This window comes from Arthrobacter horti (assembly GCF_030731045.1).
Classification (GTDB): Bacteria; Actinomycetota; Actinomycetes; order Actinomycetales; family Micrococcaceae; genus Arthrobacter_E; species Arthrobacter_E nanjingensis.
In genome coordinates this window covers 1-112537 of the sequence record NZ_JAVALS010000006.1, presented here as the reverse complement: position 1 = coordinate 112537, position 112537 = coordinate 1, and the positions used below count along the sequence as shown (strand labels likewise).

General features: G+C 69.4%; 105 protein-coding genes (1 of these 105 cut by a window edge). 62 read left to right on the top strand and 43 right to left on the bottom strand.

What is annotated here, in order from left to right:
* On the bottom strand, positions 1–1939 hold the 5' portion of the coding sequence (gene acs, locus Q9R02_RS10490) for an acetate--CoA ligase (protein WP_305996633.1). The gene continues 32 nt to the left of window position 1, outside the view; the window shows 1939 of its 1971 coding nt (coding positions 1–1939); its start codon is at positions 1937–1939; its stop codon lies beyond the left edge, outside the window.
* A gap of 233 nt (positions 1940–2172) precedes the next feature.
* On the opposite strand from acs, the gene Q9R02_RS10485 reads away from it, so the two are divergent.
* The 3 genes from Q9R02_RS10485 to Q9R02_RS10475 are packed head-to-tail and all read left to right on the top strand — an operon-like array spanning position 2173 to position 5578.
* Complete coding sequence (locus Q9R02_RS10485) at positions 2173–4080, top strand: hypothetical protein (protein ID WP_305996632.1); 1908 nt, start codon at positions 2173–2175, stop codon at positions 4078–4080.
* 5 nt (positions 4081–4085) lie between these two features.
* Complete coding sequence (gene nth / locus Q9R02_RS10480; protein WP_305996631.1) at positions 4086–4901, top strand: endonuclease III; 816 nt, start codon at positions 4086–4088, stop codon at positions 4899–4901.
* Positions 4898–5578 carry an NUDIX hydrolase gene (locus Q9R02_RS10475; protein ID WP_305996630.1) on the top strand — a complete coding sequence of 227 codons (681 nt, stop codon included), beginning with the start codon at positions 4898–4900 and terminating at the stop codon, positions 5576–5578. The genes nth and Q9R02_RS10475 overlap by 4 nt, the downstream gene beginning before the upstream one ends.
* Before the next feature lie 3 nt (positions 5579–5581).
* On the opposite strand, the gene Q9R02_RS10470 is transcribed toward Q9R02_RS10475, so the two are convergent.
* Positions 5582–7270 carry a bifunctional 3'-5' exonuclease/DNA polymerase gene (locus Q9R02_RS10470; RefSeq protein ID WP_305996629.1) on the bottom strand — a complete coding sequence of 563 codons (1689 nt, stop codon included), beginning with the start codon at positions 7268–7270 and terminating at the stop codon, positions 5582–5584.
* A gap of 121 nt (positions 7271–7391) precedes the next feature.
* On the opposite strand from Q9R02_RS10470, the gene ssd reads away from it, so the two are divergent.
* The 7 genes from ssd (at position 7392) to Q9R02_RS10435 (ending at position 12350) form a co-directional block, all read left to right on the top strand.
* A complete protein-coding gene (gene ssd / locus Q9R02_RS10465; protein WP_305996628.1) occupies positions 7392–8516 on the top strand; it encodes a septum site-determining protein Ssd in 1125 nt (374 codons plus the stop codon).
* A 29-nt stretch (positions 8517–8545) separates the two neighbouring features.
* Complete coding sequence (locus tag Q9R02_RS10460; protein WP_305996627.1) at positions 8546–9733, top strand: TadA family conjugal transfer-associated ATPase; 1188 nt, start codon at positions 8546–8548, stop codon at positions 9731–9733.
* Positions 9733–10488 carry a hypothetical protein gene (locus tag Q9R02_RS10455; protein ID WP_305996626.1) on the top strand — a complete coding sequence of 252 codons (756 nt, stop codon included), beginning with the start codon at positions 9733–9735 and terminating at the stop codon, positions 10486–10488. Before Q9R02_RS10460 ends, Q9R02_RS10455 begins: the two co-directional genes overlap by 1 nt.
* A 176-nt stretch (positions 10489–10664) precedes the next feature.
* Positions 10665–11156: a type II secretion system F family protein gene (locus tag Q9R02_RS10450; protein ID WP_305996625.1), complete on the top strand. Its 492-nt coding sequence runs from the start codon at positions 10665–10667 to the stop codon at positions 11154–11156.
* A 35-nt stretch (positions 11157–11191) separates the two neighbouring features.
* Positions 11192–11509, top strand: coding sequence for a DUF4244 domain-containing protein (locus Q9R02_RS10445; RefSeq protein WP_305996624.1), 318 nt, complete (start codon positions 11192–11194; stop codon positions 11507–11509).
* Positions 11506–11901, top strand: a complete 396-nt coding sequence (locus Q9R02_RS10440; protein WP_305996623.1) for a TadE family type IV pilus minor pilin — start codon at positions 11506–11508, stop codon at positions 11899–11901. The genes Q9R02_RS10445 and Q9R02_RS10440 overlap by 4 nt, the downstream gene beginning before the upstream one ends.
* A 74-nt stretch (positions 11902–11975) precedes the next feature.
* Positions 11976–12350 carry an Rv3654c family TadE-like protein gene (locus Q9R02_RS10435; RefSeq protein WP_305996622.1) on the top strand — a complete coding sequence of 125 codons (375 nt, stop codon included), beginning with the start codon at positions 11976–11978 and terminating at the stop codon, positions 12348–12350.
* A gap of 130 nt (positions 12351–12480) precedes the next feature.
* Here Q9R02_RS10435 and Q9R02_RS10430 read toward each other — a convergent pair whose 3' ends face one another.
* Positions 12481–14850, bottom strand: a complete 2370-nt coding sequence (locus Q9R02_RS10430) for a DEAD/DEAH box helicase (protein WP_305996621.1) — start codon at positions 14848–14850, stop codon at positions 12481–12483.
* Between the two features lie 51 nt (positions 14851–14901).
* Positions 14902–15600 (bottom strand): GNAT family N-acetyltransferase, encoded by a 699-nt coding sequence (locus Q9R02_RS10425; protein WP_305996620.1) that lies wholly within the window; start codon positions 15598–15600, stop codon positions 14902–14904.
* A gap of 153 nt (positions 15601–15753) precedes the next feature.
* On the opposite strand from Q9R02_RS10425, the gene trhO reads away from it, so the two are divergent.
* Positions 15754–16647, top strand: coding sequence for an oxygen-dependent tRNA uridine(34) hydroxylase TrhO (trhO, locus tag Q9R02_RS10420; protein WP_305996619.1), 894 nt, complete (start codon positions 15754–15756; stop codon positions 16645–16647).
* 93 nt (positions 16648–16740) lie between these two features.
* Here the strand turns inward: trhO and Q9R02_RS10415 are convergent, their stop codons facing one another.
* On the bottom strand, positions 16741–17178 hold the full coding sequence (locus Q9R02_RS10415) for a DUF6023 family protein (protein ID WP_305996618.1): 438 nt from the start codon (positions 17176–17178) through the stop codon (positions 16741–16743).
* Between the two features lie 58 nt (positions 17179–17236).
* Here Q9R02_RS10415 and Q9R02_RS10410 point away from each other — a divergent pair, with 58 nt between their 5' ends.
* On the top strand, positions 17237–17824 hold the full coding sequence (locus Q9R02_RS10410; RefSeq protein WP_305996617.1) for a TMEM175 family protein: 588 nt from the start codon (positions 17237–17239) through the stop codon (positions 17822–17824).
* 43 nt (positions 17825–17867) lie between these two features.
* Entirely contained in the window at positions 17868–18269 is a 402-nt protein-coding gene (locus tag Q9R02_RS10405) for a YybH family protein (RefSeq protein WP_305996616.1), read from the top strand.
* Between the two features lie 61 nt (positions 18270–18330).
* On the opposite strand, the gene Q9R02_RS10400 is transcribed toward Q9R02_RS10405, so the two are convergent.
* Together Q9R02_RS10400 and Q9R02_RS10395 are read right to left on the bottom strand one after the other, a co-directional pair.
* Positions 18331–19428 (bottom strand): zinc-binding dehydrogenase, encoded by a 1098-nt coding sequence (locus tag Q9R02_RS10400; protein WP_305996615.1) that lies wholly within the window; start codon positions 19426–19428, stop codon positions 18331–18333.
* Positions 19425–20873, bottom strand: coding sequence for a purine-cytosine permease family protein (locus Q9R02_RS10395; RefSeq protein ID WP_305996614.1), 1449 nt, complete (start codon positions 20871–20873; stop codon positions 19425–19427). The genes Q9R02_RS10400 and Q9R02_RS10395 overlap by 4 nt, the downstream gene beginning before the upstream one ends.
* 137 nt (positions 20874–21010) lie before the next feature.
* Here Q9R02_RS10395 and Q9R02_RS10390 point away from each other — a divergent pair, with 137 nt between their 5' ends.
* The 10 genes from Q9R02_RS10390 (at position 21011) to proC (ending at position 33035) form a co-directional block, all read left to right on the top strand.
* Positions 21011–22600, top strand: a complete 1590-nt coding sequence (locus Q9R02_RS10390) for a DUF7059 domain-containing protein (RefSeq protein ID WP_305996613.1) — start codon at positions 21011–21013, stop codon at positions 22598–22600.
* A gap of 53 nt (positions 22601–22653) precedes the next feature.
* On the top strand, positions 22654–23265 hold the full coding sequence (locus tag Q9R02_RS10385) for a MarR family transcriptional regulator (RefSeq protein ID WP_305996612.1): 612 nt from the start codon (positions 22654–22656) through the stop codon (positions 23263–23265).
* A gap of 135 nt (positions 23266–23400) precedes the next feature.
* Complete coding sequence (gene topA, locus Q9R02_RS10380) at positions 23401–26139, top strand: type I DNA topoisomerase (RefSeq protein WP_305996611.1); 2739 nt, start codon at positions 23401–23403, stop codon at positions 26137–26139.
* A gap of 19 nt (positions 26140–26158) precedes the next feature.
* A complete protein-coding gene (locus Q9R02_RS10375) occupies positions 26159–27136 on the top strand; it encodes a Ppx/GppA phosphatase family protein (protein WP_305996610.1) in 978 nt (325 codons plus the stop codon).
* A 1-nt stretch (position 27137) separates the two neighbouring features.
* Positions 27138–27932: a sugar phosphate isomerase/epimerase family protein gene (locus Q9R02_RS10370; protein WP_305996609.1), complete on the top strand. Its 795-nt coding sequence runs from the start codon at positions 27138–27140 to the stop codon at positions 27930–27932.
* A 319-nt stretch (positions 27933–28251) separates the two neighbouring features.
* Positions 28252–28389 carry a hypothetical protein gene (locus Q9R02_RS10365; RefSeq protein WP_305996608.1) on the top strand — a complete coding sequence of 46 codons (138 nt, stop codon included), beginning with the start codon at positions 28252–28254 and terminating at the stop codon, positions 28387–28389.
* Between the two features lie 63 nt (positions 28390–28452).
* Positions 28453–30534 carry a copper-translocating P-type ATPase gene (locus Q9R02_RS10360; RefSeq protein ID WP_305996607.1) on the top strand — a complete coding sequence of 694 codons (2082 nt, stop codon included), beginning with the start codon at positions 28453–28455 and terminating at the stop codon, positions 30532–30534.
* Between the two features lie 7 nt (positions 30535–30541).
* Complete coding sequence (locus Q9R02_RS10355) at positions 30542–30952, top strand: hypothetical protein (protein ID WP_305996606.1); 411 nt, start codon at positions 30542–30544, stop codon at positions 30950–30952.
* Positions 30953–31001: 49 nt separating this feature from the next.
* Complete coding sequence (locus Q9R02_RS10350) at positions 31002–31613, top strand: DUF305 domain-containing protein (protein ID WP_305996605.1); 612 nt, start codon at positions 31002–31004, stop codon at positions 31611–31613.
* Positions 31614–32207: 594 nt separating this feature from the next.
* Entirely contained in the window at positions 32208–33035 is an 828-nt protein-coding gene (gene proC, locus Q9R02_RS10345) for a pyrroline-5-carboxylate reductase (RefSeq protein ID WP_305996604.1), read from the top strand.
* A gap of 86 nt (positions 33036–33121) precedes the next feature.
* Here the strand turns inward: proC and Q9R02_RS10340 are convergent, their stop codons facing one another.
* Together Q9R02_RS10340 and Q9R02_RS10335 are read right to left on the bottom strand one after the other, a co-directional pair.
* Entirely contained in the window at positions 33122–33808 is a 687-nt protein-coding gene (locus Q9R02_RS10340; RefSeq protein ID WP_305996603.1) for a potassium channel family protein, read from the bottom strand.
* Complete coding sequence (locus tag Q9R02_RS10335) at positions 33801–35306, bottom strand: TrkH family potassium uptake protein (RefSeq protein WP_305996602.1); 1506 nt, start codon at positions 35304–35306, stop codon at positions 33801–33803. Before Q9R02_RS10335 ends, Q9R02_RS10340 begins: the two co-directional genes overlap by 8 nt.
* Before the next feature lie 202 nt (positions 35307–35508).
* Here Q9R02_RS10335 and Q9R02_RS10330 point away from each other — a divergent pair, with 202 nt between their 5' ends.
* Both Q9R02_RS10330 and Q9R02_RS10325 read left to right on the top strand, forming a co-directional pair.
* On the top strand, positions 35509–36657 hold the full coding sequence (locus Q9R02_RS10330; RefSeq protein ID WP_425279260.1) for an acetoin utilization protein AcuC: 1149 nt from the start codon (positions 35509–35511) through the stop codon (positions 36655–36657).
* A gap of 78 nt (positions 36658–36735) precedes the next feature.
* The gene (locus Q9R02_RS10325) at positions 36736–37266 is read left to right on the top strand and encodes an ArsR/SmtB family transcription factor (RefSeq protein ID WP_305996600.1); all 531 of its coding nucleotides are present in this window, start codon (positions 36736–36738) and stop codon (positions 37264–37266) included.
* Between the two features lie 16 nt (positions 37267–37282).
* Here the strand turns inward: Q9R02_RS10325 and Q9R02_RS10320 are convergent, their stop codons facing one another.
* Genes Q9R02_RS10320 through Q9R02_RS10305 form a run of 4 tightly spaced genes read right to left on the bottom strand, consistent with a single transcriptional unit; the run spans position 37283 to position 41017 of the window.
* Entirely contained in the window at positions 37283–38239 is a 957-nt protein-coding gene (locus tag Q9R02_RS10320; protein ID WP_305996599.1) for a sulfate/molybdate ABC transporter ATP-binding protein, read from the bottom strand.
* Positions 38236–39204 (bottom strand): sulfate ABC transporter permease, encoded by a 969-nt coding sequence (locus Q9R02_RS10315; RefSeq protein ID WP_305996598.1) that lies wholly within the window; start codon positions 39202–39204, stop codon positions 38236–38238. The genes Q9R02_RS10320 and Q9R02_RS10315 overlap by 4 nt, the downstream gene beginning before the upstream one ends.
* Positions 39197–39991, bottom strand: coding sequence for a sulfate ABC transporter permease subunit CysT (gene cysT, locus Q9R02_RS10310; RefSeq protein WP_305996597.1), 795 nt, complete (start codon positions 39989–39991; stop codon positions 39197–39199). Before cysT ends, Q9R02_RS10315 begins: the two co-directional genes overlap by 8 nt.
* Positions 39992–40003: 12 nt before the next feature.
* The gene (locus tag Q9R02_RS10305) at positions 40004–41017 is read right to left on the bottom strand and encodes a sulfate ABC transporter substrate-binding protein (protein ID WP_305996596.1); all 1014 of its coding nucleotides are present in this window, start codon (positions 41015–41017) and stop codon (positions 40004–40006) included.
* A 410-nt stretch (positions 41018–41427) separates the two neighbouring features.
* Between Q9R02_RS10305 and Q9R02_RS10300 the strand changes: the two genes are divergently transcribed.
* From Q9R02_RS10300 to Q9R02_RS10290, 3 genes are all read left to right on the top strand, one after another.
* Positions 41428–42534 carry a 3-deoxy-7-phosphoheptulonate synthase gene (locus tag Q9R02_RS10300; protein ID WP_305996595.1) on the top strand — a complete coding sequence of 369 codons (1107 nt, stop codon included), beginning with the start codon at positions 41428–41430 and terminating at the stop codon, positions 42532–42534.
* 174 nt (positions 42535–42708) lie between these two features.
* A complete protein-coding gene (locus Q9R02_RS10295; RefSeq protein WP_305996594.1) occupies positions 42709–42912 on the top strand; it encodes a helix-turn-helix domain-containing protein in 204 nt (67 codons plus the stop codon).
* A gap of 167 nt (positions 42913–43079) precedes the next feature.
* On the top strand, positions 43080–43178 hold the full coding sequence (locus Q9R02_RS10290; protein ID WP_003792170.1) for a 30S ribosomal protein bS22: 99 nt from the start codon (positions 43080–43082) through the stop codon (positions 43176–43178).
* A 478-nt stretch (positions 43179–43656) separates the two neighbouring features.
* Here the strand turns inward: Q9R02_RS10290 and Q9R02_RS10285 are convergent, their stop codons facing one another.
* Positions 43657–44475 (bottom strand): HAD family hydrolase, encoded by an 819-nt coding sequence (locus tag Q9R02_RS10285; RefSeq protein WP_305996593.1) that lies wholly within the window; start codon positions 44473–44475, stop codon positions 43657–43659.
* 86 nt (positions 44476–44561) lie between these two features.
* On the opposite strand from Q9R02_RS10285, the gene Q9R02_RS10280 reads away from it, so the two are divergent.
* On the top strand, positions 44562–44816 hold the full coding sequence (locus Q9R02_RS10280) for a glutaredoxin family protein (RefSeq protein WP_305996592.1): 255 nt from the start codon (positions 44562–44564) through the stop codon (positions 44814–44816).
* Between the two features lie 14 nt (positions 44817–44830).
* Positions 44831–45559, top strand: coding sequence for a redox-sensing transcriptional repressor Rex (locus Q9R02_RS10275; protein ID WP_305996591.1), 729 nt, complete (start codon positions 44831–44833; stop codon positions 45557–45559).
* Positions 45560–45561: 2 nt separating this feature from the next.
* Here the strand turns inward: Q9R02_RS10275 and Q9R02_RS10270 are convergent, their stop codons facing one another.
* The 4 genes from Q9R02_RS10270 to Q9R02_RS10255 all read right to left on the bottom strand — a co-directional run bounded on the left by Q9R02_RS10270 (position 45562) and on the right by Q9R02_RS10255 (position 48619).
* Positions 45562–46395 carry a hypothetical protein gene (locus tag Q9R02_RS10270; protein WP_305996590.1) on the bottom strand — a complete coding sequence of 278 codons (834 nt, stop codon included), beginning with the start codon at positions 46393–46395 and terminating at the stop codon, positions 45562–45564.
* Between the two features lie 95 nt (positions 46396–46490).
* Complete coding sequence (locus Q9R02_RS10265) at positions 46491–47249, bottom strand: hypothetical protein (protein WP_305996589.1); 759 nt, start codon at positions 47247–47249, stop codon at positions 46491–46493.
* A 106-nt stretch (positions 47250–47355) separates the two neighbouring features.
* Positions 47356–47865: a hypothetical protein gene (locus Q9R02_RS10260; protein WP_305996588.1), complete on the bottom strand. Its 510-nt coding sequence runs from the start codon at positions 47863–47865 to the stop codon at positions 47356–47358.
* A 208-nt stretch (positions 47866–48073) separates the two neighbouring features.
* On the bottom strand, positions 48074–48619 hold the full coding sequence (locus tag Q9R02_RS10255) for a YceI family protein (protein WP_305996587.1): 546 nt from the start codon (positions 48617–48619) through the stop codon (positions 48074–48076).
* 273 nt (positions 48620–48892) lie between these two features.
* Between Q9R02_RS10255 and Q9R02_RS10250 the strand changes: the two genes are divergently transcribed.
* Genes Q9R02_RS10250 through ccsB form a run of 5 tightly spaced genes read left to right on the top strand, consistent with a single transcriptional unit; the run spans position 48893 to position 53793 of the window.
* Positions 48893–49558, top strand: a complete 666-nt coding sequence (locus Q9R02_RS10250) for a histidine phosphatase family protein (RefSeq protein WP_305996586.1) — start codon at positions 48893–48895, stop codon at positions 49556–49558.
* A gap of 2 nt (positions 49559–49560) precedes the next feature.
* Entirely contained in the window at positions 49561–50193 is a 633-nt protein-coding gene (locus Q9R02_RS10245) for a TlpA family protein disulfide reductase (protein WP_425279258.1), read from the top strand.
* 4 nt (positions 50194–50197) lie between these two features.
* Positions 50198–50959: a cytochrome c biogenesis CcdA family protein gene (locus Q9R02_RS10240; protein WP_305996585.1), complete on the top strand. Its 762-nt coding sequence runs from the start codon at positions 50198–50200 to the stop codon at positions 50957–50959.
* A gap of 56 nt (positions 50960–51015) precedes the next feature.
* Entirely contained in the window at positions 51016–52692 is a 1677-nt protein-coding gene (gene resB / locus Q9R02_RS10235; RefSeq protein ID WP_305996584.1) for a cytochrome c biogenesis protein ResB, read from the top strand.
* Between the two features lie 51 nt (positions 52693–52743).
* A complete protein-coding gene (ccsB, locus tag Q9R02_RS10230) occupies positions 52744–53793 on the top strand; it encodes a c-type cytochrome biogenesis protein CcsB (protein ID WP_305996583.1) in 1050 nt (349 codons plus the stop codon).
* A gap of 4 nt (positions 53794–53797) precedes the next feature.
* Here the strand turns inward: ccsB and Q9R02_RS10225 are convergent, their stop codons facing one another.
* Positions 53798–54265, bottom strand: a complete 468-nt coding sequence (locus Q9R02_RS10225) for a PLDc N-terminal domain-containing protein (protein ID WP_305996582.1) — start codon at positions 54263–54265, stop codon at positions 53798–53800.
* 216 nt (positions 54266–54481) lie between these two features.
* Between Q9R02_RS10225 and Q9R02_RS10220 the strand changes: the two genes are divergently transcribed.
* Entirely contained in the window at positions 54482–54766 is a 285-nt protein-coding gene (locus tag Q9R02_RS10220) for a DUF4229 domain-containing protein (RefSeq protein WP_305996581.1), read from the top strand.
* Between the two features lie 81 nt (positions 54767–54847).
* Here Q9R02_RS10220 and Q9R02_RS10215 read toward each other — a convergent pair whose 3' ends face one another.
* From Q9R02_RS10215 to Q9R02_RS10205, 3 genes are read right to left on the bottom strand one after another with little or no spacing between them, the layout of a single operon-like run.
* Entirely contained in the window at positions 54848–55729 is an 882-nt protein-coding gene (locus Q9R02_RS10215; RefSeq protein ID WP_305996580.1) for a 1,4-dihydroxy-2-naphthoate polyprenyltransferase, read from the bottom strand.
* A gap of 48 nt (positions 55730–55777) precedes the next feature.
* Positions 55778–56893, bottom strand: coding sequence for an AMP-binding protein (locus Q9R02_RS10210; protein ID WP_305996579.1), 1116 nt, complete (start codon positions 56891–56893; stop codon positions 55778–55780).
* 21 nt (positions 56894–56914) lie between these two features.
* A complete protein-coding gene (locus tag Q9R02_RS10205; protein WP_305996578.1) occupies positions 56915–57868 on the bottom strand; it encodes a 1,4-dihydroxy-2-naphthoyl-CoA synthase in 954 nt (317 codons plus the stop codon).
* A 212-nt stretch (positions 57869–58080) separates the two neighbouring features.
* Between Q9R02_RS10205 and Q9R02_RS10200 the strand changes: the two genes are divergently transcribed.
* Positions 58081–59550 (top strand): amino acid permease, encoded by a 1470-nt coding sequence (locus Q9R02_RS10200; protein WP_425279257.1) that lies wholly within the window; start codon positions 58081–58083, stop codon positions 59548–59550.
* 129 nt (positions 59551–59679) lie between these two features.
* Here the strand turns inward: Q9R02_RS10200 and Q9R02_RS10195 are convergent, their stop codons facing one another.
* Positions 59680–60507 (bottom strand): SGNH/GDSL hydrolase family protein, encoded by an 828-nt coding sequence (locus tag Q9R02_RS10195; RefSeq protein WP_305996577.1) that lies wholly within the window; start codon positions 60505–60507, stop codon positions 59680–59682.
* Between the two features lie 82 nt (positions 60508–60589).
* A complete protein-coding gene (locus tag Q9R02_RS10190) occupies positions 60590–62296 on the bottom strand; it encodes an ABC-F family ATP-binding cassette domain-containing protein (protein WP_305996576.1) in 1707 nt (568 codons plus the stop codon).
* Between the two features lie 179 nt (positions 62297–62475).
* On the opposite strand from Q9R02_RS10190, the gene Q9R02_RS10185 reads away from it, so the two are divergent.
* The gene (locus Q9R02_RS10185) at positions 62476–63069 is read left to right on the top strand and encodes a GNAT family N-acetyltransferase (protein ID WP_305996575.1); all 594 of its coding nucleotides are present in this window, start codon (positions 62476–62478) and stop codon (positions 63067–63069) included.
* An 11-nt stretch (positions 63070–63080) separates the two neighbouring features.
* Here the strand turns inward: Q9R02_RS10185 and Q9R02_RS10180 are convergent, their stop codons facing one another.
* Positions 63081–65276, bottom strand: coding sequence for a S9 family peptidase (locus tag Q9R02_RS10180; RefSeq protein WP_305996574.1), 2196 nt, complete (start codon positions 65274–65276; stop codon positions 63081–63083).
* Positions 65277–65359: 83 nt separating this feature from the next.
* Between Q9R02_RS10180 and Q9R02_RS10175 the strand changes: the two genes are divergently transcribed.
* A complete protein-coding gene (locus Q9R02_RS10175; protein ID WP_305996573.1) occupies positions 65360–66166 on the top strand; it encodes an MBL fold metallo-hydrolase in 807 nt (268 codons plus the stop codon).
* Between the two features lie 118 nt (positions 66167–66284).
* On the opposite strand, the gene Q9R02_RS10170 is transcribed toward Q9R02_RS10175, so the two are convergent.
* Positions 66285–68012 (bottom strand): amidase, encoded by a 1728-nt coding sequence (locus Q9R02_RS10170; protein ID WP_305996572.1) that lies wholly within the window; start codon positions 68010–68012, stop codon positions 66285–66287.
* 141 nt (positions 68013–68153) lie between these two features.
* Here Q9R02_RS10170 and Q9R02_RS10165 point away from each other — a divergent pair, with 141 nt between their 5' ends.
* Positions 68154–68795: a TetR/AcrR family transcriptional regulator gene (locus Q9R02_RS10165; protein ID WP_305996571.1), complete on the top strand. Its 642-nt coding sequence runs from the start codon at positions 68154–68156 to the stop codon at positions 68793–68795.
* A gap of 201 nt (positions 68796–68996) precedes the next feature.
* A complete protein-coding gene (locus Q9R02_RS10160; protein WP_305996570.1) occupies positions 68997–69881 on the top strand; it encodes a dihydrodipicolinate synthase family protein in 885 nt (294 codons plus the stop codon).
* A gap of 13 nt (positions 69882–69894) precedes the next feature.
* Here the strand turns inward: Q9R02_RS10160 and Q9R02_RS10155 are convergent, their stop codons facing one another.
* Entirely contained in the window at positions 69895–70848 is a 954-nt protein-coding gene (locus Q9R02_RS10155) for a phosphatase PAP2 family protein (protein WP_305996569.1), read from the bottom strand.
* 53 nt (positions 70849–70901) lie between these two features.
* On the bottom strand, positions 70902–71813 hold the full coding sequence (locus Q9R02_RS10150; RefSeq protein ID WP_305996568.1) for a phosphatase PAP2 family protein: 912 nt from the start codon (positions 71811–71813) through the stop codon (positions 70902–70904).
* A gap of 171 nt (positions 71814–71984) precedes the next feature.
* On the opposite strand from Q9R02_RS10150, the gene Q9R02_RS10145 reads away from it, so the two are divergent.
* The 4 genes from Q9R02_RS10145 to Q9R02_RS10130 are packed head-to-tail and all read left to right on the top strand — an operon-like array spanning position 71985 to position 76571.
* Positions 71985–73400, top strand: coding sequence for an extracellular solute-binding protein (locus Q9R02_RS10145; protein WP_305996567.1), 1416 nt, complete (start codon positions 71985–71987; stop codon positions 73398–73400).
* Positions 73397–74272, top strand: a complete 876-nt coding sequence (locus Q9R02_RS10140) for a carbohydrate ABC transporter permease (RefSeq protein ID WP_305996566.1) — start codon at positions 73397–73399, stop codon at positions 74270–74272. The genes Q9R02_RS10145 and Q9R02_RS10140 overlap by 4 nt, the downstream gene beginning before the upstream one ends.
* 8 nt (positions 74273–74280) lie before the next feature.
* Positions 74281–75165 (top strand): carbohydrate ABC transporter permease, encoded by an 885-nt coding sequence (locus tag Q9R02_RS10135; protein WP_425279256.1) that lies wholly within the window; start codon positions 74281–74283, stop codon positions 75163–75165.
* 26 nt (positions 75166–75191) lie between these two features.
* Complete coding sequence (locus Q9R02_RS10130; protein ID WP_305996565.1) at positions 75192–76571, top strand: glycoside hydrolase family 32 protein; 1380 nt, start codon at positions 75192–75194, stop codon at positions 76569–76571.
* Between the two features lie 83 nt (positions 76572–76654).
* On the opposite strand, the gene Q9R02_RS10125 is transcribed toward Q9R02_RS10130, so the two are convergent.
* Positions 76655–77728: a LacI family DNA-binding transcriptional regulator gene (locus tag Q9R02_RS10125; RefSeq protein WP_305996564.1), complete on the bottom strand. Its 1074-nt coding sequence runs from the start codon at positions 77726–77728 to the stop codon at positions 76655–76657.
* An 87-nt stretch (positions 77729–77815) separates the two neighbouring features.
* Between Q9R02_RS10125 and Q9R02_RS10120 the strand changes: the two genes are divergently transcribed.
* The 4 genes from Q9R02_RS10120 to Q9R02_RS10105 all read left to right on the top strand — a co-directional run bounded on the left by Q9R02_RS10120 (position 77816) and on the right by Q9R02_RS10105 (position 82011).
* Positions 77816–78826, top strand: a complete 1011-nt coding sequence (locus Q9R02_RS10120) for an o-succinylbenzoate synthase (protein ID WP_305996563.1) — start codon at positions 77816–77818, stop codon at positions 78824–78826.
* A 319-nt stretch (positions 78827–79145) separates the two neighbouring features.
* Positions 79146–80735, top strand: coding sequence for a helix-turn-helix transcriptional regulator (locus tag Q9R02_RS10115; RefSeq protein ID WP_305996562.1), 1590 nt, complete (start codon positions 79146–79148; stop codon positions 80733–80735).
* Between the two features lie 62 nt (positions 80736–80797).
* A complete protein-coding gene (locus Q9R02_RS10110) occupies positions 80798–81601 on the top strand; it encodes an SDR family NAD(P)-dependent oxidoreductase (RefSeq protein WP_305996561.1) in 804 nt (267 codons plus the stop codon).
* Positions 81602–81660: 59 nt separating this feature from the next.
* On the top strand, positions 81661–82011 hold the full coding sequence (locus Q9R02_RS10105; protein ID WP_305996560.1) for an SdpI family protein: 351 nt from the start codon (positions 81661–81663) through the stop codon (positions 82009–82011).
* 78 nt (positions 82012–82089) lie between these two features.
* Here Q9R02_RS10105 and Q9R02_RS10100 read toward each other — a convergent pair whose 3' ends face one another.
* The 7 genes from Q9R02_RS10100 to Q9R02_RS10070 all read right to left on the bottom strand — a co-directional run bounded on the left by Q9R02_RS10100 (position 82090) and on the right by Q9R02_RS10070 (position 90968).
* Positions 82090–83049, bottom strand: coding sequence for a CHAD domain-containing protein (locus Q9R02_RS10100; RefSeq protein ID WP_305996559.1), 960 nt, complete (start codon positions 83047–83049; stop codon positions 82090–82092).
* A gap of 98 nt (positions 83050–83147) precedes the next feature.
* The gene (locus tag Q9R02_RS10095) at positions 83148–83822 is read right to left on the bottom strand and encodes a response regulator (RefSeq protein WP_305996558.1); all 675 of its coding nucleotides are present in this window, start codon (positions 83820–83822) and stop codon (positions 83148–83150) included.
* A gap of 43 nt (positions 83823–83865) precedes the next feature.
* Positions 83866–86394, bottom strand: a complete 2529-nt coding sequence (locus Q9R02_RS10090; protein ID WP_305996557.1) for a DUF4118 domain-containing protein — start codon at positions 86392–86394, stop codon at positions 83866–83868.
* Positions 86395–86434: 40 nt separating this feature from the next.
* Entirely contained in the window at positions 86435–87037 is a 603-nt protein-coding gene (gene kdpC, locus Q9R02_RS10085) for a K(+)-transporting ATPase subunit C (RefSeq protein ID WP_305996556.1), read from the bottom strand.
* 8 nt (positions 87038–87045) lie between these two features.
* On the bottom strand, positions 87046–89199 hold the full coding sequence (gene kdpB / locus Q9R02_RS10080) for a potassium-transporting ATPase subunit KdpB (RefSeq protein WP_305996555.1): 2154 nt from the start codon (positions 89197–89199) through the stop codon (positions 87046–87048).
* On the bottom strand, positions 89196–90866 hold the full coding sequence (gene kdpA, locus Q9R02_RS10075; protein WP_305996554.1) for a potassium-transporting ATPase subunit KdpA: 1671 nt from the start codon (positions 90864–90866) through the stop codon (positions 89196–89198). Before kdpA ends, kdpB begins: the two co-directional genes overlap by 4 nt.
* Before the next feature lie 3 nt (positions 90867–90869).
* On the bottom strand, positions 90870–90968 hold the full coding sequence (locus tag Q9R02_RS10070; protein WP_305996553.1) for a potassium-transporting ATPase subunit F: 99 nt from the start codon (positions 90966–90968) through the stop codon (positions 90870–90872).
* 370 nt (positions 90969–91338) lie between these two features.
* On the opposite strand from Q9R02_RS10070, the gene menD reads away from it, so the two are divergent.
* The 5 genes from menD (at position 91339) to Q9R02_RS10045 (ending at position 96064) form a co-directional block, all read left to right on the top strand.
* Entirely contained in the window at positions 91339–92997 is a 1659-nt protein-coding gene (gene menD / locus Q9R02_RS10065; RefSeq protein ID WP_305996552.1) for a 2-succinyl-5-enolpyruvyl-6-hydroxy-3-cyclohexene-1-carboxylic-acid synthase, read from the top strand.
* 115 nt (positions 92998–93112) lie between these two features.
* On the top strand, positions 93113–94348 hold the full coding sequence (locus tag Q9R02_RS10060; RefSeq protein WP_305996551.1) for an alpha/beta hydrolase: 1236 nt from the start codon (positions 93113–93115) through the stop codon (positions 94346–94348).
* 345 nt (positions 94349–94693) lie between these two features.
* Entirely contained in the window at positions 94694–95110 is a 417-nt protein-coding gene (locus Q9R02_RS10055; protein ID WP_305996550.1) for a hypothetical protein, read from the top strand.
* Positions 95111–95216: 106 nt separating this feature from the next.
* Positions 95217–95594: an ArsR/SmtB family transcription factor gene (locus Q9R02_RS10050; RefSeq protein ID WP_305996549.1), complete on the top strand. Its 378-nt coding sequence runs from the start codon at positions 95217–95219 to the stop codon at positions 95592–95594.
* Entirely contained in the window at positions 95591–96064 is a 474-nt protein-coding gene (locus tag Q9R02_RS10045; RefSeq protein ID WP_305996548.1) for an SRPBCC family protein, read from the top strand. The genes Q9R02_RS10050 and Q9R02_RS10045 overlap by 4 nt, the downstream gene beginning before the upstream one ends.
* A gap of 68 nt (positions 96065–96132) precedes the next feature.
* Here the strand turns inward: Q9R02_RS10045 and Q9R02_RS10040 are convergent, their stop codons facing one another.
* From Q9R02_RS10040 to Q9R02_RS10020, 5 genes are all read right to left on the bottom strand, one after another.
* Positions 96133–97053, bottom strand: a complete 921-nt coding sequence (locus tag Q9R02_RS10040; protein WP_305996547.1) for a patatin-like phospholipase family protein — start codon at positions 97051–97053, stop codon at positions 96133–96135.
* Between the two features lie 239 nt (positions 97054–97292).
* Complete coding sequence (locus Q9R02_RS10035) at positions 97293–98066, bottom strand: amino acid ABC transporter ATP-binding protein (protein ID WP_305996546.1); 774 nt, start codon at positions 98064–98066, stop codon at positions 97293–97295.
* Positions 98067–98078: 12 nt separating this feature from the next.
* Positions 98079–99005, bottom strand: coding sequence for an amino acid ABC transporter permease (locus tag Q9R02_RS10030; protein ID WP_305996545.1), 927 nt, complete (start codon positions 99003–99005; stop codon positions 98079–98081).
* 28 nt (positions 99006–99033) lie between these two features.
* Positions 99034–99987 (bottom strand): ABC transporter substrate-binding protein, encoded by a 954-nt coding sequence (locus Q9R02_RS10025; RefSeq protein WP_305996544.1) that lies wholly within the window; start codon positions 99985–99987, stop codon positions 99034–99036.
* A 311-nt stretch (positions 99988–100298) separates the two neighbouring features.
* Positions 100299–101633, bottom strand: coding sequence for an isochorismate synthase (locus Q9R02_RS10020; protein ID WP_305996543.1), 1335 nt, complete (start codon positions 101631–101633; stop codon positions 100299–100301).
* A gap of 75 nt (positions 101634–101708) precedes the next feature.
* On the opposite strand from Q9R02_RS10020, the gene Q9R02_RS10015 reads away from it, so the two are divergent.
* The 3 genes from Q9R02_RS10015 to Q9R02_RS10005 are packed head-to-tail and all read left to right on the top strand — an operon-like array spanning position 101709 to position 104901.
* A complete protein-coding gene (locus Q9R02_RS10015) occupies positions 101709–102440 on the top strand; it encodes a demethylmenaquinone methyltransferase (RefSeq protein ID WP_305996542.1) in 732 nt (243 codons plus the stop codon).
* A 9-nt stretch (positions 102441–102449) separates the two neighbouring features.
* Positions 102450–103787, top strand: a complete 1338-nt coding sequence (locus tag Q9R02_RS10010) for a geranylgeranyl reductase family protein (RefSeq protein ID WP_305996541.1) — start codon at positions 102450–102452, stop codon at positions 103785–103787.
* A gap of 10 nt (positions 103788–103797) precedes the next feature.
* On the top strand, positions 103798–104901 hold the full coding sequence (locus tag Q9R02_RS10005) for a polyprenyl synthetase family protein (RefSeq protein ID WP_305996540.1): 1104 nt from the start codon (positions 103798–103800) through the stop codon (positions 104899–104901).
* A gap of 464 nt (positions 104902–105365) precedes the next feature.
* On the opposite strand, the gene Q9R02_RS10000 is transcribed toward Q9R02_RS10005, so the two are convergent.
* Both Q9R02_RS10000 and Q9R02_RS09995 read right to left on the bottom strand, forming a co-directional pair.
* Complete coding sequence (locus Q9R02_RS10000) at positions 105366–105791, bottom strand: hypothetical protein (protein ID WP_305996539.1); 426 nt, start codon at positions 105789–105791, stop codon at positions 105366–105368.
* A 93-nt stretch (positions 105792–105884) separates the two neighbouring features.
* Entirely contained in the window at positions 105885–106523 is a 639-nt protein-coding gene (locus Q9R02_RS09995; protein ID WP_305996538.1) for a trimeric intracellular cation channel family protein, read from the bottom strand.
* A gap of 128 nt (positions 106524–106651) precedes the next feature.
* On the opposite strand from Q9R02_RS09995, the gene Q9R02_RS09990 reads away from it, so the two are divergent.
* The 5 genes from Q9R02_RS09990 to Q9R02_RS09970 all read left to right on the top strand — a co-directional run bounded on the left by Q9R02_RS09990 (position 106652) and on the right by Q9R02_RS09970 (position 112370).
* Positions 106652–107344, top strand: a complete 693-nt coding sequence (locus tag Q9R02_RS09990) for a sirohydrochlorin chelatase (RefSeq protein WP_305996537.1) — start codon at positions 106652–106654, stop codon at positions 107342–107344.
* Positions 107345–107447: 103 nt separating this feature from the next.
* On the top strand, positions 107448–109196 hold the full coding sequence (locus Q9R02_RS09985; protein ID WP_305996536.1) for a nitrite/sulfite reductase: 1749 nt from the start codon (positions 107448–107450) through the stop codon (positions 109194–109196).
* A complete protein-coding gene (locus Q9R02_RS09980) occupies positions 109193–109921 on the top strand; it encodes a phosphoadenylyl-sulfate reductase (protein WP_305996535.1) in 729 nt (242 codons plus the stop codon). Before Q9R02_RS09985 ends, Q9R02_RS09980 begins: the two co-directional genes overlap by 4 nt.
* Positions 109918–110988, top strand: coding sequence for a sulfate adenylyltransferase subunit CysD (gene cysD, locus Q9R02_RS09975; protein ID WP_305996534.1), 1071 nt, complete (start codon positions 109918–109920; stop codon positions 110986–110988). The genes Q9R02_RS09980 and cysD overlap by 4 nt, the downstream gene beginning before the upstream one ends.
* A complete protein-coding gene (locus Q9R02_RS09970; RefSeq protein ID WP_305996533.1) occupies positions 110988–112370 on the top strand; it encodes a sulfate adenylyltransferase subunit 1 in 1383 nt (460 codons plus the stop codon). Before cysD ends, Q9R02_RS09970 begins: the two co-directional genes overlap by 1 nt.
* Positions 112371–112537: the final 167 nt, after the last annotated feature.

Sequence of the window (112537 nt, the reverse complement as noted above, 5' to 3'; positions counted from 1 at the left end):
TGACCGTGGGATCCGCCAGGGTGGTGGCGTCGCCCGGGTCGCGGCCTTCGGCCACGTCCTTGAGGAGACGGCGCATGATCTTGCCGGAGCGGGTCTTGGGCAGCTCCGGGACCACCAGCACGTTCTTCGGCTTGGCGATCGGTCCGATCTCCTTGCCCACGTGGTTGCGGAGCTCCTGGACGGTGGCGTCGCCGTTGTTCTCCACGCCCTCACGCAGGATCACGAACGCCACCACGGCCTGGCCGGTGGTCTCGTCGTTCGCGCCGACCACTGCCGCCTCGGCCACGGAGGGGTGGCTGACCAGGGCGGACTCGATCTCCGTGGTGGAGAGGCGGTGGCCGGAGACGTTCATGACGTCGTCCACGCGGCCCAGGAGCCAGACGTCGCCGTCATCGTCCTTCTTGGCGCCGTCGCCCGCGAAGTACATGGTGTCGAAGCGGGACCAGTAGGTGTCCTTGTAGCGTTCCGGATCGCCCCAGATACCGCGGAGCATGGCCGGCCACGGCTCACGGATCACCAGGAAGCCGCCGTGCCCGTCCGGGACGGACTCGCCCATCTCATCCACCACGTCCACGGCGATGCCGGGCACCGGGACCTGGGCGGATCCGGGCTTGGTGGCCGTGAGGCCGGGCAGCGGGGAGATCATGATGGCGCCGGTCTCGGTCTGCCACCAGGTGTCCACGATCGGGGCCTTGTTCCCGCCGATGACCTCGCGGTACCACATCCAGGCCTCGGGATTGATGGGCTCGCCCACGGAGCCGAGGAGGCGGATGGAGGAGAGGTCGTACTTCTCCGGGATCTCGCGGCCCCACTTCATGAAGGTGCGGATGGCGGTGGGGGCGGTGTACAGGATGGAGACCTTGTACTTCTGGACGATCTCCCACCAGCGGCCCTGGTGCGGGGAATCCGGCGTGCCCTCGTACATGACCTGGGTGGCGCCGTTGATGAGCGGTGCGTAGGTGACGTAAGAGTGGCCGGTGACCCAGCCGACGTCGGCGGTGCACCAGTAGACGTCAGTCTCCGGGTGCAGATCGAAGATGTTCCGGTGCGTGAACGCAGCCTGCGTGAGGTAGCCACCCGTGGTGTGCAGGATGCCCTTCGGCTTTCCGGTGGTGCCGGAGGTGTACAGGATGAACAGCGGGTGCTCGGAATCGTGCGGCACCGGAGTGTGCTCCGCCGACGCGGCGCCCACGGTGTCGTCCCACCACTGGTCGCGGCCCTCGGTCCACGAGACGGCCTCGCCGTTGCGCTTGACGACGACGACGTTCTGCACCGTGTGTCCCTCGGCACTGAGCGCTTCATCCACCGCCGGCTTCAGCGGGCTCGGCTTGCCGCGGCGGTAGGTGCCGTCCGCTGTGACGACGAGCTTCGCCTCGGCGTCGTCGATGCGGGAGCGCAGGGCGTCGGCGGAGAAGCCGCCGAACACCACCGAGTGGATGGCGCCGATGCGGGCACAGGCCAGCAGGGTGATGACCGCTTCCGGGATCATCGGGAGGTAGACGGCCACGCGGTCGCCCTTGCGGACACCGAGGGACTCGAAGGCGTTGGCGGCCTTCTTCACCTCCTGGGTGAGCTGTGCGTAGGTGTAGCTGCGGGAGTCGCCCGGCTCGCCCTCGAAGTGGATGGCCACGCGATCGCCCAGGCCGTTTTCCACGTGCCGGTCCAGCGCGTTGTAGGCGGCGTTGACCTGGCCGCCGACGAACCACTTGGCCACGGGGGCTTCACTCCAGTCGAGCGCGGTCTCGAAGTCCTTGTCCCAGCTCAGCAGCTCACGGGCCTGGCGGGCCCAGAACGCGGGGCGGTCCTGAGCGGCCTCGGCGTAGAGCCCGGCCTGCGCCACGGACTGGGCGGCGAACTCGGGGGAGGGGGCGAAACGGCGGTTCTCCTGGAGGAGGTTCTCCAAGGCATCACCTGCGGCGGGAGCGGTCTCTTCAGACATCCTGGACCCTTCTGCTTCAAATGGGTGTAGTTCCATCGACCACCATAGTCCCCTCCTGGGACAAATCAGTGTCCCCGGTCACAGTCCGGACGCGAGCGGACGCGTTCCTCCGCCGGACGGCGCGTGAGGTGCCAGGACATGGTTTGGCGAGTCCGTGGAGATAACGTCAGGCCCGGTGACTACGCTTGATATCAAGCCCGAAGCATCACCTCCGTCGACGGGAGACCGCACCGATGTCCACGCCGCAGTCCGAACAGCCCGACCCGCAGCGCCAGTCCGGGGCGCCGGGACCGTACAGCCCTGACCAGGGCCAGCCGGGCCGGTATCAGCAGGCCGAGTACCAGCCAGGCCAGTACAACCCGGCACACTACAACCCGGCGCAGCAGTCCTGGAACCCGCAGTCGCAGCAGCCCGGCCCGTCGTATGGCCCGGGACAGCCCGGCCCGTACGGACCCCCGCAGGGTTACCAGCCCCCCGGGCAGGGACACTTCCCGGCTCCCGGCGGCCAGCAGTCTCCCGCCCCGCGGCCGGCGACGCCCCGGCCTGACGGTGGGCGCGCCGTCGTCGGCCCGTTCACGGTGCGCGACGTCCTGCTGCTGCTCGGCGTGCTGTTCCTCCTCCTCGCGGGAGGCGTCGCCGGGGGCGGCTACGCCCTGAACTTCGCCAGCGCCCAGTTCCTGGTGTTCGATTTCCTGTTCCCGCTGGCCGTCGGCATCGGATTCGTCATCCGCCGCGTCAGCCCGGGTGTCAGGCTCCGTGCCGGTTCGTTCTCCCTGGACCAGCTCGCCTCCATCCTGGGCGCGCTCTCCCTGCTCAGCCTGGTGAACCAGCTCGGCCTGCTGGGCATCCGCTTCGGATTCCAGAGCGATGTCACCTTCGTGCTGCTGCTCCTGGTGGGCTCGGTGCTGGTGGTGCTGACCACGCTCTTCGCGCGCTTCATCCCCGTGTTCGCCGCCGATTTCACCGGACGCCCGGAGGCGACGGCCCATCCCGTGGCCCGTGACGCCGTGCCCGCCGCTAAGGTGGCAGCACCGTCCCATCCTCAGCAGTATTCTCCGGCTCCCGGCTACGGGGCGCCCCAGAACGGGCCGTCGGGCTTCGCTCCTCAGGGCCACCAGCCCCAGAATCCTCAGGGGCAGGCTCCCGGTTGGACGGCGCCCGTCTTCGCACCGGAGCCGCAGACGCCCGGGCAGCAGACTTCCGGGCAAGAGGCGCCGCAGCCTGGCAGCGGTCACACGCCGTTCGCCTGGCAGCCTGAGCAAGCTCAGGGCACCTCCGAGGAGCCGGCTGTGCCGGCCCAGGACGCTGATTCCGGGGAGACCCCGGACCCGGGCCCCGCGGAGACTGCCCACGTGGAGACTGCCACTGAGCCGGCAGTCCCGGCCGCCGAGGAAGCCGCAGACGCGCAGGAACCCGTCACCTCCGGCGAAACGGAGGAGCAGCCCGAGGAGGATCCCGTCGTCGCCGCGACATCCGAGGGAGCCTCCGCACCGGAACCCGCTCCCGAGGAGCCGACCCTGGGCGAGGACGCCCAGGCCGTCGCCGATGAGGTCACCACCGCGCCGGAGGAGGCGAACGAGGAGGACCTGCTGCAGGAGGCCGAGGCACACATCGCCCAGGCCCCCGAACTTGAGGAGCCCGTCCTCGGCGTCCCCGTGCTCCACGAGGAGGAGACCGAAGAGCCGGACTACGAGGACGACCCCGACGCCACCGTGCTGCGCAGCAGCCTGCTCGCGAGCCTCGGTTCCGCCGGCGACGCCGCCCAGACCGACGCCGCCCAGACCGACGCCGCCCAGACCGACGCCGCCCAGACCGACGCCGCCGGCACCCCCACTGCCGGCGCTGCGTCGTCGTCGGACGCCCCGTCGTCGGACGCCCCTTCGTCGGAAGCTCCGGAGGAGAGCGCGCCAGCGGCCCCCGCACAGGAGGCTGAGGCCCCTGTGGTGCAGCAGGCCTTCTGGTTCGCCGTGCCGGAGCGGCGCACCGCCGTCGACGAACGCAACGGCGCCCCGGTGTTCGATCTGCTGCCCGGCAAGTGGATCCTGGCGCTCCAGGAGGGCCCGCACGGGTTCGTCGTCCAGAACGAGGACGGACGGATCGGCCTGCTCCGCGACGTCCGGAACGTGGAACGGGGCTCCTGAGCACCATGACGGAGAACCCCGCGGGGACGGAGAGCCTGCTCGCCAGAAAGCGCCGTGCCCGGAAGATCAACAAGGTGCTGGGCGAGTTCTACCCCTATGCCCACCCCGAGCTGGACTTCCGGAATCCGTTCGAGCTGCTGGTCGCCACAGTCCTGTCGGCCCAGACGACCGACGTGAGGGTCAACCAGATCACTCCGGCGCTGTTCGCCCGTTATCCGGGACCGGCCGAGATGGCGCGTGCCGATCTGCCGGAGCTGGAGGACATCATCCAGCCCACGGGCTTCTTCCGGGCCAAGGCCAAGAACCTCGTTTCGCTGGCCACCCGGCTGGTCCAGCACTACGGCGGTGAGGTCCCGGCGTCCGTGGATGAGCTGGTGACCTTGGCCGGGGTGGGGCGCAAGACCGCCAATGTGGTGCTCGGCAATGCTTTCGGCATCCCGGGCATCACGGTGGACACCCACTTCGGGCGGCTGGCCCGGCGCTTCGAATGGACGTCCTCGGAGGACCCGGAGGTGGTGGAACGCGAGGTCGGCGAGCTGGTGGAGCGCAAGGACTGGACCATGCTCTCCCACCGCGTGGTGTTCCATGGACGCCGCGTCTGCCATTCACGCAAGCCGGCCTGCGGTGCCTGCGTGGTGGCCCAGTGGTGCCCGTCCTTCGGCATGGGGGAGACCGATCCGGCCAAGGCCGCCAAGCTCCTGAAGTATGAGCTGGCGCCCGGCCAGGAAGCCCTCCGCGAGGCGTACCTGGCCCAGACGGAGAACGCCGCCGCCATCCGGATGGCCTCCCAGAGGGCGTTGCTGGCGGGGGAGACGCCGTGAGCGCGCTGGAGGATCTGCTGGCCTACCCGGCCAGGGCCGCGGCCGTGCTCCAGGACGAGATGGCCGCGCGCTGGAATCTGTCCCTCACCCAGCCCGGCTCGGCGCGGGACGCAGCGGTCCTCATCCTGTTCGGGCCCGCTGCCGGGCAGGAGGGACGTGCCTGGGAGGACCTGGCGCCGGAGCAGCTGGACCTCCTGCTGCTCCAGCGCGCGACGACGCTCGGCAGCCACGCCGGCGAGGTCGCCTTCCCGGGCGGCAAGGTCGACCCGGGAGACACGGATGAGCGGGCGGCGGCCCTGCGGGAGGCCGTCGAGGAGACGGGCCTGGAACCGTCCGGCGTCCGGCTCACCGGCACCCTGCCGCGGCATCCCCTGCCGTACAGCAACTTCCTGGTGACCCCGGTGCTCGCCTGGTGGGAGACACCGAGCCCCGTGTACGTGGTGGACCCACAGGAATCCGAGCGCGTGTTCCGGATCCCCGTGCATGCACTCCTCGATCCGGCCAACCGGGTCACGGCCAGCCTCCGGCGCGCCGGGATCGAGTTCAACTCGCCGGCGTTCCAGGTGGATGACGTGTTCATCTGGGGATTCACCGGCAAACTCATCGATGAGACGTTCCACTTCCTGGGCTGGGAGCGGCCGTGGGACGCCGGGCGGAAGCACTTCTTTGAACTCTGAGACTCACTTGGCCTGGTCGTAGGAGTCCACCACCGCCACGGTGAGGGGAAAATCGACGGGTGCCCGGCCGAAGAGGAGCGTGCCGGCCTCCCGGGCGGCGCTTTCCACGGCCTCCACACAACGTGGCATCAGCTCCTCCGGGGCGTGGATCATGATCTCGTCGTGCAGGAAGAACACCAGCTCAGCCGGACCCGTCGGCGAGGCCGCTTCGGCGCCGTCCGGGAGCGGCAGCCCGGCCAGGCGGGAGCGGATTCCGGCCAGCCAGCATTCCGCCCACTCGGCGGCCGTCCCCTGGACCACGAAGTTCCGGGTGAAGCGCCCCCGGGCCCGTGCCCAGGCGTCCGCCCGGCGCTGCTCCTCCTGGCTCTGGGTCCGCTGGGCGGCGTCCCAGTCCGGACCGGGCGGCGGGGTGCTCCGGCCCAGCCACGTGCTGACGGCACCGCCGCGCTCGCCGGTCCGGGCCGCCTCCTCCACCAGTGCGATGGCCCGCGGGTAGAGCTTCTTCAGCTGCGGCATGAGCCGCGCCGATTCGCCCGTGGTGGAGCCGTACATGGCGCCCAGTAGCGCGATCTTCGCCGAACTGCGGCTGCCGCCGAAGCCGGCGTCGGCGATCTCCGCGTACAGATCCTGCCCGCGCGCGGCCCGCGCCATCCCCTCGTCCGCAGACATGGCCGCGAGAATGCGCGGCTCCACCTGGGAGGCGTCGGCCACCAGCAGCTTCCAGCCGGGCAGCGCCCGCGCCGCCCGGCGGACGGACCGCGGGATCTGCAAGGCACCGCCTCCCCGGGACGACCACCGGCCCGTGACCACGCCGCCCACCACGTAGTCGGGCCGGAAGCGTCCGTCACGGATCCAGGCATCGAGCCAGGTCCAGCCATTGGCGGTGTGGAGCCGGGAGAGCTTCTTGTACTCCAGCAAGGGCTCGATCGCCGGGTGGTCCGAGGACTTCAGCTCCCATTGCCGGGTGGTCTTCACCTCGATGCCGTTCCGGTGCAGGGTCTTCAGAAGCTCCTGAGGGGAGTCCGGGTTCAGGCGGGGTGCACGCAGCAGCTCCCGCAGGCGGACCACCAGATCCTCCATGAGTGCGGGACGCCGGCCCGGTGCGGGCTCCGGGCCCAGAGCCTCCTCAAGGAGCTCACGGTGCACCGCCTGGTCCCAGGGGACGCCGAGGAAGCGCATCTCAGCGGCCACCAGCGCGGCGGCTGACTCGGCCGCCAGGAGGAGCCGAAGGCGTGCCGGAGCACGGGAGGTCTCCACCGCCTTCAGCTGGGCGGCGAACTCCTGCCGGACCTCCTCCAGGCTCCGGTGGCTCCGTGGGGCTTCGAAAAGGCTCTCCTGCCGCTGCTCCGGCTCCACGGCGTCCGAGACCGGGTACTCCGCGGACCCTGTCACGTCCAGGGCGAACCGTGCATAATCCGGGTCCTGGACCAGTGTGGAGAACCGCAGCACCGTCCGGGCCAGAGAGATGTCGTGACACCGGGCCAGGCGCGTTCCCGCCTGCAGCAGTGCGGAGTAGAGGTCCGAGGTGGTGTCCCACACCCAGCGCGGCGCCTCGTCGCGTTCCAGCCCGGCGACCGCGGCCGGGAGGTCTTCCCGCCCCAGCTGCCAGGGCTCGCCGAGGAGGACGCCATGGGCGTCCAGACGCGCGAGCCGTACGGCGTCGTCGTCGGCGGGGACCAGCAGGAGGTGCATGACACCATTCTGGCTGCTCAGACTGACAGTGACGACCCGGTTGTGGAGAGTCGCGGCGGGTCTTGTGCACATAGGCGGACCGGCCGCCGTCACAGCGGCACGGACGGCCGAGGCTGGAGCCATGAACAGTGGCACCGGACTCCAGCATCCAGTACGACGGCGGCGGCACGTCTCCCCGCCGGGACCATCCGGCATCCTGGCTGAGGAGGTCCGTTGGACACCGGCGGAACGTGAAGTGTTCCTGCTGGTCACCTCACGACCCGAGCTGGCGGAGCAGGCCCTCACCGCAGCGGCCGCCGCGGGTGCCGAGCTGGTGGTGGAGCGCGACGTCGACTCCGCGCTGGGGCTCTGGGACGGAGCCAAGGCCGTGCTGCTCGGCGCCGATGTCATGGAGGTCCCCATCCGGCGCCGGGGCGCTGATGTCCTCCTGTCCGGCCCGCTGGACGAACCGCCCTGGGACCGGGCGGCGGGCTGGGGAGTGGAACGGGTGGTGCCTCTCCCGGAAGGGCTCGGCTGGCTGGCGGAGTTCTTCGGCGGCATGGGATCCGGGCCCGACGGCGGCCACGTGCTGGGCGTCTGGGGTGCCGTGGGCGGTGCGGGAGGCAGCTCGCTCGCGGCGTGGCTGGCCGGGCATGCGGCGTCGGACGGTCTGAGGACACTGCTGATCGGAGCATCCGCGGCCGACACCGCACTGAAGCACGCGCTCTCCGCGGAGGAACTTGCCGGACCGGGCTGGGATGAGCTCACCACCAACGGAGGGACCGTCAGCCCTGAGCGGCTGGCCGAAGCGCTGCCCAGTGTCGGAGGGTTCTCGCTCCTGTGCAGGAGTGGCGAGGCGTCGTCTGGACCCGGACGCCTCGATCCGTCGGTGGTGGAGGCCGCCCGCAAGGTGTACGAGCTGGTGGTGGTGGACATCCCCTCCGGCGAAGCCGAGGAGCACGCCTGGTGGTGTGATTCCGTCACGGTGGTGGCTCCTCTGACGCTCAATGCCGGGCTCCGGGCGGTGGAGGGCCTACGCCGGATGGCCGTCACCTCAACGGGGCTGGTGGCCAGGTGCCCCGCGCGGCAGAAACCGGAGGCGCAAGATCTGGCGGAGCGGCTCGGAATCCGTCTGGACGGCATCATGCCGGAGGTCCGTGGAGCCACCATGGCGGCGGACGAGGGGCTTCTGCTGAGCCTGGGCCGGTCGCGGCCGGTCCGGCGAGTGACGGGGGATCTCCTGCGGAACCTGGGGCCTCGGCCATGAACTTCCCGAACCGTAGGACGAAACTCCCCATGCCGGCGCCCGGTGGAGGGCCGGCGCCGCAGTCCATGGACCCGCGGATCCTCGACTCGGTGCGCCGTGATGTGCTCAGGGAGAAGGGTCCCGTCACCTCACAGCGGGTGGCCGCGGCGGTGAACTCGACCGGGAGGTTCCTGGGGCCGGCCATGGCCCTCGCGGCGGCGGAGAGCATCAACGCCGAGCTGCGGGGCCTCGGCCCTCTTCAGCCGCTCGCCGACGACCCCGGCACGACGGACATCTTCGTCAATGGTCCCGAGGAGGTGTGGGTGGACCGGGGCGCGGGCCTGTCGCGGGCCGAGGTGGCACTGGGAGGTGAGGAACAGCTGCGGGCCCTGGCCCAGCGGCTCGTGGCGTCCGGTGGCCGGCGTCTGGATGATGGCAACCCGTGTGTGGACGTCCGCCTGCCCGGTGGTTACCGTGTGCATGCGGTGATCCCGCCGCTGTCCACGCGAGGGACGCTGCTGTCCCTCCGGATCCGGCGGTCCAGGCGCTTCTCCCTGGAGGAGATGGCCTCAGCGGGCATGTTCCCCACGGCACTGATCCCGGTGCTGCGGTCCCTGGTGTCGCAGCGGCTCAACTTCCTGATCAGCGGGGCCACCGGATCCGGCAAGACCACCCTCCTGTCCACTCTCCTGGGGCTGGTGGACCCCTTGGAACGGCTCGTCCTGGTGGAGGACGCCGCCGAGCTGGACCCGGGCCATGTGCACGTGGTCGGGCTGGAGGCCCGGCACGGCAACACGGAAGGCCGCGGCGTCGTGGACCTGCGGGAACTCGTACGCCAGTCACTGCGGATGCGGCCGGACCGTCTGGTGGTGGGGGAGTGCCGCGGTTCCGAGGTGCGGGAGCTCCTCACGGCGCTGAACACCGGCCACAGCGGAGCGGGAACCATCCACGCCAATTCCGCAGCTGATGTTCCTGCCCGTCTGGAGGCGCTCGGTGCGTTGGCCGGGATGAGCACGGATGCGGTGACCGCACAAGCCGCCAGTGCCCTCGACGCGGTGCTTCACGTGGCGCGTACTCCGGATGGCCGTCGGCTGTCGGAGATCAGCATGGTCGACGCGCGGCAGGGGCGTCTGCGCATGGCCGGTGCGTTGCACCTGGTGGGGAACCGGCTGGATCCCGGGCCCGCGTGGGACGGCCTTCAGCGTCGCCTGGGGCTGGACGGCGTGCCATGGTCCTGATGGCGTGTCTGCTGATTTCCGCCCTTCTGCTCCTGGGCCCGGGTCCGGGACACCGTCTCCGGTTCCGCCTCCCGTCGTCGGCGGAACGGCTCCGCCCGGCGTTTCTTCCCAAGCGCCCAGCGCTGCCCGCCCGGGCACCCGGCCGTGCCGCCGAGCTGGAGACGATGGCCGCCCTCGTTCAGTACCTGGCCTCATTGCTGGTCAGCGGCCGTCCGGCGGCCCAGGCCTGGAAGGAGCTGGACGTCTTCCACCGCTCGCAGGCGATGGCCGAGGGGACCGGCCCCACCGAGGAACCCGTGCTGGTCCTCCTGGGAGTGGCCTCCCGTGCGGCCGAGCTCGGAGGAAGCCCGGCCCAGGCGATCCGGAGAGCGCTCGCTGAGCGTGCCTTCCGGGCGGGCACGTCTTCGGCGATGCCCGAGTGCTGGGAACGCATAGCCCTCTGCGTCCGTGCGAGCGAGCTGAGCGGCTGTCCGCTCGCAGCGCTGCTGACCCGGTTGGCCCTGGACCTCGAACATTCCGCGGATGCAGAGGGGGCCCGCCAGGCGGCCCTGGCGGGCCCCAAGGCCAGCGTCGCGCTGCTGGCCTGGCTCCCGTTCCTCGGTTTGGGATTGGGACTCCTGCTCGGGGTGGACCCGGTGGAGATCATCATCGTCTCCCCGGCGGGGCTGGCTTCCGTGGTGGCGGGGCTCATCCTCTGGGCCGTCGGAAGACTGTGGTCCAGGGCTCTGGTGACTGCGGCGGAAGGCCGGTCATGAGTGGCGCCCTGGGCCTTCTGGTGTGCTTGGCGGCGTTCTCCTGGCTGTGCACGGAGGCCTCGTGCCGGAGACGGACACTTCGCTTGGCCGATGTCGGCAAGGCGCCGGATCGGGATTCCCGGACAGCCCTCGGGCGGGCGCCAAGGGGAGCCGAATCCGACGATGAAGCACTCCTCATGGAGCTCGCCGGCGCTCTTCTGGAAGCCGGGGTGGGTGTTGAACGCTGCCTGCAGGTTCTCAGCGAGAGCGCGTCCCCGGCCACGGCGGCCTGCCTTGGACGGGTGAGCGCGGCCCTGGCCATCGGAGCGGCCTGGGATGGGGCATGGCTGATGGCCGAACAGCACGCAGGATCCGGCGGAGCACGGCCCCGGAGCCGGCCGGCGAGCGCTCGCGGGGCCGGTACCGGCCGGAATGCCGTGAAGGAGCGGTCGAGGCTGAGTGGACTGCGGCGCCACCTGGGTTTCGCGGCGCTCAGCGGAGCGCCGGCCGCCGGAACCTTGTATGCCGGAGCAGCCGCTGAGCGACGGCGGCGGTTCCGGGAGGCCGAGCGCCGGGCTGCCGCCCTGGGGGTCCGTCTGGTGCTGCCGCTGGGCCTGTGCTCACTGCCGTCCTTCGTCTGCCTGGGGATCATCCCCGTGGTCCTGGCGCTCCTTCCCGGAGGGCTCTGAATCCGTCCCGTCTGGGACCGAACAAAGGAGAAATCATGTTTCAGATCATGTCCCGCATCCTGCACCTCGTTCCGTGGCCGACGCACGGCCACCCGGCGCCGGCGGGAGGCCCGGCCCCGGGCCGGAGCGGACCCTGGACCCGGTCCGTGGAAGCTGTCCGGTCCTGGATGACCGGCCTCGGACAACGAGGGGTCCGGGCCATCGGTGGGGAGGCGGGGACGTCCACCGCGGAGTACGCCATCGCCACACTGGCGGCCGTCGCTTTCGCCGGGCTGCTCGTGGTGATCATGCGCAGCGACGAGGTGCGGGGCTTCCTGCTCAACATCATCCGCACGGCACTCGCAATTCCATGAGAACGCCTGTCACCGCCCGCGGAGCCGCCCTGGCCGGAAGCCGCGGCAGTGTGACGGCCGAATTCGCCGTGACACTGCCGGCCCTCGTCCTCCTGTTGTCCCTGCTCATGGGGGCCGTGGCTGCCGGCACCCAGCAGCTGCGCCTGGAGGAGGCGGCCCGGTCGGCCGCCCGGGCGATGGCCCGCGGCGAGACGGTCGAGGCCGCCCGGGACGGCGCCGCACGGCTCGCCGGCGGGACCGTCGCCGTCGTCGTGACTCCCGACGGCCTGGGGTTTGTCCAGGCTGTGGTCAGTGCCCCGGCTCCTGGCGTCCTCGGCACCTGGACGCGGTGGACCCTGGAGGCAAGGTCGACGGCGGCCGTGGAAGACCCTGGGCAGGGTGGTCCGTCGTGAACGGGAGGAATGCCCGCCGCCCGCGGACCAAGGGCGGGACCGTCTCCCGGGCAGACGGCCGGCCCGCTCCTCGCATGAGGTCCGGGCCGAACCGGCGGTGGGACCGCACCGAACACGGAGCCGGGACCGTCCTGGCGCTGGGGCTCGGCATGGTGCTGCTGCTCGGGTTCCTGGTGATCGCACTTCTGGCCCAGGCAGGAACGCTCGCCTCCAGGGCCGCGGCGGCTGCGGACCTCGCCGCGCTCGCAGCAGCGGACGCCGCACGAGGACTGAGGGACGGTGAACCCTGCGCCCTGGCCTCCGAGATCGCCGGGCGGAACGGTGCCCGGGTGGACAGCTGCACGGTGACCGGTCCGGAGGCCGACATCGTGGAGGTTCACACGGGCATCGACGGCGTGCTCGGCCTGGCACATGCCACAGGACGAGCGCGGGCGGGCCCGCCGCCGTGAATCGCCGCCGGTCGATGGCCGGGCATCGGATGGCGCGCGCCGCCACGTCACGGTCACCCAGGGCCGCGCCACCTCCGCCTGGGCCGCGTCATGTCCACGACGGCGCGGTCCCGGGCGGGTCAGGCGGGCGTCAGTCCTGCGGCGGCCGGGTGCCCCCAGGGTCCCCCGGAAAGTCCGTCGCGTCGCGCAGCAGTGCCTGAAGCAGGACGATCGCCGCGGCCTTGTCCAAGGGATTGTTCTTATTGCCGCACTTGGGCGACTGCACGCAGGAGGGGCAGCCGGACTCGCATTCACAGGACCGGATCGCCTCCTGCGTGGCGGCGAGCCAGGTCCGGGCCTTGGCGAAGGCCCGCTCCGCGAAACCGGCGCCGCCCGGATGGCCGTCGTAGACGAAGATCGTGGGATGCCCGGTGTCGGCGTGCAGCGCCGTGGAGACGCCACCGATGTCCCAGCGGTCACTCGAGGCGACCAGGGGCAGCATCCCGATCGATGCGTGTTCCGCGGCGTGCAGGGCCCCCGGGAACTGTGCCTCGATCAGGCCCGCCTTCACCAGGGTCTGGTTCCCCACCACGAACCACACCGCCTTGGTGAACAGATCCCGCGCCTCCAGGTCCAGGGGTTCCTCTCCGAGGACCTCGTTGGAGGACACCGACTTGCGCTGGAAGGAGACCACTTGCGTCGTGACCTTGACTTCGCCGAAGTGCACGGCGATCTCTCCCCAGTCCATGGACCGTTCCACGGACAGGACCTCCACCTGCGTCACGTCCCGCGCGGTGGTGTAGTAGTCCGGGTTGGCCCGCTGGACCAAGACCACATGGTCCTCCTCGTCCAGCTCCTCGACGATGTAGTTGGCCCCCTGGTGCACGTACACGGCACCGCGGTGCGCCTGGTAGTGCGTCTGAGGGCTGTCCATCGACCCGAGGACCGCACCGGTCTCGGCGTCGATGATCTTGACGATTCCGCCGCCGTCGTCCCGGATGCTGACCATGGAGGCCGCGCTCTGGGCGTGGGTCCAGAACCAGCCGGCCGGACGCTTCCGGAGGTATCCACGCTCCACCAGGGTGTCCAGCATGGCCCGTGCCGTGGGGCCGAACAGCTCCTCGTCCCCGGGCCGCAGCGGCTGCTCCGCCGCGGCGGCGCACAGATGCGGCCCCAGCACGTACGGATTGGAAGGATCGAACACGGCGGCCTCCACCCCGACGTCGAACACCGCCTCCGGGTGGTGCACCAGGTAGGTGTCCAGCGGGTCGTCGCTGGCCACGAACGCAGCGACGGCGTCCTGCCCGGCGCGGCCGGCCCGGCCGATCTGCTGGAAGAAGCTCGCCCTCGTCCCGGGCCAGCCGGCCACCAGCACGGCGTCCAGCCCGGAGATGTCGATCCCGAGCTCCAGTGCGGACGTGCTGGACACGCCCAGGAGCCGCCCGGACCGCAGATCGGCCTCCAGCGCCCGCCGTTCCTCCGGCAAGTACCCCGAGCGGTAGGCGGCGACGCGTCCCGGCAGGCTCGGGTCGACGTCTTCCAGAAGCCGTTGTGTGATCGAGGAGATCCGTTCGGCACCGCGCCGGGACTTGATGAACGCGATGGTCCGTACGTGCGAGGACACCAGGTTGGCCAGCATGTCCGAGGACTCGGCGATGGCTGTGCGCCGGGTGGGCGCACCGTTCTCCCCGACCAGATCCGTCAGGCGCGGCTCCCAGAAGGCCACCGTGGTGGACCCTCGTGGCGAGGCGTCGTCTGTCACGGCGGCCACCGGCGCCCCGATCAGCCGGGAGAAGGACTCCGCAGGCTCGGCGGCCGTCGCGGAGGCGCCGACGAACACGGGCGCGCTGCCGTAGTGGGCGCAGACCCTTCGGAGACGGCGCAGCAGATTGGCCACGTGGGAGCCGAAGACCCCGCGGTAGCTGTGCGCCTCATCGATCACCACGTAGCGCAGCCGCCGGAAGAAACGCGCCCACCAGCTGTGATTCGGCAGGATCCCGTGGTGCAGCATGTCCGGGTTGGCCAGAATGACATTGGCGTGGTCCCGGATCCAGCGGCGGGCACTGCTCTCGGTGTCGCCGTCGTAGCTTTCGGCGCGGAGCGTGTCCAGGTGGAGAGACTTCAGCGCTGCCAGCTGGTCGGCGGCCAGCGCCTTGGTGGGTGCCAGGTAGAGGACGGTGGCGCCGTCGTCGTGCAGCTTGCCCGGCTCCTCGCGCACCCGCAGCTCCGAGCGGTGCACCGCGTCGACGGCGGGCAATTGGTACGCCAGAGACTTCCCCGAGGCGGTCCCCGTGGCGATCACCACGTGCTCCCCACGGTGGGCGTGCCCGGCCGCCCGGACCTGGTGCTCGTACGGGGTCCGGACCCCCAGCCGCTGGTAGGCGGCCACCACGTCCGGATGCGCCCAATCCGGCCACGGGGCGTGCCGGGCCTCCCGGGCGGGAATGACGCGGACATGCTGAAGCTGCTCCGGGTCCGGTGTACGGCCCAGGAGCGGGATCAGCGAGTCGTGGGAGGGCACCGCACCATTGTGGCACCAGGGCGGGTGCCCCGGCGCCCGGGAACGCCCGGGTCAGGAGACGGAGACGTCCTTCACGCCGGCGTCCGAGCTGGAGAGCATCACCACGGTGCAGACCTCTTCCCACCCGAGGTGGGCGTAGAGGTGCCGTCCGTCGGCCGAGGCCAGGAGCAGGCCCACCTCCACCGGGTGGGCGAAGGAGCGGGCCGCGAGCGACTTCATGATGAAGCTGCCCAGGCCACGGCGGCGGAAGTCGTCATTGGTGACGATCTGGTCGAACACGGCCACGGTGCCGTCCGTGACGAACACGCGGCCGCTGGCGGCCACCACATCCCCGGCGCGGACCTCGGCGAAGTGGACGCCGTCCCGTTCCGAGTAGCTGACCTCCAGGTCGTCGTCGGGGAGCCACGGGTCCTCGGTGTCCTGGGTGTCCATGTCCACGATCATCATGGCCTGGGACGTGGAACTCACGTGGAGGCCGTGCTGATCGGCCAGCGCCAGGTACCGCTGGGGGTCGCGGGTGAGGACCGTGAGGAGCCGCCCCGGAGTCTGCAAAGTCTGCTCCGCGAGGGTGCCGAAGTCCTGATTGTCGGGGTTGACCGCGAAGAATTCACGGGCCTTGACGGAGTCGTTCCGGTCCACCGCAGGGAAGCGCCCCACGTGGTCGACGTCATAACCCCGGGCTCCGGCCCAGCCGGCCACCCAGAGGTCCAGCAGGCTGCCAATGTCTTCCATCAGGGATTCCGCAGTCATGCTTCGAGCCTAGGTCAGCCCGGGTTGAAGCGACAGCCGGTATCGGTAACTTTGCGGTTAACTCACAGCCGGAGGTCGTTTTCCGCACGGCTCGCACCCGGCCTGGATCCCCGTCCCGCCGGGCGGGAACGCAGACCCCCGTAACCTTTAACGGTGGCCCAGAACAAGATTGCCCTGTATTACGCCTTCGCCCCCGTCGCCGACGCAGAGGCCGTGCGGCTCTGGCAGCGCGCCCTCTGCGAGAAGCTCGGCCTGCGCGGCCGGATCATCGTCTCCAAGGACGGCATCAACGGGACCGTGGGCGGGGAGATCCAGGCCGTGAAGCAGTATGTCCGGACCACCAAGGAGTACACACCGTTCCGTGCGCTGGACGTCAAATGGTCCGACGGCGGTGCCGAGGACTTTCCGCGGCTGAGCGTGAAGGCGCGGGAGGAACTGGTCTCCTTCGGGGCTCCCGGCGAGCTGGAAGTGGACGACGACGGCGTGGTGGGCGGCGGCACGCACCTCTCACCGGAAGCGCTGCACACCTTGGTCGCGGACAGGGAGGCGGCCGGGCGGCCGGTGCGTTTCTTCGACGGCCGGAACGCGTTCGAGGCGCAGATCGGCAAGTTCAAAGACGCGATCGTGCCGGAGGTGGCCACCACCCACGACTTCATCCAGGAGCTGGAGTCGGGGAAGTACGACGAACTCAAGGACCAGCCCGTGGTCACCTACTGCACGGGTGGGATCCGCTGCGAGGTCCTCTCCAGCCTGATGGTCAAGCGCGGCTTCAAGGAGGTCTACCAGCTGGACGGCGGAATCGTCCGGTACGGGGAGAAGTTCAAGGACAAGGGCCTCTGGGAGGGCTCGCTCTACGTTTTCGACAAGCGCATGCACCTCGAGTTCAGCGAGGAGGCCAAGACCATCGGCGCCTGCGCCCGCTGCTCCGCGCCCACCAGCGACTTCCACAACTGCTCCAACCAGGAATGCCGCACGCTCACGCTGTACTGCGCGGACTGCGCCGCCTCCCCGGAGACCCTCCGCTGCCCTGAGGGCTGCGCCGCCTGAGTCACGGGGCATCCGGGCCGGGCGTCCTTGTTGACTGGAGGCTCCGCATTCGGGGCGCCCTCGGTCATTCGGGGCGCCCCGCAGGGAGAAGCGTCAGCTCTTCGGTGCCAGGGAGAACGCGTACAGCGTGGGGACGTCCACGCTGGACGCCTTCACGGTGAGCGGGCCGGCCGGAAGGCTGAGGTCCACGCGGTCCTTGTTGCCGTTGCAGGCGTTCGTCGCATCGCCCACGGACTTGTCCCCGGAGAACAGTTCGAAGAACACCTTGCCGTTCCCTTCGCACGTCATGGTGATCGTGTACCGGCCCGCGGCCACGGTCCCGTGACCCGCCTCGGCCGGGTTCCGGTCCAGGAGCTTCCCACTGCCGCTCAGAGCGGCTTGCGGGTCCGCCGGAAGCGCGGTCGCCTGCCAGGACGGGACGTCGGCCTGCCCCACGGTGCTCCTCTGCGCACAGCCGCCCGCCGCGCCCAGCAGCAGAACCGCCCCGCTCAGGGCGAGGGCACGGGTGGTGAAGGAACGCGCGGTGGTCATGATCTCTACGCTACCGTGCGGCGTCGTACCCTGCGCACGGGGATGGTTCACTGTGCCTATGGAGACTACCCGCGTGGAGGCGTTCAGCGATGGGGTCATGGCGATCGCCCTGACCATCATGGTTCTGGAGCTGAAGGCCCCCGACACCCCCGATCTGCACGGCGTGGCCGAGTTCCTGCCGACCCTGCTGACCTACATCCTGAGCTTCGTGTACATCGGCATCTACTGGAGCAACCACCATCACCTCATGCACCTGACCAAGCGGGTGGACGGTGGCGCGCTCTGGGCGAACCTGAACCTGCTGTTCTGGCTCTCCCTGGTCCCGTTCACCACGCGTTGGATGGACGAATCGAGCCTCAGCCCGCTGCCGGTGCTGGTGTACGGCTTCAATCTGCTGATGAGCGCAGTGGCGTACGACATCCTTCAACGGCGGCTGATCCGGCTTCAGGGTGCGGACAGCCGGCTGGCGTCCGCCATCAAGAATGGTGTGAAGGAGAAGGTCTCCACCGCTCTCTATCTGGTGGGCTGTGCCACCGCCTACGTGACGGTCTGGGCCAGCGTGGCCTGCTACACCGCCGTCGCGATCCTGTGGATCGTCCCGGACCGCCGTATCGAGCGCGCTGTGGCGGAGAGTAACGATGCCTAAGCTGGTGATGTCCGGCACAGCGCGGAACGGAGAGGGCAAGGACATGGCATTGGAACCCACGCGGGAGCGGGTCGCGGCGGCGGCCGCGGAGATCGTCAGCGCATTCGCCGCGAACGACGGCGAGCGGTACTTCTCTTTGTTCGCCCCGGACGCGTCATTCGTCTTTCATCCGGAGCCCCGGCGCTTCGACGCTCGGGCCGAGTATGAGGCGGCCTGGCAGGGCTGGGTGGACGGCGGCTGGCGTGTGCTGGAATGCACGTCGCTGGATCCGTTGATCCAGACCTTCCCAGGTGGCGCAGTCTTCAGCCACACGGTGCGGACGCGTGTGGACACCGGCACCGGCGCGGAGGAGATGTACACCGAACGGGAGAGCATCGTGTTCCGTGGGCACGAGGGCGGACTGCTCGCCGTGCACGAGCATCTCTCCCTGCCGAGTGGGGAATGAGTCACGTCTGAGACGGTGAAGGCGCCCCGCCGCGGGGCACCTTGACCGTCTCCACGGCTGCTCAGGGCACCAGCACGGAGCGCAGCCCCTCGCCGGCCCTGAGTTCCTCCACGGCGGCTGACAGCTCACCGAGGGGCCGTTCCGAGCTGATCAACCGGTCCAGTGGGAGCTTGCCGTCCAGGAACAGCCGCGCCAGCCGGGGGACGTCCACCGCCGCCACGCTGGAACCGTAGTTGCATCCGAGGATCCTCTTGCCCTGGTCCGCAAGGTCGAACGGGTCGATCGTGGCGGTGGCGCCCACGGCGGTCATACCGACCAGTACGGCGGCCCCGCCAGGTGCCAGGACGGAGCCGAGGGTGCTGATGACGCCGGGATTCCCGATCGCCTCGAAGGCGTAATCGACCCCGGAGAACCGTTCCTGCAGAACGGCCGCCACATCATCCGTCCTCGGGTTCAGGGTCACGGTGGCCCCGAATTCGCGGGCCCGTTCCAGGCGCTCCTCGGAGAGATCCACGGCCACGATCGGCCCAGCGCCCACCAGGGAAAGACCCATGACCACGGCCAGACCCACCCCGCCGCAGCCGAAGACCACCGCGGATTCGCCGGGACGGACGGTGGCCGTGTTGAGAACGGCGCCCACTCCAGTGGTGACGGAACAGCCCATCAGGGCGCCCACGGAGAAGGGGATCTCCTCCGGTACGGGCACCAGGGCGCTTTCCGGAACCACCACCGTTCCGGAGAAGGTGCCCAGGCCGAGGTAGGGGTCCACCCGGGCGCCGGAGGAGTCCGTGAACGGCGAACCTCCATCCGGCAATGTGTTGGCCAGCGCTGTGGTCCCGGTACAGAGCCAGGCCTTGCCCGCCGCGCAATTCCGGCAGCGGCGGCACGGGGCGAACCAGCTCAGAACCACGTGCGTGCCGGGCGTCACCTGATCCACGCCCTTCCCGATGCGCCGCACCACGCCGGCGCCCTCATGCCCCATGACCAACGGGCTCTCGGCCGGCCACGCGCCGTCGAGCACGTGCAGGTCGGAATGGCAGACGCCGGTGGCGCGCAGCTCAACCTCCACCAGGCCCGGGCCGGGGGCGGCGACGTTCAGCTCTTCGAGTGCCAGGCCGGTGCCTGGACGGAAGACCCCTGCCGTGACGGTGTTGCTCACCCGTTCTCCTCCAGCATCGCGGCCAGCGCGGCGCCGTCGTGCGCCATGGCCTCTTTCTCGGCCGCGACGTCGATGCCTCGGCTCAGCAGCAGATAGCTCGCGCTGCTGACGGCGAGCCCCACCAGCCAGGCGATGTCCACGCCGCCGAGGGCATCGGCCACCGGTCCGGTGTAAACACCCGTCACGACCATGAACGGCACCTCCGCGACCAGGCCGATGAAGAAGGCCAGCAGGCCCCGGCGGTTCCAGACGCCGTACACGCCGTTCAGCTTGAAGAGCTCGGAGATCGCGTAGTGACCGCGGCGGACGAAGAAGAAGTCGATGAGGTTGGTGGCGGTCCACGGAACCAGCGCGTAGAGCATCAGCGTCAGGGCTGCGAAGACGGTGGCCACGCCGTTGCTGCTGATCGCGCTCGCGGCCACGAACCAGACCACCGCCAGGGCGAGCACGGTCAGGGCCTTGGCGCGGGGGCCTGGCCGGACCGGGCGGAACGAGTCCACGGTGGTCATGACCGTCAGCATGCCGCCATAGGCATTCATGCCCATCGTGGCCACGAGTGCCAGTGCGGACAGGATGGCGGCCACGTCCCCCAGATGGGCGAAGACATTGTTGCCCGCCTGCTGCAGGCCCACCAGGCCGTCCTGCGCGCCCAGGTAGATGGCCAGCCACGCCCCCAGGGAGATGAGCCAGATGGCCGCGGTGGAGGCTCCGAAGAACACCGCCGAGATGACGCCACGCGCAGAGGTCTTGCTCGGGAGGTATCGGGAGTAGTCGGAGACGTACGGCGCGTAGGTGATGTTGTAGGCGGCGCTTGCAGCGAACTGGGCCATGAAGGCCACCACTGTGAAGCCGCCCTTGTCCACCGTGCCGGAGCCGCCGGCCCCGCCGAAGATGACTCCCAGGGTCACCACGGTCATGACCGGCAGGGAGAAGTAGAGAAGGACGCGGAAGGCCTTGTGCACCCAGTCGTGCCCGAAGACGGCCAGGATCACGGCGATGGCGCCGGCCAGCAAGGAGACGAGCACTGGATTCAGCCCGAAGGAGCCGGAGATGCCTTCACCGAGCAGCACGGTGTCCGCGATGTTGAAGCCCACGTAGGTCAGCAGGGTGGCGATGAGCGGCACCACCACACCCCGGTAGCCGAACTGAGCGCGGGACTGGATCATCTGCGGCAGGCCCATCACGGGTCCCTGGGATGCGTGGAACGCCATGAACACGGTGCCGACGGCGATGCCGAGGACGCTGGCGAGGATGGTCCAGCCGAGGGAGAGTCCCATGGAAGGGCCGATGAAGCCGATGGGAATGGAGAAGTACTGGAAGTTGCCCAGGAACCACAGCGGCGCCTGATGCCAGAGTTTGCCGTGGCGTTCGGATTCCGGGACCCAGTCGATGGACCGGTGTTCGATGAGGCTCTTGCCCGTGGGGGTGGTCGATGGTGCTGACACGAGAACTCCTGATGTGATGGCCGACACAGTGAGTATGGGGCTGCGATGCCTAAGAAACAACAGCTGTTTACTTTTTGGAAATCTGGCGTGCCGTTCATCCCGGATTCCCGGTATCCACGACCGCCTACGATGGCAAGGTGAGTGAGACCGCCCGCCCCGCCCTGACCCCCGACATCCCCCGTAGCGACGATCTGCCCCTCCTGCAGGCGCTGCACGCCGATCTGACCTCGGTGGACTTCACCGCCGACGCCGTCGCGGAGCTTCTCGGGGACGCCGCCTCGGAGGCGCTCTCCCGCGACCAGCTCATCCCGGCCCGCATCGCGCTGGAGCCGCACGCGCAGGAGCCTCTCGCCGTCGTCGTAGGCCTGTGGCTGCTGGCCCGGCCGCAGGCGGCCGAGGCGCTCGACGCCGCCCTGCCGCGCACCGGGACGGCCGGACTCGAGCGCCTGGGCCTGGTGGAACGGGACGACGCCGGCGCGGTGCGCGCCGCCGTCGACCTGCGTCCCTATGCCTTCTCCGACGAGGCCGCGGAGACGCGTCTCTGGGTGGCCAGCGACCTGGGCGCCCATCAGCGCCCCGGAGTGCTCCGGCACGATCACGTCCTGGGGATCGGGCAGGCCTCCACCACGCTCGTGCAGATCACCCTCCGCGCACCCGTGGACCGGGCGCTGGACCTCGGCACGGGCTGCGGCATCCAGGCCTTCCATCTCCTGCGCCATGCCCGGCACGTCACCGCCACGGACATCTCCGAGCGGGCGCTCGCGTTCACCCGCTTCAATCTGCTCCTGAACGCCGGAGCCCTGGAGCTGGACCCTGCGGCCCTGGACGACAGGGTCTCCCTGCGCCTCGGCTCGCTCCTGGAGCCCGTGGCCGGTGAGCGGTTCAACCAGGTGGTCTCCAACCCGCCGTTCGTGATCACGCCGCGCCATGCGGGGGAGAACGAGGACGAGCAGTTCACCTACCGTGACGGCGGCCTGCCGGGGGACGCGATCGTCTCCGCCCTGTTCCGGGAGCTTCCGGGGGTCCTGGAACCGGGCGGCACGGCCCAGATGCTCGGCAACTGGGAGATCACGGAGGGCGCCGGGTGGGAGGACCGCCTGCGCGCCTGGCTGCCGGACGGTGCGGGCGCCTGGGTCATCCAGCGTGAGCAGCTCGGCCCGGAGCAGTATGCGGAGACGTGGCTCCGGGACGCCTCGGAGGGCCGCGATCCGGAACTCTACGCCCGCAGCTACCGGGACTACCTGCAGGACTTCGCCGGGCGCGCCGTGGGCGCCATCGGCTTCGGCATGGTGCTCCTGCAGGCCCCCGGCGAGTTCCCGCTGCGCCGCTTCGAGGAGATCACGTACCCGGTGGAGCAGCCCCTGGGCCCGCACCTGCTCGCCGCGCTGGGCCGCCGTGCCTGGCTGGCCGGTCACGAGCTGGCGGAGGAGGCGTTGGTGGTGGCGGAGGACGTCACCGAGGAACGGCACCAGCGCCCCGGTGCCGAGCACCCGGGCGTGATCCTGCTGCGCCAGGGCGCCGGACTGCGCCGCACCACGCTGCTCAGCAGCGAGCTGGCCGGCTTCGTCTCGGCGTGCGACGGCGACTTCACCGCGGGTCAGCTGGCGGCCGCCGTCGTGAGCCTGACGCCCGGACCGGAGGAGATCTCCGACGCCGATCGCGTCGCCGCGCTGCTGGATGAGGTGGCGAATCTGGTGCTGGACGGTTTCCTCATTCCGGGAGCCTGAGGAAAGGGTCTGGAAGAAGGTCAGAGGACCTGCACAGTGACCGGGGATACACTATGGCGGTGAGTACGGATCTTTCAGCTCCCCAGGACAGCGGCCGCCGCCAGGTGGAGATCTCTGATCCCAAGGCCATCCGAGCCTTGGCTCATGCGGCGCGCCTGGCCGCGATCAGTGACCTCTACTCCAGCCAGGTCAGCCGCACGGCCACCGAACTGGCGGCGGTGACCGGCCTGACCCCCAGCGCCATGAGCTACCACCTGCGCGCGCTGCAGAAGTGGGGCATGGTGGAGCCCGCGGAGAGCGACGGCGATGCACGCGAGCGCCGCTGGAAGGCCGCCGGCACCGATTTCACCATCAAGTCCGTCAGCGGCTCCGGGCACCCGGAGCTCGCCATTCTGGACCTGGAGCTCGATGCGCAGCGCCGCCGCATCCTGGCCCACAATCAGGAACGCGACGAGCTCACGCTCCGTGGCGAGGAGGAACTGCGCTTCCCCTCCATGTCCATGTCCACGGAGACCATGTACCTGGACCGGGAAAAGGCCAGTGAACTGATCGACCGCATGAACCAGTTGGTCAGGGAGTACCTGGCCGTGGAACCCACCGATCCGGAGGCGGAACGCCGTCGCGTCGCCACTCTCTGGTCGGTGGTCCCGGACAGCGCACCGTAAGTGCCGTCCGCCCGTGCCGCTGTGGGAGCGGCTGTCCACATCGATCGCCCCGTGTCATGCGCACGGGGCAAAATGTGGTGAACTAGGCAGATATGGGCCTGACGGCCCGCCAGAGAAGATTTCCGTAGGAGCACCGTGCCCACCAAGGCCAAGACCGGCAAGAAACTCGTGATCGTGGAGTCTCCCGCCAAGAGCAAGACCATCGCCAAGTACCTGGGCGACGGCTTCGTGGTGGAGGCCTCCATCGGGCACATCCGTGACCTGCCTCAGCCTTCCGAGCTTCCGGCCGAGCTGAAGAAGACCTCGGTGGGCAAGTTCGCGGTGGACGTGGACAACGGCTTCAAGCCCTACTACGTGGTCTCCAGCGACAAGAAGAAGAAGGTCGCTGAACTCAAGGCGCACCTGAAGGACGCCGACGAACTTTACCTCGCCACTGATGGTGATCGCGAGGGTGAGGCGATCGCGTGGCACCTGCTCGAGGTCCTCAAGCCGAAGGTCCCGGTGTACCGCATGACCTTCGGTGAGATCACCAAGGAGGCCATCCAGCGCGCCATGTCGAGCCTGCGGGAGATCGACACGGACCTGGTGGACGCCCAGGAGACCCGACGTGTTCTGGACCGCCTGTACGGCTACGAGATCTCCCCGGTGCTCTGGCGCAAGGTGGCCAGCGGCCTGTCGGCCGGCCGCGTGCAGTCCGTGGTCACGCGCCTGGTGGTGGACCGGGAGCGGGAGCGCATGGCGTTCAAGACCGCCTCCTACTGGGACCTCACCGGAGTCTTCTCCGCCGCCGGCGAATCCTTCAAGGCCAAGCTGAGCTCCGTGGACGGCCGCCGCCTGGCCACCGGCAAGGATTTCACCGACCAGGGCGAGCTCAAGGGCTCCACGGTCGCCCTGCTGGACGAGTCTTCCGCCGGCAGCCTGGCGTCCGGTCTGGAGAGCGCGGCCTTCAGCGTCCGCTCCATGGAGACCAAGCCGTACACCCGGCGCCCCGCGGCCCCGTTCACCACCTCCACGCTCCAGCAGGAGGCCGGGCGCAAGCTCCGCTTCTCCTCCAAGAGCACCATGCAGGTGGCACAGCGTCTCTATGAGAACGGCTACATCACCTATATGCGTACCGACTCTTCGGCCCTGTCCGATGAGGCCGTGAACGCCGCGCGCAAGCAGGCCGCCGAGCTGTACGGCGCCGACTACGTCCCGGCCAGCCGCCGCGTCTACGCGAACAAGAGCGCCAACGCGCAGGAGGCCCACGAGGCCATCCGCCCCGCCGGGGACGCCTTCCGCACCCCGGCCCAGGTCAAGGCCCAGCTCTCCGCGGACGAGTTCCGCCTCTACGAGCTGATCTGGAAGCGCACGGTCGCCTCCCAGATGGCGGATGCCAAGGGCTCCACGGCCACCATCAAGCTGGGCGCCGTCGCCGCGGACGGGCGCGACGCCGAGTTCACGGCTTCCGGCACGGTCATCGCCTTCCCCGGCTTCCTGGCCGCCTATGAGGAGGGCAAGGACGAAAGCCGCGACGACGATTCGGACGAGGCGCGCCGCCTGCCGAACGTCGTGGAAGGCGACGCCCTCGACGCCGGCGGCATCACCGCCGTCGGGCACCAGACGTCCCCGCCGCCGCGGTACACCGAAGCGTCGCTGACCGCCGAGATGGAGAAGGAGGGCATCGGCCGTCCGTCCACGTACGCGGCCACGATCTCCACCATCCAGGACCGCGGCTACGTGCGGAAGCAGGGCTCCGCCCTGGTCCCCAGCTGGATCGCGTTCTCCGTCATCAAGCTCCTGGAGCGCCATTTCTCCGACTACGTGGACTACGAGTTCACGGCGGACATGGAGACGGACCTGGACCGCATCGCCCGCGGTGAGGAGCCCGGCTCCAGTTGGCTCAAGCACTTCTACTTCGGCGACGGGGACAAGGAGCCCGGCTTGAAGTCCGTGGTGACCAACCTCGGCGAGATCGACGCACGGGACATCAACTCGATCCCTGTGACCGAGGGCATCGTCCTGCGGGTGGGCAAGTTCGGGCCGTATCTGGAGACCACCGTCCCCACCATGGACGCCAAGACCGGCGAACTGGTGGACGCCGTGCGCGCCAATGTGCCGGAGGACCTGGCCCCGGACGAGCTGACCCCGGAGAAGGCCCGCGAACTGCTGGAGAACTCCGCACCTGAGGAGCGCGTGCTCGGGGCGGATCCGCACACGGGACACACGGTGGTGGCCAAGAACGGCCGGTACGGCGCCTTCGTCACGGAGATCATCCCCGAGCCCACGGCTGAGGAGATCGCCGCACAGCCCGTGGAGTACTACAAGAACGGCAAGCCCAAGCCCCCGAAGAAACCGGTGAAGGTCAAGCCGCGCTCCGGCTCCCTCTTCAAGTCCATGACCGTGGACACCGTGACTCTTGAAGAGGCCGTGAACCTCCTGAGCCTGCCCCGCGTCCTGGGCCAGGATGAGGACGGCAACCCCATCACGGTGCAGAACGGCCGTTTCGGCCCGTACCTGAAGAAGGGCACGGACTCGCGCTCCATCGGCACCGAGGAGGAGATCTTCACGATCACCCTGGAGCAGGCGCTGGAGATCTACTCGCAGCCCAAGCAGCGTGGCGCCCGTGCCGCGGTGCCGCCGCTGGCGGAGTTCGGGCCGGACCCGGTCTCGGAGAAGAACATCGTGGTGAAGGAGGGCCGCTTCGGCCCGTACATCACGGACGGCGTCACCAACATCACCGTGCCGCGCTCCACCAGTGTGGAGGATCTGACCCGGGAACGCGCCGTCGAACTTCTCGCGGAGAAGCGTGCCAAGGGGCCGGTGAAGCGGGCCACCCGTAGCACCGCGTCACGCAGCACTTCCAAGAGCGCCGCGGCGAAGAAGAAGGCCTGAAGCAGGACATAATGGGCACATGCGGCTAGGCGTCCTGGACATCGGTTCCAACACGGTCCACCTCCTCCTGGTGGACGCCCACCCCGGCGCCCAACCGGTTCCCTTCGCCTCGCACAAGCGGCCGCTCTCCCTGGTCCAGTACCTGGAGCCGGACGGCAGCATCAACGAAGCCGGGCAGAAGGAGCTGATCGACTTCGTCCTGGAAGCCTGGGAGTTCGCGGCCCGTCACAAGGCCGAGGACCTCCTGGCCTTCTGCACCTCCGCGATCCGCGAGGCCACCAACGGTCCCGAGGTCCTGGCCCGCGTCAAGCACGAGACCACGGTGACACTCCGGGAGCTCTCCGGCAGCGAAGAGGCGGAGATGACCTTCTTCGCCGTCCGCCGCTGGTTCGGCTGGGCCGCCGGGACCATCCTGGACCTGGACATCGGCGGCGGCTCCTTCGAAATGGCCCTGGGCCGGGACGAACTGCCGGAACTGGCCACGAGCGTGCCGCTGGGCGCCAGCCGCCTGACCCGCGACTGGCTGGCGGAGGACCCTCCCACGGCCAAGAGCATCAAGGAACTGCGCAAGTACATCCGCTCCACGCTCAAACCCGTGGTGAAGGACTTCGCCAGGGCCGGCACACCGAATCTCGTGACCGGCACCTCGAAGACCTTCCGCTCCTTGGCGCGGATCGCCGGGGCGGCCCCCAGTGCGGCCGGCCCGTATGTGCGCCGTGACCTGCTACGGGAGGACCTCGGTCTGTGGGCCCAGCGCATCTCAGCGATGAGTGCCGAGGACCGGCTGCATCTTCCCGGCGTCTCCCAGGCCAGGGCGCACCAGCTCCTGGCCGGAGCCCTGGTGGCCGAGGCGGCCCTGGAACTGTTCGATCAGCCGCGCCTGGTCATCTGCCCCTGGGCCCTTCGTGAGGGTCTCATCCTGCGGCGTCTGGATCAGCTGGTCTTCGACGGGCCGCTCGACCCACCGGCGCACGTCAAGGACGACGGGGACGCCTGAGATGAGCACGGCCCCCAACCCCATCCCTGTGGCCCTCTCCAGCGCCTCGGTCTACCCGCTGAGTGTGCACGACGCCTTCGCGGTGGCCCAGGACCTGTCCTTCGACGGGGTGGAGGTGATGGTCACCAACAACCCCATCAGCCAGGACCCTCACGCGCTCAAGCAGCTCAGTGCGCAGTACCGCCAGGAGATCGTCTCCATCCACGCGCCCACGCTGTTGCTGACCCAGCAGGTGTGGGGCAAGGCGTGGAACAAGATCGAGCAGTCCTGCCTCATGGCGCGCGAGGTGGGGTGCGACGTCGTCGTGGTCCATCCGCCGTTCCGCTGGCAGAACGGCTACGCGGAGGAGTTCTTCGAGGGCGTCCTGGACGCCCAGAAGCGCCACGGGGTGAAGATCGCCGTGGAGAACATGTACCCGTGGAAGGTCCGGGGCCGTGAACTGCTCATGTACCTGCCGCACTGGAACCCGGTGGGGCGCGGCTACCAGCATGTGACCTGGGATTTCTCGCACTCGGCGACGGCCGGTATGGACACCCTGGACGCCTTCCGGCAGCTCGGTTCCGCCCTGCGGCACGTGCACCTCACGGACGGCGTGGGCGGCGGCATGAAGGACGAGCACCTGGTCCCCGGAGAGGGGAACCAGCGTTGCGCCGAGGCGCTGCGGCACTTGGCGGAGTCGGCGTTCGACGGCGTGGTGGTCGCCGAGATCAGCACGCGCAAGGCCAAGGTGGTGGGGGAGCGCGAGGAGATGCTCGCACGGACCCTCGCCTTCGCCCGGAGGCACCTGGCGCGCTAGGCCCGCCTCGGGCCAAACGGCCCGTCCCATAATCCAGGGCCCGGCCCTGCTCTCCGGATCTAGCCACACCCACCCCCTCCGCGCCCGACGACTCCCGCGAAACAGTGGGTTTCCGCTGAAACAGTGGGTTTAGACCGCTGTTTCAGCGGAAACCCACTGTTTCGCGGGGGTGGGAGTCGGCGGCGGGCTTGACTTGGATACCCCCTAGGGGTATTTTTGAAGCGTTGTCAGTGACGTGGGCCTGTCCCTGCGGTGATCATCCCGCCTTCACAGCCCGTCAACCCCAGCACCCGCCTTTCACCGAGGAAATGGAACTGACATGCGCGACTCCGGCATCCGGACCGAACTCCCTCTCATCCCCGCCGCCTCCGGCTGTTCCTGCTGCGCCACGGACTCCGTCGCGGCCGTCCGCGCCACCGCCGTCGTCGGAGCCGGGTGCGGCCTCAGCCTGAGCTGACCAGCCGGGGGAGTCTCCCCTCGGGGAGGTGCCCACGGAGCCGAGGATTTCCCTGGAGGGGACATGAATCACCAGCATCACCATCCGGACACCGAAGACCACCCGCACGAGCACGCGCACCAGAGCGACCACGACGGCGACCACCAGGTCCATCAGCACGGCCAGCACGCGGGGCACAGTACCGCCATGTTCCGCAGCCGCTTCTGGATCTCCCTGGCACTGTCCGTGCCGGTCGTCTGGTTCAGTCCCATGGCCGGGCATCTGCTGGGCTACGATCCGCCTGCGTTCCCGGGTTCAGGGTGGATCACGCCCCTGCTCGGCACCGTGATCTTCGTGTACGGCGGCACGCCGTTCCTGAAGGGCGGTCTCCAGGAACTCACGTCCCGGGCCCCGGGCATGATGCTCCTGATCTCCATGGCGATCACGGTCGCCTTCCTGGCGTCCTGGGCCACCACCCTGCGCCTGGATGGCTTCGACCTGGACTTCTGGTGGGAGCTGGCCCTGCTGGTCACCATCATGCTCCTGGGCCACTGGATCGAGATGCGTGCCCTCGGCTCGGCCCGTGGCGCATTGGACGCCCTCGCCGCGCTCCTCCCGGACGAGGCCGAACGGCTCACGGAACACGGCGCCGAGACCGTTCCCGTCCACGAGCTGCGGGAGGGCGATCTGGTCCTGGTCCGCTCCGGCGCACGCATGCCGGCCGACGGCGTCATCACCGACGGCACGGTCGCCATGGACGAATCCATGATCACGGGGGAGTCCCGGACGGTCTCCCGCACGGTCGGCGACGCCGTGGTGGCGGGCACTGTCGCCACGGACACCGCCGTGCGCGTCCGGGTGAGCGCCGTCGGGGACGACACCGCCCTGGCCGGCATCCAGCGACTGGTCGCGGAGGCTCAGGCTTCCTCATCCCGCACGCAGGCCCTCGCGGACCGCGCGGCAGCCTTCCTGTTCTACTTCGCCGCGGGTGCCGGCGCCCTGACCTTTCTGGTCTGGAGCCTCCTGGGTGACGTCCCGGAGGCCGTGACGCGCACCGTGACCGTCCTGGTCATCGCCTGCCCGCACGCCCTGGGCCTCGCCATCCCGTTGGTGATCGCGATCTCCACGGAGCAGGCTGCCCGCGCCGGCGTCCTCATCAAGGACCGCCTCGCCCTCGAGCGGATGCGGACCGTGGACGTGGTCCTCTTCGACAAGACCGGCACCCTGACCGCGGGCGAGCCCGCCGTGAAGGATGTGGCCGTGGCGGACGGGATCGACGCGGACCGTATGCTCGCGGTGGCCGCCGCCGTGGAGGCGGACAGCGAACACCCCGTGGCGCGGGCGATCGTCCGTGCGGCCCGGGAACGCGGCCTCGACGTCCCGCAGGCCATCGGCTTCGAATCGCTGACCGGGCGTGGCGTGCGCGCCGTCGTTGACGGAGACGAGTACCGCATGGGCGGGCCGGCCATGCTGGCCGAGCGCGGCGCCGTCGTGCCCGAAGAACTCGCTTCGGCGACGCTCGCCTGGGCGGACCGTGGCGCGGCCATCCTCCACCTTCTCGACGGCGACCGCATCCTGGGCGCCGTCAGCCTGGAGGATGCGATCCGTCCGGAGTCGCGGCAGGCGGTGGCCGCGCTGCAGCGGCGCGGCATCCGGGTCGCCATGGTCACGGGCGACGCCCCCCAGGTGGCCGACGCCGTGGCGGGTGAATTGGGCATCGACGAGGTGTTCTCCGAGGTCCTGCCCGCCGACAAGGACGGCAAGGTCGCCGCGTTGCAGACTCGTGGGCTGAAGGTCGCGATGGTGGGTGACGGCGTCAACGACTCCCCGGCACTCGCCCGTGCGGACGTCGGCATCGCGATCGGTGCCGGGACGGATGTGGCCGTGGAGTCCGCGGGCGTGGTCCTGGCCGGCGACGACCCCCGCGCGGTCCTCTCCATGGTGGATCTGTCCCGCGCCGGGTACCGCAAGATGTGGCAGAACCTCCTGTGGGCCACCGGGTACAACGTCCTGTCCGTCCCGCTGGCCGTGGGCGTCCTCGCGTTCGCCGGCGTGGTCCTGTCCCCGGCGGCGGGTGCCGTGCTCATGTCCCTGTCCACGATCGTGGTGGCGCTCAACGCCCAGTTGCTGCGCCGGCTGCGGCTCGACCCGGCGAGTGTCCGCTGAGGTGCCGGTGACGTTCTTCGCCCGTCTGCTGCTCGCGGTCGCTCTGCTGGGCGGCCTCCTGGGAATGCACGGGATCGCCAGGGGGCACGGTCACGCTGTGACCGCCGCCGCTGTGATGTCCGACGACGGCGCGGCGCACCACGCGCCGTCGTCTCGGCCGGGTGCCTCCCGGCAGGTCCACCCGCCGGAGCCGGCCGTGACGCCCCGTGCGGACGGATGCCCCGGTCCGTGCGACGGGATGGCGGAAGCCGGTGGATCCTGCACGCCCGCCCCAGGGCCCGCGGCGCCCGTGTTCGGTGGGCCGCCGGAGGTGGGCCTCCCCGCCTGGAGCCCGGTCTCCTCGAGCGGTGCCCCGGTGGTGCAGGGAACAATGTGCCGGACACCGTCCCTGGTGGAACTCGGGATCAGCAGGACGTGAGGGGCCCGGTTTCCGGACAACCCTCACCTCTGAACCCAGGAGAACCACCATGAAGAAGACCCTGACCCTCACCGCCCTCGGCCTTGGAGCCGTGCTGGCACTGTCCGCTTGCTCGGCTCCGTCCGGCGGCGGAAACATGCCTGGGATGGACCACGGCCCATCCCAGAGCGCTTCCGCTGCCGCGGCGCAGACGGCCTCCGCTGGGCGGGACCACAATGCGGCGGACACCATGTTCGCCGCCATGATGATCCCGCATCACCGCCAGGCGGTGGAGATGAGCGGGATCATGCTGGAGAAGAAGGACCTGCCGAAGCCTGTGAGCGAGCTGGCGGAGCGGATCCGCGCCGCCCAGGGGCCGGAGATCGAGACGATGACCGGCTGGCTCAACGGCTGGGGCGAAGACCCCTCGGCGCACGGCGGTCACCAGATGCAGGGCATGATGGGCCCCGATGACCTGGACCGGCTGAAAGCGGCTCAGGGAACGGAAGCGGCCCGGATGTTCCTCACCCAGATGATCGCGCATCATGAAGGCGCTCTCACCATGGCCCAGGCCGAGAGCCGGGACGGGAAGAACCCGCAGGCGGTGGCCCTGAGCAAGGAGATCGTCGCCGCTCAGTCCACGGAGATCGCCGAGATGAAGCAGCTCCTGGCCGGGCTCTAGAGCGGTGGGGCATCGTGCCGGTCATCGATCGGTGCGGTGCCCCTGGCGGCTCCGGTGGGCCACTCGATTCTGACAAGCCCGTTAAAGAGCGAACGCCGGGTAGCTGAACCAAGGAACACTTGGGGGGAACGTTCCTTGAGCTACCCGGCGTCGTCCAGCCCTTGCGGGGCTGGATCATCACTCGCACCTCCATGAGGCAAGTACCACTTTACTCTTCAAGCACCCCGAAAACATGGTTTTTCAGCTGGGAATTAGCTGGGGAAACGCCTTGATTACCCCGGCAATGCCGGCCACTCGGGGGGAGCGTTCCACTGTGCGGTCGCCGGCACCCCTTAAAGACCGGACGCCGGTTCGATCAGCTGGGAGATCAGGGGGAACCCATGCTGCAAACCGGCGTCCGAGCGGACGCTTTCGCATCCGCTGATTCACTCGCACCCTTTGAGGTAGTCACTACATTAGGGAGCCAAGTTGTGAGGACCCTTCGGTGAAACCGGGCATAGCCTGGGAATCATCCACGGCCTGGCGGAAGCCAGGAAAAGGGGCCATGGAAACACGGGCCGGAGGCGGTCCCGGGGCTCATGCCAAGATGGTGCCATGAGCAGAATCGCCTTCCTCGGAACAGGGTCCATGAACGAAGCCATTCTCGGCGGTCTCATCGCCGCCGGCACCGATCCCTCGCAGGTGGTGGCCACCGTCCGGCGGGCGGAGCGGGCCGCCGAACTGGCAGGACGTCACGGTGTGGTGGCCGTGGCCGAGTCTGAGAACCCAGCGGCGAACCCGGAAGCGGTACGCGACGCCGCCGTCGTCATCCTTGGGGTCAAGCCGGTCGGCATCACCGATCTTGCGCGGTCCATCGCGCCGTCGCTCGCTCCGGAGACGGTGGTGGTGAGCGTCGCCGCCGCGGTGTCCATCGCTCAGCTTGAGGCCGCCCTGCCCGCCGGCCAGCCCGTGGTCCGCACCATGCCCAACACCCCGGCCCGCCTCGGCAAGGGCGTGGTGTCCGTCTCCGCGGGAACCAGCACCACTCCGGAGCAGCTGGCCCGGGTGAAGAGCCTGTTCGAGGCCGTGGGGACGGTGGTGGAGATCCCCGAGTCCCAGGTGGATGCCCTGTCCGCCATCAGCGGCTCCGGCCCCGCGTATGCCTTCTACCTGGCCGAGGCCATGGCCGCCGCCGGTGCTGAGCTGGGCCTGGATCCCGAGCTCTCCGCGCTGCTGGCCCGTGAGACCGTGGCCGGCGCGGGTGCCATGCTCGCCGAGCCGGGCGCGGACGCCGCCGCGCTGCGCCGCGCCGTGACCAGCCCCAACGGCACCACCGAGCGCGCCATCGCGGCGTTCGACGACGGCGGCATCCCCGCCATCATCGCCACGGGAGCGCGTGCGGCCGCAGCCCGCGCCGCGGAGATCACCGCCAGCCTCGGCTGACGCACTCCACAACACCCGCGAGAGTACAAAAGTTGCCGCTGACCTGGCCGGTCAGCGGCAACTTTTGTCTTCTCGCGGAGAGAGGGTCAGGGACGCGCGGCGAAGCGCTCCAGCAGGTCCACATGCCCGGAGACGATGAGCATGTCGTGACTGGAGACCTTGGTGTCCGGGCGGGCGTAGGTGAAGTCCTCACCCGGGGACTTCACGCCCACCACGGTGACGCCGTACTTGGAGCGCACCTTGGACTCGTCCAGCGTGAAGCCCACGGTCTCCTTGGGCGGGTACATCTTCACGATCGCGAAGTCGTCGTCGAACTCGATGAAGTCCAGGAGCCGGCCGGACACCAGGTGGGCCGCACGGACGCCGGCGTCGGCCTCCGGGTAGATGACGTGGTTGGCACCGATGCGGGTCAGGATCTTGCCGTGGGACGGCGTGATCGCCTTGACCCAGAGGTGCTCGATGCCCAGGTCCACCAGGTTCACGGTGATGAGCACGCTGGACTCGATCGAGGTGCCCACACCCACCACGGCGGAGGAGAACTCCTGGGCGCCAAGCTGGCGCAAGGCGTCCATGTTCGTGGCGTCCGCCTCCACCACGTGGGTGAGGACGGGGGCCCACTTCTGGACCAGAGTGCGGTCCCGTTCGATCGCCAGCACCTCGCGGCCCTGCTTGACCAGTTGCTCGGCCGTGGCTGCGCCGAAGCGGCCCAGGCCGATGACCAGGACCGGGGCGTTGGGTGAGGGGCGGTTCGCGGCGCCCTGGTTCTTAGCCAATGATCGGCCTCTCTTCCGGGAAGTGGTACAGCTGGCTGCGTTGCCTGATGGCCAGGGCCGCGGCAAGGGTGACCGTGCCGACGCGCCCGGCGAACATCAGGGCACTCAAAACATATACGCCCGCGGGCGGGAGCTCCGCACTGAGATTGGTGCTCAGCCCCACGGTGGCGAAGGCGGAGATCGATTCGAACAGGACCCGGTCCAGGCTGGCGCCGCTGATGGCGAGCAGGGCGACGGCGGCCAGGGAGACGAAGGTGGCGCCCATGACGATCACGGAGATGGCCACGCGCATGGTCCCCTGCGGGATGGTGCGGCCGAACACGCGGACATCCGAGTCGCCACGGGCCTCGGCGCGGATGGCCAGGAACATGACGGCGATGGTGGTCACCTTGATGCCGCCGGCCGTGGAGGCGGAGCCGCCGCCCGCGAACATCAGCGCGTCCGTCAGGAGCATGGTGGTGGAGTGCATGTGGTTCTGATCCACCAGGTTGAAGCCGCCCGAGCGGGTCATGACCGAGGCGAACACGGAATGGATGACTTTGTCGCCCACGCTCATGGAGCCGATGGTCTCCGGGTTGTTCCACTCCAGCGCGCCCCAGAGGATGGTGCCGGCCACCACCAGGATCAGGGACACCTGGATGGTGAGCTTGGTGTGGAGGTTCCACTTGCGCCAGTTCAGGCCGTTCTGCTGCAGCACCATCACCACCGGGAAACCCAGGGACCCCAGGAACACCCCGAGCATGAGCGGCACCAGGATCCACAGGTCCGTCTCATACGGGACGATGCCGTCCGAGTGCGGAGTGAAACCGGCGTTGTTGAAAGAGGAGATCGAGTAGAACACCCCGTGCCAGACGCCCAGCCAGAAGTCCTCGCCCAGGGTCCAGAAGCGGATGATGAGCGCCAGTGCCAGGACCGACTCGATCACCACGGACGTCACGATGACCACTCGGAGCAGCGTGCCCACCTCGCCGAGCCGTCCGGCATTGTTCATGGCCTCCTGGGCGATGAGCTTGCCCCGCACGCCCAGTTTCTTGCTGACCATGAGTGCCAGCAAGGAGGCCAGGGTCAGGGTGCCCAAGCCGCCCACGAAGATGCCGGTCATGATCACGAACTGCCCGAAGAACGTCCAGTGCGTCGCGGTGGACACCACGGTCAGACCGGTCACGCAGACGGAGGAGACCGCAGTGAACAGCGCCTCGTCCAGGGGGGTCACCTTGCCGTCCGCGGCCGCCAGGGGCAGCGAGAGCAGGAAGGTGAAGACCAGGATGACGGAGGAGAAGGCGACGAGCGCCAGACGCGCGGGCGAGGAGTTGGCCAGCCGGTCCACGAAGTCGCGGATGCCGGTGAACAGCGCGAATGGGCCTGGCTCGTGCGGGGCCTGCCAGCCGGTGAGCGGCTCCGCGCTCGGAGAGCTCCCGTGTACGACGGCGCCGGGGGCCGTCCGCGGATCCGTGCCGGGTGGCCGGCGGGGCTGGGAGGTGGGCCCGGAGCGGGGCATGGGCTGTCCTTCGTGTCGGGGGAGATGGCTGTGGAGGCCGTGTCCTTGGAGTAGTTAACCATCATTCGGCGTCATGACGCGGCAGACGTGTAGCCTGTCCTTGATGTCCCCCTCCCTCCCGCCCTCCTCCCGCTCGCGGCTGAGCGGAGGCAGCGCCATCGGCCGCGAGGCCCCGCCGACCACCGTGGTGTGGGATCCGGCCATGACCGCCTATGACTTCGGCCCGACCCACCCCATGGCGCCCGCGCGTCTGGAGCTCACGGCCCGGCTGGCGCAGGATCTGGGCATCCTGTACCGCCCGCACCTCACCGTGCTGGCCCCGGACCTGGCGACGGACGAGGAACTGGCCAGGGTGCACAGCCGGTCTTACATCGAGTCCGTCCACCGTGTGTCCGAGGATCCTGCCTCCCCGTTGCCGCTCCTGGGCCTGGGCACCGAGGACGATCCGGCGTTCGCCGGGATGCATGAGGCCGCTGCCCGGCTGGCCGGCGCCTCGCTCCTGGCCGCGGACCGGATCCTCTCCGGTGACGCCGTGCACGCCGTGAACTTCGGCGGCGGGATGCATCACGCCGCGCGGGACAAGGCGAGCGGCTTCTCCATTTACAACGACGCGGCCCTGGCCATCACCCGCCTCCTGGACGGTGGCCTGGAGCGTGTGGTCTACATCGACGTCGACGCTCATCACGGCGACGGGACGCAAGGCATCTTCTGGAACGATCCTCGGGTCCTGACGGTCTCCCTGCACGAATCGGGGCAGACGCTCTTCCCCGGGACCGGCTTCGCCAATGAGACGGGCGGGCCGAATGCCCCGGGCGGCGCCGTGAACATCGCCGTCCCCGCGGGGACGGCCGATGCCGGCTGGCTGAGAGCGTTCCACTCAGTGGTCCCGGCGGTGGTCCGGGAGTTCGGGCCGCAGGCGATCGTCAGCCAGCACGGCGCGGACTCGCACCGGGACGATCCCCTGAGCAATCTCGAAGTGACCGTGGACGGCCAGCGGGAGGTCATGAACTCCGTGGCGGCCCTGGCCCAGCGGCACTGCGGCGGCCGCTGGATCGCCACAGGCGGTGGCGGGTACAACGTGCACTCCGTGGTGCCGCGGTCCTGGACCCATCTGGTGGCCATCGCCAGCGGGCGTTCTCTGCCGGTCTCCACGCCCGTGCCCGAGGGCTGGGCGGAGAAGGTGCGTCAGGACTTCGGCGTGGCCGCCCCGGAGACCATGGGCGATGGCGTGGACATCTGGTGGCGTTCCTGGGAGACCGGCTACGACCCCTCCAACCCGGTGGACAGGAGCATCATGGCCACCCGGAAGGAAGTCTTCCCGCTCTTCGGCCTGGATCCCTGGTTCGACTGAGTTCTATTCCCCAGGCGGCATGTCTCACGCGCTTCACACAAGGATGCCGTGAAGGACATATAACGCTAGGGTAGGGGCATGGTGGTTGAGGACATCTTCGCAGTCATTGCCGAGCCGACCCGGAGGGAGATCCTCCAGGCGCTGCGGTCCGGGGACCGGGCCGTGGGGGAGCTGGTGGAGGAGCTCGAGACCAGTCAGCCCACTGTGTCCAAGCATCTGAGAGTCCTCCGGGAGGCGGGCCTGGTGAGCATGCGCGCCCAGGGGCAGAAACGGTACTACTCGCTGGAGCGGGAGCCTCTGCTGGCAGTCCAGGACTGGGTCGGCGGGCTCACTGGCGCCGGCCGCCCGCAGCGCCAGCCGGCACCGACGACGCCGGGCCACGCACCCGCCGCTGAGACCGTCCCCCGCAGCCGGCCGGCGTCGTCCCCGGTGACGCCGATTCGTCCGGGCACCGGGAGCACGCCCGCCCTTCGCCCCGGTGTGCAGCCCGGCGTCGAGCAGGGTGCCGTGGCGGTCACCGGACAGCAGCTGGGCCGTGCGGCGACCCGCGCCGCGACCCGTGCTGCCGAGGTACTGGCGAACCTCCCGAAGCTCGGCCGGAAGAAGTAGTCCGCGAGGGCGGGCGTCAGACCAGAACGGCCTGCAATCCCAGGAACACCGTGTCCCCCACGGTCAGGCCGAGGGCGCGGGCCTCGCCGCGCGTGACCACCACGTTCACCGGTGCGGCGTCCGCGGAGCCGTTCAGTTCGACCTCCAGGCGGACCTCGAATCCCACGCGCGTGCTGCGTGCGATTCGCCCGGCCACGGCCCCGGGCACCTCCTGGCGGAAGACCTCCAGGTCGTGCGGGCGGACCAGCCGGCCCTGGAACTCGGTGACCGGGCCCAGGAAGCCCAGGACGAAGTCGTTGGCGGGCTGGTCGTAGAGCTCGTCCGGCGTGCCGACCTGCTCCACCCGGCCCTGATTGATCACCACGATGTTGTCCGAGACCTCCAGGGCCTCCTCCTGGTCGTGGGTGACGAAGAGCGTCGTCACGTGGACCTCGTCATGCAGCCGGCGCAACCAGTCGCGCAGTTCCTTGCGGACCTTGGCGTCCAGGGCGCCGAACGGCTCGTCCAGCAGCAGGACGCTGGGCTCGATGGCCAAGGCCCGGGCGAGGGCCATGCGCTGCCGCTGTCCGCCGGAGAGCTGGGCCGGGAGCCGGTCCGCGAACTGTGTGAGGTGGACCAGCTCCAGGAGGGAGTCCACCTTTTCCTTGATGCGCGCCTTGGGCAGCTTGCGGATCTCCAGGCCGAACGCGATGTTCTTGGCCACGGACATGTGCTTGAACGCGGCGTAGTGCTGGAACACGAAGCCCACATTGCGCTTCTGGGCGGGCAGGTGGGTGGCCTCCTGACCGCTGATGGTGATGCTGCCGGAATCGGCGTTCTCCAGACCGGCGATGATGCGAAGCAGCGTGGACTTGCCGCCGCCGGACGGGCCGAGGAGAGCCGTCAGCTGGCCGCTGGGGATCTCCAGGTTGATGTCCTGCAGGGCCACGAAGTCGCCGAAGTTCTTGTTGATGCCGGAGACGGTGATGCTCATGAACGGTGCTCCTTGGGGCGGAGGATGGTCACGACCACCAGAGCGGTGATGGCGGTCAGGACCAGGAGGAAGGCGGCCGCGTAGGCGCTGGCCTCGTCGAAGTTGCCGTAGCGGTTGGCTACCAGGAGGGTGGCCGTCTCGCCGTTGAAGGAAGCGCCCTGGCTGACGATCTTCACGGCGCCGAACTCGCCGAGCGCACGGGCCAGGGACAGCACGACGCCGTACACCAGCGCCCATTTGATGGCCGGCAGCGTGATGCGCCGGAAGGTCTGCACGGCTCCAGCACCAAGGCTGCGGGCCGCGAGCTCCTGCTCGGTCCCGATCTCCTCCAGCACCGGCACGATCTCGCGGATCACCAACGGCAGCGAGACGAACGTGGTGGCCAGGACGATGCCCGGCGTGGAGAACACGATCTGCCAGTCCAGGGACTGCAGCAGCGGCCCGAACCGGCCCTGATTGGAGCTGTACGCCAGCACCAGGGCCAGGCCCACCACCACGGGGGAGACGGACATGGGCAGATCCACCAGGGCGGAGAGCAGGCGACGCCCCGGGAAGGAGTACCGGACCAGCAGCAGGGAGATGCCCAGGCCGAACACCGCGTTCAGCCCCACGGCCCAGAGTGCGGCCGTGAAGGTCAGGCCGAACGCGTAGAGGAACGCCGGGTCGGAGATCCGGGTCACGAAGGCGTCCCAGCCACCCGTGTCGCCGACCGGCGCGAAGGTCCGCAGGACCACCAGGGACACCGGCCAGACCACCAGGAAGAACAGGTAGACGATCACGGCGAGGCGGAGGATGACGCGCAGTGGCCGATTGCCGCCGTGCCGCCCCGGGGTGCGGGGTGCACGACGGCGGCGCGGTGGCGTGGTCGCGGCGGTCGCCGTCGTCGGGCGGCCGGCGGAGGCGTTGCCGGGTGCCGTGTCCGCCGTCGACGTGCGCGGGGCCGGGGAAAGGTCGGTCTCAGCCACGGCGGGCCACCTTCCGTTGCAGGATGTCCAGTGCCACGAGCACCACGAGTGACACCACCAGCAGTACCAGGGCCACGGATGCCGCGCCGGCGCGGTTGTCGCCCTCGATGAACTTGAGGATCTTCAGGGACGCCACCTCGGTCTCGAACGGCGTGTTACCGGAGATGAGCACCAGGGCACCGAATTCGCTGATGGCCCGGGCGAAGGCCAGCGAGGCTCCCGCAGTGATCGCGGGGATCAGCGCCGGCAGGAGGACCCGGCGGAAGGTGGTGAAGCGGCCGGCACCGAGCGACGCCGCGGCCTCCTCCACGTCCTGGTCCAGTTCGATCAGCACGGGCTGGACGGTGCGGACCACGAACGGCAGGGTCACGAACAGCAGCGCCAGGAAGATGCCCTGCTGGGTGTTCACCACATTGATGCCCAGCGGGCTCTCCGGGCCGTAGAGGCTCAGGAGGACCAGGCCGGCCACGATGGTGGGCAGGGCGAACGGGATGTCGATGATGACCTCCAGCACGGCCTTGCCGGGGAAGCGGTCCCGGACCAGGACCCAGGCGATCGTGGTGCCCACCACCACGTTCACGAGGGCGGCGCCCAGGGCTTGCAGCACGGTCAGCCGCAGGGCCGCGAATGTCTCCGGATCCGTGATGGTGCCGATGAACTGCTGCCAGCCGCCCGCCGTCGAGCTCAGGACGATGGCGGCCAGCGGGATCAGCACCAGGACGCTGAACCACAGCAGCGCGAGTCCCAGGCCCGCGGCGGCGGGGCGGGTCAGCGTTTCAGGCTTCATGACGTGCGGGACCTACTTCTTGACGGCGGCGGCGCGCAGCTGGTCGATGAGGGCGCCGTCCGCGAAGAACTTCTTGTCCACGGCGGCCCAGCCGCCGAAGTCCTTCCCCACGGTGAGCAGCCGGTCCGGGGTGGGGAACGGGTTGGAGGGGTCGTTGGCGCCCTGGACGTCGGTCTTCACGCCGTCGATCACCGGGCGGAACCCGGCCTTGGCGGCCTGGGTCTGGCCGTCCTTGCTCAGGACGAAGTCCAGCCAGTCCTTGGCTTTGGGGTCCGCCTTGCTCAGCACGGCGCCCGGGTTCTCGATCAGGAGGGTGTCCTTGGGGACGATGTAGTCGTAGTCCTTGCCCTTCTGGCGGGCCAGGATGGCCTCGTTCTCATAGGAGATCAGGACGTTGCCCACCTTCTTGTCGAAGGCCTCCGTGGCCTCGCGGCCGCTGCCGGCCCACTGGGTGACATTGGCGAACACCTTGGTGACGAAGTCGGAGGCATCCGCGGCCGACTTGCCGGTGGCGAGCTCGTGGCCGTAGAGGCCCAGGATGTTCCAGCGGGCGGAGCCGGAGGACTTGGGGTCCGGAGTGATGACCTTGACGTCAGGCCGGGTGAGGTCTTCCCAGCCGGTGATGTGCTGCGGGTTGCCCTTGGGGACCACCAGGACCACCACGGACTCCGAAACAATCCCCTTGGTGGAGTTGGTATTCCAGTCCGGGGACACCAGGCCCGCCTTCACCAGACGGGTGACGTCGCTCTCCAGGGAGAACTGGACATAGTCGGCCTTGGCGCCGGCGGCCACTTTGCGGCTCTGGTCACCGGAGGCGCCGTAGGAGCCGCTGAAGGTGACACCCTTGCCGGCCTCGGTCTGCTGGAACTTGGCCTCGGCGGCCTTGTTGGCGGTCTCGGCCACGGAGAATCCCACGAGGGAGAGCTGAGGACCGGAGGCGCCGGCAGCGCCACCGCAGGCGGTCATGCCGAGGACTGCTGTGACAGCGGCGGCGGTGACGGCCAGGCGGGACTTCCAGGTCTTCATCTTCGGTTCCTTCATCGGTGGTGCCGCGGAGCCGGCCGTGTAGGAGCACGGGCCGGGCTCGAGCGGGGTGACAACCGCCGCGGATCCGGGCGGTTGCTGGCAAATGTACCCAGCCCCGTGAGCGCCGTCGCGTCCGGGTGTCATATAGGTCTCCGTGTGTAGTTGCGTGACCCCGGGCGTCCACAGGGAAGTCATAAACGGATGCCGTGCTTGCGGCCTCCTGGGGGCCGACCTATAGTGTGGGACCATGACGAAGCGTTGGTATGCGTATTTTGCTGTGGCTCTGGAGGGCCCACGGCTGTAGCCGCGCATACACACCTTCAGAGCTCACAGGGCAGGGATGCATTCCCTGCCCTTCGTCATTTCGACGGGCTCTGAAGCCAGGGTCCGTCTCATAGACAAGGACCCCCATGAACGCAGCAGCCCAGACTCTCAGCACCTCCGGCCAGGACTTCGCCGGGCGCACCGCGTACGCACCGCTGCCCACAGCCACCGAACTGCGCGATCTGCTGCCGGTGGACGCGGACGGCGCCGCCGTCGTCGAGCGCTCCCGTGACGAGGTGCGCGCCGTGCTCAACGGCCTGGACGACCGCCTGCTGGTGGTAGTGGGTCCCTGCTCGGTGCATGACACGACGGCGGGGCTCGAGTACGCGCGCCGGCTCGCCGCGGAGGCGTCCCGGCACCGCGAGGATCTGCTGGTGGTCATGCGCTGCTACTTCGAGAAGCCACGGACCACGGTGGGGTGGAAGGGCCTGATCAACGATCCGGGGCTCGACGGCGGCCACGACATGGCGCGGGGCCTGTCCGAGGCGCGTGGGTTCCTGCGGGACGTCACCGCGCTGGGCCTGCCCACCGCCACCGAGTTCCTGGAGCCGTTCAGCGCACCGTACCTGGAAGACCTGGTCAGCTGGGGAGCGGTGGGCGCCCGCACCACGGAGAGCCAGGTGCACCGCCAGATGGCGGCGGCCCTGGACCTGCCGATGGGGTTCAAGAACGCCACGGACGGCACGGTCTCCCATGCGATCGACGCCTGCCAGGCCGCTTCCGCCGCACAGTCCTTCCTGGGGACGGACCTGGACGGCCGCACGAGTGTGGTCCATGCCCCAGGCAACCGGGACGGGCACGTCATCCTGCGCGGCGGCGCCTCCGGGCCCAACCACCGGGCCGAATCCGTGGCCGAGGTGTCGGCAGCCCTGACCGCCCGTGGCGGGAACCCGCGCGTCGTGATCGATGCGAGCCATGGCAACAGTGGCAAGAACCACCACCGTCAGGCCGAGGTGGCGCTGGAGATCGCCGCGCAGCTGGAAGGGGAGCGGACTGCGGACGCCATCGCCGGGGTCATGCTGGAGAGCTTCCTGGTGGGTGGCGCCCAGAAGTTCGACCCGGCCGACGGGCCCGAAGCCCGTGACGAACTGGTGTACGGCCAGAGCATCACCGACGCGTGCATGGAATGGGACGTGACCGCTCAGGTGCTCGACGCCCTCGCCGAGGCCGTCCGCAACCGCCGGGACGGCTGAGGCGTCTCACAGGCTCTTCCGAGGGGACGCCCATGTTTCCGCGATTCCCATCTTTCACAATGGACAGGTGAGACACTAGAGTAACTAGCACTCAGGGGGGAATCACCTCAGTTCCGACACGCCGCGCACCTGCGGCGGGGGCAGCAGCTATAGGCATGGAGGGGGAGGCCGGACGTGGCCAACTTTGCGAACACCGACTTCCTCACGGTCGCGGAAGTCGCTGAGCAGATGCGCGTGTCCAAAATGACCGTGTACCGGCTCATCCACTCGGGAGAGCTGCCCGCGGTCCGTTTCGGGAAGTCCTTCCGTGTCCCGGAGAGCGCCGTGGAGGAGTACGTGAAGGCGGCGGCCACCGGCCGTCACACGGAATCCGCCTGAGAAGACGTTTCCGCCGCAACGGGCCGGCCCTCCCGCGAGTTCGGGGGAGCTTGCCGGAGGCGGTACCCTGTTAAGGAACGTTTTACGTCATCGCAAAACAGCGTCCACCGATTCTTCGGGTTCACCGGGGACTATCGGGCAGGCGCGCATTACCGTAAGGAACTTCTGTGGGTTCAGTTATCAAGAAGCGTCGCAAGCGCATGGCCAAGAAGAAGCACCGCAAGCTGCTTCGTAAGACTCGCCACCAGCGTCGCAACAAGAAGTAGAGATACTTCGCAGGCGTTCAGGCCCGGAACCGTTTGGTTCCGGGCCTGGTGCTTTAAGTGGTGCCCGACGGCGAGTGGTCGGCTTGGGTGCCGCATGAGGTTCCCACGCGGCTTAGACACCCGCTTACGCTCGTTCCTCGCTTCAGCGTGCGATGCGCCGCTTTCGGGAACCTCACGCGGCTTGTGGCAGGTCACCTCGTGTCGGGGCGGGGTTAAGCGATCAAGCTGGACCTGGCTCGGTGCCGGGCTGGGGCCTGCGGTGGGGGAGTGGGAAGGGACCGCACGTGGCGGCCGTTCCGTGGCCACTCGTCATCAGGGTCATTTCCTTTACGAAACCAGGTCTGCGCGCGCGGCAAGGAAGCAACGGCGCACGGCGTCGTGCGTTTTCAAAAGCGGCGCATCGCGCGACAGAGCGAGGGACGAGCGACGGAGCGTGTCTAAGCCGCGTGGGGACCCTCAGCCCCGCACGGGGCCAAGATCAACGCCGGGTGCCGCGGGCGTGGTTGAGGCCCCTCCAGAGGCCGTACACCGCTCCGCCCACGGTGGCCGCCTTCAGCCCGAACGTCGCCGCGCGCCTTCCCGAACGGAAGTCGTAGACCGGCCAGTTCGTGGCCTTCGCGTGGCGGCGCAGGCCGGCGTCGGGGTTGATGGCCACCGGGTGGCCCACCATGCTCAGCAGCGGGATGTCATTGTGCGAGTCGCTGTACGCCCAGCACTCTGCCAGGTCCAGACCCTCCGCCTCGGCCAGCGCGCGGGCGGCGTCGGCCTTCGCCTCGCCGTGCAGGATGTCGCCCACCAGGCGGCCGGTGTACACGCCGTCGACCACTTCCACCCGGGTGCCGAGGGCGCCCGTGAGCCCGAGGCGGCTGGCGATCGGCTGGGCGAGCTCGTACGGGGTTGCGGTGATCAGCCAGACCCGGCGTCCGACGCGCAGGTGCTGCTCGGCGAGTGCCCGCGTGCCGGGCCAGATCTTCCCGGAGATGGTCTCGTCGAACACCTCATCGCCCAGAGTGGCGACGTCCTCGGCCCGGATGCCCGCCGCGACCTGCATGCCCCGGTCCCGGATGCTGTGCACATCGGACAGGTTCTCGCCGCGGACGCTGAACTTGAGCTGCTGCCACGCGAAGCCGAGGATGTCCCGCGCGGTGAACACCTTGCGCTGGTACATCTTGCGGGCGGCGTGGAAGATGCTGGCGCCACGGATCAGGGTGTTGTCCACGTCGAAGAACGCAGCCTCATGACGGTGCAGATCGGCCACGGAGACGCTGGAGGCGGACTCGTTCCGCGTGCTGGCCATGATGCTGAGTCTATCCAACAGTCGCGAACTGTCAGTTCGGAGCGCACGATGTGCTCCTGGGGCGGGCAGGGCGCTACGGTAAAGGAATGCGGGTCCCAGAGCTTCTTCTCATCACCAAGCGGGACTGCCATCTGTGCGAGGCGGCCCGCCGGACCGTGGGCGAGGTGGCCGGCCGGTTGGACGTCCCCTGGCGGGAACGGCTGATCGACGACGACGACGCGCTCCGCTCGCGCTTCTCCGACGAGGTTCCCGTGGTGCTCATCGACGGGGTGCAGCGCGACTTCTGGACCATCGATGCGGTCCGTCTGGAACGGAAGCTGCGCGAAGCGCAGCAGGCCTGAACAGGTCCGTGCCCATGCGTAAGAAGGAAGCCCAGCCGGCCAGCCGCCAGGGGATCGCACTGCCTGCGGCGCCCGGCGCGGACGCGCCCCTCACCGAAGTCGTCCGGGACGCCCCCGTCAAGCAGATCCCGCCGGCCGCCGTCGCGCGCCTGACCCTGTATCTGCGCGCGCTCAACGCGCTGACCGGCGACGGCGTCGAACGGATCTCCTCCGAGGCGCTCGCCGAGGCGTCGGGTGTCAGCTCGTCCACGCTGCGCAAGGATCTCAGCTACATCGGTTCGCATGGCACCCGCGGTGTCGGCTACGAGGTGGGCTACCTCAACCGGCAGATCGCCGCGGCACTCGGCCTCACGCTCGACTGGAAGGTCGCCATCGTCGGTGCCGGCAACCTCGGCAGGGCACTGGCCCGGTACGGGGGCTTCCAGTCTCGCGGCTTCGAGATCGTGGCGATCTTCGACGCCGACCCGTTGCTGGTGGGGCACGAGATCGGCTTCCTGCGGGTGAGTGATGTGCTGAGCCTGGAGACCGTTCTGGCCCAGACGGGCGCCAATATGGCCGTGCTCGCCCTCCCCACGTCCGTAGCGCAGGAGATGTGCGACCGGGTGGCGGCTGCCGGGGTCAAGAGCATCCTGAGCTTCGCGCCCGTCAACCTGCAGGTGCCGGAAGGCGTGAATCTGCGCAAAGTGGACATGGCGACGGAGCTTCAGATCCTGGCATACCACGCGCAGCGCCTGGTCAATTGACGTCAGCGGTGTGACTGGAAGCGCTGGAAGCGCTGGTGGTCCCGGACGAGCTTGGCGTTGGCGAAGTAGGCCGCGGAGAGGGGCATCCAGCTCAGGACGATGGCCGCGACGCCCACGATCACCTGGGCGGCGTCGAACAGGTTGGACGAGAAGAGGCCGGCGAGGGAGATCGCCGCGAACACCGTTCCCAGCACCCGGGCCCAATGGCGGCCCCGGCGGATGAAGACCGCCACCATCGTGTACAGACCGATGCTGATCAGCTGCACCACCACGAGTGCGCCGATGGTCACCGGGACCATGGCGTCACGCATCGAGGAGGTCAGAGTCTCGCCGGTCTGGGCTTCCGCCTGGCGGATCCCCTGGTCGATCAGCGCGTTGAAGTCCAGGTGGGTGTAGGTCCAGACCGTGCCGAGCACGCCGAGCAGCGCGGCCGCGAGGATGAGCCAGTACGCCCAGTGGAGGGTCCTCGGCCGTGGCATCGGCGTGGGCGGGTCCATGGGTGCGAACTGTGCGGCCTCATGCCCGGGCCAGGGCTGCGGGCCCCAGCCAGGCTGCTGTCCGCGGCCTCCGCCCCCAGGCAGCTGGCGGTACGGCCAGGCTGTTTGCGCCGCGTGCGCCGCTTGTTCCCGGGCATGCCGGTCCCGTTCCGCTTGTTCCCGCGCCCGGTACTGCTCGTACGGAGAGGGCAGTCCGAGATCGGCCGAGCGGAGCCCGTACTGCGGGGGAGCGGGCCGCTGCGGACCGGCGTCCGGCGTCTGAGGCCCGGCCGGTCCCGCCTGCGGGTCCTGCGGCGTCTCATCGGGTCCGTGGTCCGGGGTGCCCGGCTGCTCGGTCATGGATGTTTCCTCACTGGGACCCGGGGCCCCGACGGACAAGGGCGGGGCGCCGGATGCGCCCCGCCCTTGCGATTCTGTGGTTCCGGCTGTGCGGCTCAGAATTTAGGACGGCTGAAGTACCAGTTGCTGTCCCTCAGGTACAGCAATACGATGCCCGCCACGCCCAGCAGCGTCACGATGATGCTCAAGGGGTTCAGGCCCAGCAGGCGGACCAGGGAGATCGCGGCGAACACGGTCCCGAGGATGCGGGCCCAGTTGGCACCGCGGCGGATGAACAACGCCACCAGCAGGTAGAGGCCGAGCGAGATGATCGAGACGATGATGATCATGGTGGCGACGATCGACTTGAGCGTTGCGGGGTCCACGGAACCGCGGCCGGAGGCCTGGGCCTGACGGATGGCCACTTCAATCTGACTGGAGTCGAGCTGGGTCAGTGCTAGGAGGGTCGTGAGCGTGCTCAGGACGCCGGCTGCGATGATCAGCCAGAAGGCGATCTCCACCTTCGCCGGACGTGCCGGACGCTCCTGGATCCCGCTGTAGGGGCTGGCGCTGGGCCACACGGGCTCGCCGCCCTGTGCGCCAGGGTAGCTTGGTGTGCCGGGGTAACCGGGGCCGCCTTGGTAGCCCTGACCGGGCTGGGAGCCGTAGGGAGAGTTCCCGTACTGCGGCGGTGTGCCGTACTGAGGCCCGTTCCCGTACTGTGGCCCGTTCCCGTACTGCGGCGGTGTGCCGTACTGGGGGTACTGCGGCGGCTGCGGAGCTCCCTGCTGAGGAGGCCCGTACTGTGGCGCAACGGGGGGCTGCCCCGGACCCGGCTGCTGCGGGTTTCCAGGCTCTTCAGGTGTACTGCTCACGTCGGCTCCTCACCTTGCGGCATGGATGGGGGCGACGGCCGGATCCCGGTGTCAGTCCCACCGTATCCCGCCTCCCGGCCGCGGTCCCCAGTCTCAGGGATGATCTTCAGGCGAAGTGCTTCTGCGACTGGGGCATCCACATCAGGACGGCGCCGGCCACCGTCGCAGCGGAGGAGACCGCGGTCAGATTCAGGGTCGCAAGCTCCACGAAGAAGGCGATCACGGCGAGTGCGCCCAGGACGGTCAGCACGATCCGGGCCCAGCGGGACCCTTCCTTGAGCCGGATGGCGACGAAAATCACCGCGGCGCCCCAGATGATCCCCCAGATCAGGCTGCCGATCGCCGCTCCCGCCATGATGCCCGTGTAGGCACCCAAGGCCGCAGTGGCGATGAAGATGTTCAGGATGGAGAAGATGATGCCGAGCACGGCACCGCCCGCCCACAGCCAGTAGGAGTACGTCAGCTGCTGCGGGACGCCGGTGACGTCCAGGAGCCGCTTCTTGAGGTTGCTCAGATCGAATCCGAACGTGTTCCGGGCCGGCGCTGCATAGCCGAGGCCCGCGGGAGGTTCATTGCCGGATGCGGCGCTTGATGCGCCAGGATATTGGCTGCTCATGATGCTCACTCTAGAACTGTCCGCCCGGCACAGACAGGCCCGGCGGCAGACTTTCGCCTGAGCGCAATGAATCCGTAACCCCTTTGTCTCAAAACCCCTTGTGAAATGGAGGAACGGCCTTAAATGCACTGCCCGACGACGCCGTGCGGCGTCGTCGGGCAGTCACTCTTCAGCTCCGGCCGTCTTCAGACGGCCGGGGGCCGCGGCCTCAGTTGGCGGCGGGGGCGATGAAGGAGAGCTCGAGGTTGATCTTGACCTTGTCGGAGAGCAGGACGCCACCGGCCTCGAGAGCGGCGTTCCAGGTCAGGCCGAACTGCTTGCGGGAGATGGTGGTCTCGGCAGAGATGCCGGCGCGGGTGTTGCCGAACGGATCCACGGCCACGCCGCCGAACTCGGTCTCGAAGGTCACGGGGACGGAGATGCCCTTGATGGTCAGGTTGCCGTTGAGCTTGAAGTCCTCACCGGCGCCCTCGATGGAGGTGGAGGTGAAGGTCAGGGTGGGGTACTTCTCCACGTCGAAGAAGTCCTCGCCCTTGACGTGACCGTCGCGGTTGGCGTCGCCGGAGGAGATGCTGGCGGACTGGATCGTGGCGTCCACGGTGGCGTCGTTCTCGGTGACGGTGACGGTGGCGGCCAGCTCACCGAAGGTGCCGCGCACCTTGGAGATACCTGCGTGGCGAACGGTCCAGGCGGCCTCGCTGTGGGAGGCGTCCAGGGTCCAGGTGCCGGCGGTGAGGTTGGTGGGGATGCTCATGGGGTTCTCCTTGGGAGGTCGGTGTTCAGCTGTCTCATGGGGATTGATTGAAGTCTCAACCAATCGCGTTGCATCCAGTATAAACATGCAAATGCATCTTTTGTTCCCGGTTCCGGGAAATTTTTTGTGAACGTCTTCCAGCTATCCGGTGGGCGGCGCCCACGAGCGGACCTCGGCGATGGTTCCCGGAGGCGGGCGATTCATGGCGGATTCACAGCCGGTCCGGGGGCCGCTCTGGCCGGAGGTGTCCTTAAACTCTGAGAAAATGGAGCCATGCCCCATGCAACCGTCCATCTGATGCGCCACGGCGAGGTCCACAATCCCGACGGAGTCCTCTACGGCAGGCTCCCCGGATTCCACCTCTCCGAACGCGGCTACAAGATGGCGGACCGGCTGGGCGAGTACTTCGCCGCCCAGCGCGACGCCGGGGCGCTCATCACGCATCTGGTGGCGTCCCCGCTCCTGCGCGCCCAGGAGACGGCGGCCCCCACCGCCACGGCCCTGGGGCTTCAGATCGAGACGGACGAGCGGGTCATCGAGGCGGAGAACCATTTCGAGGGACTCAAGGTCAACCCGCGCGAGCTGGCCAGACCCCGGCACTGGCCCTATCTCGTAAACCCCCTCCGCCCCTCCTGGGGCGAGGCCTATGCGCAGCAGGTGGAGCGGGTCATGGCCGCGGTGCAGCAGGCGCGGCAGACCGCCGTCGAGCGCGGAGGCCCCGGCGCGGAGGCCGTCATCGTCAGCCATCAGCTGCCCATCTGGTCCACCCGCCTGGCGGCCGAGGGCCGCCGCCTGGCCCACGACCCCCGCAAGCGCGAATGCACCCTGACCTCGCTGACCTCGCTGACGTTCGACGACGGCGGGCGGCTGACGGGCGTGACGTACCGAGAACCGGCCGCCGACCTCCTGGTGGGCGCCTCCACCACTCCGGGAGCCTGAGCATGACCGACGAACGTTTCCAGGACGACCGCGCCCCGCGCACCGGGCTGAGCCGTCGGCAGGCCTTCGGTATGGTGGGCGCCGGTCTCCTGGCACTGGGCCTCTCCGCGTGCAGCCAGGACGACACCCTCGCGAAGCAGGCCCGCGCCGGGGACAACAAGAACTACGTGGGCGGCGACGGCACCGTGACCGAGTTCGCCAAGGACCAGCGCAAGGGCACCAAGGACTTCACCGGGGTGCTCTTCGACGGCGCCCAGGTCTCGGAGAAGGACCTGGTGGGTTCCGTCACCATCCTGAACTTCTGGTTCGCCTCGTGCGCCCCGTGCCGGCTGGAAGCGCCCGAACTGGTCAAGCTGCACACCGAATTCGCCCCCAAGGGCGTGAAGTTCTACGGCGTGAACGTGCGGGATGAGAAGGCCACCGCAGAGGCCTTCGAGAAGTCCTTCGGCATCACCTACCCCAGCTTCAACGACAAGGATGGCCAGGTCCTCCTGGCCATGGCCGGCATCGTTCCGCCGAACAGCGTCCCGGCCACCCTGGTCCTGGACAAGCAGGGCCGCGTCAGCGCCCGCGTGGTGGGCGAGCTGGAGGGCGGCACCATGAGGACGCTCATCCAGACCGTCCTGGCGGAGTGACCCGGTGCCCAACAACCCCTTCGCCGAGACCGTCCTCAACGGCTCCCTGATCCTGGCGGTGCCCGTGGCGCTGCTGGCGGGGCTGGTGTCCTTCCTCTCGCCCTGTGTGCTGCCACTGGTCCCCGGGTATCTGGGCTACGTCACGGGCCTGACCGGGGTGGACCTCGCCGAGCAGAAGCGCGGGCGCATGTTCGCCGGTGTGGCGCTGTTCGTCCTGGGCTTCGCCGTGATCTTCGTGCTCCTGGGCGGTGCCTTCGGCCAGATCTTCGCCTTCCTGGCGGTCCCGTCCCAGCAGCAGCTGGTGACCCGCTGGCTGGGTGTGGTGGTGGTCCTGATGGGCGTCATCTTCCTGGGCGGCTTCGACTTCTTCCAGCGCAACGCCAAGCTCAAGGCCAGGCCGCCGGCAGGCCTCTGGGGTGCGCCGCTGCTCGGCATCACCTTCGGCCTGGGCTGGGCGCCCTGCATCGGCCCCACCTACTCCGCGGTCCAGCTCCTGAGCCTGTCCGGCGGGTCCACCGCGGCCAAGGGCGCGCTCCTGGCCTTCGCCTACAGCCTGGGCCTCGGCATCCCCTTCCTGCTCATCGCGCTGGCCGTGCGCCGCGGCATGGGCGTCATGAAGTTCTTCCGCCAGCACAAGCTGGCCATCCAACGGCTCGGCGGGCTCATGCTCATCGGCCTCGGACTGCTCATGGTGAGCGGCCTCTGGGGTGAATGGACCGTGCAGCTGCAGACCTGGTTCCAGAACGAGGTGAAGCTGCCCATCTGAGGCGACGCACATGGCACACAGACACGAGATGATTCAAGGACGGGGAACGGGCACGGATGACTGAGACGGTGAAGAAACCCAAGCGGGGCCGGAAGCCCGAGGGTGCGTCGTCCTCCCGCCAGGACGTCGCCGTCCCCGCGCTCGGGCCGATCGGCATGCTCCGCTGGGCGTGGACCCAGCTGACCAGCATGCGGACCGCACTCCTCCTGCTCCTGCTCCTGGCGGTGGCCGCGGTGCCCGGCTCCCTGTTCCCGCAGCGCCCGGCGAACCCCGCCGTGGTCACCCAGTACCTGAAGGACCACGCGGACTACGGCCCATGGCTGGACAAACTCCAGCTCTTCGACGTCTATTCGTCCTACTGGTTCTCCGCGATCTACCTGCTGCTCTTCATCTCCCTGATCGGCTGCATCATCCCGCGGGCCAGGGCCCACTGGAAGGCTCTCCGCACCGCCCCGCCGCGGACCCCGCGCCGCATCTCCCGGCTGCCCCAGTACGGCACCCTGGTGATCCCGGCCGCCCAAGGCGCCACGGCGTCGTCGGCGCTTGCGGACGCCGCCGCGGTGCTCAAGGGGCGCCGCTACCGCGTGGACACCCGCGACACCGACGGCGAACGGCCGCATCTGGGCGCGGAGGTCGGCTATGTGCGTGAGATCGGCAACCTGGTGTTCCACACCTCGCTGGTGGGCGTGCTGGTGTCCGTGGCGATCGGCGGCCTGTTCGGCTACAGCGGCCAGCGGACCCTGGTGGAGGGCGAGACCTTCGTCAACACCCTGGTGGGCTACGACCAGTTCAGCCCCGGCACCGACTTCCAGTCCGCCTGGCTGAGCCCTTACTCCGTGCAGCTGGACAAGTTCGACGTCCGCTACGACCGGGAGTCCGTCAAGCAGTTCGGCCAGCCGATCGACTTCAACGCCTCCGTGACCACCAAGGACTCCCCGGACGCCCCGGCGCAGAAGCAGACACTGAAGGTCAACGACCCGCTGGAGATCGGCGGCACCGGCCTCTACCTGGTGGGCAACGGCTACGCCCCCGTGATCACGGTCCGGGACGGTAAGGGCAATGTGGCGCTCCAAGGTCCCGTGCCGGCCATTCCCACCGACGCCGTGTACACCTCCACCATGGTCATCAAGGTCCCCGACGCCCAGCCGGACCAGCTCGGCTTCGTGGGGTTCTTCCTGCCTGCCGCCCAGCTGAACGATGCCGGCATCGCCTACAGTGCCGACCCGGACCCGCTCAAGCCCCAGCTGAACCTGAACTCCTACTACGGTGACCTGGGCCTGAACAGCGGCAGCCCGCAGAACGTCTACAACCTGGACGTGAAGAACCTCAAGCAGCTCAATGGCCGCGATCTGCCGGCCAAGGGCATCGTGCTGGACGCCGGCCAGACCTACAAGCTGCCGGACGGCAAGGGCTCCATCACCTTCGACGGTCTCAAGCGCTTCATCGCGATCGACATCCGTCACAACCCCGGCCAGGTCCCGGCGCTGATCTTCGCGCTGGTGGCCGTGGGCGGTCTGGTCATCTCGCTCTACACCGGACGCCGCCGCGCCTGGGTCCGCACCGGGACGGCCGAGGACGGCCGCGTCATGGTGGAGTACGGCCTCCTGGCCCGCGGCGAGGACCACGGACTGGCGCGGGAGACCGCCCGGATCCGCAAGGCATTGCAGGAACGCTGGGGCCTGGATGGCCCGGCCGGGGGAAGCACCGCGGGGACACCGGCGGATAATGGATAAGAACGCGGCCGCGCTTCAGCACGGGGCGGCATCACAGGGAAAGGCAGACTCATGCCAGGGCTGAATTTCGAACTCGGTTCGTACAGCGAGCTCTTCATGCTGCTCGCCGCGGGCACCTACACGGTGGCGTTCATCGCCTTCGCCTGGGACCTCGCCAAGAGCAGCGCCACGCTGCGCGCGATCGACGAGCGCGCCGCACGCCAGCAGGGCAAGGCGACCGTGACGGTGGCCGCCAAGCAGCTGGTGGGCGCCGGCGCACCCGCCGCGCCGTCGTCGGGCACCGGCTCCGCATCAGGTACGACGGCGGTCACCGCCGATTCGTCCATGCGGTACAGCGGCGAACGCCGCGCCCCCGCCCGGGTGGCCGTGGCGCTGACGATTCTGGCCGCGCTGATCCATGGCGCGGGCGTCATCAGCCGTGGTTTCGCCGCAGGACGCGTGCCGTGGGGCAATATGTACGAATTCCTCACCACCGGCGCCTGGCTGGTGGCCGTGGTGTTCCTCCTGGTGCTGCTGCGCCGCGATCTGCGTTTCGTGGGCACCTTCGTGATGGCGCTGGTGATCATCATGCTCGTGGCGGCCTCCGTCGCGTTCTGGACGCCTGTGGGCCACCTGGTCCCCGCTCTGCAGAGCTACTGGCTGGTCATCCACGTGTCCATCGCAGTGCTGTCCTCCGCGCTGTTCACTCTGACGTTCTCCATGTCCGTGCTGCAGCTTCTCCAGTCGCGCCGTGAGGGCCAGCTGGCCCTGGGACGCGACGACAAACTCATGTTCATGCGCCTGGTGCCGGACGCCCTGAGCCTGGAGAACTTCAGCTACCGCATCAACACCATCGCGTTCGTCGGCTGGACGTTCACCCTGATGTTCGGCGCCATCTGGGCCGAGAAGGCCTGGGGCCGCTTCTGGGGCTGGGACACCAAGGAAGTGTGGACGTTCGTGATCTGGGTGGTCTACGCCGGCTACCTGCACGCCCGGGCCACCCGCGGCTGGACCGGCACCCGTGCGGCCTGGCTGTCGATCGTGGGCTACCTTTGCGTGGTGTTCAACTTCACGATTGTGAACCAGTACTTCAACGGCCTGCACTCCTACTCGGGGCTCTGAGCCCTCAGCTGTTGCGGTGCGGTCCGTCCTGATGAGGGCCCGTTCCGTTCTGACCGGGCCCATTCTCACCTGGAGCGCCGTCCTCGCCATCGCGGGGGCGGCGTTCTTTGTTCTCCCGCTCCCGCTGCTCGAGTTCGCGGCGCAGGTCCTCGAGGCGCTTGGCTTCGGCCTGGTTGCGGCGCTGCTGTTCCAGATTGCGCAGGAACTGGGGGTCATCGTCCGGGCCGACGGGGCCGGAGCCGGCGGCCGGACCGCGGTTCTGGGCGGGGCGGCCACCGGCCGAGGCGGCGCTGATCCGCGGCCGGCCGAGCGCGAACCACAGCACGGCGCCGATGAGCGGGAGCAGGATGAGCACCACGATCCACACGCCCTTGGGCACGCCCCGGACCTCATCCGGTTCGGAACGGATGCAGTCGATGATGGCGTAGATCCAGACGGCCACGAGCAGAACGGTGATGATGACGCGAGGCATCCACCAAGTCTAGTGAGCGAGGGGCCCCAGTCCGAGCCTTCGCTGAGACAGTGGGTTTCCGCTGAAACAGTGGGTTTAGACCACTGTTTCAGCGGAAACCCACTGTCTCAGCGCCGGATTCACGCTCGAGGTGGCGGAATGGTGGCGGAATGGTGGCGTGGATCCGGCCGGGGCCAGGCCCGGGGAGCGCCCAGGAATGGCCGGTAGAATGGATCCGTGGCGAATCTGAAGTACCTCTTGATCCGTGTGGCCCTGTTCGCAGTGGTCCTGACCATCTGCCTCTTCCTGAAGATCGGCCTGGTCCTCGGCGCGGTCTTCGCCGCCCTCATCTCCTTCTGCCTGGGTTACCTGTTCTTCAGCCGCCAGCGCGACAGCGCTGCCACCCAGCTGGCCGGCACCTTCGGCGGACGCACCCGCAACAGCCGTGCCGAGAAGGACGCGGCGGCGGAGGACGCCGTCGTCGACGGTGCTGCGGACGGCCCGGCGGAGAGCAAAGCCTGAAAACCCCTGCCTTAACGGAAGATCCCCGGCGCCGCAGCGCCGGGGATCTTCCGTTTTCACGGGGAAATCGCGCGGGGCGCCTCAGACGCCGTGCGCCAGAATCATCGCCACCGCGAACAGTGCGGCGTAGCCGAGGTTCAGCATGCCGGTCTGCTGCAGCACCGGGATGAGCGCCTTGCCCGTGCGTCCGGAGAGCATGAGCCAGCAGGGCAGCAGCGCCGCGGGGATCAGCAGGAGCACCAGGAGGATCCACAGGTTCTGCGGGGCCAGGATCACCACCGAGAGAATCGCGACGGCGACCATCAGCACGTAGCTGCGGCGAGCCAGGCGGTCGCCCAGCCGGACCGCCAGGGTGTGCTTGCCGGCCACCTTGTCCGTCGGGATGTCACGCACATTGTTGGCCATGAGCACCGCACAGGCGATCAGGCCCGTGCCCACCGCACCGATCGTGGCCGCCAGGCTGATCCGCCCCGCCTGGGTGTACGTGGTGCCCAGCGTGGCCACCAGGCCGAAGAACACGAACACGAACAGCTCGCCCAGGCCCTGGTAGCCGTACGGGTTCTTGCCGCCCGTGTAACCCCAGGCCGCGATGACGGCGCCCAGGCCCACCAGGATCATCCACCAGGTCTGAGTCAGCAGGACCAGGCCCAGACCGGCCACCATGGACAGTCCGTAGCAGGCCAGCGCGGCCTTGAGCACGGACTTGGCGCGGGCGGCGCCGGAGCCCACCAGACGGAACGGGCCCACCCGGTTCTCATCCGTGCCGCGGATGCCGTCCGAATAGTCGTTGGAGTAGTTCACGCCGATCTGCAGCAACAGGGCCACGACGGCGGCGAGCACGGCGTTGAGCAGGTTGAAGCCGTGCAGCTGGTAGGCGGCGGCGCTGCCGATCACCACAGGCGCGATGGCGGCTGGAAGGGTGCGGGGGCGGGCCCCCTGGATCCACTGGCCGGCTGTAGCCACGGTTACCTCTCGCTGGACGTCAGGGTCTTCGACGCTGGAGCGCCTGTCCTATTTTCCCCCATGTTCGTCACGGAGCCGTCCAAGGATCGCCTGGCGGTCCACTTTGCCGTTGGGCAGCAGTGGCAGGGAGCCCCAGAGCGACACATGGCGCGGGCGCAGGGGACCGAAGCCGGCGCGCAGCGCCTCGGCGAGTTCGCCGGCCTCCCAGCGAGCCCCGGGGGACAGCACGACGGCGGCCGCCACGGACTGCCCCCATTCTGCGGACGGGATGCCGCCCACGAAGGCCTGCGCGACGCCGTCGAGCGCTTCCAGCGCGTGCTGCACATCCAGGGCGGAGACCTTGCTGCCGCCCGAGTTGATGACGTCGTCCACCCGGCCGGTGACGCGCAAGGTGCCGTCCGGCAAGAGTTCGCCCAGGTCGCTGGTGCGGAAGAAGCGCTCCCCGTCCAGCTCGATGAACGCGTCCCAGGTGGCTTCCGGGTCGTCCAGGTAGCCGTCCGCGAGGGTGGGCCCGCCCAGGTGGACGCGTCCGTCCACCAGCCTGACGTCCACGCCGTCCAGGGGCCGCCCGTTGTAGACGCAGCCGCCGGAGGTCTCCGCGGAGCCGTAGGTGGTGACCACGTTGACGCTCAGCTCCCTGGCCCGCGCCAGCAGCCCCGGCGCCACGGCGGCGCCCCCCAGCAGGATTGCGTGGAATCGGCGCAGGACGCGCAGCACGTCCTCGGTGGGGTCCTCCAGGAGTCGTGCGAGCTGGGTGGGCACCAGGGAGGTCAGCCGGATGGGATCGGTGAGCTCGTCCGCCGCGGTCACGAACGCTTCCGGGGTGAAGCTCTGATCCAGGTCCATGGCCCACGGCCGGGTGCCCGCGTAGAGGGACCGGATGAGGACCTGCACCCCGGCGACGTACTGCAGTGGCAGGGCCAGGAGCCACTGTCCCTCGGCCCGCAGCTCCTCGGCCGTCGCCAGGGAACTCGCCGCGAGAGCCTCCGCGGAGAGGACCACGGCCTTGGGCCTGCCGGTGGAGCCGGAGGTGCGGACCACGACGGCGGCCTCCGGGTGAGCGGGGAGGCTCACGGTGGTCACCTCGTCGCCGAAGTCCACGGCCGGGCCCTCAGCGGCGAGGGCGGCGGCGAGGGCTTTCAGGATGTCATCGAGCTGCTGCATGCCGTCTGTCCCGGGGCGCGATCAGAAGTAGTACGGGAAGTCGGACCAGTCCGGGTCCCGCTTCTCCAGGAACGCCTGCTTACCTTCCACAGCCTCGTCCGTCATGTAGGCCAGGCGCGTGGCCTCGCCGGCGAAGACCTGCTGGCCGGCCAGGCCGTCGTCGGCCAGGTTGAACGCGAACTTGAGCATGCGGATGGCCTGCGGCGACTGGCGGGCGATGTCCCGGGCGTAGCCGAGTGCCACCTCCTCCAGCTGCGCGTGCGGAACGGCCTCATTGACGGCGCCCATCCGGACCATGTCCTCCGCGGAGTATTCGCGGGCCAGGAAGAAGATCTCCCGGGCGTTCTTCTGGCCGATCTGGCGGGCGAGCAGCGCGGAGCCGTAACCGGCGTCGAAGCTGCCGACGGTGGCGTCCGTCTGCTTGAACTTGCCGTGTTCCTTGGACGCGATGGTCAGGTCCGAGACCACGTGCAGGGAGTGCCCGCCGCCTGCCGCCCAGCCGTTCACGACGGCGATGACCACCTTGGGCATGGTGCGCATGAGCCGCTGGACCTCCAGGATGTGGAGGCGCCCGGCGCGGGCGGGGTCCACGGTCTCGCTCGTCTCACCTTCGGCGTACTTGTAGCCGTCACGGCCGCGGATGCGCTGGTCGCCACCGGAGCAGAAGGAGTGGCCGCCGTCCTTGGGGGACGGGCCGTTGCCGGTCAGGAGCACGGCGGCGACGTCCGGGGTCATGCGGGCGTGGTCCATGGCGCGGTACAGCTCGTCCACCGTGTGGGGGCGGAAGGCGTTGCGCACCTCCGGCCGGTCGAAGGCGATGCGGACGCACGGCAGGTCCCGGATGATGGTGCCGTCCTCGGCCCGCTCCACCTGGCGGTGATACGTCAGATCCGTGAAATCGAAGCCCTCCACCACGCGCCAGCGGCGGGGGTCGAAGGTGTCGGAGACGGCGGCGGGGAGAACAGGCTCGGTCATAGTTGGAATCCTATGCCCGGCGGGACAGCGGCCCGTGAAAGCGCATTTCTGAAGCGTTCGTCAAATGTTCCGAGCTGTGCAGACCCGGGTGTCCACCTGTCGAGACGGTTCGAATATCCACCCAGGTGCAAGCGGTGTTCCCCGTGTGATCTTCAGCTCTTTTGATTGTTATTCACATCACGTTCGGGACATGATCCGTAAACTTGTGTTTCGTGTCAGAAACTACGCAGCAGGAGCGCACCACGGACCAGGCCCTCGGGCAGGTGTCCGGCGCCGCAGACAGCACCCTCACCGCGGAGGGCTACAGCAAGTCCCTGAGCCGCCGCCACGTCACGATGATCGCCATGGGCGGCGCCATCGGCGTCGGCCTCTTCATGGGAGCCGGTGGACGTCTCCACTCCACCGGCCCGGCCCTGATCTTCTCCTACGCCATCGCCGGCGTGATCGCCTACTTCCTCATGAGGGCCCTGGGCGAGCTCATCATGTACCGGCAGACGTCCGGTTCCTTCGTCTCCTACGCCGGTGAGCTCTTCGGCTCCAAGGGTGCGTACCTGTCCGGCTGGATGTACTTCCTGAACTGGGGCATGACCGGCATCGCCGAGCTCATCGCCATCGGCCTGTACTTCCAGTACTTCTTCCCGAACGTCCCCGTGGAGGTCACCGCGGTCGCGGCCTTGGTCCTCCTGGTGGCCGTCAACCTCCTCTCCGTGAAGGCCTTCGGCGAGTTCGAGTTCTGGGCCTCCGTGCTCAAGGTCGGCGCCATCCTGATCTTCCTCGTGGTGGGCACCGTCCTGGTGGTCATGAACGCCCAGGTGGGTACCGGCCATGCCACCCCGGCCAACCTCTTCGCCGGTGACGGCGGCATGTTCCCGCACGGCGCCCTGGTCATGGTCCTGGTGCTCAACGCCGTGATCTTCGCCTACAACGCCATCGAACTGGTGGGCATCACCGCCGGTGAGATGGAGAACCCCCAGCGCGAGGTGCCCAAGGCGATCCGCGCCGTCGTGATCCGCATCGTGGTGTTCTACGTGGGTTCCGTCTCGCTGCTCGCGATGATCCTGCCGAGCGACCAGTACAAGGCCGGCACCAGCCCGTTCGTGACCGTGTTCGGCCAGATGGGCCTGCCGTGGATGGGCGATGCGATGAACTTCATCGTCATCACCGCCGCTCTCTCCTCGACCAACTCCGGCCTCTACTCGATCGGCCGCATCTTCCGCACCATGGCCAACAACGGCCACGCCCCGAAGTGGCTGACCAAGATGTCCTCCCGCCACGTGCCGTACGCGGCGATCCTGGCGATCGGCGGCTTCTACCTGGTGGGCATCCTCCTCAACGTCTGGCTGGGCGGTTCCAACGCCTTCGACCTGGCGCTGAACACCGCCTCCATCGGCGTGATCTTCACCTGGGGTTCGATCTTCGCCTGCCAGATCATGCTGCGGAAGAAGAAGGGCAAGGTCTCCAGCCTGCTCATGCCCGGTGCGCCGTGGACCAGCTGGGCCGGCCTGATCGCGCTGCTGGTGATCACCGTGCTGATCGGCATGGACACCATGAAGAACGCCGACGGCAGCGTCTTCTACCTCGGCGCCTGGACCCTGGGCACCGTGCCGTTCTTCGCCCTCCTGCTCTGGCTCGGCTGGATGAAGGTCCGCAACAACAAGCCGAAGAACGAGCTGTACAGCTGATTCCTGTGTTGTGTGCTCAGTTGTGGTGGCTTCCGTCGCCACCAGGCCACCACAACTGAGCACTCAACGGTGATGCACGACGACGGCGGGCGGCTTCCCCAGGGGAGCCGCCCGCCGTCGTCGTCCGGTTCACTTGCGGGGCAGCAGGCCCGCGTTCACCAGGGACTGGTAATAACCCGACCTGTACCCGGTGGCGTTCGGGTGGAAGTTGGCCGGATCGGCCGTGTTGGAGGAGTTGTAGTTGATCCACTGGCCGCTGAACGATCCGATCTCGTGTCCCGAGAACGCCTGCCGGACGTCCACGAATCGCACCCCGGACGCTGCCGCCTGAGCGGAAATGCTGCCGTCCAGCGTGTTGATCGAGGAGTTGAGCGCATTGGCGAACGGCGAGAGCAGGTACAGGCCCGTGAACATCCGGGGATAACCCATCGCCACCACGGTCGCCGTGGGGAACTGGGTCTTGATCTGAGCGTATGCAGTGGCCAGCTTGGCCTTCAGGGCCGCCGCCTCCGTGGGATCGATGGTGAGCAGGGCCTGGCACTCGGTGGTCAGGGTGCCGTTGGGGCAGTCCGTGGCCACCTGGTTGGAGCCGGCGTCGATGCCGCCCACCGTGACCGTGACCAGCTTGACCCCGCCGGCAGGCAGGGTGGCGAGTTCCGCCGGGATGTCCGCAGTGGATGCGCCGGAGCATGCGGCGTTGCCCTTGAAGGAGATGCCGCGCAGCATGCTGACATCCGCGGGGTAGCTGTACTGAGGGCTCCGGTAACACACGGTGTCCTGGTACGGCGGGGCGCCCTGGCCGGCCGTGTAGGAGTCGCCGAGAGCTGCGTAGGTGGTGGTCGAGGCGGCGGCCTCGGCCGGCTGGACCAGGAACCCGGTCAGCACGGCGGGAGTCATGACGAGGAGTGCTGAAACGCGCATCCATCGCCGCAGGCGAGATCTGAATTCGGCGTTCATGAACCAACGCTAGACCGGGCCGGAAGCCTTGTCCTGAGTAGTGGATACCCGTTTGAGACGCCGGTGGCGGTCGCGGAGCGGCTCAGCCGAGCCGGTCCGTGAGGCGCCCGGCCTCGAGCTCCCAGCGTCGGTCGAGACGGACGTTTTCGAGCATGCGGCGATCGTGGGTGACCAACAGCAGCGCGCCGTCGTAGGCCTCCAGCGCCTCCTCCAGCTGCTCGATCGCCTCAAGGTCGAGGTGGTTGGTCGGCTCGTCAAGGACCAGCAGGTTGACGCCGCGGGCCTGCAGAAGCGCCAGCCCGGCTCGCGTGCGTTCGCCGGGCGAGAGCGCGTCGACAGGCCGCAGCACGTGGTCCGCCCTGAGCCCGAACTTCGCGAGCAGCGTACGCACCTCGGCCGCCGTCTGCGCCGGAACCAGCGCTTCGAAGGCTTCCGCGAGCGGGGCGGCACCGCTCAGGAGCGCCCGGGCCTGGTCGATCTGACCGATCTCGACGGAACTTCCCAGAGCCGCGGATCCGGCGTCGGGACTTTGCTCCTCGAGCAGCAGACGCAGAAGCGTCGATTTGCCGGCCCCGTTGGGCCCCGTGATGCCGATCCGCTCTCCGGCGTTGACCTGCAAGGAGATTGGGCCGAGGGTGAATTCGCCCTGACGGGCGACCGCTTCGTTGAGGGTCGCCACCACCGAGCTTGATCGCGGAGCGGACCCGATGGTGAACTCGAGCCGCCACTCCTTGCGAGGCTCCTCGACCTCGTCCAGCCGAGCGATCCGGCTCTCCATCTGCCGTACCTTCTGTGCCTGCTTCTCGCTCGACTCGGTGGAAGCCTTGCGGCGGATCTTGTCGTTGTCCGGCGACTTGCGCATCGCATTGCGCACGCCTTTGCTGGACCATTCCCGCTGCGTGCGGGCCCGGCCCACCAGATCCGCCTTCTTCGCCGCGAACTCGTCATAGTCCTCGCGTGCCTGCCGTCGCAGCGTGGCACGCTCCTCGAGGTACGCCTCGTAGCCGCCGCCGTACACCCGGTTCGAGTGCTGGGCGAGGTCCAGCTCGAGGACGCGGGTGACCGCGCGGGCGAGGAACTCGCGGTCGTGACTGACCAGCACGACGCCGCCGCGCAGGCCGCGCACGAACGTCTCCAGCCGCGCGAGTCCGTCCAGGTCCAGATCGTTGGTCGGCTCGTCCAGGAGCACGATGTCGAAGCGCGAGCAGAGCAGGACGGCGAGGGCGACGCGGGCCTTCTGGCCGCCGGAGAGCGAAGTCATGAGCGAATCGACGGAGAGACCCGCCGCGCTCCGGCCCGCGCCGGACCCGGGACCGGCGTCAACTGAGAGGCCGAGCTCTGCAAGCACGGCGGGCAGGCGCTCATCGAGGTCGGCGGCCCCCGATGCGAGCCAGCGGTCGAGCGCCGCCGAATACTCGTCGGCAGGATCGATGCCTCCCGGAGTCACAGCCGACTGGTCCGCCAACGCGCTGGAAGCCACCTCCAGCCTGGTGGACGCGGCCGCCACGCCCGTGCGGCGCTCCACGTACTGGCCGATGGTCTCGCCGTCGACCGCCGTGTGCTCCTGCGGAAGCCAGCCGATGAAAGCGTCGGACGGCGCCAGCGAGACGGTGCCGGCCTGCGCGTCCAGCTCGCCCGCGAGAATCCGCAGCAGTGTCGACTTGCCCGCCCCGTTCACACCGACCACGCCGATCACATCGCCGGGCGCGACCGTGAGGTCGAGGTCATCGAACAGGATGCGGTGGGCGTACCCTCCCGCGAGGCCGTTGGCCACGAGCGTTGCAGTCACCCGTCAACTGTAGACGGGCCGGACCGGACACCGCACGGGGCCGGGCATCAGTGCCATCTGCGCCAGATCGCCTTCAGAGGAATGCTCCGGAAGCGCTCCGGAAGCCGTGGTTCGTGTCCCGAGGTGAACGCTGGGTTAACCACTTGGCATGCGGCCGTTCCGGCCCCACAATTGTCCTCGTGCAAAAAATCGATCCTGTCACCCTGCACGGGAAATACGTGACGCTGGAGCCCCTGGAGACCGCCCATGAGGCGGCTCTGGTCGAGGCCGTCCAGGACGGTGAACTCTGGAATCTCTGGTACACCACCGTGCCCCGCCCCGAAGGCGTCGGCGCGGAGATCCAGCGTCGCCTGGCCTTGCAGGAGGCCGGGAGCATGTTGCCGTTCGTGGCACGCTCCAACTCCACCGGTCAGGTGATCGGCATGACGAGTTTCATGAACATCGATCACAGCCTGCCGCGCCTGGAGATCGGCTCCACCTGGAACCGGCGGTCGGCTCACGGAACGGGCACCAACCCCGACTCCAAGTACCTTCTGCTGCGCCACGCCTTCGAGACCGTGGGCTGCGTCGCCGTGGAGTTCCGCACCAATTGGCTCAACCACCAGTCGCGGGAGGCGATCGCCCGGCTCGGGGCCAAACAGGACGGGGTCCTGCGCAGTCAGGCGCTCACCCCGGAAGGCGTGCTGCGGGACACCGTGGTCTTCTCGATCCTGGCCCTGGAATGGCCGGCCGTGAAGCGGAACCTCGAGTACCGGCTGGGCAAGGCACGCTAGGCAGGGCGGAGCTACTGGGGGCCGGCACCCGGGAGGAGCGCCCCGGCCCCCAGGGCGTCAGCGATGAACGCGTAGTCCCAGGCCCTTTCCCGCCACTGCACATAGCGGCCGGAGGCGCCGCCGTGGCCGCCGTCCATCTCGATCTTGAGCACGATCGGCTCCGTGCCGGTGCTCTGTTCCCGGAGCGCCTGAACCCACTTGGCGGGTTCCACATAGAGCACCCGGGTGTCGTTGAAGGACGTCACGGCGGCGATCCGGGGGTACGCCACCGGGCGGATGTTCTCGTACGGGGTGTAGCTCTTCATATAGGCGTACACCTCGGGGTCCGTGATCGGGTTGCCCCACTCCTCCCACTCGAGGGCGGAGAGCGGCAGCTCCGGGTCCAGGATGGTGGTCAGCGCGTCCACGAACGGCACCTGCGCGACGACGGCGGCGTACTTCTCCGGGGCCAGGTTCGCCACGGCGCCCATCAGGAGGCCGCCGGCGGAGCCACCGAGTGCCGCCACCCGGTCGGGATCCACCCAGCCGGAGGCGATGAGGTGGTCCGTCGCGGCCACGAAGTCCGTGAAGGTGTTCTTCTTGGCCAGTTTCTTGCCGTCTTCGTACCAGTGCCTGCCGAGTTCGCCGCCGCCGCGGACGTGGGCGTCCACGAACACCACGCCACGGTCCAGGAGGGAGAGGCGGGAGATCACGAACTGCGGATCCAGGCTGGATTCGTAGGAGCCGTAACCGTACACCAGCCCGGGCGCCGTGCCGTCCTGCCGGACCGAGCGGTGCCGGATCACGGAGAGCGGGATCCGGGTCCCGTCCGCTGCCACGGCCCACTCACGGGTGGCGACGTAGTCCTGCGGGTCGTAGCCGCCCAGCACGGGGTGCTCGCGGCGGAGCAGGAGCTCGCCCTCCGGGGCCGCGGCCGTGGGCAGGACGAAGTCGTACACCCGTACCGGTGTGAGGAAACTCGTGTACCCGAGGCGGACCAGCGGGGCGTCGTAGTCCGCGGCGCTGAGGTAGGAGGTGAACAGCTCTTCCGCGAAGGCGGGCTCCATGGTGGGCCGCTGCTCCGGAGTGCCCAGGCTCTGGCGGGGGAGGAACTGGACGCGTTCCAGGGTGTCCTGGCGGACGGAGAGGACCAGGAAGTCGCGCAGCACGCCGGTGCCGTTGACTCGGACCTCGGGGGAGTGCGGGAGAAGGGTGCGCCACTCCTGGGCCTCGAACGGCTTGGCCAGCTCTTCCCAGGTGGTGAAGGAGACCATGGAGTTCACGGCGTCCCGGTCATGGGTCAGGAGCACGCCGTCCGTGCCGTCCAGTGCGAACGGTTCCGCTTCGTAGAGGACCCGGGCGTCCCGGGAGAGGACGGTCCGCAGACCCGCGGCGGGATCGGCGAAGTCCAGGAGGCGCACCTCGCTGTACTCCGCGCAGGAGATGCCCACCACCAGGTGGGTCCGCTGGGCGGAGAGCTCGAAGCCCAGCCACATGCCGGCGTCGTCCTCCTGGTAGAGCAGCTCGTCCTGCTCCACCGGGGTGCCCAGCACGTGCGCGCGGATCTGGTGCGGGCGCCAGGACTCGTCCACCACGGTGTAGTACAGGCGCGTGCCATCCGGCGAGAAGGCCAGGCCGTAGAAGGCGCCCTCGATCACGTCCGGCAGCAGCTCGCCGGTGCGGAGGTCTTTGAAGCGCACCGTGAAGCGCTCGTCGCCGGCGTTGTCCACGGCGTAGGCGTACAGGTTCCCGTCCCGGGTCACGGCGGCGCCGCCCACGGAGAAGAACGGCTGCCCCTCGGCCTCGGCGTTGCCGTCCAGCAGGGTCTGCTCACCGGGGAGCGCGACGCCGGCCTCCACCACGGGCGGCGTCCAGTCGGCCAGCGGGTCGCCGGAGTCCGTGGCGGCCACGCGGGCGTAGACGGGATAGTCCTTGCCCTCGAGGGTGCGGGTGAAATACCACCAGGCGTCCTTGCGGGACGGCACGGAGAGATCCGTCTCCAGGGTGCGGCCCTTGATCTCCTGGAAGATGGCCTCCCGGAGTGCTTCCTGGCCCGCGGTGACGGCCTCCTGGTAGGCGTTCTCCGCTTTCAAATGCGCCACGACCTCCGGGTTCTCCTTCTCCCGGAGCCACTCATAGTCATCCACGAAGGTGTCGCCGTGATGGGTCCTGCTGGTGGGGACCTTGCGGGCGACAGGGGGCAGAGGATGGTGTGGCGTGGCGGTCATGCCTCCACCCTAAACCGTGTGAAGATGGGCGCAATCGCGAAGGACGCGGGCCGTCAGGCCTGCCCGGAAAGAGGAGGATTCCCGTGGCTGAGTGGATCGATCTTGGACAGGGGAGCCATGCGCTCACCACGGAGGCGGAGTTCCTGAACACCGGGCTGGTGGTGGGACGGGAGCGGGCCCTGGTCATCGACACCGGGTGCGGGCCGCGCCAGGGCCGCGAGATCCTGGACGCCGTCCGGTCCGTGACGTCCCTGCCTCTTGTGGTGGTGAACACCCACGCCCACTACGACCACTTCTTCGGCAACGCCGTGTTCCAGGAGGACGGCGCCGTCGAATTCTGGGCGCATGAGAACGCGGCACGGACCATCGCCTCCCGGGGTGAGGGGCAGCGGTCCCTGGTGGAGGTGTTCGAGCCGGAGATGGCCGCCGGGTCCGGGGAACTGACCGGGCTGGTGGCGCCGCAGGCGATCGTGAAGGACCAGCCCGTGCTGGTGGACCTGGGCGGGGTGTCCGTGCAGCTGTTCCACTTGGGCCGCGGGCACACGGACGGGGACCTGCTGGTGGGCACACCCACGGCCCTGTTCGCAGGCGACGTGGTGGAACACGGCGGATACCCGGCCTTCGAGGATTCCTACCCCGTGGAGTGGGCGGACACGCTGCGGCACGTGTCCGCGCTGCGCCACCGGTACGAGTACCTGGTGCCCGGCCACGGCGCCCTCATGGACGACGACGCAGTGCGCACCATGGCGGACACCATGGCCATGGCCATCCGTGTGGCGCACCAGGCCACCCGTGAAACCCCGGACGACGCCACCAAGGCCATCCCGGTGCTGCCCTACGGCCCGGAACAGTCCCGCCACTTCATCCGCCGGCTCCGCGAGACGGCGTAGGCCGGAACGGACCGGCGAGTCCGCGCGTCCGTGAACCGCTGAGACAGTGGGTTTAAACCACTGTTTCAGCGGAAACCCACTGTTTCAGCGAAGGGGGATCAGAGGAATCAGCCCCGCCTCAGCCCAGGCGCGGGGTCCGCGGGGGCTCGGTGCGGCGCTCGCCGGTGGCTTCGAAGGCGGCCGCCAAGGTCAGGAGTTCGTTGTCCGAGTAGGCCTTGCCCCAGAAGCTCAGGCCCACGGGCATGCCGATGTCCTCCATGGTGCCCATCGGGACCGTGACCGTCGGGATGCCCAGGTGGCGCGGGACCAGATTGCCGTTGGAGACCCACACGCCGTTTCGCCAGCCGAGGTCTGCGGACTCCTCCCGCACATCCATGTCGGCAGGTGCCACATCGGCCGCGGCCGGGAGGATCACGGCGTCCAGTCCGAGTTCGTCCATCCACTCCTCGAGGTCCACGCGGCGGGTGCGCTCAAGCCCGAGCAGCCCGGCCTCCATGGTGTACAGCTCGCGCGGGTGGGTGATGGGCCGTTCGGCGACGACGGCGGGGTACTCGGCGATGTCGTCATCGAACCCCGTGTAGCGGTCCGGGAGCGCGCCTTCCGGGTGGGGGAAGATCGCGGCGCCGTCCACCTGGAGCAGGCTGTTCAGGGCCGGATCGCCGTTGGCGCCCAGGAAATCGTCCCAGCTCCACGCGGAGAGATCCACGATCTCCTCCTGCAGGAACTCCGGTGAGACGAAGCCGCGGGTCTTGATGCTCGGCGCACCGGGACGGTCCGATTCGTAGTTGGACACCACCGGGAAGTCGACCTCCACCACCTCGGCGCCCGCGGCCTCCAGATCGCGGCGGGCCGCTTCCCAGAGGGCGATCACCGAGGCGCGCGTGTCGATGCGCCGCCCGGTCGGACCGCCGATACCCCGCGCATCCGCGGCTTCCCCGGCGGCCAGCGAGCCGGCGTCGTCGTCCTGGTTGATGTACATCTTCGGCACGCCGAAGCGCTTGCCGCGCAGCAGCTCCGCGCGCTCGTCGCGCGAGGGGACGAGAGCCGGGTAGGAGTCGGGACGGACCCTGGAGGACTTCGGCAGCTCCACGAACTCCTGGACGCGCCAGAAGTCGCCGCGGTGCTCGGCATCGTCCGCCACGATGATGTCCAGGACCTCGAGCAGATCGTCCATGCTGCGGGTGTGCGGGACCACCACGTCCATGGTGGGGACCAGGGGCCAGTTGCCTCGGACCGAGATGACGCCGCGGGAGGGGGTGTAGGCGCAGAGCGCGTTGTTCGACGCCGGGGCGCGGCCGCTGGACCAGGTCTCCTCGCCCAGGCCGAAGGCGGCGAAGCTGGCCGCCGTGGCCGTGCCGGAGCCGTTGGAGGAGCCGGAACCGAAGGCCGCCGTGAGGAAGTCGCCGTTGTAGGGGCTCTCGGCGCGGCCGTAGACGCCGCGCTGCATGCCGCCGTTGGCCATGGGCGGCATGTTGGTCAGGCCGATGAGGACCGCGCCGGCGCCCCGCAGGCGCTCGATGGTGAAAGCGTCCTTCTGGGCCACCAGGTCCTTGAAGGCGGGGGAGCCGGCCGCGGCCGTGAGGCCCTTGGCCAGGTAGGAGTCCTTCGCGGTGTACGGGATGCCGTCCAGCGGGCCGAGCGTGGTGCCGGCCGCGCGGCGGGCGTCCGAGGCCTGGGCGTCGGCGCGGGCCTGGGGATTACGGACGACGACCGCGTTGAGCTCGCCGTCGTAGGCCTCGATACGGGCCAGATAGGCGTCCAGGAGTTCGACGGCGGTGGTCTCGCCGGCGGTGAGGGCGGCGCGCAGCTGCGCGATGGAGGCGTCGACGACGTCGATGCGGGCCATGGGTGTCTCCTGTGCGTGGGGTGAGGGCGAGCGTTCTCCTCCGCGTCGCTGCGGGGTCCGGTCGCCGGGGTCTGTACGTGCTGATCACCTATTGTTGATCGCATGATCAATTGCGTCAACGGTAGCTAGACTGAGCCCACCATGTCAACGAAAAATCCGCAGGAGACCGCTGCCCGCACGGGCGCCGTGCGCAAGAGGACCGGACGCAAGAGCCCCGCAGAGCGCCATCAGGAGATCCGGGACGTCGCCGTCGGCCTCGCCCTGGACGAGGGGCTGGCGGCCATCACGCTCCGCCGCATCGGCGCCCGGATGGGCGTGGCGTCCAGCCTGGTGGCGCACTACGAGCCGCGCATCGATGAGTTCGTGGCGGCGACGTTCGCCCGGATCGCCGGGCTGGACCGGGCCGAGGTGGAAAGCGCGCGGGACGGCGCCTCCGGGGCCGGGGCCCGGCTGAGGGCGCTGCTGGGGAGTTCGCTGGACACGGAACGGCTCGCCGTGACGGCCGTGTGGGTGGAGGCCTGGGGGCTCGGGCGCCGGAACGAGGCACTGGCCGTGTCCGTGCGGGAGGAGATGGACGCCTGGCAGGAGCTGCTGCGTGCCGGGATCCAGGACGGCGTGGACTCGGGGCTGTACGCCGTGGCGGATCCGGCGGCCGCGGCATGGCAGGTGCTCGGGATGATCGACGGTTTGAACGCCCAGGCCCTGGTGCGCTGGGAAGGCGTGCCGGACCGCCGGGAGCACTTCCTGGAGGCCGTGCAGCATCTGCTGGGGGCGCGGGGCTGAGCCTTCACAGGCGCGGATCTTCGGGAAACCCACGCTTTTGTGGTTGACCCCCGCAAATTTCGGTGGGTCAACCGCGAAAGCGTGGGTCATGTGGGCCCGGCCCCGGCGTGCGTGATTGCTCGGACCAGCCTGGCGGGCCGGACGTGAACGTGGCACTCTGGGCACTGCCGGACTCTCCCGGCACACACCCTTGGAGGTTTGATGTTCACCGGAGTCTGCGCCTTTCCCCTGACGCCCATGGCCGGCGACGCCGTCGACATGGACACGCTGGTGAACCTGGTGCGCAACGCCGCGGACGCCGGCGTCGAGTCCCTGGGAATCCTGGGGTCGACGGGGCTGTACCCGTACCTGGACCGGCGGGAACGGTGCGAAGTCATCGCTGCCGCCGTCGCTGCGGCGAACGGGGTCCCGGTCATCGCGGGCATCGGCGCGCTCAGGACCCGTGACGCCCTGCGGTACGCCGAGGACGCGCAGGAGGCCGGGGCGGCCGCACTGCTCGTCGCGCCCGTCTCCTACCACCGCCTCACCGAGCAGGAGGTCCTGAGCCTCTACACCGAGGTCACCTCCCACGCGCGGATCCCCGTGGTGGTCTACGACAACCCCGGCACCACCGGCTTCACCTTCAGCGACGAATTCCACGGACGCATCGCGCACCTCCCGGGCGTCGCCGCCGTCAAGATCCCGCCCATGCCCGCCGGAACCGCGGCCGAGCGGGTGGCGGCGTTGCGCACCGTCCTGCCGGAGGGCGTGGCCCTGGGGATCAGCGGGGACTGGGCCGCCGCGGAGGCCCTGGAGGCCGGTTGCGATCTGTGGTTCTCCGTGCTCGCCGGGCTGTTCCCGTCCACGGCCAGGACACTTGCCGACGCCGCGCTGTCGGGCCGGGACACGGCCGCGGGTCACGCGATGGCGCTGGAACCCCTCTGGGAGCTGTTCCGCCGCTACGGGAGCCTCCGGGTGGTCGCCACGGCCGCCGGCATTCTGGGCCACACGACCGGTCCGGTCCTCCCGAGCCCTCTGAAGGTCCTGGAGGGCGACGATGCTCGCCGGGTCGAGAAGGCCCTGCGGCGCAGCGGCCTGCTGGGCTGAGCCGGTCAGTCGTTCAGCGGGGCCGATCCGCGGCCGCCTGTTCGACAGACCCGCCGCTGAGCAGCCGGATCCCCGCCCACGTGATCCCGTAGGACACGGACCCCAGGAACGCCACCGCGGACCAGAACGTGCGCGTGTCCACGGTCTGCATCACCGTGGCGGTCAGGACGCCCGCGGGCAGCAGCACGATCACGACGCCGGCCGCCGCACCCAGCAGTGCCAGCGCACCGGTGACCCGGCTCCAGAGCGTGCGGTCGAGCAGGACGGCGGGCGCGGAACCGCCGGGCGGCCGCGGCCGCTTCCGGCCATGCAGGACCACCGGGATCGCTGCGAGCGAGGATGCGGCCCCCACCACCAAGAGCGCCGAGACCACATCGGCCGGCCGGTGCCAGAGGTTCACCACGGTCGCGGAACCCGATAAGAACGCCAGCGTCCCGCCCACCATGGCCGTGAATGGACGCCAGCGCGGGGCGACTGCCAGCGTCACGGCGGCCGCCGCGCTCGCGGCGAGCGTCGTGTGCCCGGACGGGAGCGAGTTGCCCAGCGGCGACGCCACACCCAGATCGGGCCGGACGAACACCTCGGACTTGAGCACCTGTGTGGCCGCATTCGCCGCGACCCCGGCCGCCACTGCCCACACGGCCGGCACCCAGCGCTTGCCGGCCACCGCCACCACCGTGATCAGCACCACCCCGGCGACGAGGGTCGCCACCGGCAGGAAACTCAGCGCCGTGCGGACCAGATGGCTCCGCAGATTGGACAGCACCATCGCCGCCTCGGACCAGGCGGACGCGTCCAGCGACTGCCCCGTGGCCGTCCACACGAAGCAGAGATACGTCAGGGCGACGCCGAGCACGCACAGCACGGCTCCGGCGGCCAGCGCAAGCACGCGCCACCGGGATCTGTGCCACCCGGACCCTCGCGTCCGGGTGGTCCCGGGCGCCCCGGCGCTGCTGGAAGGTGCCATGTGCCCAGCCTGGCACAGGAAACTGAACGTCACCCGCCGTCGTCGTGCGCCGCTCAGCCTTTGCGGCGGCTGAGCAGCTGGATCCCCAGCCAGGACAGGCCGTAGGCCGTCGCCCCGCAGAGGGCCACCCCGGACCAGAACGCCCGCGTGTCCACGCCGGCACTGCCCGTCACACTCAGCGAGCCGGCGGGGAGCAGCGGGATCACGACGGCGGCCACAGCCCCCAGGACGGTCAGCACCCCGGTGGCCACACCCCACACCGTGTGGCTGGAGAGCACCTTCGCCGCGCCGGACGGCACACCGCGGGAGCCCCGGCCGTCCAGGATCACCACAGGGATGGCCGCCAGCGCCGAGGCGCAGCCCACCACCAGAAGCGCTGCGATCACGTCAGCCGGGCGGTGCCACAGATTCACCACCGTGGACGCCCCGGAGACGAAGGCGAAGGTGCCGCCCAGCACGGCGGCGAGCGGCCGCCAGCGGGGCGCGACGGCAAGGGTCACGGCCGCCGCGGCGCTCGCGGCGATGGTCGTGTGCCCGGACGGAAGCGAGTTGCCCAGCGGCGAGTCGACGCCCAGGTCGGGGCGGTCGAAGACGAAGTTCTTCAGCAGCTGCGTGGCCAGATTGGCGACGACGGCGGCCACCACGGCCCAGAGCGCCGGCGCCCAGCGCTTGCCGGCGAACGCCACCAGGCCCACGATGATCGCCGCCACCACCAGGGAAACGGTGGGCAGCTGGTCCAGGACGGCGGAGGTCGCCTTGTCCAGGCGGCCGCCGCCCATCGCGGCGGCCTGGGCGAGCGCCAGTGCGTCGAAGGTCTGCCCCTCCGGCGTGCGCACGAAGTAGCGGTACACCCACAGCGTCCCCAGGCAGGACAGGGCGGCCCCGAAGGCCAGTGCGAGCGGGCGCCAGGCGCCGCCCCGCCGTCGTAGGGCCCTGCTGTTCTCCTTGGTGCTCAGTGGTGCCATGCTTCCACCCTGGCATATGTTGCTGGGTGCGGCCGGGACGGGACCGGCGCGTCCGGCGCTGTCGGCCCAGCTCAGCCGGGTGGCGGAAAGTGATCCTTGACACAGTCCGGAGCTTGAATCTACGCTACCTAACACGTGTTAGGCGCGGTTCGCGCCGGAAAGGTTCAGCTCATGGCACTCACTCAGGGAGACGCGCTCGCGATCACCCGTCGTGCTGCCCTCGGTGCCCTGGGAGCCGGAGTGGTGGGTGCGACGGTGGCGTCGTGGCCGCGGCTCACCGGCACGGACATCCCGGGCCGCGGGGACAACAGCCTCAGCATCGTCATCCAGGGCACCAAGGCCGACGCCTCCGCGCGGCAGAAGCTCGTGGCCGACTTCAACAAGGTGCACCCGGACATCAGGATCAAGGTTCAGGCCATCCAGTCGGTGGACTGGAAGGACTTCTTCGTCAAGCTCCTGACCATGGTGGCCGCCGGGCAGTCCCCGGACCTGGTCTACGTGGCCACCGAGGGCACCCAGCTCTTCGCCGAGCGCCTGGCCGAGCCGCTGGACTCCTACGTCCAGCGGGACGCCGCGGAACTCAAGGAGTACTTCGAGGACGTCCACCCCAGCCTGGTGGAGGCCATGATGTACAAGGGCAGCCTGTACCAGCTCCCCATGGACTGGAACGCCGCCAATATGTACTTCAACACCTCGGCCCTGGCCAAGGCCGGCCTCCAGATGCCCGCGGACGACTGGACGCACCTGGACTTCCGGACCATGCTGAGCTCGCTCAAGCAGGCCAACGGCAGCGACTTCACCCCGTACTACTGGACCAACCGGCTCTTCGGCGGTGTGGTCCCCTGGCTCTACATCAACGACACCAGCGTCCTGAAGGAGACTAAGGCCCCCGGCGGCCGCTGGCTCTGGGACTCCTTCTACCAGAACGACCCCAGCAGCAAAATGCGCACCGGCGGTGCCCTCTGGGAGGCGCCCAACGCCCTGGACCCCCGCGTGGAGGAGTCCTTCGACTTCCTGCGCGGCCTGGTCAAAGACGGACTGGGCGTGCGCCCAGAGGAAGGCGGCGGCAACACCCTGGTGGGGCTCTTCGCCTCCGGACGCATCGGCACGACGCCGGCGGGCGGCTACTGGGTGGAAGGCCTCCACGAGGCGGGCATGACGCAGGACCAGTACGACGTCGCGTTCTTCCCGAAGTGGCGCACGCAGCGCCACCAGTTCGGCACCGCCGGCTACGCGATCATGAAGACCGCCAAAGACAAGGACGCCGCCTGGGAGTTCGTGAAGTGGGCGGCGTCCAAGCCGGCCATGGAGACCCAGTTCGCCCTGCCGACCACCACGCCCACCCGGCGCTCCATGGTCAACGAGGCGCTCTACGCGGGCAAGGGGCCCAAGCACTGGAAGGTCTTCTACGACACCCTGGACAAGTTCCCCAGCACCGGGCCCATCCCCGCCCCGCCGCAGCAGGCCGCCGTGGAAACCGCCCTGATCAAGAATGTCTCCCTGGCCGTCTCCGGTGACCAGGCCCAGCTCAAGTCCGCCCTGCAGTCCCTCCAGCGGGACCTGGAACAGGCGCTCGGAGGGAAATGATGAAACACCAGCGCTGGCTTCCGTGGGTCTTCCTGGCCCCCACCGCCCTCGGCATGGGCCTCTTCACGCTCATCCCGATCGTGGCCTCGATCGTCCTGGCCTTCTTCCAATGGGACATCATCACGCCGCCCAAGTTCGTGGGATTCGCCAACTTCGCCACCGTGGCCACGGACTCCACGGTCCAGGTGTCCTTCCTGAACACCATCGTGTTCGTGATCGTGGCGGTCGCCCTGCAGCTCGGCATCTCGCTCGGCCTGGCGGTGCTCCTGACGGAGAAACTGCCGAACTGGCTGCGCAGCTTCTTCCGCAGCGCCTTCTTCTTCCCGCTGGTCCTGTCCGCGGCCTCCGTGTCCGTCTTCATGAAGTACCTCTTCAATGAGAAGTTCGGCGTGGTCAACTGGCTGCTGTCCCTGATCAACGTCCCGGCCGTGCCGTGGCTGACCAGTCCTGCCGGATCCGCGGTGGTCATCATCCTGGTCTACGTCTGGCAGAACTTCGGGTTCTCCTTCCTGCTCTTCCTGGGCGGCCTGGCCTCCATCCCCACGGAGACCTATGAGGCCGCGTCCCTGGATGGCGCCACGGGCTGGCGCAAGCTCGTCCAGATCACCCTGCCGCTGCTCAGCCCCACCACGCTGGTGGCCTCCGTCATGGCGATCATCTCCGCCCTGCAGGTGTTCGACCAGCCCTACGTGCTCACCGGAGGGGGCCCGGGCGATTCCACCCGCTCGGCCGTCATGGTGATCTTCGAGACCGCGTTCCAGCGGCTCGAATTCGGCCAGGGCGCGGCCCTGGGCGTCATCCTGACCATCATCATCATGCTGATCACGGCGCTGCAGTTCCGCCTCAGCAAGCGTTTCGTCTTCTACCAGTGAGGCCCGCCATGACCACCACCCTCGAACCGCGCAGGACCGCGAGCCCGCGCACCCGGCCTGCTGCGCGTCGTCGTCGCATCGACTGGGGCATGACCGGACGCATCACCGTCCTGGTGATCACCGCTGTGTTCGTCATCGGCCCCGTGCTGTGGACGCTGTCCACCTCCTTGCGCCTGCCGAGCGAGGCGTTCAGCCTCCCGCCCAGTTTCCTGCCCCTGCACCCGGATTTCACCTCCTACGCCCAGGTGTTCCAGCAGCTCAACATGGCCCTCCTGGTGCTCAACAGCGCACTCGTCACCGGCATCGTGGCCCTGGGGCAGATGGGCACCGCGGCCCTGGCCGGCTACGCCTTCGCGCAGCTGGAGTTCAAGGGCAAGAAAGCCCTGTTCTCCGTCATCCTGGCCACCATGATGGTGCCGCTGCAGGTCACGATCGTCCCGGTGTTCCTTCTCATCCGCGGCATGGGCCTCTCCGACACCCTGCTGGCCCTGATCCTTCCAGCTCTCCCCACGGCGTTCGGCACCTTCCTGATGCGCCAGTACTTCCTGGGGCTCCCGCCGGACCTGGCCGAGGCGGCCGCGATCGACGGCGCCACGCCGTGGCGGACCTTCCGCTCCGTGTACGCGCCGCTGGCCATGCCCGGCCTGGCGATCGTGGGCATCCTCGCCTTCAACTACCACTGGAACGAGTTCTTCCGGCCGCTGATCCTGACCATCTCGGAGCAGAACTTCACCCTGCCCCTGGGCCTGGTCTCGCTCCAGGGCAATATGGGCACCGGCAGCATCTCCGTGGTCCTGGCCGGCGTGATCCTCTCCATGATCCCCGCGTTCATCGTGTTCATCTTCGGCCAGCGCACGCTCCGCACCGGCCTGACCTCCGGCCTCGGCAAGTGACCGTGCCGCCTTCGAAAGGACCCTCTGTGACCCAGACCGTCGCCATCCCGTTCGCCCACACCGCGGCCACCCACCCGGATCCGGCGTTCCCCCGTCTGCACCCCCGCCCCGCCCAGGGGTGGATCAACGACCCCAACGGTGTCTGCCGCCTGGGCGGTCGATACCACGTGTTCTTCCAGTTCAACCCGGAGTCCGCCCGGCACCACCGCATCCAGTGGGGCCACGTCAGCAGCGCGGACCTGGTGCACTGGGAGGAGCACCCGGTGGCCCTCAAGCCGCAGGACGGCGGGCCGGACGACTACGGCTGCTGGACCGGTGTGGTGACGGACGACGACGGCGTGCCCACCGCCGCGTACTCGGGCGTGCGGGCGGACGGGGGCGTCTCCCAGGTGGTCATCGCGCGCGGCTCCGCGGACTTGGTGGACTGGACGCAGGACGGCCACGTGGCCGCCTCCATGCCGGAGGATCCGCAGGTCACAGCTGTGCGGGACCCGTTCATGTTCCGTTTCCAGGGCGTCCGTTACGCCGTCCAGGGCGCCGGACTGGCCGATGGCCGGGCGGCCCTGCTGCTTTACCGGGTGGAGGATGTCCGCTCCTGGGAGTACCTGGGGATCTGGCTGACCACGGACAACCCCGTGGGTCCGGGCCACGCCGTGAACCGGGCCGAGATCTGGGAGTGCCCGCAGCTGGTCCGGATCCCGGACTCCGACGGGGGTGAGGCCTGGCTGGCCATGTTCTCCCTCTGGCAGAAGGACGATGACCACGAGCACGCCCTGGGCGTCGGGCACCTGGTGGGCACGATGACCGCGGACCCGAAGACCGGTCTGCCGGTCTTCACCGCGGGTTCGGCCGGGACGTCCGATCTGGGCCGGGACTTCTACGCCCCGCAGATCACCCAGCTCGGGGACGCCCCGGACGGGAGTCCCCGCGTGCTGCTCTCCGGCTGGGCCAACGAAGGACCGGGCCGTGACGGCCGCAGGGGCCGCAGCCAGGCGGAGATCGACAATGCCGGGTGGGCGGGGGTGCTGACTCACCCGCGTTCGCTGCGGCTCGTCGATGGTGCGCTCGAGGTGGCGCCGTTCGATGCCGTGGACGCGTACCGCGCGCAGGAGCTGACGGTGCGCGGCGGCGCGGTGACACTGCCCGCGCAGGGCGAGGCCGCCGTCGTCGCGCGTTCCACGGCCACGGTGACCGTCCGCCTGGGTGATCTGGAGCTGCTGTGCGAGGAACTCGGGGCGGGGGAGGAGCTGCGGGTGTTCGTGGACGCCTCCCTGCTGGAGGTCTACCGCAGTGGGCAGGTTGCCACGACGCTGCGCATCTACCCGGTGGACGGCGAGGAATTGCGTGTCGAGTCCGACGGCGAAGTGCTCATCAGCGCCTGGCGTCTGGCGCTGCCGGAAGCCTGAGCGACCCGCCATCCGCGTTGAGTGCTCACTCGTGGCGACTTACCGGCTCCGGAACCCACCACAAGTGAGCACTCAACGCAGGGTCAGAGCGGCGGAACCGGGCCCAGCGAGCCCCGGTCCACGAAGCGGCCGCGGATGAGCTCCTCGCCGGCCAGGCCGCTTCGGTCCGGCTGCAGCCCGGCCGTGGCCTTGCGCCGCGCGCCGGGCACGGCCGCGAGCAGGCGGGTCATGGCCGCCGCGCCGATCTCCCGCAGCGGCAGGGCCATGGTGCTCAGCGCCGGAACCATGAAGTCCGCGATCCGTTCCTCGTCGTCATAGCCCACCACGGACACGTCGCGGGGGACATCCAGCCCCAGGGCGCGGGCGGCCAGCACGGCGCCCACGGCGCAGCGGTCGTTGGCGCAGAGCAGGACGGTCGGCCGGTTCTCCGCAGTCGCGGCCAGCACGGCGGACGCGGCCGCGAAACCGTCGGAGATGTCCCAGCCCGCGGGATGGACGGCGTCCTCCGGGAACGGCAGGCCGGCCGCGGCGAAGGCGAAGCGATGCCCTTCCAGACGCCGCTGTGCGGCGGGATGGTCCACAGGACCGGTCAGAAACGCGATCCTCCGATGGCCCGCGCCGAGCACGTGCCGGACGGTCTCCGCGCCACCCCAGACCTCGTCCGGGAGGACGCTACCCAGATGGCCGGGGCCGCGCGAGTCGAAGCAATTCGCCAGGATGGCGGGGGCCTTCTCCATGCCCGTGGGCACCATCAGCTCGCGCAGACCCACCGTGACGTACATGAGGGCGTCCACGTGACGGTCCAGAAGCGTCTCCACGGCACTCGCATCCCGCTGGGCGTCCTCCTCCGTGTCCAGGCCCAGGGTCACGAACCCCTTCTCGCGGGCCACGGCGTCCGCGCCCGCGATGATGTTGCCGTCCACCGGCCCGGAGATCACGCGGTCCGAGACGATGCCGATCACCCGGGTCTGCTGGTTCCGCAGGCTCAGCGCCACCGCGTTGGGCTTGTAGCTCAGCTCCTTGGCGGCCCGCCGGATGCGTTCCTGGCTCTCGCTGGCGATGTTGCCGTCGCCGTGGCCGTTGAGGACCAGGGACACCGCGCTGCGGGAGACTCCGGCGAGCTTCGCCACATCCTGTGCGGTCGCCTTGCGCTGCATCCCGATCCGTCCTTGGTTCCGGCCCGCCGCCTGCGCGCGGGGTTCCAGACAAGTTTAGCGACGACCCGGCGGCCTACAGTGGACTCCATGACCCCGGTCCCCTCCCTCGATGACGTCCTGGCCACCGCGCGCGTGGTCACCCTGCCGCTGCGGGTGAAGTTCCGCGGTGTGACGCACCGGGAGATGGTGCTGTTCCGCGGCCCGGCCGGCTGGGCTGAGTTCGGCCCTTTCCTGGAGTACGACGACGCCGAGTCGTCGCGCTGGCTGGCCGCCGGGTTGGAGGCGGCCTGGGACGGCTTCCCGGAACCTCTGCGGGACACGGTGCCGGTCAACGCCACCATCCCGGCACTCGGCCCGGAGCAGGTGCCTGCCGTTCTGGAACGTTTCGGGGCCGTGCCCGCCGTCAAGGTCAAGGTGGCGGAGAAGGGCCAGGAGCCGGAGGAGGACCTGGCCCGGGTGTGGGTCGTCCGCCGGGCCCTTGACGCGGCCGGCCTGCACGGCTCCACCATCCGCGTGGATGCCAACGGCGGCTGGGACGTGCCCACCGCCGTCGCGCAATTGCGGCGCCTGGCCGAGGTGGGGCTCGAGTACGCCGAGCAGCCCGTTCCCTCCATCGAAGGGCTCGCGGAGGTCCGGGAACGGCTGGGCGGTGCGGTGCGGATCGCCGCGGATGAGAGCGTGCGCAAGGAGGACGACCCGCTGAAGGTGGCCCGCGCCGGGGCCGCGGATCTGCTGGTGGTCAAGGTGCAGCCGCTGGGCGGTGTGCGCCGCGCCCTGGCCGTGGTGCGGGAGGCGGGGCTGCCCGCCGTCGTGAGTTCCGCCCTGGACACCTCCGTGGGCATCAGCGCCGGAGTGGCGCTCGCGGCGTCCTTGCCGCAGCTGCCGTTCGCGTGCGGGCTGGGGACGGTGGCGCTCTTCGCTCAGGATGTGCTGGCGGAGCCGCTGGTTCCACGGGACGGCGGGCTTCCGGTGGGCCCGGTGGTCCCGGAGGAGGAGCTTCTGGAACGGCATGCGGCGTCGCCGGAGCGGACACGCTGGTGGCTGGAGCGCCTGAGCCGCTGTCATGCGGTGCTGGAGGGGGAATGCCGGGGCGGGTGAACGCGGCGGCGGGGATCCCGGGGAGGGATGCCGCCTCCTAAGCGATATGCACCACCCCCCGGTGGCATATCAGCGGTACCCCTCCCCGAGGGTAGGCATCGGTCCGGCCCCTTTCGCGGAGGACGGACACTGCCGTGGAAAGTTTATCCTTCAACTAGTGTGCCGGGCGGGGCCGCAGAGGGTGATTCAACGGGTGATTTCCGCCTCCAGCTGGGCGGCTGACCGTTCCTTCAGGAATTGGCCGTGCTCCGGGGATGCACAATAATCGAATCGAGGTGTGGGGGCGCACCGGTGGATTTCTGATGCTTGGGAGGGCACAGTGCAGGGGGACGCTTCAGCGCGCCAGGACATATCCGATTCGGCGGGTTCCGCCTCCGTCGACCCGTTTCCGGACCGCTGGTTCAGCGCGGAGGAACTCGCGGACAGAGTCCGTGAATTCGTTCCGGTGCACGGCTGGGACAAGGTCCACGCGGTTCTTGAACGGCACTGGCACCGGTATGTCTATTCCCATCCGCAGGAACTCCTGCAGGCGTACCAGGCCTTGCCCGGCGAGGCCTTCGTCAAACGCCCGGCCATCCTGCACGGCGTGCACTATCTCCAGCGCATGGTCCAGGAGACGGACCCCATCCGTTGGACCCACTGTGAACAGGCCGAACTGGCCTCGCCGGTTGAGGAGGATCGTCTCAACACCCTCATCAACCTGACCAGCAGGACGGCCGAACACCGCGTGGAGGGCCGGCTTCCGGAAGCCGTTCAGGTGGTGGACCGGGTCCAGGCCGCCTTGGCCTCCGCCTCCGCACCGGACCGGGACCGCGTCCGGATGTCCCTGCCTCATCTGCGCCTGGTCTGGGGCCGCGTGTTCCTGGCCTCGGAGGACCCGCGCGCCGTCTCCGAGCTGGAACGCTGCTATGAGGAGGGCCGGCTGTCCGGCCAGAGCCAGGTGAGCCGGCGGGCGGCCGCATCCCTGGGCTGGCTCCACGCCTCACGCGGGGAGAGCAGACTCGCCAAGGCCTGGTTGCGCCGGGCCGAGAATGAGCCGGACGCCGTCGACCGCTACGACGCCACCGTGAACGTCACTCATGCGCTCCTCCTGGCGGACTCGGGGGACCGGGAAGGGGCAGACGTCCATCTGGGCCGTGTGCGATCCCTGGGAGCCGGGGAGTCGTGGGCCAGGGTGCTCTGGGTGGAGTCCATCTGCGTGACCGGCGCCGACGATACAGCGGTGCTGGCGGGCCGGATCGATGAGGAGCTCGGGCGCCACCCGGGAGCTCTGGAACACGACGGTGACGACCGCTCCTGTCTCCTGCGCGCCATGGTGGGCGCCGCGTCCGCCCGGGGCCGCCTCGGTTCCCTCGAACTGGGCACCTCGAAGTCCGGGGCGGTGGACCAGCTGCTGTCAGCGGCCGTGGCCCATGCCCGGGGTGACAATCAGCTCGCCTTGCGTCACCTCCTGCAGGCGTCACCCACCGAGATGAGCCGACGACGGCGCGTGGTGACGCTGGTGCTGAGCGCCGGCGTGCAATTGGCCCTGGGCCGGGAGAGGGCCGCCGGGGAGCACTACCGGGACGCACGCGCCCTGATCGAGGCGGAGGGCCTCCGCTCCTCCTATGGTGCGCTGACAGCTGCCGAACACCGGCGGCTGCTTGAGCTGACAGGCTTGGAACCGCCCGCCTCGATGCCGCCGTTCCGCCGGCAGCCCTCGGGACTGGACCGCCTCAGCCGCCGCGAGCGGGAGATCCTGGGCGCCCTGGTGACGGATGACCGGCTCAGTGAGATCGCGGCGTCGCACTTCATCAGCCTCAACACCCTCAAGACAACGCTGAAGGGCATCTATCGCAAGCTGGACGTGCAGAACCGGCGGCAGGCCGCCGAGGTGGCCGTGCACGCGGGCCTCGGGCCGGGCGGCTGACGGGCACCGGGCCGCTGTGCGAAGCTGGACGGACGACGACGCCGGCGGCGGGGAAGGTGCGCATGGAGCGGTATATGGATCGCGTGGTGTTCCTGACCGGGGCGGCCCGGGGGATCGGCGAGGCCACGGCGCGGAGACTCTTCGCCGAAGGCGCCTCCCTGGCGCTCGCGGACCGGAACACGGGCGGACTGGACACTCTGGTCCGGGACCTCGGTGCGCCGGACCGGCTGCTCCCTCTCTCCTGCGACATCACGGACCGGGTGTCCGTCGACGCGGCCGTGGAGGCGACGGTGGCGCGCTTCGGCCGGCTGGATTGCCTGGTCAGCGTGGCCGGCGGTTCGCTCCCGCTGCAGTCGATCCTGGAGGGCTTGGACGACGACGGCTGGACCGCCCAGCTGGACCAGAATCTCGGCGGACCCATGCGCTGCATCCGGGCGGCCGTGCCTCATCTGGGGCGCGGCGGTTCGATCGTCCTGGTGGGCTCCGTCAACGGATCCCAGGCCTGGGGCGGGGATGCCTACTCGGCTGCGAAGGCCGGGCTGGAGAACCTGGCGAAGAATCTCGCCGTGGAGCTGGGCCCGGCGGGGGTCCGGATCAACGTGGTGGCTCCGGCCACCACCCGGACCCCGTACTGGGACGCTCAGGGCGGGGCCGGGCACCTGGCCGTGCTGTACCCGCTGGGCCGGGTGGGCGAGCCGGAGGACATGGCGGCGGCGATCGCGTTCCTGGGCTCCGACGACGCCTCCTGGATCACCGGAATCACCCTGCCCGTGGACGGCGGCGGGGGTGCCGGTCCGCTGCACGCCCTGAAACGACTGGGGACCGTCGGGAAACAGCCCTCCCAGGACTATCCTGAGCCCAGCTGACGGTGCGGCCCGCGTCCCGGCCGGGGCGCCGGGCACGACGGAGACGGAGAGTACGAAGCATGCGTGGAAACGTGGATTTCGCGGGGGTCATTCTGGCGGTCGCGGCCGTGGGTATCATCGTGTCCGGGGTCCTGGCCCTCCGGGGCCGTCTGCCGCTGAACTTCATGGTGGGGATCCGGCTTCCCGCCACCATGAAATCGGAAGCGGCCTGGAACGCCGGTCACAAGGCCGCTGCACCGTTGCTGATCCTCGGCGGGGTGAGCGTGGGGGCCGGTGCCGTGCTTACTTTCCTCGGCGGAGGACAGGACCCGTCGGTCACGGTCCTGCCGTTCGTCGGCGGTCTGCTGCTCTGCGTCATCCTCGCCGCCGTGGTGGCCGTCCGGGCGGCCCACAAGGTCACCGGCGACTGAGCAGTCCGCGGGACTGTGCCCCATCCATCCATCGAGTGCTGAGACAGCGCTCGTTACACGGCATATACGTGCGCTCTCTCAGCGCAGGGTGAACCCGTGCGTCTTCCTCCGGGCCTTCCGGTATACCCGCCGGTACTGCCGCTCCGCGTCCCTGGCCTTTTTCGCCTGCGCCTCACCCGCCTCCCGGTAGGCCTCCGCGAGATCCTCCGGCAGGCCGGGTGCGGCGGCGAGCCTGATGAGGAAATCGCGGGTTCCCGCCGCGTCGTGCTGCTCACCCAGCGCCTGCTGAATGCGCTTCCCGGCCCTTCCGAGCGCCGCGGTGTGTCTCGCGCCGGCCGCCGCCACGGACTCGGCCGAGTACCGCAGCCGCTTGGCGTCCTTGCGGACCTCATGCAGGGCGTCGTCGTACTCCGGAGTGCCGCGGCGCTTCTTCGCCCGGAGGCGTGAGCGCTCCATGCGGCGGGCGGCGTCATCGACGACGGCGGCCCCGGCCTCGCGCGCGCGGCGTCCGGCGTCCGCGATGAACGGCGGGTCGTTGCGGAAGTCCGCCAGCGCCTCCAGCATCCCGCGGTAGGTGCGGCTGTCCAGGGCCGTCAGCAGACGCCGTCGCCCCGCGGCCCAGGCGGCGTCCAGCTCCCGTTCCACCGGGAGGAGCGCGGCCTGCGCGTCGTGGAAGCGGGGGAGGGCCCGGAGTTCCGTCAGCACCCGCTCCCGCAGGACCTCCGCGTCGCGGGGGTCGCCGAGGAAGTGGCCCAGCCACCGGAGATCCTCGCCAAGCCGCCGGGCCGCGGCCTTGCGCACCACCGGATGGTGGGCCTGCAGGGCGGAACGGATCCGTCGGGCCGTGGAGCGCATGGAGTGCACGGCGTCGTCGTCGCCGCGGCGGACCGCGGCCTCGTCGGCCAGGAGCTCGCGGGACTGTTCGTCCAGGTAGGCCAGGAGCACCTCACCGACGGTGGACTTCCTGCCCGGGACCGGGAGCCCCGGCCCCTCTCCGGCGCCGTCCGCCGGCCCGGTCCCGCTGTTCGCTGTCGGCATCGCGGCCACTCCCTGCCGGGCGCCTCGGATGGGCCGGCGCCGGGGGCGCCCACCCGGCGTCGTACCCTTCCGATTCTAGTCCGGACGCCCTCCCGCGCTCAGGGGACGAAGCGGTAGCCCATGCCCTGCTCAGTCAGCAGATGGACGGGGGACGCGGGGTCGCGTTCCAGCTTGCGGCGGAGCTGTCCCAGATAGACGCGCAGATACTGCGCCTCCTCCGTGTAGGCCGGTCCCCAGACGGACAGCAGGAGGTGCTGCTGGGTCACCAGCCGGCCCTGGTTCTCCACCAGCAGCTGCAGCACGGCCCACTCCCGCGGCGTCAGGTGGACCCGCTCGCCGGCGAGGGTGACGGAGGACGCGGCCAGGTCGATCACCAGGTCCCCGGCCTCCACCACGGTGCCCACGTGTTCCTTCAGCTGGCGGCGCTCCACGGCCCGCATCCGGGCCAGCAACTCGTCCAGCCCGAACGGCTTGGTCACGTAGTCGTCCGCCCCGGCGTCCAGGGCCTCCACCTTGTCCGAGGAGCCGTGCCGGGCGGACAGCACGATGATGGGCACGTCGGTCCAGCCGCGCAGCCCCTGGATCACCTCGGTGCCCTCCATGTCCGGCAGGCCGAGGTCCAGCACCACCACATGGGGCGGCGAGTCGGCGGCGGCCTTCAGCGCGGAGGTCCCGTCGTGCGCCACCGCCACCTCATACCCCTCGGCCCGCAGATTGATCTGCAGGGCCCGGAGCAGCTGGGGCTCGTCGTCCACCACCAGCACCTTCTTCATCTCACATCCTCATCATCGTCAGTTCGTCGGGCTTGAGCGGTCATCACGTGCCGTGCGGCCCCGCGTACAGGGGGAGGCGCACCACCATGGTCAGGCCGCCGCCCGGGGTGTCCTCGGCCACCACCTCGCCGCCCATGGCCTCCACGAAACCGCGGGCCACGGCCAGGCCGAGCCCCAGCCCGCTGGTCCGCTCCTCCAGCCGTTGGAACGGCTGGAACATCTCCGCCACGCGCTCGCGGGCCACGCCTCCGCCGTGGTCCACCACGCGCAGCTCACTGGCCGGCCGTCCCCCCACCACGGGGCCCAGCAGGCCGCCCGGTGTGGCCACCAGAACCACCTCGGAGCCGGGGGCGTGTTTCACGGAGTTCTCCACCATGTTCGCCAGTGCCCGTTCCAGCAGGCCGCGGTCCGCGTCCACCGGAGGCAGATTCGGGGCCAGCTCCACGCGGACGCTCCCGCCCGGGACGCCGCTGAGGGCTTCCGGGACCACCTCCAGCCAGGACACCGGCTCGTGCAGCACGGCCACGGCGTCGCCGGAGATCCGGGACATGTCCAGGAGGTTCGCGATGAGCGATTCGAGGCGGTGGTTGCAGCTCTCGATGGTCTCCAGCATCTCCTCCTCTTCCTCCGGCGTGGTCTTCCCACGCTGACGCCGCAGCGCCGTGACGGCCAGCCCGATCCCGGCGAGAGGAGTCCGCAGATCGTGCGAGGCCGCCTGCAGGAGGGACGTTCTGATCCGGTTCCCCTCCGCCAGCTTGACGGTGTCCGCCAGGCTGAGGGCCAGACGGTCCCGCTCCAGCAGCGCCAGCAGATGGGACTCGAACGCCTTCAGGAGCCGCCTCTCGGCACCGGAGAGCACCCGTCCGGTCCAGGCGAGCAGGGCGCCCGGGGCGAGCTGCTCGCTCTCTCCCGCATCCTCCGGGCGCTGCGGCGAACCCGTGCCGGAGGACGCCAGCGGTTCCCAGGCGGCGTCGTCGTCTTGAGCGGGCGCGCGGGTGAACAGCGTGGCCGACTCCAGCCCGAACTCCTCCGTCAGCTGCGTCAGGAACTCCGCCGGCCGCTGATCGCTGGCCAGCGACGACGACGCGAGCTCGCTCAGCGTCGCCGCCTCCGCACGCGCCCGCCGGGCCTCCACGCTGCGCCTGGCGGACAGGCCCACCACGAGCGAGACGGCGATGGCCACGCCCAGGAAGACCATGAGGGCGAAGAAGCTCTGAGGGTCGGAGATGGTGAGGGTGCCCACGGGCGGCACCACGAAGTAGTTCAGCAGCAGAGAGTCCAGCACGGCCGCGGGGACAGCCGGTTTCAGTCCACCGACGAACGCCACCGTGATGACCACGCAGAGATGCGCCAGCACATGGGTCGCCAGGTCCAGGCCCGTGAACGGGGTCAGGAGCAGGGTGATGAGCGGCGGGCCCACGAGGGCCAGGACGAATCCGAGCGTCAGGCGGATCCGCCCCAGCGACGGCGCCGGGGCCCGTGTGGCCTGACGGCCCGTGAAGGGGTGGTTGACCAGGTGGACGTCGATGTCCCCGGAACCGCGGACCACCGAGTTGCTGACCCCGCCGCCCAGGAGCTGCCGGAAGCGGCTGTGGCGGGACACCCCGATCACGATCTGGGTGGCGTTGACGCCGCGGGCGTAGTCGAGCAGGGCGGTGGAGACGTCCTCGCCGGAGACATGGACGAAGCGGCCGCCCAAGTCCTCCACCAGGCGCTGCTGTGCGCCCAGGCCGCCCATGGCGGCGTCGTCCAGGCCGTCCGCCTGGCGCACGTGCACGGCCAGCAGATCGCCGTCGTTGACCCTGGCCAGGATGCGCGCCGCACGCCGGATCAGCACCGGTCCCTCCGGCCCGCCCGTCAGGCCCACCACGATCCGCTCACGCGCCGGCCAGGTCCCCGCGATGCCCTGCCGTTCGCGGTACTGGGCCAGGCCCTCCTCCACGCGGTCGGCCAGCCAGATGAGGGCGATCTCACGCAACGCGGAGAGGTTGCCCAGACGGAAGTAGTTGGCCAGGGCCGCGTCCACGTTCTCGGCCGGGTAGACGTTGCCCTGGCTGAGCCGCTGGCGGAGGAGTTCCGGCGGGATGTCGATCAGCTCGATCTGATCCGCGCGGCGCACCACGGCGTCCGGGACGGTCTCCTGCTGGCGGGTTCCGGTGATGGCCTCCACCACGTCATGGAGGGAGGCCAGGTGCTGCACGTTGACGGTGGAGAGGACGTCGACGCCGGCCTCCAGCAGCTCTTCGACGTCCTCCCAGCGCTTGGCGTGGCGGCTTCCGGGGGCATTGCTGTGCGCGTATTCGTCCACCACGGCCAGCTGCGGGCGGCGCTCCAGGACGGCGTCCAGGTCCATCTCCCGCAGGACCGTCCCGCGGTGCGTGACCTCGCGCTGGGGGATGAGTTCCAGGCCGTCCAGCAGGCGGGCCGTCTGCCGGCGCCCGTGATCCAGGGCGATGGCCACCACCACGTCCTCGCCGGCGTCCCGGAGCCGGTGGGCCTCCTCCAGCATGGCGTAGGTTTTGCCCACGCCCGGGGCCGCGCCCAGGAACACCCGAAGCCGGCCGCGTTTCATGGGCTGATCCTAACAGCGGGTCCGGACACCCGGATCGGAGTCATCGGCCGGTGCCGGAGGAGCCGCCGAGCCGCGCTCCGATCGCCAGATTCAGCGTGGTGGTGTTCACCGACTCCTGGCCCAGGGCCGACTCGACGCCCGTGGTGGTGGCCTCCCGGATGAGCTGCTGGACGTCTGCCAGGCTCAGCCTGGCGGCCTTCGCCACACGGGGCGCCTGCAGCGCGGCGTAGGCGGGGGAGATGTCCGGGTCCAGGCCGGAGGCCGAGGCGCTGACCGCATCCTCCGGGACGGCGCTCTCCGGCACGCCTTCGCGGGCGGCGACGGCGGCGCGGGTCTTGGCCACGCCGGAGGCCAGCGCGGGGTCGCTGGGGCCGAGGTTGGAAGCACCGGAGGACGCCGGGTCCCACTTCACCGCGGACGGCCTCGGGAAGAAGAAGCGGCTGTCCTTCTCCGGCACCTGCTGGGCGATGAGCGACGACGCCGCGGGGGCGCCGTCGGCCTTCACCACCGAGCCGTTCGCCTGGGCCGGGGCGATGCCCTGGCCGAGCGCGAAGACGGCCACCGGGTAGATCCCTCCCAGGATCACGGTCAGGAGGGCCAGTAGGATCAGTGCCACGCGCGCCTGGCGCAGATAGGCGGTCATGGGGGCTCCTAGGAGATTCCCGGCAGCACGGCCACCAGGAGGTCGATGAGTTTGATGCCGATGAATGGGGCGATCAGGCCGCCCACGCCGAACCACAGCAGGTTCCTGCGCAGGGCGTTCTGAGCGCTGACGGCGCGGTACTTCACGCCCTTCAGGGCCAGCGGCACCAGGGCCACGATCACCAGGGCGTTGAAGATGACCGCGGAGAGGATGGCGCTCTCCGGGGAGTGCAGGCCCATCACGTTCAGCAGCCCCAGGCCCGGGTACACCGCGGCGAAGAGGGCGGGGATGATCGCGAAGTACTTCGCGACGTCGTTGGCCACGGAGAAGGTGGTGAGCGAACCGCGTGTGATGAGCAGCTGCTTGCCGATCGCCACGATGTCCAGGAGCTTGGTGGGGTCCGAGTCCAGGTCCACCATGTTGGCCGCCTCCTTGGCCGCCTGGGTGCCGGAGTTCATGGCCACGCCGACGTCCGCGGCGGCCAGGGCCGGGGCGTCGTTGGTGCCATCGCCGGTCATGGCCACGAGCCGTCCCTCGGCCTGTTCGGAGTGGATGCGTGCCAGCTTGTCCTCCGGCGTCGCCTCCGCCAGGTAGTCGTCCACGCCCGCCTGGGCGGCGATGGCCGCTGCGGTGAGGGGATTGTCGCCCGTGATCATGACGGTGCGGATGCCCATGCCGCGCAACGCGGCGAAGCGATCCGCGATGCCCGGCTTGACGACGTCGGCCAGCTCCACGGTGCCCAGGACGCTCACGCCGCCGAGGGCGCCGGCGCGGGCCACCACGAGCGGTGTGCTGCCGCGCCGGGAGAGCTCCTCCACGGTGGCGGAGACTGCGGGCGGCAGGGCCGCCCCGGCCTCCTCCGCCCAGGCCCCGACGGCGGAGGAGGCGCCCTTGCGGACCTTCACCCCGCCGTGGTCCAGGCCGCTCATGCGCGTGGCGGCGGAGAACTCCACGGCCTCGGCGGGGTCAGAACCGGCGGAGAGGTCCTCCAGGGTGGGCTGACCCTGCTCCGGGGAGGCGCCCTGCTCTTCGGCCAGCTCCACGATGGAGCGGCCCTCCGGAGTCTCGTCGGCCAGGGAGGACAGGCGGGCGGCGTCCACCAGATCCGCGCGGTCCACACCGGGCGCCGGGACGAACTCGACGGCGCGGCGGTTGCCGTAGGTGATGGTGCCGGTCTTGTCCATCATGAGGGTGGTGATGTCACCGGCCGTCTCCACGGCCCGGCCGCTCGTGGCCAGGACGTTGTGCTGGACCAGGCGGTCCATGCCGGCGATGCCGATGGCGGGGACCAGGGCGCCGATGGTGGTGGGGATCAGGCAGACCAGCAGGGCCACCAGGACGATCGGGCTCGGGACGGCACCGGCGAGCTGCGAGAACGGGACCAGGGCCACGGTCACCACCAGGAACGTGATGGTCAGGGCCACCAGCAGCACGTGGAGGGCGATCTCATTCGGGGTCCGTTGGCGTTCCGCGCCCTCCACCAGGGCGATCATGCGGTCCAGGAAGGTGGAGCCGGGTTCCGCGGTGATGCGCACGACGATCCGGTCGGAGAGGACCGTGGTGCCGCCCGTGACGGCGGAACGGTCGCCGCCGGATTCACGGACCACGGGGGCGGATTCACCGGTGATGGCGGATTCGTCCACCATGGCCAGGCCCTCCACGATCTCACCGTCCGAAGGGATCACATCTCCGGCTTCGCAGACCACCAGATCGCCCTGATGCAGCTCGGATGCGGCCACCAGTGACTCCTCGGAACCGCTGAGCCCGGTGGCACTGCTCAGTCTCCGGGCCGTGAGGCCCTGACGGCTGGCCCGCAGGCTGTCCGCCTGGGCCTTGCCCCGGCCTTCCGCGAGCGCCTCCGAGTAGTTGCCGAACAGCACGGTCAAGGCCAGCCACACGGTGACGGCGATGCTGAACACCAGCTGCGGGGAGTTCGTCAGGAACTGCCCCACACAGACCAGCAGGGACACGATGGTGCCCACCAGGACCGTGAACATGACCGGGGAGTGGAGCATGGCCCGGGGCGCGAACTTCTTCAGGGCCAGGGGCAGTGCGCCCAGGAGCGTCTTGCGGTCCCAGCTGCTGCGCCGTTTGTAGGCGTGCCCGGAGAACTCCTCCACCCGGGGTGTGGGAGTCTGCACCGCAGGTGTTGCGGTCTTCATTTCAGGATGCCTTCCGCGAGGGGGCCCAGCGCGAGGGCCGGGAGGTAGTTGAGTGCCGTCAGCAGGACCGTGACGGTGCCGAACATGATGGCGAACAGACCGCCGTGTGTCGGCAGGGTGCCGGCGGACTTGGGGACCACCGCTTGGGTGACGAACGCGCCCGCCAGGGCCAGGATCAGGACGATTCCCACGAAACGGCCCAGCCACATGGCGATGCCGAGCATGGTGGACAACGCCGGGCCGGAACTGGTGATCCCGCCGAACGCGGAACCGTTGTTGTTGGCCGCCGAGGTGAAGGCGTAGAGCATCTCGCTGAACTGGTGCGGCCCCTGGGCAGACGCCTGGGAGAGGACGCCCGGGATCATGACGGCGATGCCCGTCAGGACCAGCACCACGATCGGCACCACCAGCAGGTACAGGGCCGTCAGCGTCATGTGTTTCGCCTGAACCTTCTTGCCGAGGTATTCGGGCGTGCGGCCCACCATGAGCCCGGCCAGGAACACCGTGACGATGGCGAGGACCAGGATGCCGTACAGCCCGGAGCCCACGCCGCCGGGGGCCACTTCGCCGAGCATCATGTCGAACAAGGCCACACCGCCGGCCAGCGGTGGCAGGGAGTCGTGGGCGGCGTTCACCGCGCCCGTGGAGGTCAGCGTGGTCGCGGTGGCGAACACGCCGCTGGCCGCCGGGCCCAGACGCTGCTCCATCCCCTCGCCCAGGCCCGGGTAGGCGGCCAGGGCCCAGGCCATCGCCGTCGACGTCAGCAGCCAGAGGGAGCCCATGACGCCCAGCACGGTGTAGCCCTGGCGGGCGTCGCGGGCCATACGGCCGAACACCCAGGGCAGGACGGACGGGATGACCAGGAGCAGGAACACCTCGAAGAGGTTCGTGAAGGAGTTGGGATTCTCCAGAGGGTGGGCGGAGTTCGCGTTGAAGTAGCCTCCACCGTTGGTGCCCAGGAGCTTGATGGCCTCCTGGCTGGCCACCGGGCCGCCCGGGACCACTTGGGCCGCCCCGGTGTACGGGTTGTGCACCGGGGTGGCCCAGAAGTTCTGCACCACGCCCGCCACGATCAGGAGCACGGCGGAGACCGCAGCAAGCGGCAGGAGGAACCTGAGGCTGATGCGCACCAGGTCCTTCCAGAAGTTGCCCAGCCGGTCCGTGCCGGCGCGGGTCAGGCCGCGCATGAAGGCCACAGCCACGCAGATGCCGACGGCGGCGGAGAGGAAGTTCTGCACCGCCAGCAGCACCATCTGCACGGCGATGCCCACCGTGGTCTCCGGGGTGTAGACCTGCCAATTGGTGTTGGTGACGAAGGAGATGGCCGTGTTCATGGCCGTCCACGGGTCCACCGCCCCCAGGCCTTCAGTGGAGAAGAGCGCCTGGAGACGCATGGCCAGGAAGACCACCAGGACGGACAGGATGGAGAAGGCCAGGACTCCGCGGGCGTAGCCCAGCCAGTTCTGCTCCCGTTCCGGGGACACCCCGGCCATCCGGAACAGCACCCGTTCCACGCGGTTCTGCCGGGTTCCTTCCCCGGCCTTGCCCTCCAGGACCGCGCCTTCAACAACCCAGTGCAGGTACATGCCCAGCGGCCGGTGGGCCACGCCCAGCAGGACGAGCAGGATGGCCATCTGGGTCCCATAGGACCACCACGAATACTTCATGGCCTACCCCTTGTCCGAACGGATGAGGGAGACCACCAGATAGCCCAGCAAGGCCAGTGCCACGAGCCCCAGCAGGGCCCAGATGATCGCGTCCACGCTCATTTCCTGCCCACCACCTTGCCGGTCACCACTCTGTCCAGGGCGGCGGCCAGCCACACCACGGCGCCGGACAGGATCACGAAGACCCCTACGGCGATCAGGTCGTCCATTGTGTGTCAGTCCTCCCGGGCCACCCTCGGGCGGCCGTCTGCACGGGGCGCGGATCGGTTCCGCGCCGCGGCCCGTGAGGGGCCGCATCACCAGTCAATTCCCGTCCGGGGGCGCTGATACCGGCTTTTACGCATCCTTGATGCGCCAAGGAGGAACCCTTATGTTTCCCTTACGCCACATCCCAACTGGTCGGGCCCAACTGTCGGAATGACCAGGTCAAAACGACAGATGGACCCGACCAGACGGGCTTTAAACTGGACCGGTGACTGAGCTCTCCGCCCTTGCCTCCGCCCGGATCGTCGTGGATGAACTGCTCGACGGCGGGGTGCGGCACGTGGTGCTCGCTCCGGGTTCGCGCTCGGCCCCGCTCGCCTACGCTCTCGCGGAGGCGGAGGCCACCGGGCGCGTGCGGCTCCATGTCCGCATCGACGAACGGTCCGCCGCCTTCACCGCGCTGGGCGTGATCCTGTCCAGCGGTGCCCCGGCCGCCGTCGTCGTGACCTCCGGGACCGCGGTGGGTAATCTGCTGCCGGCTGTGATGGAGGCCAACCATGTCAGCGCGCCGCTGGTGGTGCTGTCCGCGGACCGGCCGGAGGAGCTGCGCGGCACCGGCGCCAGCCAGACCACGGACCAGATGGACCTGTTCGGGGAGCACGCCCGTTTCGCCGTGGACGTCCCGGCGGGGGAGGACCCGGTGCGGGCGGTCCGCACGGCCCTCAGCGCCGCGACCGGCGCCTTCGAGGAGCTGCCGCCCGGTCCGGTGCAGCTCAATCTCGCCTTCCGGGACCCGCTGGTGCCCGGCGCCGGGGACGTCTTCCCGGCGTCGACGGACCGGCACCCCTTCCACTACGCCCCGGATCCGGCGCCCGTGGCCTATGAGGCGCCGGAGGGTCTGGAGGAACGCCGCACGCTGGTCCTCGCCGGGCACGACGCCGGCCCCATCGCCGAGGCGTTCGCGCGGGCACACGGGCTGCCCCTCGCCGCGGAGCCGAGCTCCAATGCGCGCTTCGGCCCGGACGCGGTAGGCCCGTACCGGCTCCTGCTGGAGCGTTTCGGCCCGGACTCGGCGCAGCCGGTCGAGCGCGTGGTGGTGTTCGGACGTCCGACCCTGTCCCGTCCCGTGACGGCACTCCTGGCCCGCACGGACATCCCGCTGGCCCTCTATGAACCGGTCCCGGTGTCCTGGTACCGCCCGGGGCTGCGGCGTGAGACGCCTGTGGCGACCCTGGCGGAGCTGTCCGCCTTCGCCGGCCGCGGCCCGGAAGGGTGGCTGGACGCGTGGCTGCTGGCCGGGGAGACCGCGCAGCACGCCGTCGAGCGTGTCCTGACGGAGGAGGACGGCCTGACCGGTCCGGCCGTCGCCGCGGTGGTCTGGGCCGCGACGCGCGGGCAGCTGGTGCTCGGCTCCTCCAACGGTATCCGCGACGCCGACCTGGCCGCCGCCCCCACCCTCGAACCGCTCGCCACGGTGCACGCGAACCGCGGCATCGCGGGCATCGACGGCACCACCTCAACCGCCTTCGGCGTGGCGTTCGGCTCCGGGCGGGAGACCACGCTGCTGTGCGGGGACGTGACGTTCCTGCACGACGCCGGCGGGCTCTTCCTCGGCGCCGGGGAACCGGAGCCGGATGTGCGCGTCGTCGTGCTCAACGACGCGGGCGGCGCCATCTTCAGCACGCTGGAGCACGGCGCGCTGGGCAGCGGCTACCAGCCCGCCGTCGAGCGCCTCTTCGGCACCCCGCACAGCATCGACCTGGGCGCGCTGGCCGCCGCTTACGGAGTCCCGCACCGCGTGGTGAGCACGACGACGGAACTCGCCGCGGCGCTCGCGGAACCGGTGCAGGGACGCAGCGTGATCGAGGTGCGCTGCTCGCGCGACCGGATCCGGGAGCTCCACGCCCGCATCCGCGCGGCCCTCTGACATCCCTGCATCGACTGCTCCGTAGATGTCGTTTTGGACCCTCAAAACGACATCTACGGAGCAGTCGATGAAGGGGAACGGGGCCTTTCCGGGCCGGCTCCCCTATGATCCAGGCATGGCAGAAGGCACGGGAGGCCGGCTGAAACGCCGTTGGGTCCGGTGGGTTCTCTGGACCGCGCTCGCATGCCTCGTCCTGTCCGGCGGGTACGCCGGTTACGTCGCGATCCGTGCCGCACAGCCGGTCACCCTGCCCGTACCGAGTGGTTCCTTCCAGGTCGGCCGGTCCCTTGTCGAATGGACCGACAGCACCCGTACCGATCCGCTCGCACCGCAGCCAGGCACACCTCGGGAGCTTTCGGTCTGGCTGTGGTACCCGGGTGTCCCCGGTTCCGGCACGCAGCCGGCGCCCTACACCCCGGGCGCCTGGGAAGGCCTGCATCTGGGCGGCGTGGCCGGTCTGGGAGAAACCGGCTTTTCAGACGTTCGCGGGCACTCCTACGCCGACGTCCCGGTGGCCGCCGGCCGCTTCCCCGTGGTCGTGCTGGAACCGGGCATGGGCCTCGCCGCACCGCAGTACACGGCCCTCGCGGAAGACCTTGCCAGCCACGGCTACCTGGTGGCCGGTGTGACCCCCAGCTACAGTGCGAACCTCACCGTCCTCGACGGGCGGGCGGTTCCCGCCTCAGCGAGGGGTAAGCCGTCGGAGTCCAGCAACGGGAACGAGCACTCAGGTGAAGCCCAGTCCGACGGCGACCGGCTGGTCTCGGTCTGGGCCGCCGACGACCGCTTCGCCGCGGCGCAGCTCGCGGCACTGAACGCCGGCGGCCGCTTCGCCGGGCACGTCGACGCCGGCACGGTCGTCTACGCGGGCCATTCCTTCGGCGGCGCGGCCGCACTGGAGGCGTGCCGCACTGATTCGCACTGTGCCGGCGCAGCCGATCTGGACGGCACGCAGTACGGCCCGGTGGTCCGCGCGGGGCTCGGCAAGCCGATGCTGCTCATCGGAAGCCAGGACTCCTGCATCACCGGCACCTGCCAAGCGGCCGACGCCCGTGACCAGGCCAGCCGGGACGCCGCCCGGACGATGCTGGCCGCCAGTACGGGCGGCGTCTGGTCCTACCGGATCACGGGTGCCGAGCACTTCAATTTCAGCGACTACGGCAACTACTACCTCGCCGCGCCGATCCGGTCCCAGATCCCGCTCGGTCCCATCGACGGCTCCGAAGCACTCACCATCACCGGCGCCTACCTGGGCGCATTCATCGATCACGTGGCTCTGGGCCGGCCCGAGCCGTTGCTGAACGGGCACTCGCCCTATCCGCAGGTGGAAGTCCAGCACGCACCGGGCTGAGCCCTGTTCCTCCATCGGTTGCTCCGTAGATGTCGTTTTGAGGGTCCAAAACGACATCTACGGAGCAATCGATGCCGGTGGGGGCGCCTGAGGGCCTTTTCCCGGGGAGCGGACCCGGCGTAGCGTGAAGAGATGTTGGGGGAAACGCGGCGCCATCCGCTGATGCTGGCTTCCGTCCTGCTCGCGCTCACCGGATGCACGGCCACGCCGCCTGTCCCGAACCCCGGTTCGAGCCCGCCACCGTCGGAGGTCCGTGCCGAGGGAACACCATCCGGACCGGCGACACCCACGCCCAAGGCTGCGCCGCCCGCCGGTCACTACGAGGCTCCATGCAGAACCGGCCAGATGGACGCCTCCGCGTTCGATCCGTCCGCCGCGAGCCTCATCAACGTGGACCCGCTCTTCATCCGGGACAGTTACTCGCACCCCGGAGACGGCGCTCCCCAGAACCAGGACGGCGTCCAATGGATGAAGGATCCGTACTGGGTCCGCGCCGGTCAGAAGGTGACCGTGACAGTGGCCCCGGAGCAGCAGAAGACGGTGGGGCTTGTGGCGCAGTACGGGGCCCGGGAGGGCAACACCTCGGTGACGTTCACCGCCTGTCCCACGGAGAAGACCCCGTACACCTGGTGGCCCGGCGGCTTCCTGGTCCACGGCACGGACACCACGTGTATCAGGCTGAGTGTGGCCGTGGCCGGCGCTGACGGGGTCCGGAAGCCGGTGATCCCCGTCGGCACCGCCACATGCCCCTCCAGTTGGTGAGGCCCTGACCGGTCCGCGGCCGATGACAGAAGAGGACCGTTGACGGGTCCTGAGCGACGTTCTATCCTGTAATCAACTTAAAGGTTGATAAAGGGATCGGTTGAATATGGATCAGGACGAAGCGCTCGACGGCGCATTCGCCGCCCTGGCGGATCCGGTGCGGCGGGCGATCGTCGCGCGGCTGAGCAGGGGACCGGCGACCGTCGGCGAGCTGGCCGAGCCGTTCGCGATCACCATGCAGGCCGTCTCGAAGCACATCTCGGTGCTGGAATCCGCCGGCCTCGTCTGGCGGACACGGGATGCGCAGCGGCGTCCCGTTCATCTGGACGCCGCGGCGCTGGAGCGGCTCACGGCGTGGATCGACCGGTACCGGCTGGAAGCCGAAGCCCGTTACCGCCGGCTGGACGACGTCCTGACCGCCGGGCACTCATCAGCACCCCCGGAGGGTGCTCACCGAAAAAGAAGCAAGGAGCAGGAACCATGAGCAATCCAGTCAGCATCAATGCCGTTCCGGGGACCTCCCTGGTGGAGATCAGCCGGGAATTCGAGGCCCCCGCGGATGCGCTCTTCCGGGCGCATGCGGACCCCGAACTGTTCGCCCAGTGGATCGGACCACGTGCGCTGCAGACCTCCATCACCCGCTGGGACTTCAGCACCGGCGGCGGCTACGGATTCGAGCAGCAGAACCCCCAGGGCGGGACGTACGGGTTCCGTGGCGTCTTCCACACGATCGTGCCGGACGAACTGATCATTCAGACCTTCGAATACCTCGGGGCGCCCCACGAGGTGAGCCTGGACCGGATGCGGTTCGAGGCACTCCCTGATGGGAGGTCCCGCCTCATCTCACGGTCGGTGTTCACGTCCCAGGAAGCCGTGGAACAGATGATCGCCTCCGGAATGGAGCACGGGGTCGTCGAAGGCTACGAGAAACTCGACGAACTCCTCGCCCGCTGAACGCGCAGGCTGTCCCTTCCGGATCGTCCCCATCCGGGAACTCGCCGGAGGGACAGCCTGCAGAGGCCTCAGCCCCAGAGCTCGCCGACGGCGCCGGCCAAGGACCGCCCCTGCTCGAAGCCGCCCGTCGCGGCCTGACGGCGCGTGGACGGGTCCAGGGCGTTCGCGTCGAAGACCTGGCCGGCGCCCGCGTCGGGGAAGACCGTCTCCACACGGCTGCCGCCGGCCCGCAACTCCTGGACCTGGGCTGCGAGGTCCATGCCCCAGCCCGCGGGCATCCGGGTCCGGCCGCCGAACGGCACCAGCACCAGGACCCGCCCGTACCCGGCTGCCAGATCGGCGTTCTCACTGCGCCGGTAACCACCGTTCAGGTAGCGGTGCTCGCCGATGGGGTACGGGATCATCGCCGACGTGCTCGCGGCCACGGCGTCCACGAGTTCGACGCCGCTCTCCCGGCTGAAGACCACCGGCTCGCCCGTGCGGGCTTCGACGGCGGTGATCAGGACGCGCTGCTCGGGCCAGCTTGCGTGCGGAAGGCGGCCCGCGACGACGTCGCGCCACTTCCTGCCGTCCGCACCGTCCGAGGTGTCCCGTTCGAGGGCGGCGGCGCCCATCCGGCGCCGCATCTCGGCGGCGTCCGCTGAGGTGTCGATGATCTCCTGGGACCAGTCCAGATAGCTCTGGCCGGAGACGCCCCGGGCGGGGCCGGGGCGTGAGCCGGGCGCACCGCGCAGGGGAGGGGCCTCGGCGGTGATGGCCGCGTACAGCGCGGCCGGGGTGGTTGCGCCCGTGATCTGGGCGGCCACGGTGGAACCGGAGGACGTGCCGACGATGAGGTCGGCTCCGGTGACGTCGACGCCTGCGTCGGCCAGGCCGGCGATGACGCCGAGCGCCCAGGCGTTGCCCGCTGCGCCGCCGCCCGCGATGACCAGCGCGCGCGTGACGGGGCCGTCCGCCGTCGTCGGGGAAACAGATGAGGTGATGTTCATGGGAGTCGCCTTTCGCGATATGCCTGTTCGGCGCTCCCCGGCGACTAGGAGAGTCGCGTGACCGTGCTCTGCAGGGGAGCGTCCATGACGGATGCTGCGTACATGGGTCTCACCTCCTGAACGAGTTTCACGATCCCCACCATGATGGCACTTAAACATCGACTGCTCCATACGATGCCGTTTTCGGCCCGGAATGGGCCGATTATGGCGTCCTATGGAGCAGTCGATGGGGGAGCGGTCTAGAGCACGCGGCTCAGGAACTCCCGGGTGCGTGCGTGCTGCGGGTCGGCGATGATCGCGCGGGGATCACCGGACTCGACCACCACGCCGCCATCCATGAACGTCAGCGTGTCGCCGACCTCGCGGGCGAAGCCGATCTCGTGGGTCACCACGATCATGGTCATGCCGGAGCGGGCCAGGTCCTTCATCACGTTGAGCACATCGCCCACGAGCTCCGGGTCCAGGGCCGAGGTTGGCTCGTCGAAGAGCATCACCTCCGGCTCCATGGCCAGGGCCCGGGCGATGGCCACACGCTGCTGCTGACCGCCGGAGAGCTGCGACGGGTAGTGCTGGGTCTTGTCACCCAGGCCCACCATCTTCAGCAGCTCGTGAGCGCGGTTCTTGGCCTCGTTCTTGTTCTGGCCCTTGACCTGCACCGGCGCCTCGATGACGTTCTCCAGGGCGGTCATGTGCGGGAACAGGTTGAACTTCTGGAACACCATGCCGATGTTCCGGCGCTGCGCCGCGATCTCCTTGGTGTGCAGATCGTGGAGCTTGCCGTTGATCTCGCGGTGGCCGATCAGCGCATCGCCCACGTGGATGCGGCCGGCGCTGATGGTCTCCATGAGGTTCACGCAGCGGAGCATGGTGGACTTGCCGGAGCCGGAGGGCCCGATGACCACGGCCACCTCGCCCTTCTTGACCGTCATGTCGATGCCCTTGAGCACGTGGTGGTGCCCGTAGTACTTGTGCAGGCCCTCGATGCGGACGAGAGGCTTGTTGTCTTCAGTCATGGTCCTCGTCCCTCACTGCCCGGACATCTTCGGCGCACCGAGTCCGGCCATCTGTGCCTTCAGCGCGTCCGGGTTCATCACCTGGGGTGCGCCGCCGTCGACGCCCTTGCCGTAGTGCTTCTCGATGTAGAACTGGCCCACCATCAGGATGCTGGTGACCAGGAGGTACCAGAAGGCCGCGATGATGAGGAACGGGATCGGGGTGTACAGGCGGTTGGCCAGCGCGTTGGTCACGAAGGTCAGATCCAGCGTGTACGGCACGGCGAGCACCAGCGAGGTGGTCTTCAGCATGCCGATGGTCTCATTGCCGGTGGGTGGGACGATGATCCGCATGGCCTGCGGCAGGATGATGCGCCACATGATCTTGCCGTTGGACATGCCGAGCGCCTGCGCGGCCTCGTTCTGGCCCTTGTCCACGGACTTCAGACCGGCACGGAAGATCTCCGCCAGGTAGGCGGATTCGTTCAGGCCGAGGCCCAGGATGGCGGGAACCAGGCCCTTGGTGGGGTCGGTGACCACGATGTGGATCAGTTCCTGGCCGTTGAAGCCCACGCTGATCAGCGGGAACAGCACGGTGACCAGGCCCCAGAAGATCAGCTGGGTGTACACGGGGGTGCCACGGAAGAACCACACCCAGAACCAGGCGGTCCAGCGCAGGACCGGGTTGTCCGACTGGCGCATGATGGCCAGGATGATGGCGAGCACGATGGCCAGTGCCATCGACGTGACCGTCAGGAACAGCGTCCAGCCGACACCCTGGACCACACGGGTGTCCAGCATGTACTTGCCGACGATGTCCCAGCCGTATTTGGGATTGGTGAAGAAGGTGCTGGCGAAGACCAGCACGACCAGGATGATCACCGCGGCGCTGAACCAGCGCCAGGGGTGCCGCACCGGCACTGAGTGGTTCAGCACCGGTGCGTCGTCTTTGAGATTCATGAGAAGCCTAAGGTCCTTGAACGCCCGGTCAGGAGGCCGGCGTCGGGTTCAGCTCGGACTTGGTGATGGCGCCATCGGCGTTGCCCCAGGAGTCCAGGATCTTCTTGTAGCTGCCGTCCTTGATCAGGGCGTTGAGGGTGTCCTGGATCAGGCCGGCCAGCGCGGTGTCCGACTTGGCGACGGCGACGCCCTCGGGTGCGGAGTCGTAGGTGTCGCCGAACTTCTGCAGGCCGCTGGTCTGCTTCAGTGCGTAGGAGATGACGGGGGAGTCGGCGGCCATGGCGTCGATGGAGCCGTTGACCAGACGAGTGGTGATGTCCGTCTGGCTCTTCAGGCTGACGACGTCGATCGGCTTCTTGCCGGCGTCGGTGCACTTCTTGCTGCGGTCCTTCAGGTCCGGGTCTTCCTGAGTGGTGCCCGTCTGGACGCCGATGGAGCGGCCGCAGATGTCATCCAGGCTGAAGTTCTTGGGGTTGCCCTGCTGGACGGCCCAGGAGGTGCCGGCGTTGAAGTAGCTGACCAGGTTCACGGCGGCCAGGCGGTCCTTGTTGATGGTGAAGGAGGAGATGCCCAGGTCGTACTTGGGGCCCAGCGCCGGAAGGATTCCGGTGAACTCGGAGGTCTGCACCTGCACCTTGAGGCCGAGCTTGGCGCCGATGGCCTTGGCGAGGTCCACGTCGTAGCCCACCGGAGTCTGGCCGTCGGCGCCCAGGAACTCGGCGGGGGCGTAGGTGGTGTCGGAGCCCACTGTGATGGTGCCCTTGGCCTTGAGGGCGGCCGGGACCTTCGCCGCAAGGGAGTCATCCTTGGCGACGGTGGTGGGGTCGAACGACGCAGCGCCGGAAGCGCCCGATGACGGGTTGGAACCGCCCGCGGTGGTGTCGGAGGCGTTGGTGCAGGCGGTGAGGGCCAGGGCACCGATGGCCAGAACGGCGGCAGCCTTGACCTTGGTGCTTCCGAGGATGGAGCGGTTGAACATCATGTTTTTTACCCTTTGTTGCGCTGGGACCTGGAATTAAGTCCGCTTAAGTGTAGTCACGCCATGAGAGGTGCGTCACAGTCAACTTGCTTTCACCATTGGACAACATGGAGTCGGCTTTCACAAGCCTTCCGGGTTGCGTTTGGGTAAACGCTTCGCCGTCCTGAATGTGTGACTCCCATCACTAAAGCGCAGAATCAGTCCGGCAGGGGAGGGGGAAGTCGGGTTATTGTCCGGAATCCCGGACATGAAGGGGCCGCTTCAGAACGGTTGCGATGAGAATCCGGGCTACAGGGCCCGGGCCTGGCGGAGGCTCAGGCCGTGATGTTGAGAGCTTCGAGCATCGGGCGGAACTTGGCCCAGGTCTCGGCCAGCTCGACCTCGGGGACCGAGCCTTCCACCACACCGCAGCCGGCGAAGAGGCGCGCCCGGGACTCCTCCAGGAGACCGCCGCGCAGGGCGATGCCCCACTCGCCGTTCCCGGCGGCGTCCAGCCAGCCGACCGGCCCGGCGTACGGTCCGCGGTCCAGGGCTTCCAGCTCACGGATGATCACGCCGGCGGGGAGCGTGGGTGTGCCGCACACGGCCGCCGTCGGGTGCAGGGCGTTCACGAGCGCCAGGGAGGACGGGAGATGCCCTTCGGCATCCAGGAGCTCGGCCTTCACATCGGAGGCCAGGTGCCACACGTTCGGCAGTTCCAGGATGAACGGCTCCTCGTGGGCGTCCGTGGCGTCGGAGAACGGTTCCAGAGCGGTCACCAGGGAGTCGATCGCGATCTGGTGTTCGTGCCGCTGCTTCGCCGACCCGGCCAGCACCCTCTCGGCGAAGGCGAGCTCATCCTCGCCGTCGCGCTTCTCCGCGGCGTCGCGCCTGTCCAGGGTGCCGGCCAGTACGCGCGCTTGCGCGGTGCGGCCCATGACCTGGATCAGCATCTCCGGCGTGGCTCCCACGAAGTCGTCCACCCGGTACGTCCAGCACTCGCGGTAGCGGCAGGCCAGGCGCCGCAGCACCTCGGGCGCGCTCACCGGCGCCGGCAGTTCGGCAACGACGTCGCGCGCCAGCACGATCTTCTCCACCTCACCGCTGCGGATCCTCTCCACGCCGAGCGCGACGGCGCGCATCCACGCCTCCTCGCTGAGGGAGCCGGGCTTCACGTCGGCGACGACGGCCGCCGTCGCCTCGGGCGCTGCCGCCCTCGCGCCGCTCAGCAGGGCCGGCGCGAAGAGCTGCACGGCGTCGTGCAGCTCCTGCTCTGTGGGCTGTTCTCCCAGGCTCAGCAGCGTGCCCCAGAGCAGTCCGTCCCGCAGACCGATGATGAGTTCAGGGACCACCAGGCGGGACGCGAAGGCGGAGGTCTTGGAGAAGGCGAAGGAGCCGAACGCTACGGGGCCCGTGCCCGGGAGCGCCAGGGGATCGGTCACGGCGGAGCCCAGGGTCAGGGAACGCCACCACTGCTCGGCCAGCATGAAACGGTCCGGCCCGGTGGCCTCGAAGCGCGCGACCTCACCGAATCCCAGAAGGCCTGAACCGCGGCGGATCCAGCTCAGCCCCACCTCGGGCGAATCGGAACGGGTCAGGAGTGCAGCCAGTCCGTCCTCGGAGGCGTCCTGGCCCAAGGGGACGGTGATGCTTGTCAGCGTGCTGCTCATGATGGATCAAGACTACTCTCGACTGCGCTGGCGCTACGTCCACGAGGCCCACCCAATCTTTGACACAATGGATTCGTGAGCAGCCAACCGATCCGAGCCTCGCTCGACAAGCGCCCCGATGAAGTAGCCACGATGTTCGACGACGTCGCCAGCCGCTACGACCTCATGAACGACTTGATGACGCTGGGGCAGACGCCGCGCTGGCGCCGGATCGTGTTCGATGCCGTGGGAGCCGTCCCCGGCCAGCGGGTCCTGGACCTCGCGGCCGGCACCGGCACCTCCAGCGAGCCGTACGCGGACGCCGGAATCGACGTCGTCGCCTGCGACTTCTCGCTCGGCATGCTCAAGGTGGGCAAGCGCCGCCGCCCGGACATCGACTTCGTGGCCGGGGACGCCATGAACCTGCCGTTCGCGGATGACAGCTTCGACGCCGTGACCATCTCCTACGGCCTGCGCAACGTCAACGACCCCAAGAAGGCCCTGGCGGAGATGCTGCGCGTCACCAAGCCCGGCGGCCGCGTGGTGGTGGCCGAATTCTCCCGCCCCACCAACCGCCTCTTTCGCCAGGTGTACCTCGAATACATCATGCGCTGGTTCCCGGTCCTGGCGGCCAAGGCCTCCTCCAACCCGGACGCCTACACCTACCTGGCCGAGTCCATCCGCGCCTGGCCGGACCAGAACGAACTGGCCCACTGGCTGCAGGGTGCCGGCTGGTCCGAGGTGAAATACCGGAACATCAACGGCGGCATCGTGGCCGTCCACCGCGGTGTGAAGCCCGCACCCGCCGACGGCGCGGACGCCCGCTAGAGGAGACTGGTGAACGTACTCATCGTCGGCGCCGGGCCCGCCGGGTCCACCGCCGCGCACTACCTTGCCCAGGCCGGGGCGGAAGTCACCGTTCTGGAGAAGACCGCCTTCCCCCGGGAGAAGGTCTGCGGCGACGGCCTCACCCCGCGCGCCGTACGGGAGATCGTCAAGCTCGGCCTGCCCCATGAGGAGGCCGACGGCTGGCGCCGGAACAAGGGCCTGCGCCTGATCGCGGGCGGCCGCCAGGTGGAGGTCCCCTGGCCGGAGGTCGGCGACTTCCCGCAGTACGGTCTCATCCGCACCCGACTCGGCTTCGATGAGGCCCTGGCCCGTCACGCGCAGGCCTCCGGAGCCACGGTGCTGGAGCGCCACTCGGTCACTGAGGCGCTGCGCGACGACGCCGGCCGGGTCATCGGCGCGCGCGCCTCCCTCTTGGACGGGAACGGCCGGAAGACGGGCGAAACGCGCGACTTCCACGCCGACGTCGTGCTCGCCGCGGACGGCAACTCGACCCGCACCGCCGTCTCCCTCGGCGTCGCCAAGCGCGACGACCGCCCGCTGGGCGTGGCCGTGCGCGGCTACTACGAGAGCCCGCGCCACGAGGACGACTGGATGGAGGGCTGGCTGGAACTCCCCGGCAAGGACGGCCAGCCGCTGCCCGGTTACGGCTGGATCTTCGGCGTGGGCGACGGAACGTCCAATGTGGGCCTGGGCATCCTGAACTCGTCCAAGGAGTTCGGACGGCTGGACTACAAACAGGTCATGCGTGACTGGGTGGCCGGGATGCCGGAAGGCTGGGGCTACCGCGAGGAGAACCTGGTCGGCGAGATCCGCGGCGCCGCCCTGCCCATGGGCTTCAACCGCACCCCGCACCACCTGCCCGGCATGCTGCTCCTGGGCGACGCCGGCGGCATGGTCTCCCCGTTCAACGGCGAGGGCATCTCCTACGCCATGGAGTCCGCGCGCTTCGCGGCGGAGCGGATCCTCGACGCGCGGTCGGCCGCCCGCTGGGCCGGGCCCACCGCCGTCGGCCGCGTGTACGACGACGCCCTGGCCGCCTATGCGGAGCAGGTGCGCTCCGAGTGGGGCAGCCACTTCACGCTGGGCCGGATGTTCGCGCGCCTGATCGGCAACCCGCGGATCATGAAGCTGGCCCTGCGCACGGGCATGCCGGTCCCGGTCCTGATGCGCTTCGTGGTGCGCTTCCTGGCCAATCTGACAGACCCCCGCTCGGGCCGTTTCGAGGACTCGGTGATCGCCGTCCTGGAGAAGCTCGTCCCCGCCACGTCCAACACCGGAAGCGCCCCCGCACCCCGCGCGGCACGCGCCGCCTCCGCAACTCGTTAGGCTTGATACCGTGAGCACACCTGCAGACCGCACCTGGACGCACGCCGGACACGGCCCCGTGGGGGAGGCCGAGCCCGCGCCGAGCACCACGGCCATCGCCACGGGCCTGACGCTGCCGCGCGGTTTCGCGGCCATTTCCGAGGACGATGTGATCGGCCCGGCCCTCACCACCAGCCTGGCGCGCGTGGAGAAGATGCTGCGCGAGGCCATCGCCAACTCGGACCCGCTGGCCGACGCCACGTCCCGCCATCTCGTGGAGGCCGGCGGCAAGCGCATCCGGCCGCTGCTGGCCCTCCTGTGCTCCCACCTGGGCGACTACACCCGCCCCGAGGTCCTCCAGGCCGCCGTCGTGGTGGAACTGACCCACCTGGCGACGCTGTACCACGACGACGTCATGGACTCCGCGCCGTTCCGCCGTGGCGCTCCCACCGCGCATGAGGTGTGGGGCAACTCGGTGGCCGTGCTGACCGGCGACCTGATTTTCGCCCGCGCGTCCATCCTGGTCTCCGAACTGGGCGGCCGAGCCCTCGGCATCCAGGCCCGCACCTTCGAGCGTCTGTGCCTCGGCCAGCTGCACGAGACGGTCGGCCCGCGGGAGGACGAGGACCCGCTGACCCACTACATCCAGGTCCTGGCGGACAAGACCGGCTCCCTCGTGGCCGCCTCCGCCCAGCTCGGCGCCATCTTCGCCGGTGTGGATGAGACCGTGGAGAAGGTCCTGGTGGAGTACGGCGAGAAGCTCGGCGTGGCCTTCCAGCTGGCGGACGACGTCATCGACGTCACGAGCGCCCGCGTCAAATCCGGCAAGACGCCCGGAACCGATCTGCGCGAAGGGGTCCCGACCCTGCCCGTGCTGCTCCTACGCCAGGCCGCCCGTGGTGGCGACGCGTCCGCATCCGCCGTGCTGGAACTCGTGGACGGCGATCTGAGCAGCGACGACGCTCTGGCCGCGGCCGTGGCGGCGCTCGGTGCGCACCCGGTCACCGAGGAGTCCTGGACCGTGGCCCGCCGCTGGGCCGATGAAGCCGTGGAGGCCCTCAGCGCCCTTCCCGAAGGCGTGGTCAAGGAGTCCCTGGCCAACTTCGCACAGGCTGTCGTGGAGCGCAGCGCCTGAGACTTGTGGTATCGCTTTACGGCGCGTGACAAAGCCCCGGCCCCGTCTGTGACGGGACCGGGGCTTTTTCGTGGAGAAAAACATTCCGTTCGGTATGAATGGGTCCGGCGGGGCCCTGACGACCGTTCGTGAGGTATCGGAGGGTTCTTCCGGGTGCTTTCGCGGTCCGGCGGCGATGTCCGCGGAGGCGCTCGGAGAGGATGCGCGCAGTGAAGTGGCGCGGATCACAGGCGCCTCCGGCCTGATCCGGATTGGCCCTTAAACGCAGAACAGGCCCAACCGGACAGCTAGGGGGGTAGCTTATTTGTCCTGCGGGCCTGCTCCGTGCGAAATCAGGAAACCTTTAGGAGGAGGTCTCCTTCAAGAATCACCTTAGGAGGGGGCGATTCCTGCCTCTATCTTATGACGAAAACTGTCATCGAGTCCAGTCCGGTCGCCCAAAATATCCTCCCGGCGGGAGGTGATCAGTCCTCGTCGTCTTCGAAGGCCCAGGCGAGCATGTCAAAAGTGAACTCGGAGAAGGTGCCGTCTTCGCTCTTCCACTCGCCGCGGGCGTTGTTCTTACGCCAGACGATGGGGTCCGGTACGCGGAGATCGCCCACCCGGATTCCCCAGGTGTAGCTCTCCTCCTCGTCCTCCAGGAACATGAGGAAGCCTTCATCGTCGACTTCCAGCTCCTCCGGATCCCAGAAGTAGTGGTAGGCCTCCATGATGTCCACGCAGCCGCCCAGCGTCAGATAGAACTCCCGCATCGCCAGGGGGAGGTCCAGCTTGAGTGCGGCCAGCGCGGCGTTGAGCTCAGCCTCGGGGATGCCGTCGTCTTCCTGCCACTCGTCTTCCAGGTACTTCGGGACCAGGGCACGGTACTTCTCCACGAACATTTCGCTCATGGGTTCATCCTATCGAGTGCGTGCAAGCCCACGTCAGCGGCCTGAAACCGGCGGAGCGGCCGGTTCCGCGGACCGCCGTGTGGGCGTCCGCGCTCAGGCCCCCGGGCGGTGCCAGCCGCGCACGGCCAGGGGCACGCACCAATGCCGGCGCCAGGCCACCACGCGGAAGACGAACACCAGGGCCGCGATCGCCGGACCCGTGACGATGGTGAACCAGCCCAGGTTCCACACCAGGGCGGTCAGCGCCGCCCCGACGAACGCCGGCAGCGCGTAGATCTCGCGGGCGTTGAACAGGCTGGGCACCTCGTTGGCCGTGATGTCCCGCAGCACCCCTCCGCCCACGGCCGTGGTGACGCCCAGCAGGACGGCGGTGACCGGGTTGGCCCCATAGGTGATCGCCTTGAGCGTGCCGGAGATGCAGAACAGGGCGAGCCCGGCGGCGTCGAACAGCGTCAGCAGCGAGGTGTAGCGCTGCACACTGTTGAACAGCACATACACCAGGGCGGCGGCGAGCACCGGCGGGATCAGGTAGACCGGATCATTGAAGGCGGACGGGATGCCGACGGCCAGGATCACGTCCCGGACCACACCGCCGCCCATGCCGACCAGGCAGGCGAGCAGCAATGAGCCGATCACGTCGAACCCCTTGCGTGCCGCCAGGAGCGAGCCGGAGACGGCGAAGAAGAAGACCCCCAAGAGGTCCAGGGCCTGGAGCCCCGCAGCAAAGGACATCGTGCTCCCTTCGGGCACCGGCGGAACGACGGTGAGCCCAGGGATGGGGTGCCCGACATGTTACGCACCCATTTTAAGTCACGGGCACCCTGCTCCGCCGTGGTCTGGAACACGTTAGGCTCCCTGCCATGAGTGAGACCCCCGTCCTGATCGCCTGCTCGCACGGAACCAGCAACGCCACCGGCGATGCCGAGGTGCGCGGACTCCGGGAGGCCGTGGCGGCCCTGCGCCCCGGGCTCGAGGTGCTGGAGGCGTACGTCGACGTCCAGGAGCCCGCCCTGCCCGGCGTCGTGGCGGGTCTGGCGGAGGGCCGCACGGCCGTGATCGTGCCGCTCCTGCTGAGCGTGGGCTTCCACGTCCAGGTGGACATCGCCCGCGCCGCCGCCTCGCGCCCGGGGACCCTCGCGGCGGCGCCGCTCGGCCCGGACGAGCTCCTGGCGGAGGTGCTGCGGGACCGCCTCACGGAGGCCGGGCTGGCCGACGACGACGCCGTGGTGCTGGCCGCCGCCGGCTCCTCCCGCCCGGAGGCCTCCGTCGCCGTGGAGGAGGTCGCGGGGCACCTCGCCTCGCTGCTCGGGCGCCCGGTCCGCTGCGCCTACGGGAGTGCGGCAGAGCCGAAGGTCCCCGACGCGGTGGCGCAGCTCCGCGCGGAGGGGGCATCGCGCGTCGTCGTCGCGTCTTATCTGCTGGCCCACGGCTGGTTCCATGACCAGCTCTTCAAAGCCGGCGCGGACGTGGTGGCGGAGCCGCTGCTGCCGGCGCGATCCCTCGCTGAGCTGGTGCTGAAGCATTTCGACGAGGCCCTGGAGGCCGCCGGCTGAGCCGCGCAAGGGTCTGAGGCGTCCGTGACGAATTATTGCCTTGGGTGTCGTCACGTGTCCGGTGACCTTGGGTGGCCAAAGTGGGCCACCCTACATTTTTCGTATGACAGAAACAGCCCTCGCCGGTGCGCAGCCGACGCCTGAAGCCCGCCCCGCCCGCACTCCGCGGGCCGGCCGTCCGGCGGCCAAGCCGCACGGTCAGTGGAAGGTGGACGGCACCACCCCGCTGAACCCGAACGAGGTCTGGAAGCAGGAGGACGGCGGTCTCTCCGTCCGCGAGCGGATCGAGACCATCTACGCGCAGGGCGGCTTCGACTCGATCGACAGCACCGATCTGCACGGCCGTTTCCGCTGGTGGGGCCTGTACACGCAGCGCCGCCAGGGCATCGACGGCGGCAAGACCGCCACCCTTGAGCCCCACGAGCTCGAGGACAAGTACTTCATGCTCCGCGTCCGCATCGACGGCGGTGCACTCAGCACCGAACAGCTGCGCGTGATCGGTCAGATCTCCGTGGACTTCGCCCGCGGCACCGCGGACATCACGGACCGCCAGAACATCCAGCTGCACTGGATCCGTGTGGAGGACGTCCCGGAGATCTGGCGCCGTCTGGAGGGCGTGGGCCTGCACACCACTGAGGCGTGCGGCGACGTGCCCCGCGTCATCCTCGGCTCTCCCGTGGCGGGCATCGCCAAGGACGAGATCATCGACCCCACCCCGCTGATCCATGAGATCGCCGCGAAGTACATCGGCGATCCGGCGTTCGCGAACCTGCCGCGCAAGTACAAGACGGCCATCACCGGCCATCCGTCCCAGGACGTGGTGCACGAGATCAACGACGTCGCGTTCGTCGGTGTGGAGCACCCGGAACTGGGCCTGGGCTATGACCTCTGGGTGGGCGGCGCGCTGTCCACCAACCCCATGCTCGGCAAGCGCCTGGGCGCCTTCGTCCGCCCCGAGCAGGGCGCCGAGGTGTGGGAGGGCGTCACCAGCATCTTCCGCGACTACGGCTACCGCCGGATGCGCACCAAGGCGCGCCTGAAGTTCCTGCTGGCCGATTGGGGTCCCGAGAAGTTCCGCCAGGTGCTCCAGGACGAATACCTCGGCTACGAGCTGGCCGACGGCCCCGCCGCCCCCAAACCGTCCACCCCGGGCGATCACGTGGGCGTGCACGAACAGAAGGACGGGAAATTCTTCATCGGAGTGGCCCCCACCGTGGGCCGCCTCGCCGGCCCGACCATGCTGGCACTCGCCGATCTCCTGGAAACCCATGGCTCCCAGCGTCTGCGCACCACCCCGCACCAGAAGCTGGTGGTCCTGGACGTCCCCGGTGAGCGGGTGGAGTCCCTCACCGCGGGTCTTGAGACCCTGGGCCTGTCCGCCAAGCCGAGCGTGTTCCGCCGCGGCACCATCGCCTGCACGGGCATCGAGTTCTGCAAGCTGGCCATCGTGGAGACCAAGGAGAACGCCGCCACGGCCATCGCCGAGCTGGAGCGCCGCCTGGCCGATCTGGTGGAGGACGGCTCCCTGCCGGAGGCCCTGAGCCTGCACATCAACGGCTGCCCCAACTCCTGCGCCCGCATCCAGACCGCGGACATCGGCCTCAAAGGCATGATGCTCCCCGTCGACGGCGGCGACCCGGCCCCCGGTTTCCAGGTGCACCTGGGCGGCGGGCTGGCGTCCACCACCCGTGAGGAGGCCGGCCTGGGCCGGACCGTCCGCGGCCTGAAGGTCTACGTGGCCGATCTTCCCGACTACGTAGAGCGCGTGGTGCGCCGTTTCGTGGCCGATCACGCCGAAGGCCAGAGCTTCGCCGAATGGGCTCATTCCGCCGATGAGGAGGCACTGCAGTGACCACTGATATCCGTACCGAGAGGGGCCTTCGCTCCCACGAGGAGCTCAAGGCCCTCGCCGAGGCCGGCGCCGCCGAGCTCGACTGGAACGCCTCGGCCGAGGAGATCATCGCCTGGGTGGCGCGCAACTTCGCCACGCCTAAGGTCGCCGTCGCCTGCTCCATGGCGGACAGCGTGCTCCCGGCCCTCGTGGCCGAGCAGCTGCCGGACGTGGACGTGCTCTTCCTGGACACCGGCTACCACTTCCCGGAGACGTACCAGACCCGTGACGCCGTGGCCAAGGCCCTGCGCGTGAACGTGGTGGATGTGCTCCCGGAGAACACCGTGGAGCAGCAGGACCGGCTCTTCGGCAAGGACCTCTTCGCCCGGGACGCCGCCTCCTGCTGCAATATGCGCAAGGTGGTGCCGCTGCGCCGCACCCTGGCCGGCTACGAGCTGTGGTTCACCGGTGTGCGCCGCGACGAGGCCCCCACCCGGACCAACACCCCCCTGGTGACCTGGGACGAGACGAACGGGCTGGTCAAGGTCAACCCCGTGGCGCCGTGGACGTTCGAGCAGCTGACGGAGTACTCGGAGGAGCACCTGCTGCCCTCCAACCCACTGTTGAACCAGGGCTACCCGTCCATCGGCTGCCAGCCGTGCACCAACAAGGTCGCGCCGGGAGCTGATCCCCGCTCCGGCCGCTGGGCCGGATCCGACAAGACCGAATGCGGGCTCCACACATGAGCACCCAGACCTTTTCCGAAGAACTCGAGGTGGAGAACGTGACGCAGACCGGTGACCAACTGGTGGAGGGGCTTTCGGCCGATTCCCCGGAAGCGGCGCATCGCGCGAGCGAGGAACGAGCGAGCGTGTCTAAGCCGCGGGGGGAAGCGGCCGAAAGCCCGAGCGCAAACGACAACCGGCTCGGCACGCTCGACGCGCTCGAGGCCGAGGCCATTCACATCATCCGTGAGGTGGTTGCCGAGTTCGAGCGGCCCGCGCTGCTGTTCTCCGGCGGCAAGGACTCCGTGGTCATGCTGCACCTGGCCACCAAGGCCTTCTGGCCCGGCAAGGTGCCGTTCCCGGTGCTGCACGTGGACACCGGTCACAACTTCCCTGAGGTCATCGACTTCCGGGACCGCACCGTGGAGCGCCTGGGCCTGAAGCTCGTGGTCGGCTCCGTGCAGGAGTTCATCGACCGTGGCGAACTCCAGGAGCGCGCGGACGGCACCCGCAACCCGCTGCAGACCGTGCCGCTTCTGGATGCCATCCAGAAGAACAAGTTCGACGCCGTCTTCGGCGGCGGCCGCCGCGACGAGGACAAAGCCCGCGCCAAGGAGCGCATCCTGTCCCTGCGCGACGAGTTCGGCCAGTGGGACCCGCGCAACCAGCGTCCCGAGCTGTGGAATCTGTACAACGGCCGCCACACGGTGGGCCAGCACGTACGCGCGTTCCCCATCAGCAACTGGACCGAGCTGGACATCTGGCGCTACATCGAGCGCGAGAACATCGAGCTGCCCGGCCTCTACTACGCCCACGAGCGTGAGGTGTTCCGCCGCGACGGCATGTGGCGCGCCGTGGGCGAGGTCTCCCTCCCCAATCCGGGTGAAGAGGTCATCACCAAGCTGGTCCGTTACCGCACCGTGGGCGACATGTCCTGCACCGGCGCGGTGGAGAGCGACGCGGCCGACGTGGCCGCCGTCGTCGTCGAAGTGGCAGCCTCCACCCTCACCGAGCGCGGCGCGACCCGCGCGGATGACCGCATCTCCGAGGCGGCCATGGAAGACCGCAAGAAGGACGGGTATTTCTAATGAGCACCGCACTCGCTTCAGCCACGCTGTTCCGTTTCGCGACCGCCGGCAGTGTCGATGACGGCAAGTCCACCCTGGTGGGCCGCCTCCTGCACGATTCCAAGGCGATCCTGGCCGACACCCTCGACGCCGTCGCCCGCACCAGCGCGGACCGCGGCTTCGGCGGGGAGAAGGGCGGCCTGGACCTGGCACTGCTGACCGACGGCCTGCGCGCCGAGCGGGAACAGGGCATCACGATCGACGTGGCCTACCGCTACTTCGCCACGGACCGCCGCAGCTTCATCCTGGCCGACTGCCCCGGGCACGTGCAGTACACCAAGAACACGGTGACCGGCGCGTCCACGGCGGACGCCGTCGTGGTCCTGATCGACGCCCGCAAGGGTGTCCTGGAGCAGACCCGCCGGCACCTGTCCGTGCTGCACCTGCTGCGTGTCCCGCATGTGGTGGTGGCCGTGAACAAGGTGGACCTGGTGGACTTCTCCGAGTCCGTGTTCAGGGACATCGAGGCGGACATCCGCCGGGTGTCCAAGGAACTCGGGATCGGAACGGCACCCGACCACGCCGACGTCCTGGTCATCCCGGTCTCCGCCCTGGACGGCGACAACGTGGTGGACCGATCCCCGCGCATGCCCTGGTACCAGGGCCCGCCCCTGCTGGAGGTCCTGGAGACCCTGCCGGCCGCGGACGAGCTGGAGGACGAGCACGAGGCCTTCCGCTTCCCGGTGCAGCTCGCGGTCCGTCCGCAGGGCGCCCTGGCTCCGGACGCCGTCGCACGCGGCCTGGATGTCGAGGCGTACCGCGACTATCGCGCCTACGCCGGCCAGGTGGCCGAGGGTACGGTGACGGTGGGCGACTCCGTGGTGGTCCTTTCGCCGGGGCATGAGCCGCGCACGACGACGGTCACCGGCATCGACTTCGCCGGCACCTCCCTGCAGACGGCCTTCGCCCCGCAATCGGTGGCGCTGCGCCTCGCCGACGAGATCGACATCGCCCGCGGCGACACGATCGCCGCCGCCGGAACGGTGGGGGAGTCCTCCGCTGATCTCTACGGTTCCGTGGCGTGGCTGTCCTCCAAGCCGCTGCGCGAGGGCGCCCGGGTGTTCGTCAAGCACGGCACCCAGACGGTGAAGGCGATCGTGCGGACGGTGTCCGGGAAGCTGGACCTGGATTCGTTCGAGGTGCAACCGACCACCGGACTGGAACTCAACGACATCGGCGAGGTCCAGATCCGCTTGGCCGCGGAGCTGCCCCTGGAGCCGTACGCCAAGCACCGCCGCACGGGCGCGTTCCTGGTGATCGACCCCGCGGACGGCAACACCCTCGCCGCGGGCATGGTCAAGGAGCACCCGGGCGATTCCGAGGACGAGCGGTACTGGATCTAGCTCCCCCTCCCTCGCGAAGTAACAGTTCACGCCCCTAAAACCCGGGCGAGTTCAGAAGGTTAGCGCAACACCCTGATGGTGGAGGGTGTGCGTGGCGAAGAAGATCGCGTGGGAGGTCCGGGCGGAGGCGTATCACCGCTTGTTGGCGGGTGAGTCCGTGCTGGGTG

Excerpts from the sequence above, each read along its gene's own strand:
- Q9R02_RS09995 (WP_305996538.1), bottom strand. The coding sequence starts at position 106,523 with ATGTCCTTTGCTGCGGGGCTCCAGGCCCTGGACCTCTTGGGGGTCTTC.
- Q9R02_RS10425 (WP_305996620.1), bottom strand. The coding sequence starts at position 15,600 with ATGACTGCGGAATCCCTGATGGAAGACATTGGCAGCCTGCTGGACCTC.
- Q9R02_RS10270 (WP_305996590.1), bottom strand. The coding sequence starts at position 46,395 with ATGACCGAGCAGCCGGGCACCCCGGACCACGGACCCGATGAGACGCCG.
- Q9R02_RS10485 (WP_305996632.1), top strand. The coding sequence starts at position 2,173 with ATGTCCACGCCGCAGTCCGAACAGCCCGACCCGCAGCGCCAGTCCGGG.
- Q9R02_RS10285 (WP_305996593.1), bottom strand. The coding sequence starts at position 44,475 with ATGGCCAGCACGCGGAACGAGTCCGCCTCCAGCGTCTCCGTGGCCGAT.
- Q9R02_RS10060 (WP_305996551.1), top strand. The coding sequence starts at position 93,113 with ATGGCAGAAGGCACGGGAGGCCGGCTGAAACGCCGTTGGGTCCGGTGG.
- Q9R02_RS10195 (WP_305996577.1), bottom strand. The coding sequence starts at position 60,507 with ATGAACGCCGAATTCAGATCTCGCCTGCGGCGATGGATGCGCGTTTCA.
- Q9R02_RS10035 (WP_305996546.1), bottom strand. The coding sequence starts at position 98,066 with ATGACTGAAGACAACAAGCCTCTCGTCCGCATCGAGGGCCTGCACAAG.
- Q9R02_RS10470 (WP_305996629.1), bottom strand. The coding sequence starts at position 7,270 with ATGCACCTCCTGCTGGTCCCCGCCGACGACGACGCCGTACGGCTCGCG.
- Q9R02_RS09970 (WP_305996533.1), top strand. The coding sequence starts at position 110,988 with ATGAGCACCGCACTCGCTTCAGCCACGCTGTTCCGTTTCGCGACCGCC.
- Q9R02_RS10260 (WP_305996588.1), bottom strand. The coding sequence starts at position 47,865 with ATGAGCAGCCAATATCCTGGCGCATCAAGCGCCGCATCCGGCAATGAA.
- ccsB (WP_305996583.1), top strand. The coding sequence starts at position 52,744 with ATGCCAGGGCTGAATTTCGAACTCGGTTCGTACAGCGAGCTCTTCATG.
- nth (WP_305996631.1), top strand. The coding sequence starts at position 4,086 with ATGACGGAGAACCCCGCGGGGACGGAGAGCCTGCTCGCCAGAAAGCGC.
- Q9R02_RS10365 (WP_305996608.1), top strand. The coding sequence starts at position 28,252 with ATGCGCGACTCCGGCATCCGGACCGAACTCCCTCTCATCCCCGCCGCC.
- Q9R02_RS10250 (WP_305996586.1), top strand. The coding sequence starts at position 48,893 with ATGCCCCATGCAACCGTCCATCTGATGCGCCACGGCGAGGTCCACAAT.
- Q9R02_RS10445 (WP_305996624.1), top strand. The coding sequence starts at position 11,192 with ATGTTTCAGATCATGTCCCGCATCCTGCACCTCGTTCCGTGGCCGACG.
- Q9R02_RS10155 (WP_305996569.1), bottom strand. The coding sequence starts at position 70,848 with ATGGCACCTTCCAGCAGCGCCGGGGCGCCCGGGACCACCCGGACGCGA.
- Q9R02_RS10415 (WP_305996618.1), bottom strand. The coding sequence starts at position 17,178 with ATGACCACCGCGCGTTCCTTCACCACCCGTGCCCTCGCCCTGAGCGGG.
- Q9R02_RS10100 (WP_305996559.1), bottom strand. The coding sequence starts at position 83,049 with ATGCCGACAGCGAACAGCGGGACCGGGCCGGCGGACGGCGCCGGAGAG.
- Q9R02_RS10385 (WP_305996612.1), top strand. The coding sequence starts at position 22,654 with ATGGCGGTGAGTACGGATCTTTCAGCTCCCCAGGACAGCGGCCGCCGC.
- resB (WP_305996584.1), top strand. The coding sequence starts at position 51,016 with ATGACTGAGACGGTGAAGAAACCCAAGCGGGGCCGGAAGCCCGAGGGT.
- Q9R02_RS10135 (WP_425279256.1), top strand. The coding sequence starts at position 74,281 with ATGACCACCACCCTCGAACCGCGCAGGACCGCGAGCCCGCGCACCCGG.
- Q9R02_RS10410 (WP_305996617.1), top strand. The coding sequence starts at position 17,237 with ATGGAGACTACCCGCGTGGAGGCGTTCAGCGATGGGGTCATGGCGATC.
- Q9R02_RS10180 (WP_305996574.1), bottom strand. The coding sequence starts at position 65,276 with ATGACCGCCACGCCACACCATCCTCTGCCCCCTGTCGCCCGCAAGGTC.
- Q9R02_RS10045 (WP_305996548.1), top strand. The coding sequence starts at position 95,591 with ATGAGCAATCCAGTCAGCATCAATGCCGTTCCGGGGACCTCCCTGGTG.
- Q9R02_RS10170 (WP_305996572.1), bottom strand. The coding sequence starts at position 68,012 with ATGGCCCGCATCGACGTCGTCGACGCCTCCATCGCGCAGCTGCGCGCC.
- ssd (WP_305996628.1), top strand. The coding sequence starts at position 7,392 with ATGAACAGTGGCACCGGACTCCAGCATCCAGTACGACGGCGGCGGCAC.
- Q9R02_RS10350 (WP_305996605.1), top strand. The coding sequence starts at position 31,002 with ATGAAGAAGACCCTGACCCTCACCGCCCTCGGCCTTGGAGCCGTGCTG.
- Q9R02_RS10360 (WP_305996607.1), top strand. The coding sequence starts at position 28,453 with ATGAATCACCAGCATCACCATCCGGACACCGAAGACCACCCGCACGAG.
- Q9R02_RS10020 (WP_305996543.1), bottom strand. The coding sequence starts at position 101,633 with ATGAGCAGCACGCTGACAAGCATCACCGTCCCCTTGGGCCAGGACGCC.
- Q9R02_RS10105 (WP_305996560.1), top strand. The coding sequence starts at position 81,661 with ATGCGTGGAAACGTGGATTTCGCGGGGGTCATTCTGGCGGTCGCGGCC.
- Q9R02_RS10025 (WP_305996544.1), bottom strand. The coding sequence starts at position 99,987 with ATGATGTTCAACCGCTCCATCCTCGGAAGCACCAAGGTCAAGGCTGCC.
- Q9R02_RS10320 (WP_305996599.1), bottom strand. The coding sequence starts at position 38,239 with ATGAGCATCACCGTCTCCGGCATCAACAAGAACTTCGGCGACTTCGTG.
- Q9R02_RS10460 (WP_305996627.1), top strand. The coding sequence starts at position 8,546 with ATGCCGGCGCCCGGTGGAGGGCCGGCGCCGCAGTCCATGGACCCGCGG.
- Q9R02_RS10325 (WP_305996600.1), top strand. The coding sequence starts at position 36,736 with ATGGTGGTTGAGGACATCTTCGCAGTCATTGCCGAGCCGACCCGGAGG.
- Q9R02_RS10120 (WP_305996563.1), top strand. The coding sequence starts at position 77,816 with ATGACCCCGGTCCCCTCCCTCGATGACGTCCTGGCCACCGCGCGCGTG.
- kdpA (WP_305996554.1), bottom strand. The coding sequence starts at position 90,866 with ATGAAGTATTCGTGGTGGTCCTATGGGACCCAGATGGCCATCCTGCTC.
- Q9R02_RS09990 (WP_305996537.1), top strand. The coding sequence starts at position 106,652 with ATGAGTGAGACCCCCGTCCTGATCGCCTGCTCGCACGGAACCAGCAAC.
- Q9R02_RS10280 (WP_305996592.1), top strand. The coding sequence starts at position 44,562 with ATGCGGGTCCCAGAGCTTCTTCTCATCACCAAGCGGGACTGCCATCTG.
- Q9R02_RS10405 (WP_305996616.1), top strand. The coding sequence starts at position 17,868 with ATGGCATTGGAACCCACGCGGGAGCGGGTCGCGGCGGCGGCCGCGGAG.
- Q9R02_RS09985 (WP_305996536.1), top strand. The coding sequence starts at position 107,448 with ATGACAGAAACAGCCCTCGCCGGTGCGCAGCCGACGCCTGAAGCCCGC.
- Q9R02_RS10090 (WP_305996557.1), bottom strand. The coding sequence starts at position 86,394 with ATGAAACGCGGCCGGCTTCGGGTGTTCCTGGGCGCGGCCCCGGGCGTG.
- Q9R02_RS10030 (WP_305996545.1), bottom strand. The coding sequence starts at position 99,005 with ATGAATCTCAAAGACGACGCACCGGTGCTGAACCACTCAGTGCCGGTG.
- cysD (WP_305996534.1), top strand. The coding sequence starts at position 109,918 with ATGAGCACCCAGACCTTTTCCGAAGAACTCGAGGTGGAGAACGTGACG.
- Q9R02_RS10165 (WP_305996571.1), top strand. The coding sequence starts at position 68,154 with ATGTCAACGAAAAATCCGCAGGAGACCGCTGCCCGCACGGGCGCCGTG.
- Q9R02_RS10205 (WP_305996578.1), bottom strand. The coding sequence starts at position 57,868 with ATGACCGAGCCTGTTCTCCCCGCCGCCGTCTCCGACACCTTCGACCCC.
- Q9R02_RS10150 (WP_305996568.1), bottom strand. The coding sequence starts at position 71,813 with ATGGCACCACTGAGCACCAAGGAGAACAGCAGGGCCCTACGACGGCGG.
- Q9R02_RS10210 (WP_305996579.1), bottom strand. The coding sequence starts at position 56,893 with ATGCAGCAGCTCGATGACATCCTGAAAGCCCTCGCCGCCGCCCTCGCC.
- Q9R02_RS10335 (WP_305996602.1), bottom strand. The coding sequence starts at position 35,306 with ATGCCCCGCTCCGGGCCCACCTCCCAGCCCCGCCGGCCACCCGGCACG.
- kdpB (WP_305996555.1), bottom strand. The coding sequence starts at position 89,199 with ATGAAGACCGCAACACCTGCGGTGCAGACTCCCACACCCCGGGTGGAG.
- Q9R02_RS10095 (WP_305996558.1), bottom strand. The coding sequence starts at position 83,822 with ATGAAGAAGGTGCTGGTGGTGGACGACGAGCCCCAGCTGCTCCGGGCC.
- Q9R02_RS10070 (WP_305996553.1), bottom strand. The coding sequence starts at position 90,968 with ATGAGCGTGGACGCGATCATCTGGGCCCTGCTGGGGCTCGTGGCACTG.
- Q9R02_RS10305 (WP_305996596.1), bottom strand. The coding sequence starts at position 41,017 with ATGAAGACCTGGAAGTCCCGCCTGGCCGTCACCGCCGCCGCTGTCACA.
- Q9R02_RS10140 (WP_305996566.1), top strand. The coding sequence starts at position 73,397 with ATGATGAAACACCAGCGCTGGCTTCCGTGGGTCTTCCTGGCCCCCACC.
- Q9R02_RS10110 (WP_305996561.1), top strand. The coding sequence starts at position 80,798 with ATGGAGCGGTATATGGATCGCGTGGTGTTCCTGACCGGGGCGGCCCGG.
- Q9R02_RS10145 (WP_305996567.1), top strand. The coding sequence starts at position 71,985 with ATGGCACTCACTCAGGGAGACGCGCTCGCGATCACCCGTCGTGCTGCC.
- Q9R02_RS10160 (WP_305996570.1), top strand. The coding sequence starts at position 68,997 with ATGTTCACCGGAGTCTGCGCCTTTCCCCTGACGCCCATGGCCGGCGAC.
- Q9R02_RS10440 (WP_305996623.1), top strand. The coding sequence starts at position 11,506 with ATGAGAACGCCTGTCACCGCCCGCGGAGCCGCCCTGGCCGGAAGCCGC.
- Q9R02_RS10000 (WP_305996539.1), bottom strand. The coding sequence starts at position 105,791 with ATGAGCGAAATGTTCGTGGAGAAGTACCGTGCCCTGGTCCCGAAGTAC.
- Q9R02_RS10050 (WP_305996549.1), top strand. The coding sequence starts at position 95,217 with ATGGATCAGGACGAAGCGCTCGACGGCGCATTCGCCGCCCTGGCGGAT.
- Q9R02_RS10125 (WP_305996564.1), bottom strand. The coding sequence starts at position 77,728 with ATGCAGCGCAAGGCGACCGCACAGGATGTGGCGAAGCTCGCCGGAGTC.
- Q9R02_RS10055 (WP_305996550.1), top strand. The coding sequence starts at position 94,694 with ATGGACGCCTCCGCGTTCGATCCGTCCGCCGCGAGCCTCATCAACGTG.
- Q9R02_RS10225 (WP_305996582.1), bottom strand. The coding sequence starts at position 54,265 with ATGCCTCGCGTCATCATCACCGTTCTGCTCGTGGCCGTCTGGATCTAC.
- Q9R02_RS10455 (WP_305996626.1), top strand. The coding sequence starts at position 9,733 with ATGGCGTGTCTGCTGATTTCCGCCCTTCTGCTCCTGGGCCCGGGTCCG.
- Q9R02_RS10300 (WP_305996595.1), top strand. The coding sequence starts at position 41,428 with ATGAACGCAGCAGCCCAGACTCTCAGCACCTCCGGCCAGGACTTCGCC.
- proC (WP_305996604.1), top strand. The coding sequence starts at position 32,208 with ATGAGCAGAATCGCCTTCCTCGGAACAGGGTCCATGAACGAAGCCATT.
- Q9R02_RS10370 (WP_305996609.1), top strand. The coding sequence starts at position 27,138 with ATGAGCACGGCCCCCAACCCCATCCCTGTGGCCCTCTCCAGCGCCTCG.
- Q9R02_RS10040 (WP_305996547.1), bottom strand. The coding sequence starts at position 97,053 with ATGAACATCACCTCATCTGTTTCCCCGACGACGGCGGACGGCCCCGTC.
- cysT (WP_305996597.1), bottom strand. The coding sequence starts at position 39,991 with ATGAAGCCTGAAACGCTGACCCGCCCCGCCGCCGCGGGCCTGGGACTC.
- Q9R02_RS10255 (WP_305996587.1), bottom strand. The coding sequence starts at position 48,619 with ATGAGCATCCCCACCAACCTCACCGCCGGCACCTGGACCCTGGACGCC.
- Q9R02_RS10435 (WP_305996622.1), top strand. The coding sequence starts at position 11,976 with ATGAGGTCCGGGCCGAACCGGCGGTGGGACCGCACCGAACACGGAGCC.
- kdpC (WP_305996556.1), bottom strand. The coding sequence starts at position 87,037 with ATGACCGCCTATCTGCGCCAGGCGCGCGTGGCACTGATCCTACTGGCC.
- Q9R02_RS10450 (WP_305996625.1), top strand. The coding sequence starts at position 10,665 with ATGGAGCTCGCCGGCGCTCTTCTGGAAGCCGGGGTGGGTGTTGAACGC.
- Q9R02_RS10375 (WP_305996610.1), top strand. The coding sequence starts at position 26,159 with ATGCGGCTAGGCGTCCTGGACATCGGTTCCAACACGGTCCACCTCCTC.
- Q9R02_RS10275 (WP_305996591.1), top strand. The coding sequence starts at position 44,831 with ATGCGTAAGAAGGAAGCCCAGCCGGCCAGCCGCCAGGGGATCGCACTG.
- Q9R02_RS10330 (WP_425279260.1), top strand. The coding sequence starts at position 35,509 with ATGACCGCCTATGACTTCGGCCCGACCCACCCCATGGCGCCCGCGCGT.
- Q9R02_RS10245 (WP_425279258.1), top strand. The coding sequence starts at position 49,561 with ATGACCGACGAACGTTTCCAGGACGACCGCGCCCCGCGCACCGGGCTG.